At 72.0% G+C, this 113832-nt stretch carries 105 protein-coding genes and 5 pseudogenes (1 of these 110 only partly in view); 56 read left to right on the forward strand and 54 right to left on the reverse strand.

Annotated features, from left to right (window positions below; translation table 11 throughout):
• The first annotated feature begins 632 nt into the window (after window positions 1-632).
• The 3 genes from ABZT03_RS08165 to ABZT03_RS08175 all read left to right on the forward strand — a co-directional run bounded on the left by ABZT03_RS08165 (window position 633) and on the right by ABZT03_RS08175 (window position 2573).
• Complete coding sequence (locus ABZT03_RS08165; RefSeq protein WP_356035165.1) at window positions 633-1724, forward strand: glutamate--cysteine ligase; 1092 nt, start codon at window positions 633-635, stop codon at window positions 1722-1724.
• A 41-nt stretch (window positions 1725-1765) separates the two neighbouring features.
• Entirely contained in the window at window positions 1766-1936 is a 171-nt protein-coding gene (locus tag ABZT03_RS08170) for a hypothetical protein (RefSeq protein ID WP_356035167.1), read from the forward strand.
• A 241-nt stretch (window positions 1937-2177) separates the two neighbouring features.
• Window positions 2178-2573, forward strand: a complete 396-nt coding sequence (locus ABZT03_RS08175; RefSeq protein ID WP_356035169.1) for a hypothetical protein — start codon at window positions 2178-2180, stop codon at window positions 2571-2573.
• A 193-nt stretch (window positions 2574-2766) separates the two neighbouring features.
• On the opposite strand, the gene ABZT03_RS08180 is transcribed toward ABZT03_RS08175, so the two are convergent.
• Together ABZT03_RS08180 and ABZT03_RS08185 are read right to left on the reverse strand one after the other, a co-directional pair.
• Window positions 2767-3393 carry a sigma-70 family RNA polymerase sigma factor gene (locus ABZT03_RS08180; protein ID WP_356035171.1) on the reverse strand — a complete coding sequence of 209 codons (627 nt, stop codon included), beginning with the start codon at window positions 3391-3393 and terminating at the stop codon, window positions 2767-2769.
• A 322-nt stretch (window positions 3394-3715) separates the two neighbouring features.
• Window positions 3716-5812, reverse strand: a complete 2097-nt coding sequence (locus ABZT03_RS08185) for a glycosyltransferase (RefSeq protein ID WP_356035173.1) — start codon at window positions 5810-5812, stop codon at window positions 3716-3718.
• Between the two features lie 212 nt (window positions 5813-6024).
• Here ABZT03_RS08185 and ABZT03_RS08190 point away from each other — a divergent pair, with 212 nt between their 5' ends.
• On the forward strand, window positions 6025-7350 hold the full coding sequence (locus tag ABZT03_RS08190) for a glycosyltransferase (protein WP_356035175.1): 1326 nt from the start codon (window positions 6025-6027) through the stop codon (window positions 7348-7350).
• Between the two features lie 98 nt (window positions 7351-7448).
• Here the strand turns inward: ABZT03_RS08190 and ABZT03_RS08195 are convergent, their stop codons facing one another.
• The 3 genes from ABZT03_RS08195 to ABZT03_RS08205 form a co-directional block, all read right to left on the reverse strand.
• Window positions 7449-8234 carry a DUF2071 domain-containing protein gene (locus ABZT03_RS08195; RefSeq protein ID WP_356035177.1) on the reverse strand — a complete coding sequence of 262 codons (786 nt, stop codon included), beginning with the start codon at window positions 8232-8234 and terminating at the stop codon, window positions 7449-7451.
• A gap of 247 nt (window positions 8235-8481) precedes the next feature.
• A complete protein-coding gene (locus tag ABZT03_RS08200; protein ID WP_356035179.1) occupies window positions 8482-9063 on the reverse strand; it encodes a DUF4383 domain-containing protein in 582 nt (193 codons plus the stop codon).
• Between the two features lie 40 nt (window positions 9064-9103).
• Complete coding sequence (locus tag ABZT03_RS08205) at window positions 9104-9466, reverse strand: lipocalin family protein (RefSeq protein WP_356035181.1); 363 nt, start codon at window positions 9464-9466, stop codon at window positions 9104-9106.
• Between the two features lie 202 nt (window positions 9467-9668).
• Here ABZT03_RS08205 and ABZT03_RS08210 point away from each other — a divergent pair, with 202 nt between their 5' ends.
• Complete coding sequence (locus ABZT03_RS08210; protein ID WP_356035183.1) at window positions 9669-10703, forward strand: MerR family transcriptional regulator; 1035 nt, start codon at window positions 9669-9671, stop codon at window positions 10701-10703.
• 97 nt (window positions 10704-10800) lie between these two features.
• Here ABZT03_RS08210 and ABZT03_RS08215 read toward each other — a convergent pair whose 3' ends face one another.
• A complete protein-coding gene (locus ABZT03_RS08215) occupies window positions 10801-12246 on the reverse strand; it encodes a DHA2 family efflux MFS transporter permease subunit (RefSeq protein ID WP_356035185.1) in 1446 nt (481 codons plus the stop codon).
• 93 nt (window positions 12247-12339) lie between these two features.
• Between ABZT03_RS08215 and ABZT03_RS08220 the strand changes: the two genes are divergently transcribed.
• The 4 genes from ABZT03_RS08220 (at window position 12340) to ABZT03_RS08235 (ending at window position 15599) form a co-directional block, all read left to right on the forward strand.
• Entirely contained in the window at window positions 12340-13086 is a 747-nt protein-coding gene (locus ABZT03_RS08220) for a TetR/AcrR family transcriptional regulator (protein WP_356035188.1), read from the forward strand.
• Window positions 13087-13158: 72 nt separating this feature from the next.
• A complete protein-coding gene (locus tag ABZT03_RS08225) occupies window positions 13159-13833 on the forward strand; it encodes a TetR family transcriptional regulator (RefSeq protein ID WP_356035191.1) in 675 nt (224 codons plus the stop codon).
• Window positions 13834-13871: 38 nt separating this feature from the next.
• Complete coding sequence (locus ABZT03_RS08230) at window positions 13872-14540, forward strand: NAD(P)H-binding protein (RefSeq protein WP_356035194.1); 669 nt, start codon at window positions 13872-13874, stop codon at window positions 14538-14540.
• 159 nt (window positions 14541-14699) lie between these two features.
• On the forward strand, window positions 14700-15599 hold the full coding sequence (locus ABZT03_RS08235; protein WP_356035197.1) for an SDR family oxidoreductase: 900 nt from the start codon (window positions 14700-14702) through the stop codon (window positions 15597-15599).
• A 657-nt stretch (window positions 15600-16256) separates the two neighbouring features.
• Here ABZT03_RS08235 and ABZT03_RS08240 read toward each other — a convergent pair.
• Complete coding sequence (locus ABZT03_RS08240; protein WP_356035199.1) at window positions 16257-16880, reverse strand: TetR/AcrR family transcriptional regulator; 624 nt, start codon at window positions 16878-16880, stop codon at window positions 16257-16259.
• A gap of 148 nt (window positions 16881-17028) precedes the next feature.
• Here ABZT03_RS08240 and ABZT03_RS08245 point away from each other — a divergent pair, with 148 nt between their 5' ends.
• The 4 genes from ABZT03_RS08245 to ABZT03_RS08260 all read left to right on the forward strand — a co-directional run bounded on the left by ABZT03_RS08245 (window position 17029) and on the right by ABZT03_RS08260 (window position 20757).
• Entirely contained in the window at window positions 17029-18024 is a 996-nt protein-coding gene (locus tag ABZT03_RS08245) for an NADP-dependent oxidoreductase (RefSeq protein WP_356035202.1), read from the forward strand.
• 67 nt (window positions 18025-18091) lie between these two features.
• Window positions 18092-18958, forward strand: coding sequence for an alpha/beta hydrolase (locus ABZT03_RS08250; RefSeq protein WP_356035205.1), 867 nt, complete (start codon window positions 18092-18094; stop codon window positions 18956-18958).
• A gap of 33 nt (window positions 18959-18991) precedes the next feature.
• Window positions 18992-19816, forward strand: coding sequence for a strictosidine synthase (locus ABZT03_RS08255; protein WP_356035208.1), 825 nt, complete (start codon window positions 18992-18994; stop codon window positions 19814-19816).
• A gap of 158 nt (window positions 19817-19974) precedes the next feature.
• The gene (locus tag ABZT03_RS08260; protein WP_356035568.1) at window positions 19975-20757 is read left to right on the forward strand and encodes an enoyl-CoA hydratase/isomerase family protein; all 783 of its coding nucleotides are present in this window, start codon (window positions 19975-19977) and stop codon (window positions 20755-20757) included.
• A 545-nt stretch (window positions 20758-21302) separates the two neighbouring features.
• Here the strand turns inward: ABZT03_RS08260 and ABZT03_RS08265 are convergent.
• Window positions 21303-22016 carry an SDR family oxidoreductase gene (locus ABZT03_RS08265; RefSeq protein ID WP_356035210.1) on the reverse strand — a complete coding sequence of 238 codons (714 nt, stop codon included), beginning with the start codon at window positions 22014-22016 and terminating at the stop codon, window positions 21303-21305.
• A 168-nt stretch (window positions 22017-22184) separates the two neighbouring features.
• Here ABZT03_RS08265 and ABZT03_RS08270 point away from each other — a divergent pair, with 168 nt between their 5' ends.
• Complete coding sequence (locus ABZT03_RS08270) at window positions 22185-22787, forward strand: TetR/AcrR family transcriptional regulator (protein WP_356035213.1); 603 nt, start codon at window positions 22185-22187, stop codon at window positions 22785-22787.
• A 337-nt stretch (window positions 22788-23124) separates the two neighbouring features.
• The gene (locus tag ABZT03_RS08275) at window positions 23125-24012 is read left to right on the forward strand and encodes a neutral zinc metallopeptidase (RefSeq protein WP_356035216.1); all 888 of its coding nucleotides are present in this window, start codon (window positions 23125-23127) and stop codon (window positions 24010-24012) included.
• A gap of 358 nt (window positions 24013-24370) precedes the next feature.
• On the opposite strand, the gene ABZT03_RS08280 is transcribed toward ABZT03_RS08275, so the two are convergent.
• Together ABZT03_RS08280 and ABZT03_RS08285 are read right to left on the reverse strand one after the other, a co-directional pair.
• A complete protein-coding gene (locus tag ABZT03_RS08280) occupies window positions 24371-24733 on the reverse strand; it encodes a hypothetical protein (protein ID WP_356035219.1) in 363 nt (120 codons plus the stop codon).
• Window positions 24734-24871: 138 nt separating this feature from the next.
• Complete coding sequence (locus tag ABZT03_RS08285; RefSeq protein WP_356035222.1) at window positions 24872-25459, reverse strand: hypothetical protein; 588 nt, start codon at window positions 25457-25459, stop codon at window positions 24872-24874.
• 204 nt (window positions 25460-25663) lie between these two features.
• On the opposite strand from ABZT03_RS08285, the gene ABZT03_RS08290 reads away from it, so the two are divergent.
• Entirely contained in the window at window positions 25664-26068 is a 405-nt protein-coding gene (locus tag ABZT03_RS08290) for a hypothetical protein (RefSeq protein ID WP_356035224.1), read from the forward strand.
• A gap of 129 nt (window positions 26069-26197) precedes the next feature.
• Here ABZT03_RS08290 and ABZT03_RS08295 read toward each other — a convergent pair whose 3' ends face one another.
• Both ABZT03_RS08295 and ABZT03_RS08300 read right to left on the reverse strand, forming a co-directional pair.
• Entirely contained in the window at window positions 26198-26344 is a 147-nt protein-coding gene (locus tag ABZT03_RS08295; RefSeq protein WP_356035227.1) for an RICIN domain-containing protein, read from the reverse strand.
• Between the two features lie 42 nt (window positions 26345-26386).
• Window positions 26387-26527: an RICIN domain-containing protein gene (locus ABZT03_RS08300; RefSeq protein WP_356035229.1), complete on the reverse strand. Its 141-nt coding sequence runs from the start codon at window positions 26525-26527 to the stop codon at window positions 26387-26389.
• A gap of 312 nt (window positions 26528-26839) precedes the next feature.
• On the opposite strand from ABZT03_RS08300, the gene ABZT03_RS08305 reads away from it, so the two are divergent.
• Window positions 26840-27292 carry a hypothetical protein gene (locus ABZT03_RS08305; RefSeq protein WP_356035232.1) on the forward strand — a complete coding sequence of 151 codons (453 nt, stop codon included), beginning with the start codon at window positions 26840-26842 and terminating at the stop codon, window positions 27290-27292.
• A gap of 119 nt (window positions 27293-27411) precedes the next feature.
• A pseudogene (locus tag ABZT03_RS08310) lies at window positions 27412-27531 on the forward strand (transposase); the annotation flags it as partial.
• Window positions 27532-27587: 56 nt separating this feature from the next.
• On the opposite strand, the gene ABZT03_RS08315 reads toward ABZT03_RS08310, so the two are convergent.
• On the reverse strand, window positions 27588-28028 hold the full coding sequence (locus tag ABZT03_RS08315) for a hypothetical protein (RefSeq protein WP_356035234.1): 441 nt from the start codon (window positions 28026-28028) through the stop codon (window positions 27588-27590).
• A gap of 211 nt (window positions 28029-28239) precedes the next feature.
• Entirely contained in the window at window positions 28240-28752 is a 513-nt protein-coding gene (locus ABZT03_RS08320) for a hypothetical protein (protein ID WP_356035237.1), read from the reverse strand.
• Between the two features lie 507 nt (window positions 28753-29259).
• On the opposite strand from ABZT03_RS08320, the gene ABZT03_RS08325 reads away from it, so the two are divergent.
• Window positions 29260-29775, forward strand: a complete 516-nt coding sequence (locus tag ABZT03_RS08325; RefSeq protein WP_356035239.1) for a hypothetical protein — start codon at window positions 29260-29262, stop codon at window positions 29773-29775.
• A gap of 68 nt (window positions 29776-29843) precedes the next feature.
• Window positions 29844-30119: pseudogene (locus tag ABZT03_RS08330) on the forward strand (hypothetical protein); the annotation flags it as partial.
• A gap of 624 nt (window positions 30120-30743) precedes the next feature.
• Here the strand turns inward: ABZT03_RS08330 and ABZT03_RS08335 are convergent.
• From ABZT03_RS08335 to ABZT03_RS08345, 3 genes and pseudogenes are all read right to left on the reverse strand, one after another.
• A complete protein-coding gene (locus ABZT03_RS08335; RefSeq protein WP_356035571.1) occupies window positions 30744-31664 on the reverse strand; it encodes a protein kinase in 921 nt (306 codons plus the stop codon).
• A 22-nt stretch (window positions 31665-31686) separates the two neighbouring features.
• Window positions 31687-31794 (reverse strand): annotated as a pseudogene (locus tag ABZT03_RS08340) (DUF2191 domain-containing protein); the annotation flags it as partial.
• Between the two features lie 15 nt (window positions 31795-31809).
• Window positions 31810-32760 carry an NAD(P)-dependent alcohol dehydrogenase gene (locus ABZT03_RS08345; protein WP_356035242.1) on the reverse strand — a complete coding sequence of 317 codons (951 nt, stop codon included), beginning with the start codon at window positions 32758-32760 and terminating at the stop codon, window positions 31810-31812.
• Between the two features lie 162 nt (window positions 32761-32922).
• Here ABZT03_RS08345 and ABZT03_RS08350 point away from each other — a divergent pair, with 162 nt between their 5' ends.
• The 3 genes from ABZT03_RS08350 (at window position 32923) to ABZT03_RS08360 (ending at window position 34847) form a co-directional block, all read left to right on the forward strand.
• The gene (locus ABZT03_RS08350) at window positions 32923-33774 is read left to right on the forward strand and encodes a helix-turn-helix transcriptional regulator (protein WP_356035245.1); all 852 of its coding nucleotides are present in this window, start codon (window positions 32923-32925) and stop codon (window positions 33772-33774) included.
• A gap of 272 nt (window positions 33775-34046) precedes the next feature.
• Window positions 34047-34280, forward strand: a complete 234-nt coding sequence (locus ABZT03_RS08355) for a hypothetical protein (RefSeq protein WP_356035247.1) — start codon at window positions 34047-34049, stop codon at window positions 34278-34280.
• 39 nt (window positions 34281-34319) lie between these two features.
• Window positions 34320-34847 carry a hypothetical protein gene (locus tag ABZT03_RS08360; RefSeq protein ID WP_356035250.1) on the forward strand — a complete coding sequence of 176 codons (528 nt, stop codon included), beginning with the start codon at window positions 34320-34322 and terminating at the stop codon, window positions 34845-34847.
• Between the two features lie 715 nt (window positions 34848-35562).
• Here the strand turns inward: ABZT03_RS08360 and ABZT03_RS08365 are convergent.
• Window positions 35563-36726 (reverse strand): MFS transporter, encoded by a 1164-nt coding sequence (locus ABZT03_RS08365; protein WP_356035574.1) that lies wholly within the window; start codon window positions 36724-36726, stop codon window positions 35563-35565.
• A 367-nt stretch (window positions 36727-37093) separates the two neighbouring features.
• Window positions 37094-38011 (reverse strand): LysR family transcriptional regulator, encoded by a 918-nt coding sequence (locus ABZT03_RS08370; RefSeq protein WP_356035252.1) that lies wholly within the window; start codon window positions 38009-38011, stop codon window positions 37094-37096.
• Between the two features lie 128 nt (window positions 38012-38139).
• Here ABZT03_RS08370 and ABZT03_RS08375 point away from each other — a divergent pair, with 128 nt between their 5' ends.
• The 7 genes from ABZT03_RS08375 to ABZT03_RS08405 all read left to right on the forward strand — a co-directional run bounded on the left by ABZT03_RS08375 (window position 38140) and on the right by ABZT03_RS08405 (window position 45046).
• Window positions 38140-39138: a fumarylacetoacetate hydrolase family protein gene (locus tag ABZT03_RS08375; protein ID WP_356035255.1), complete on the forward strand. Its 999-nt coding sequence runs from the start codon at window positions 38140-38142 to the stop codon at window positions 39136-39138.
• On the forward strand, window positions 39135-40097 hold the full coding sequence (locus tag ABZT03_RS08380) for a cyclase family protein (RefSeq protein ID WP_356035258.1): 963 nt from the start codon (window positions 39135-39137) through the stop codon (window positions 40095-40097). The genes ABZT03_RS08375 and ABZT03_RS08380 overlap by 4 nt, the downstream gene beginning before the upstream one ends.
• 23 nt (window positions 40098-40120) lie before the next feature.
• Window positions 40121-41251, forward strand: a complete 1131-nt coding sequence (locus tag ABZT03_RS08385) for an FAD-dependent oxidoreductase (protein WP_356035261.1) — start codon at window positions 40121-40123, stop codon at window positions 41249-41251.
• A complete protein-coding gene (locus tag ABZT03_RS08390) occupies window positions 41248-42276 on the forward strand; it encodes an amidohydrolase family protein (protein WP_356035263.1) in 1029 nt (342 codons plus the stop codon). The genes ABZT03_RS08385 and ABZT03_RS08390 overlap by 4 nt, the downstream gene beginning before the upstream one ends.
• On the forward strand, window positions 42273-43211 hold the full coding sequence (locus tag ABZT03_RS08395; protein ID WP_356035266.1) for a VOC family protein: 939 nt from the start codon (window positions 42273-42275) through the stop codon (window positions 43209-43211). Before ABZT03_RS08390 ends, ABZT03_RS08395 begins: the two co-directional genes overlap by 4 nt.
• Window positions 43212-43325: 114 nt before the next feature.
• Window positions 43326-44297, forward strand: coding sequence for a fumarylacetoacetate hydrolase family protein (locus ABZT03_RS08400; protein WP_356035268.1), 972 nt, complete (start codon window positions 43326-43328; stop codon window positions 44295-44297).
• Window positions 44294-45046, forward strand: a complete 753-nt coding sequence (locus ABZT03_RS08405; RefSeq protein ID WP_356035271.1) for an SDR family oxidoreductase — start codon at window positions 44294-44296, stop codon at window positions 45044-45046. The genes ABZT03_RS08400 and ABZT03_RS08405 overlap by 4 nt, the downstream gene beginning before the upstream one ends.
• A gap of 240 nt (window positions 45047-45286) precedes the next feature.
• Here ABZT03_RS08405 and ABZT03_RS08410 read toward each other — a convergent pair whose 3' ends face one another.
• Entirely contained in the window at window positions 45287-45886 is a 600-nt protein-coding gene (locus tag ABZT03_RS08410) for a TlpA disulfide reductase family protein (RefSeq protein WP_356035274.1), read from the reverse strand.
• A gap of 118 nt (window positions 45887-46004) precedes the next feature.
• A complete protein-coding gene (locus tag ABZT03_RS08415) occupies window positions 46005-47081 on the reverse strand; it encodes a YihY/virulence factor BrkB family protein (protein WP_356035277.1) in 1077 nt (358 codons plus the stop codon).
• A 181-nt stretch (window positions 47082-47262) separates the two neighbouring features.
• Here ABZT03_RS08415 and ABZT03_RS08420 point away from each other — a divergent pair, with 181 nt between their 5' ends.
• From ABZT03_RS08420 to ABZT03_RS08430, 3 genes are all read left to right on the forward strand, one after another.
• A complete protein-coding gene (locus ABZT03_RS08420; protein ID WP_356035281.1) occupies window positions 47263-47487 on the forward strand; it encodes a hypothetical protein in 225 nt (74 codons plus the stop codon).
• 91 nt (window positions 47488-47578) lie between these two features.
• A complete protein-coding gene (locus ABZT03_RS08425; protein WP_356035284.1) occupies window positions 47579-48007 on the forward strand; it encodes a phage holin family protein in 429 nt (142 codons plus the stop codon).
• Window positions 48004-48486 carry a DUF3618 domain-containing protein gene (locus ABZT03_RS08430; RefSeq protein WP_356035287.1) on the forward strand — a complete coding sequence of 161 codons (483 nt, stop codon included), beginning with the start codon at window positions 48004-48006 and terminating at the stop codon, window positions 48484-48486. Before ABZT03_RS08425 ends, ABZT03_RS08430 begins: the two co-directional genes overlap by 4 nt.
• A 90-nt stretch (window positions 48487-48576) precedes the next feature.
• Here the strand turns inward: ABZT03_RS08430 and ABZT03_RS08435 are convergent, their stop codons facing one another.
• The gene (locus tag ABZT03_RS08435; RefSeq protein ID WP_356035290.1) at window positions 48577-49200 is read right to left on the reverse strand and encodes an XRE family transcriptional regulator; all 624 of its coding nucleotides are present in this window, start codon (window positions 49198-49200) and stop codon (window positions 48577-48579) included.
• Between the two features lie 669 nt (window positions 49201-49869).
• Here ABZT03_RS08435 and ABZT03_RS08440 point away from each other — a divergent pair.
• The 5 genes from ABZT03_RS08440 (at window position 49870) to ABZT03_RS08460 (ending at window position 54619) form a co-directional block, all read left to right on the forward strand.
• Complete coding sequence (locus tag ABZT03_RS08440) at window positions 49870-50577, forward strand: phenylalanine--tRNA ligase beta subunit-related protein (protein WP_356035292.1); 708 nt, start codon at window positions 49870-49872, stop codon at window positions 50575-50577.
• 346 nt (window positions 50578-50923) lie between these two features.
• Window positions 50924-51787, forward strand: coding sequence for a GAF and ANTAR domain-containing protein (locus ABZT03_RS08445; protein ID WP_356035295.1), 864 nt, complete (start codon window positions 50924-50926; stop codon window positions 51785-51787).
• A 363-nt stretch (window positions 51788-52150) separates the two neighbouring features.
• Window positions 52151-53008 (forward strand): DMT family transporter, encoded by an 858-nt coding sequence (locus ABZT03_RS08450; RefSeq protein WP_356035297.1) that lies wholly within the window; start codon window positions 52151-52153, stop codon window positions 53006-53008.
• Between the two features lie 76 nt (window positions 53009-53084).
• Window positions 53085-54125: an ABC transporter permease gene (locus ABZT03_RS08455; protein WP_356035300.1), complete on the forward strand. Its 1041-nt coding sequence runs from the start codon at window positions 53085-53087 to the stop codon at window positions 54123-54125.
• A 32-nt stretch (window positions 54126-54157) separates the two neighbouring features.
• Window positions 54158-54619, forward strand: a complete 462-nt coding sequence (locus ABZT03_RS08460; RefSeq protein ID WP_356035303.1) for a MarR family transcriptional regulator — start codon at window positions 54158-54160, stop codon at window positions 54617-54619.
• A gap of 147 nt (window positions 54620-54766) precedes the next feature.
• Here the strand turns inward: ABZT03_RS08460 and ABZT03_RS08465 are convergent, their stop codons facing one another.
• The 7 genes from ABZT03_RS08465 to ABZT03_RS08495 form a co-directional block, all read right to left on the reverse strand.
• Window positions 54767-55699 (reverse strand): NADP-dependent oxidoreductase, encoded by a 933-nt coding sequence (locus ABZT03_RS08465; RefSeq protein ID WP_356035577.1) that lies wholly within the window; start codon window positions 55697-55699, stop codon window positions 54767-54769.
• Between the two features lie 106 nt (window positions 55700-55805).
• A complete protein-coding gene (locus ABZT03_RS08470; protein ID WP_356035306.1) occupies window positions 55806-56804 on the reverse strand; it encodes an aldo/keto reductase family protein in 999 nt (332 codons plus the stop codon).
• 291 nt (window positions 56805-57095) lie between these two features.
• On the reverse strand, window positions 57096-58850 hold the full coding sequence (locus ABZT03_RS08475; RefSeq protein WP_356035309.1) for a trehalase family glycosidase: 1755 nt from the start codon (window positions 58848-58850) through the stop codon (window positions 57096-57098).
• Between the two features lie 55 nt (window positions 58851-58905).
• Window positions 58906-59736 carry a carbohydrate ABC transporter permease gene (locus ABZT03_RS08480; protein WP_356035311.1) on the reverse strand — a complete coding sequence of 277 codons (831 nt, stop codon included), beginning with the start codon at window positions 59734-59736 and terminating at the stop codon, window positions 58906-58908.
• Window positions 59733-60716 (reverse strand): sugar ABC transporter permease, encoded by a 984-nt coding sequence (locus tag ABZT03_RS08485; RefSeq protein WP_356035314.1) that lies wholly within the window; start codon window positions 60714-60716, stop codon window positions 59733-59735. The genes ABZT03_RS08480 and ABZT03_RS08485 overlap by 4 nt, the downstream gene beginning before the upstream one ends.
• Window positions 60717-60736: 20 nt before the next feature.
• The gene (locus ABZT03_RS08490) at window positions 60737-61978 is read right to left on the reverse strand and encodes an extracellular solute-binding protein (protein ID WP_356035580.1); all 1242 of its coding nucleotides are present in this window, start codon (window positions 61976-61978) and stop codon (window positions 60737-60739) included.
• A 156-nt stretch (window positions 61979-62134) separates the two neighbouring features.
• Window positions 62135-63175 carry a LacI family DNA-binding transcriptional regulator gene (locus ABZT03_RS08495; RefSeq protein ID WP_356035317.1) on the reverse strand — a complete coding sequence of 347 codons (1041 nt, stop codon included), beginning with the start codon at window positions 63173-63175 and terminating at the stop codon, window positions 62135-62137.
• A gap of 349 nt (window positions 63176-63524) precedes the next feature.
• Between ABZT03_RS08495 and ABZT03_RS08500 the strand changes: the two genes are divergently transcribed.
• From ABZT03_RS08500 to ABZT03_RS08515, 4 genes are all read left to right on the forward strand, one after another.
• Window positions 63525-65576, forward strand: coding sequence for an RICIN domain-containing protein (locus ABZT03_RS08500; protein WP_356035319.1), 2052 nt, complete (start codon window positions 63525-63527; stop codon window positions 65574-65576).
• 244 nt (window positions 65577-65820) lie between these two features.
• Complete coding sequence (locus ABZT03_RS08505) at window positions 65821-67080, forward strand: MFS transporter (RefSeq protein ID WP_356035321.1); 1260 nt, start codon at window positions 65821-65823, stop codon at window positions 67078-67080.
• A 357-nt stretch (window positions 67081-67437) separates the two neighbouring features.
• Entirely contained in the window at window positions 67438-68865 is a 1428-nt protein-coding gene (rox, locus tag ABZT03_RS08510; RefSeq protein ID WP_356035324.1) for a rifampin monooxygenase, read from the forward strand.
• A gap of 169 nt (window positions 68866-69034) precedes the next feature.
• Window positions 69035-70702, forward strand: coding sequence for an NAD-dependent malic enzyme (locus ABZT03_RS08515; protein ID WP_356035582.1), 1668 nt, complete (start codon window positions 69035-69037; stop codon window positions 70700-70702).
• A 31-nt stretch (window positions 70703-70733) separates the two neighbouring features.
• On the opposite strand, the gene ABZT03_RS08520 is transcribed toward ABZT03_RS08515, so the two are convergent.
• Window positions 70734-71042, reverse strand: a complete 309-nt coding sequence (locus tag ABZT03_RS08520; protein WP_356035327.1) for an STAS domain-containing protein — start codon at window positions 71040-71042, stop codon at window positions 70734-70736.
• Window positions 71039-75025: a SpoIIE family protein phosphatase gene (locus ABZT03_RS08525; protein ID WP_356035585.1), complete on the reverse strand. Its 3987-nt coding sequence runs from the start codon at window positions 75023-75025 to the stop codon at window positions 71039-71041. Before ABZT03_RS08525 ends, ABZT03_RS08520 begins: the two co-directional genes overlap by 4 nt.
• Before the next feature lie 584 nt (window positions 75026-75609).
• Between ABZT03_RS08525 and ABZT03_RS08530 the strand changes: the two genes are divergently transcribed.
• A complete protein-coding gene (locus ABZT03_RS08530; RefSeq protein WP_356035329.1) occupies window positions 75610-75966 on the forward strand; it encodes an STAS domain-containing protein in 357 nt (118 codons plus the stop codon).
• Window positions 75967-76027: 61 nt separating this feature from the next.
• On the opposite strand, the gene ABZT03_RS08535 is transcribed toward ABZT03_RS08530, so the two are convergent.
• The 3 genes from ABZT03_RS08535 to ABZT03_RS08545 are packed head-to-tail and all read right to left on the reverse strand — an operon-like array spanning window position 76028 to window position 77561.
• Window positions 76028-76375: a hypothetical protein gene (locus ABZT03_RS08535; protein WP_356035332.1), complete on the reverse strand. Its 348-nt coding sequence runs from the start codon at window positions 76373-76375 to the stop codon at window positions 76028-76030.
• Window positions 76372-76980: an Asp23/Gls24 family envelope stress response protein gene (locus tag ABZT03_RS08540; RefSeq protein ID WP_356035334.1), complete on the reverse strand. Its 609-nt coding sequence runs from the start codon at window positions 76978-76980 to the stop codon at window positions 76372-76374. The genes ABZT03_RS08535 and ABZT03_RS08540 overlap by 4 nt, the downstream gene beginning before the upstream one ends.
• Window positions 76977-77561, reverse strand: coding sequence for a sigma-70 family RNA polymerase sigma factor (locus ABZT03_RS08545; RefSeq protein ID WP_356035337.1), 585 nt, complete (start codon window positions 77559-77561; stop codon window positions 76977-76979). The genes ABZT03_RS08540 and ABZT03_RS08545 overlap by 4 nt, the downstream gene beginning before the upstream one ends.
• 476 nt (window positions 77562-78037) lie before the next feature.
• Between ABZT03_RS08545 and ABZT03_RS08550 the strand changes: the two are divergent.
• From ABZT03_RS08550 to ABZT03_RS08560, 3 genes and pseudogenes are all read left to right on the forward strand, one after another.
• Window positions 78038-78283, forward strand: a pseudogene (locus ABZT03_RS08550) (molybdopterin-binding oxidoreductase); the annotation flags it as partial.
• A gap of 139 nt (window positions 78284-78422) precedes the next feature.
• Window positions 78423-78926: an Asp23/Gls24 family envelope stress response protein gene (locus tag ABZT03_RS08555; protein ID WP_356035340.1), complete on the forward strand. Its 504-nt coding sequence runs from the start codon at window positions 78423-78425 to the stop codon at window positions 78924-78926.
• 58 nt (window positions 78927-78984) lie between these two features.
• Window positions 78985-79170, forward strand: a complete 186-nt coding sequence (locus ABZT03_RS08560; protein WP_356035593.1) for a hypothetical protein — start codon at window positions 78985-78987, stop codon at window positions 79168-79170.
• A 315-nt stretch (window positions 79171-79485) separates the two neighbouring features.
• Here the strand turns inward: ABZT03_RS08560 and ABZT03_RS08565 are convergent, their stop codons facing one another.
• The 7 genes from ABZT03_RS08565 to ABZT03_RS08595 all read right to left on the reverse strand — a co-directional run bounded on the left by ABZT03_RS08565 (window position 79486) and on the right by ABZT03_RS08595 (window position 85967).
• The gene (locus ABZT03_RS08565; RefSeq protein ID WP_356035343.1) at window positions 79486-80283 is read right to left on the reverse strand and encodes an enoyl-CoA hydratase/isomerase family protein; all 798 of its coding nucleotides are present in this window, start codon (window positions 80281-80283) and stop codon (window positions 79486-79488) included.
• Window positions 80280-81527 (reverse strand): cytochrome P450, encoded by a 1248-nt coding sequence (locus ABZT03_RS08570; protein ID WP_356035345.1) that lies wholly within the window; start codon window positions 81525-81527, stop codon window positions 80280-80282. Before ABZT03_RS08570 ends, ABZT03_RS08565 begins: the two co-directional genes overlap by 4 nt.
• Before the next feature lie 92 nt (window positions 81528-81619).
• Entirely contained in the window at window positions 81620-82987 is a 1368-nt protein-coding gene (locus tag ABZT03_RS08575) for a cytochrome P450 (protein ID WP_356035348.1), read from the reverse strand.
• A 10-nt stretch (window positions 82988-82997) separates the two neighbouring features.
• Window positions 82998-83558, reverse strand: a complete 561-nt coding sequence (locus ABZT03_RS08580) for an ATP/GTP-binding protein (RefSeq protein WP_356035351.1) — start codon at window positions 83556-83558, stop codon at window positions 82998-83000.
• A gap of 3 nt (window positions 83559-83561) precedes the next feature.
• Window positions 83562-83945 carry a DUF742 domain-containing protein gene (locus ABZT03_RS08585; protein ID WP_356035354.1) on the reverse strand — a complete coding sequence of 128 codons (384 nt, stop codon included), beginning with the start codon at window positions 83943-83945 and terminating at the stop codon, window positions 83562-83564.
• Window positions 83938-84786, reverse strand: coding sequence for a roadblock/LC7 domain-containing protein (locus ABZT03_RS08590; protein WP_356035357.1), 849 nt, complete (start codon window positions 84784-84786; stop codon window positions 83938-83940). The genes ABZT03_RS08585 and ABZT03_RS08590 overlap by 8 nt, the downstream gene beginning before the upstream one ends.
• Window positions 84783-85967, reverse strand: a complete 1185-nt coding sequence (locus tag ABZT03_RS08595) for an ATP-binding protein (protein ID WP_356035360.1) — start codon at window positions 85965-85967, stop codon at window positions 84783-84785. Before ABZT03_RS08595 ends, ABZT03_RS08590 begins: the two co-directional genes overlap by 4 nt.
• Window positions 85968-86863: 896 nt before the next feature.
• Here ABZT03_RS08595 and ABZT03_RS08600 point away from each other — a divergent pair.
• Together ABZT03_RS08600 and ABZT03_RS08605 are read left to right on the forward strand one after the other, a co-directional pair.
• Window positions 86864-88201: a jacalin-like lectin gene (locus ABZT03_RS08600; RefSeq protein WP_356035362.1), complete on the forward strand. Its 1338-nt coding sequence runs from the start codon at window positions 86864-86866 to the stop codon at window positions 88199-88201.
• A gap of 326 nt (window positions 88202-88527) precedes the next feature.
• Complete coding sequence (locus tag ABZT03_RS08605) at window positions 88528-89535, forward strand: nitroreductase family protein (RefSeq protein WP_356035365.1); 1008 nt, start codon at window positions 88528-88530, stop codon at window positions 89533-89535.
• 302 nt (window positions 89536-89837) lie between these two features.
• Here ABZT03_RS08605 and ABZT03_RS08610 read toward each other — a convergent pair whose 3' ends face one another.
• The 3 genes from ABZT03_RS08610 to ABZT03_RS08620 form a co-directional block, all read right to left on the reverse strand.
• Window positions 89838-90650: a universal stress protein gene (locus ABZT03_RS08610; protein ID WP_356035368.1), complete on the reverse strand. Its 813-nt coding sequence runs from the start codon at window positions 90648-90650 to the stop codon at window positions 89838-89840.
• A 320-nt stretch (window positions 90651-90970) separates the two neighbouring features.
• Window positions 90971-91879, reverse strand: coding sequence for a universal stress protein (locus tag ABZT03_RS08615; protein WP_356035370.1), 909 nt, complete (start codon window positions 91877-91879; stop codon window positions 90971-90973).
• A 750-nt stretch (window positions 91880-92629) separates the two neighbouring features.
• Window positions 92630-93544 (reverse strand): universal stress protein, encoded by a 915-nt coding sequence (locus ABZT03_RS08620; protein ID WP_356035373.1) that lies wholly within the window; start codon window positions 93542-93544, stop codon window positions 92630-92632.
• A gap of 246 nt (window positions 93545-93790) precedes the next feature.
• Between ABZT03_RS08620 and ABZT03_RS08625 the strand changes: the two genes are divergently transcribed.
• From ABZT03_RS08625 to ABZT03_RS08635, 3 genes are all read left to right on the forward strand, one after another.
• Window positions 93791-94492 carry a CBS domain-containing protein gene (locus tag ABZT03_RS08625; RefSeq protein ID WP_356035375.1) on the forward strand — a complete coding sequence of 234 codons (702 nt, stop codon included), beginning with the start codon at window positions 93791-93793 and terminating at the stop codon, window positions 94490-94492.
• A 109-nt stretch (window positions 94493-94601) separates the two neighbouring features.
• On the forward strand, window positions 94602-95270 hold the full coding sequence (locus tag ABZT03_RS08630; RefSeq protein ID WP_356035377.1) for a CBS domain-containing protein: 669 nt from the start codon (window positions 94602-94604) through the stop codon (window positions 95268-95270).
• Window positions 95271-95415: 145 nt separating this feature from the next.
• Window positions 95416-96402 carry a nitroreductase gene (locus tag ABZT03_RS08635; protein ID WP_356035380.1) on the forward strand — a complete coding sequence of 329 codons (987 nt, stop codon included), beginning with the start codon at window positions 95416-95418 and terminating at the stop codon, window positions 96400-96402.
• A gap of 56 nt (window positions 96403-96458) precedes the next feature.
• Here the strand turns inward: ABZT03_RS08635 and ABZT03_RS08640 are convergent, their stop codons facing one another.
• Together ABZT03_RS08640 and ABZT03_RS08645 are read right to left on the reverse strand one after the other, a co-directional pair.
• Window positions 96459-97934, reverse strand: a complete 1476-nt coding sequence (locus tag ABZT03_RS08640; protein WP_356035587.1) for an AAA family ATPase — start codon at window positions 97932-97934, stop codon at window positions 96459-96461.
• A 118-nt stretch (window positions 97935-98052) separates the two neighbouring features.
• The gene (locus tag ABZT03_RS08645) at window positions 98053-98919 is read right to left on the reverse strand and encodes a universal stress protein (RefSeq protein WP_356035383.1); all 867 of its coding nucleotides are present in this window, start codon (window positions 98917-98919) and stop codon (window positions 98053-98055) included.
• Window positions 98920-99345: 426 nt separating this feature from the next.
• Here ABZT03_RS08645 and ABZT03_RS08650 point away from each other — a divergent pair, with 426 nt between their 5' ends.
• Complete coding sequence (locus tag ABZT03_RS08650; protein WP_356035385.1) at window positions 99346-100248, forward strand: universal stress protein; 903 nt, start codon at window positions 99346-99348, stop codon at window positions 100246-100248.
• A gap of 62 nt (window positions 100249-100310) precedes the next feature.
• Here ABZT03_RS08650 and ABZT03_RS08655 read toward each other — a convergent pair.
• The 4 genes and pseudogenes from ABZT03_RS08655 to ABZT03_RS08670 all read right to left on the reverse strand — a co-directional run.
• Window positions 100311-100924, reverse strand: a pseudogene (locus tag ABZT03_RS08655) (hypothetical protein); the annotation flags it as partial.
• 166 nt (window positions 100925-101090) lie between these two features.
• Window positions 101091-101966, reverse strand: a complete 876-nt coding sequence (locus ABZT03_RS08660) for a universal stress protein (RefSeq protein ID WP_356035388.1) — start codon at window positions 101964-101966, stop codon at window positions 101091-101093.
• 219 nt (window positions 101967-102185) lie between these two features.
• Window positions 102186-102386, reverse strand: coding sequence for a hypothetical protein (locus tag ABZT03_RS08665; RefSeq protein ID WP_356035390.1), 201 nt, complete (start codon window positions 102384-102386; stop codon window positions 102186-102188).
• Window positions 102387-102935: 549 nt separating this feature from the next.
• Window positions 102936-104654: a GAF domain-containing sensor histidine kinase gene (locus ABZT03_RS08670; protein WP_356035393.1), complete on the reverse strand. Its 1719-nt coding sequence runs from the start codon at window positions 104652-104654 to the stop codon at window positions 102936-102938.
• A 220-nt stretch (window positions 104655-104874) separates the two neighbouring features.
• Here ABZT03_RS08670 and ppdK point away from each other — a divergent pair, with 220 nt between their 5' ends.
• The 3 genes from ppdK (at window position 104875) to ABZT03_RS08685 (ending at window position 109965) form a co-directional block, all read left to right on the forward strand.
• Complete coding sequence (gene ppdK, locus ABZT03_RS08675; protein ID WP_356035396.1) at window positions 104875-107559, forward strand: pyruvate, phosphate dikinase; 2685 nt, start codon at window positions 104875-104877, stop codon at window positions 107557-107559.
• A gap of 393 nt (window positions 107560-107952) precedes the next feature.
• Entirely contained in the window at window positions 107953-109167 is a 1215-nt protein-coding gene (locus ABZT03_RS08680) for a globin domain-containing protein (protein WP_356035398.1), read from the forward strand.
• 330 nt (window positions 109168-109497) lie between these two features.
• Window positions 109498-109965: a pyridoxamine 5'-phosphate oxidase family protein gene (locus tag ABZT03_RS08685; RefSeq protein WP_356035401.1), complete on the forward strand. Its 468-nt coding sequence runs from the start codon at window positions 109498-109500 to the stop codon at window positions 109963-109965.
• Between the two features lie 81 nt (window positions 109966-110046).
• On the opposite strand, the gene ABZT03_RS08690 is transcribed toward ABZT03_RS08685, so the two are convergent.
• The 4 genes from ABZT03_RS08690 to ABZT03_RS08705 all read right to left on the reverse strand — a co-directional run bounded on the left by ABZT03_RS08690 (window position 110047) and on the right by ABZT03_RS08705 (window position 113390).
• The gene (locus ABZT03_RS08690) at window positions 110047-110877 is read right to left on the reverse strand and encodes a universal stress protein (protein ID WP_356035403.1); all 831 of its coding nucleotides are present in this window, start codon (window positions 110875-110877) and stop codon (window positions 110047-110049) included.
• 195 nt (window positions 110878-111072) lie between these two features.
• The gene (locus tag ABZT03_RS08695; RefSeq protein WP_356035590.1) at window positions 111073-111513 is read right to left on the reverse strand and encodes a pyridoxamine 5'-phosphate oxidase family protein; all 441 of its coding nucleotides are present in this window, start codon (window positions 111511-111513) and stop codon (window positions 111073-111075) included.
• 113 nt (window positions 111514-111626) lie between these two features.
• A complete protein-coding gene (locus ABZT03_RS08700; protein ID WP_356035406.1) occupies window positions 111627-112301 on the reverse strand; it encodes a pyridoxamine 5'-phosphate oxidase family protein in 675 nt (224 codons plus the stop codon).
• Window positions 112302-112319: 18 nt separating this feature from the next.
• Window positions 112320-113390, reverse strand: a complete 1071-nt coding sequence (locus tag ABZT03_RS08705; RefSeq protein WP_356035409.1) for a zinc-dependent alcohol dehydrogenase family protein — start codon at window positions 113388-113390, stop codon at window positions 112320-112322.
• Between the two features lie 212 nt (window positions 113391-113602).
• Here ABZT03_RS08705 and ABZT03_RS08710 point away from each other — a divergent pair, with 212 nt between their 5' ends.
• On the forward strand, window positions 113603-113832 hold the 5' portion of the coding sequence (locus ABZT03_RS08710; RefSeq protein WP_356035412.1) for an STAS domain-containing protein. The gene runs 160 nt beyond the window's last position; the window shows 230 of its 390 coding nt (coding positions 1-230); its start codon is at window positions 113603-113605; its stop codon lies off the right edge, out of view.

Raw genomic sequence — 113832 nt, forward strand, 5'->3', positions numbered from 1 at the left:
ACATGGAGAAGCTCCACGAGGCGGCGGTGCGCGGACCCGGGGAACCCAGACCCGCGACGCCGTGACGGGGGAGCCGCGCCGGTCATGTCATCAACTGTCCATCGCCTCCGCTCCGTCCACGAACGCCGGCCATGGATCCGCCCGGAACACGAGCTTCGGATGCGATCTTCGAAAGCGGCGGCTCGACCCAACCCAACCCGGCGAACCTACGCGGTCACAGCACCAGCCGTGGCGTGACGGTCGGCGCAGGATCTCTCCGAGCCAGTCGGTGGTGAAGCTCGGGGCAACCCCATGACGTCGGTCGCCAAGGCCGTCCTCACCGTGCAGCAGCAGGTCCTCCTCGCCCCTGATGTCCCGCTGGATCAGGACGAGGGCCCCCGCACCTTGTCCTCACGGTTCACTTGACCGGCCTTCACCGGCGAGGCCCCCGCTGGAGATGATCACCGGCTCCGACGCCCGGTGGCTTGCCGCGCGCAGCACCCCCACCCCGCCGGTCTGTCACGGTTTGCGGTGACGTGTCCGTGGAACTCGGACAGCCCGGGGCGGCGCGTCTTCGTGGGTGATCGCCGCGGCGGGTCGTCGAGGTGTCTCGCGAGCCGGATCACGGCAGCGAGCGGAACAGAGGGCGGTCGATGACCACGATCGGCGTGGAAGAGGAATATCTGCTGATCGACCCTGTCAGTGGCGTTCCGGTGCCGTTGGCGGAGAAGATCCACATCGCGGCGGGGGTGGCGGAGCTTGCGGGTGACCAGGAGGTGCAGTCCGAGCTGCTGCAGGCGCAGGTCGAAGTGGTCACCCCGGTGTGCGGCACCCTTCAGGAGGTCGGCGGTCATCTGCTGCGCCTGCGGCACGCGGTCGGGGCGGCCGCCGAGACCCACGGCTGCCGGATCGCGGCCTGCGCGACACCACCCCGCCAGGACCAGGCGCCGGTGCCCGTCACCGATCAGGCCCGCTACCGGGCCATGCTCGCGCAGGCCCCGCAACTCGTGGCGGAGCAACTCGTCAACGGCATGCACGTGCACGTCGCGGTCCCCAGCCGTGACGCGGGCGTACAGGTCCTGAACCGGCTGCGGGCCTGGCTGCCGACCCTCACCGCGATGTCGGCCGACTCCCCGCTGTGGGACGGGCACGACACCGGCTTCGCCAGCTGGCGCACGGTGATCTTCAACCGCTGGCCGGTCGGCGGCATGCCGCCCGCCTTCCGGGACGCCGATGACTACGACCGGCGGGTGCAGCACCTGCTCGACTGCGGCCTCATCGCGGACACCGGACAGCTGTACTGGCAGGCACGCCTCTCGGACCGCTACCCCACCGTCGAGGTGCGCTGTCTGGACGTACAGCTGCGGGTGGACGACGCGGTCATGTTCGCGGGCATCGTCCGCGCCCTGGTCGACTCCGCCCTCACGGACGCGGCGGCGGGGGTACCCGTGCCGGACTGCGCGCCCGAACTGTTGCAGGCCGGCATGTGGCATGCGGCCCGCCACGGCCTGAGCGACACCCTGATCGACCCGAGCGGCCACCGCCGCCGCGCCGGCGACGTGCTGTACCAGCTCCTGCAGTACGTCGCACCCGCGCTCGACGCGTCAGGTGACAGCCGGGAGGTCGCCGGCCTGGTGCACCGGCTCCTCAAGGAAGGCACCGGCGCCGACCAGCAGCGCACCGCTCTCGCCAGTGGCGGCCTGCGCGCGGTCATCGACCTCGTCGTCAGCCGGAGCACCCCGTAGCCGAAGCCGGAACATCCGTGGCCGGCCCCGGGAAGAAAGCCATGCGGGCTGCCCCGCACTCCGGGAGGGCGCGCGACGCCCGCCTGCACCTGGACACCCGGCCCGAGTTCCTCGATCGCATGCCGCGCGTCACCAACGTACTCGACCACCTCACCGCGCCGATGCCCGTGGGCGCGCAGGGCGGGGGGGACACCGGGTTCGGCGCGCCGTGAGCCGGCCCAAGTGGTCGCCCGCAGCGGCCGGTTGGGGTCAGCGGCGCGGGCCTACGAGCCGGATCGCGGCGGCCACCACCAGTCGTTTGAGGCGGCGCGCGAAGTCGAGCATCAACGCGTGCGGCTGGAACCTTCCGACGGGCCACCCCACTGAACGCGCTGCCTTGTCCGCGCCTCCGCGGGTACGAGGACGGACGGATGACCGGGGCGGGGTGCCGGCGCTTCCCGCATCCGTGCGCTCGTGTCCGACGCGGCGCTCGTGTTCGGCGCGCGCTGCGTGTTCGGCACGCGCTGCGTGTTCGGCACGCGCCGCGTGTTCGGCACGCGCTGCGTGTTCGGCACGCGCCGCGTGTTCGGCACGCACTTCGCGCCGGATGGCGTCCCAGACGTGCGGGCCCGGCCTGACGAGCGTCCCGCCGGGATACGTGTGCCGACCCGTCTCGACCACGCGCGCGTACACGGCCAGCCGGTCACGGCACGGCCCGCAGTCGCGGAGGTGTCCGGCGCCATCGGGCGGCCAGGGCGTCCGGCGGCCGTCGAGGGCGTGGAGCGCGAGATCGGAGACGGGGATGTGAGCCGCCGCCAGGGATTCGGTCATGCGCTGCCTCTCCGCGTCGTACAGGGCGCGCCGCCGTGAACGTCGTCGATGCCGAGCGCGCGCCGTGGCGGGCGGGCACCGGTTCAGGGGTGCGCTGCTTTCACCACGACTTCGGGCGCGGACAGGTCTTTCCGATGCATGAGCGCGCAAGGTCGGGCCCCAACGGCCCCGCGATTCCCTTCGGACGAGCCGCGGGTCGATGCGGGAAGCCCTGCATTGATTCCGCGTCGAATTACTCCTGGTGACGGTCGACGCCGTCCTCGCGGAGGCAGCGGCTGAGCCGGTGCAGGCCCCGCCGGGCGTGGCTCTTGACCGTGCCCAGGGGCCAGCCGGTCAGTTCCGCGATCTGGGTCTGGGTCAGGTCGTCGTAGAAGGCCAGGCTGAGGACGCGGCGCTGCGGGGCGGGGAGTTTCGCGAGCTCGTCGCCGACGAGCACACGGTCCAGGACGGCGTCCGGCTGGGAGTCGCGCTCCGGTACGCGGACGGACATCCTCGAACCGGCGGCGGCCACGAGTTCGGCGCGGCGGGCTCGCGCGGAGAGGGCGTCGGCGATCTTGCGGCGGGTGATGCCGACCAGCCAGGCGGACAGGGCGCCGCGCTCCGGCGCGAACCCGCCCCGTCCGCGCCACGCCGCCAGGAACACGAGCTGGGTGACGTCCTCCGCCTCCCGGGCGTCTCCGAGGGAGCGTCGCGCCAGGGAGTACACCAGCGGGCCCCACCGGTGGTAGACGGCGGCCAGACAGGCCTGGTCGTCCCCGGCGAAGCCCGCGGCGAGTTCCTCGTCGGCGAGCGACTCCTCGGCCGGAGCCCACAGCGGAGTGTTCTCGAGGGTCTGCCCGGTGGACTGCTGTGCGGTCATGGTGACTGCTCCTCGTGCGGGCGGGGTTCGTCCCGGTCTCCCGGGACGGACGGCCCACCGTCGGGCCGCTCCTCCCCCGCAGGTTGCGGGTTACCGGTCGCTCGGAGCGACTGCGGTGCTCTCACCATGCGGGGCGACGAATCGATGCGGCAACTTGCATCGACTCTGCATCGGATAGGGAATCGACATGTTCGATCTGGTCGAACGACGTCCGGCGAACCTGAGAACGTCCGGCGCTTGGCCACTGCCGCCGACTGCGCTTGGCCAGCGCCGCCGACGGAGGTCCGCGCTCACTCTCGGCGCGGCACCCCGCCCGCGCCAGTCACACCGCCGTGCCGTGCGGCTGCGGGGTCGTCGGACGGCGGGCCGGGAGCGAGGTGTACGTGCGGGCCAGGGCGTCCGCCATGCCCGTCACCGAGTAGCGGTCCCTGACCAGGGCGCGGCCCGCCCGGGCGAAGGCCCGCCGGTCGCTCTCGGGGACCGCCGCCAGTCTGCGCAGGCCGTGGGCGAGTCCGGCCGGTCCGGAGGTGTCGAGGAGGATGCCGTTGGCGCCGTCCCGCAGGTAGTGGGTGACACCGCCGCGCAGGGGACCGGCCGCGGGCAGGCCGGCCTCCATCGCTTCGAGGACGGCGATGCCGAACTCCTCCTTGGCACTCGGGCACACGTACCAGGCGCGGATCCCGTGCACCGGGTCGGCCAGCGCCCGCTGCAGCCGCCTCACCCGCTCGTTGGGGAGGGCGGGCACCAGGGCGAGCCGGCGCAGGGCCCGCGGGTGGCCGGCCGGCAGTGCGGCGATGCGGCGTCGCATCTCGGCCTCGGGGGCCGACCCCTCCCCCGGGCCGCCGCCGATCAGGACCAGGGTCGTCGACTCGTGCAGGCCGGTGGCGAGCCAGGCGCGGACCAGGAGGTCCTGCTGCTTCACCGGGTGCAGCCGCCCCACCGACAGCAGCAGCGGCAGGCCGCGGTCCACCGGGTCGAGTGTGCCGGGGCGGTCGCCGCCGCCGAAGAGGCCGGACAGCAGTTCGGCGCGCCGGTCCTCCTCGTCGGGGGCGGGCCGGTAGGGGGCGATGCCCTCCGGCGGCGCGGCCGGTCCGGACCCGCCGTTCACGCGGGCCAGACCGGGGAAGTGCCGCACGAGTTCCTCCGTGCCACCGCGTCCGGGGATGCCCACCACCGTGTCGGCGCGTTCGACGAGCCGGTCCGCGACGAACACGCGGTGCACGTCGTGACGGAGCGCTTCGGCCGCGTCCGGGTCGTCGGGGTCCGAGGCGGAGTGGCGGTCGGCGAGCTGCCGGTGGGGATCGGGCGTGGCGGTGAACACCAGGCGCGCGCCGAGGCGGGCGGCGGCCTCGGCGAGCGCCAGGCTGCCGTCGTCGGCGTAGCGGACGTGCACCACGTCGAGCGGCCGCGGCATGGCGCCGAGGAGACGTGTAGCCCACCAGGTCAGTGCCGGCCGGTGGGCGTGCATCTCGGTCTGCTGGGGTGGCTCGGGCGCGTCGACCGGGAGCCGCAGGACCCAGTGCCCGGGCGCCCGCTGGTACGCCGGCCGCGGGTCCCGCACGAGGTCCGCGTGCCCGGCTCCTACGACGGTGACCGCGCCGGCGACGCCGTCCGTCTCCGCGAGCCGGTCCCCCAGGCCGCCGAGCAGCACGGACAGTCCGCCACCGAGCCCTTGCCCGGGCGTGTCCAGGCCGCCCAGCAGCATGGTCTGGGCGACGACGACTCCGAGGCGGTCCCGGTCCCAGGTGATCCCCGGGCGCGGCGGGGCCAGCAGCAGGTGCTCGTACACGTCGGCGGCGGTGGAGGCACCGGGCAGGAGCACGCGGCCACCCGGGACGAGGTGCAGGTAGCGCCAGGCACTGTGCCGTACGGCGCGCAGATCCGCGGCCGCGGCGAGGTCGGCGGCCTCGACGGCGGTGAGCGGCTGAATGCCCGCGGACACCGCGAGGTCGAGGAGGAATGCCGCCGCCGGCGCCCCCGGTGCCGCCAGCAGCCGCGTGCGGAGCAGCGCCTCGGCGTTCAGCGGGCCGTGCCGGCGGACCGTGTCCGGCCACATCTCCGCCAGCACGGCCGTCAGACGCGGCCCGCCGTCCGCGTGCGCGAGCAGGGCTTCCGGTGTCAGAGGTACGGCGAGACGGCAGGCCCGGCGCAGAGACGCCACGGCCGCGTCCTCGCGGGCGAGGGGGCCGCCTGTCGCCACCGCTGTCGGCCGCGGCCCGTACTCGGCGTCGAGCAGGCGGGTCAGTTCCCCGCGGGGCGCGGCGTTCCGGCTCGCGCCGGCACCGTCGGCGGACCCGGTGCGGCGGACGAAGAACCCGGTGCGCGCCGCCACGAGCGGGTCGGGGTCCAGACGGCCGGACGTGGTGGCCGCACCCGCCCCGTGGGGCGCCGCGGCATGGACGTAGGCGGCGGGAGGCACGTCTGCTCCTGTCGGCAGGAAGGGGTGGCCTGATGCCGCGGCGGAAGGCGTTCGCCCGGTCGCGGCAGTAGGTGGTTCCGTCTCCACCCGCCGCGCGGATGCACTTCACGCAGGTGGCGAACGGCATGCCGAGAACGCCTGTGACCAGGGCTACGATGCGCCTGGGCCGCCGGCGGACACGTCAGCGCACGGCGGCCCGGTGAAGGGAACCCATGCCGCGCGTCGTGATCGTCAGCCCGCCGTTCATGTCCCACGCCCGCCCGCTGTCCGTTCTCGCGGCGGCCCTGCGGGAGGCCGGTGCGGACGTGCACTTCGCGTGTGCGCCCGCCTTCGCGGACCTGGCGCGCGAAGCCGATGTCTCCTTCGAGCCGCTGGCCGTGACCCGCAACGCCAACACCGGTGTGGCCGAGGCGACCCGGCAGGACGCCGAAGAGGCCGCCCGGCTCGGCGAGTTCCTCGACGCGACCCGTGAGGGCGCCATAGCAGCCCTGCTCACCCAGGCCCGCCACCGCCGCGCGGACATGCTCGCGGATCCGGAAGGGGTCTTCGAGGACCTACGGGCCCTGCACGCGCGGCTGCGCCCGGACTGGTACGTCGTGGACCAGCTCAGCTACCCGGTGACGCTCGCACTGCACTGCCTGGGCGCGCTCTACGCGACGTTCTGTCCGGGGCACCCCGGATACGTCCTGTCGGGTCCCGACGCCTACTTCGGCATGCCCTACGACTGGCCGCGCGCCCTGCGCCCCGACGCCGGGGAGGAGGCCCAACTCCTCGCGGCCGTACGGGAGAACGATGAGGCGTTCACGCGACTGTTCGACGAGTTCGCCCGCCGGAACTCGCCCGCCTCTCCCCCGCCGGGCCGGGCCTTCGCCCTCACCTCGCCGCACGCCGTCCTGTACTCGTATCCGGAACTGCCCTGGCTGCCGAAGCCCCCGGCCGGACCCCAGACGCTCTTCGCGGGGCACACCGTCGCGCCGCCGCCCGCGCTGGACCAGACGTGGCATGGCCGGCTGAACCGGTTGCGCACCCGCGCCGACCGGGTCGTGCTGGTCGCCCTCGGCACGTTCCTGTCCGCCCGTGACGACGTACTGCGCACGGTCGTCACGGGTGTCCTGGACGGCACCCGAGACACGTCCGTCGTCGTCGCGGCGGGCGAGCGCGCCGGGCGGCTGGCCGACCTGGCGGGCGACCGGGCGGTGGTGGTGCCCTCGGTGCCGCAGCAGGCGCTGCTGGAGCACGTCGACGCGATGGTGCACCACGGCGGCAACAACTCGTTCACCGAGTGCCTGCGCGCGGGTGTCCCGGCCCTGCTCCTGCCGTTCTCCAGCGACCAGTTCGCCGTGGCGCGGGACGCCGAACGCGCGGGCGTGGGCGTCGTCCTCGACCCCAACGCGCTGACCCCGGCCGACGTTCCGGCCGCCCTCGATGCCGTGACCGCCGCCCGCCCCGGCATGACCACACTGACCCGGCAGGTGCGTGGACGGGGTCCGCGGTGGGGGGCGGAGCGGCTGATCGCCGCGATGGGTCAGGCGCGCTGACGGGACGCGGGCGCACTCCGGCGCACGGAGGAGGCACAGGCGTACCGCGTACGCGTGGGCCGTCGACCGCGTGACTCGGTCCGTACCGTCGCGCCAGGTCAGCGAGGGGGGCGGGGGCCGGTCCCGGGCGGCGGAAGCAGCGTGGGCGTGCCGAAGCGGACGGGCAGGCCGGGGGCGTACAGCACGCTCACCGGTTCCCCCACCGGCTCGCTCAGTCCGGCCGAGGCGATGAGGGAGTCGTCCAGATCCAGCAGCGTGCAGTCGCGGAACTGCCAGGTCGGATGCGTGTTGGGCAGGTAGTAGGACCGGCCGAGGGCCCGCCCGTGCAGACCCCAGCGGTACGTGAGGAACTCCTCCAGCGGACTCGGCGAGAGCGGCGCGTCGTGCACGTCGAGCCACACGCGCGCGGCGGGCCCCGAGGCGCCGCGCCGACGGGTGCTGTACAGCAGCCGGTCGTCGGACCACCGGCCGCGGATGCGCGACCACCGGTAGGGCAGCCGGAAGACCGCTTCGGCGGCCAGCACGGGCAGCAGCCGGTCACAGTCCAGCGACCGGAACACCACCCCGCGCCGGCCCAGCGCGTCCCGGCTGTAGAGGCGGACGTTGACCTCACCGAAACTGCCCAGGTACGGCAGCGGCGGCGCGTTGCCGAAGCCGAGGTCCTCCATGCGGAAGAACACCAGACCGACGTAGGTGCGGCCGTTGTGCAGGTCGGGGACCGTACCGGGCGGAAGCAGCCGAGCGACCTCGAACGGGTCGGCCGGCCAGTGCAGGAACACCAGGTCCCGCCACTGCTGCCGGAACAGGACATGACGCAGGGCTCGGGGCGGCCGCGCGGTGACGTCCTCCGGGCGGCGCGGCGCCCCTGAGCTGTGACGGCCCATGCCCTGCCTCCTCGCGCGGCTCCACGTTCATCCGCACGCCCTGATTCCGCCGCTGGTCCCTTGCCGGATGCAGTCGCGGGTGGGGGCGGCGGACGACCGGGTGGTCAGGACCGCATCCGATGTCCCGCGCCGCGCGGTATCGAGGGTGGGCTGAGCTCGCCGTCCCCCTGCACCGGGACGGGGGCCCGAGCGGCCCCTCCGGGTCCCTCGTTCCGCGGCGGCGGACGAGGGACCCGGCCTCTGCCGCTCACTCCTGCGGGAGTGTGCGCGCGGTCGCGGGCGTGGAGCCGAGGGCTGTACGGCCGGTAGCCGCGGGAAGCGGGGCGGGCGCCTGCGTCCGACGGCGGGCGAGGGACTCGCGGGCCGCCTCGCGGGCGTGCCGGCGGCGCCAGTACGGGTTGTCGTGGGACAGCTTGCTGGAGACCCGCCCGTACATGCCGAAGGTGAGGATGAGCAGCCCCATCACGAAGCTGAACATCACGTTGGTCATGCCGAAGTCGAGGACGTTGGCGGGCCGGTCCAGGATGAAGATGTGGGCGAAACCGCTCAGCAGGAACAGCGCGCCGACGGCCATGTTGAGCGTCGAGGCGAAGTTGCCGCCCACGATCGCCCCGCCGATGAGGGCGAGCCCGACGACCACGGAGATGAGACTCAGCACGCCGTTGGTCGACATGCCCGCGAGGTGCTGCCCGCCGGTGTTGAACGGACTCAGCCGGTCGGCGAATCCGAGGCTGCCGAAGACCAGCAGGATCAGCCCGCACAGCGCGGCGCCGTAGCGGTACACCCTGGCCAGTTCGTGATCGACGGGAAGCTCGTCACTGAGGTGCATGGCGTTCCTTTCCTGAGCTCGCCCCCCCGGGCCGCGCCGCCTACCGACCGCCCTGCCCTCTCTTCGCCTCCCACCGCGCGGAGGGTTGCGCTCCGGACGGGTGACTTCGAAGGCGTGGGTGGAGCGGAGCGGTATCGGGGAGCGGGTCGGCCCGGCCGACCCTGACCCGCATCAGCGGGCGCCCAGCCCCAACGAGCGGGTCGGCGCGCGGGGTCAGCGGAATGGCCCGCAGGGCACCTTCGCGCTGCGGCCCGCTCAGGGTCGGCGTGCGGGACGGTACGAAGCCCGAGGACCGGCGGCTGTCGGTGACGACCGCCCACCCGTACTCCTCGTCGAGCCCCACGACGAGGTAGTTCGCGCGGTCGGTGTGCCGGTGACCGTCGGCGCCGCGCAGGAAGGACACGTCGGCGTCCGCACCTGCATCCGTTCGGCCGCCCCCTCACGAAAGAGTGTCGACGGCGACCGTCCGGTCCCCGCCCGGCTTCCCGATCGAGGCGAGTGCCTGTGCTGACCTGCCGCGTGCCGGTGTACGGCCGTCTCGCCCCGCGTCATCCGCGTCCTCCGCGTCAGGGGACGTCTCGCACTCCGGCCGCCGTACCGACCCCATGGAACTGAGCGCCCCCGAGCCGCGGGGCCCGGCCGAGGCGGGAGTGACGACGGGCTTCCTGGCGCGCAAGCTCGGGGTGTCCCCCACGACGCTGCGCTCCTGGGACCGCCGATACGGGCTCGGGCCCAGGGTGCGGGCGGACGGCCGGCACCGGCGCTGGTCGCCGGACGACGTCGCCATGCTGCAGGAGATGTGCCGGCTCACCGCCGCCGGTGTACCTCCCGCCGAGGCCGCCCGTGCCGCGAAGGGGGGCACCCGCCCCGGCACACCGGTACTGGCACCGGCGCCTCCCCCGGCTCCTCCCGCGCCGGGCCGGACGTCTCGGCCGTCGGCGCACCAGGCGTCGCGTTCCGGAAGCGGACTGCCGCTCGGGGACGTCTACCAGGAGTGCCGGGGGCTCGCGCGAGCGGCGGTCCGGCTGGACGCCCAGGCGGTCCAGCAGCAGCTCACGGCCGTGGTCCACGCCTACGGGCTGATCGCGGCCTGGGAGGAGGTCATGGTTCCCACCCTGCGGGCGGTCGGCCGCAAGTGGGAGTTCTCGGACGACCGGTACGTGGAGGTCGAGCACCTGCTGTCCTGGCACATCTCCGCGACGCTCCGGCAGGTGTACGTCACCTCGGCGGCCCGGGAGCGGCACCCGGACAGCTCGCCCGTCCTGCTGGCGTGTCTGCCGGGCGAGCAGCACACGCTGCCGATCGAGGCGCTCAGCGCCGCGCTGGCACAACTGGGCCTGCCCGTGCTGATGTTGGGGGGTGCGGTCCCGGCCGAGGCGGTGCTCGCCGCCGTACAGCGTGTCGGGCCGGCCGGTGTGGTGCTGTGGTCGCAGTCGCGGTCCACCGCCAGTGTTCCGCTGGCCCGGCACATCGCCGCGACACGGTGGGGAGTGCGGGGCGCCCGGACGCAGAGCCTGGTCCTTCTGTGCGGCCCCGGCTGGGGCCGGCGCTCGGAGTCGGGGCTGCTGCGTCCGTCCGGCCTGCGCGACGCGGTCCGGATGCTCACCTCGCCTGAGCCGACGGCACGCTCCACACCGTGAGGCGGCGCCCCCGGGCGGGCGACTCGACCGCGTGCCCGCCCGTCGGCCTGTCGCGCAACCCGTCGCGCGGGAACGCGTGTTGTAGCGACCGTACGGCTCACCCATGTGCCTGTTGGGCGTGCTTGGGCAGCAGCCCCACCAGCAACAGGGTCAGGAGGTTCAGGGCCGCGGCGATGCCGAAGACCAGTTCCGCCGCGGCGAGGTAGGAGTGGGCGGACGGGTGTCCGACCCGGGCGAAGAACACCGTCCCGAGGGCGGCGACACCGATGGCGCCGGCGAACTGCTGGACGGCGTTGAGCAGGCCCGCACCGGTGCCGACCTCCTCGGGGGTGGCGTCACCGATGATGAAGTCGACCAGGGGCACGAACACCAGCCCGGAGCCGAAGCCGGTGAGCAGCAGCGCGGGCGCCAGTTTGCCGATGGTGAGGTCGTCGCCCCAGTGGGCGATGGACCACCACAGGGCGAGCAGGCCGGCGACGGCGACGGACAGTCCGAGGTGCAGGGTGGCGCGGCCCAGCTTCTCGGCGAGCACGGCACCCGCGAGCAGGACGGCGACGGCGGTGCCGAGGGCCCAGGGGATCAGCGCGAGACCGGTGTGCAGCGGCGACCAGTGCATGCCCTGCTGCAGCAGCAGGTTGACGACGAGGACGAACGCGCTCAGTGAGGCGTAGAACCCGGCGACGATCACCAGGCCGACGACGAAGCTGCGCTTGCGGAACAACGACGGTGTGATGACCGGGTGTTCGCTGTGCCGCTGGGAGACGACGAACAGGGCGAAGAGGACGACCGAGGCGGCCATCATGACGTACGTCCAGACGGGCCAGCCGAGGTCGCGTCCCTGGATGAGCGGGATGACGAGCAGGGCGGAGGCCGCGGTGAGCAGGCCGATGCCGGTGAGGTCGAGACGGGCCGCCGGGTCCTCCCCGCCGTGGCGGGGCAGGACCCGCAGGCCGAGTGCGGTGGCGACGACGCCGAAGGGGACGTTGATCAGGAAGATGGAGCGCCACTCGCTGCCGAACAGGTTCAGGTGGAGCAGCCAGCCGGCCAGGATGGGACCGGCCACCATGGTCAGGCCCATCAGCGGGCCGACGGGGGTCAGCGCCTTGCGCAGGTGCTGGGGCGGGAACACGACCTTCACCAGGGCGAGCCCCTGCGGGATCATGACCGATCCGCACAGGCCCTGCAGGGTGCGGGCGACGATCAGGAAGACCGCGTCGGGAGCGAGACCGCAGGCCAGCGAGGCCAGGGTGAAGCCGGTCATGCCGAGCAGGAACAGCCGTCGGCGGCCGAGCAGGTCCCCGAGGCGTCCCGATGCGACGAGGCCGAGCGCGAAGGCGGCGGTGTAGGCGCTCAGCACCCACTGGACGGTCACCTGGCCGCCGCCCAGGTCGGCGTGGATGGACGGGCCGGCGAGGTTGGCGATGCTGGAGTCGATCAGATCCATGAGGTCGGCCAGGACCACGACGGCCAGGACGAGCCATGCGGTGCGCAGCGGGAGTACGGGAGTGGTGGGCGCCTGAAGGGAGCGCTGGGTGATGGACACGAACACTGTTCTACAACTGAACGGCGCTCTGAACAATACGAACACTGTTCTTAGTGACGTAGAACACCGTTCGCCGATTGCTAGACTGGACCCATGTCACCGACTCCGGAGCAGCGGCGCGCGGCGCGCCACCAGCTCGACACCGGCTCGCCCGCACCCGCGGCGCGGCGCGGACCGTCCGGCGGCCGCAAGAAGCCGATCACCGTCGACGCCATCGTCAGCACCGCGTTCGGCATCGTGGAACGAGAGGGGTACGAAGCCCTCACCATGCGGCGCGTGGCCACCGCACTGGAGACGGGACCGTCCTCGCTGTACGCCCACCTGGTCAACAAGGAGGACCTGGACGAGCTGCTCATCGGCCGCCTGTGCGCCCAGGTCGAGCTGCCCGAGCCGGATCCCGCCGGCTGGCGGCAGCAGATCATCGACGTCTGCACCGGGCTGCGCGACCAGTACCTGCGGTACCCCGGCATCTCGCGGGCCGCCTTCGCCGCCGCCCCCTCCAACCGGGACACGCTGCGCGTCGGCGAGGGAATGCTCGCCATCCTGCTGGCCGGGGGCATCGACCCGCAGACGGCCGCCTACGCGATCGACTCCCTGACGCTCTACGTCAACGCCTACAGTCTCGAAGTCTCCCTGGCCAACCGGCGACTGAACAGCAGCGACGACGACTGGGTCGTCAGCCGTGAGGAACTCCTGCGCCGGTTCGCCGCGCTGCCCGACACCTTCCCGCACACCAAGCGCTACGCCGCCGAGCTCACCGCCGGAACCGTCCACGACCGCTTCGACTTCACCCTCGGCCTGATGGTCGACGGACTCCCGGGTGCCCGTCGAGAACCGTGACGAGGGGGACTCCTCACCTGCCGCAGGACCGTGGGCGGGCATCAAAAGACCGGAAGTCTGTAATATGCGCGCATGACGACTTTCCAGCGCGCCCGCAGCGAGGAGCAGCGTGAGGTCCGGCGGCGGGCGATCCTCGACACGACGGCCGCGATGCTCGACGAGACGGCGGTCGGCGCGGTCAGCCTCAACGAGTTGAGCCGGCGCGTGGGCCTGGCCAAGTCCAACGTGCTGCGCTACTTCGAGTCCCGCGAGGCGATCCTGCTGGAGTTGCTGGACCGCGCCTGGAAGGAGTGGACGGCGGAGCTCACCCGACGGCTGTCGGACGAGCTCGAACCGGGCCTGCCCTTCGCCCGGCGTGCCGAGATGTTCGCCGACATCCTCACCCGTTCACTGGAGGAGCGCCGGGTGCTGTGCGACCTGCTCAGCGCGCAGGCAGGGGTACTGGAGCACAACGTCTCACCCGAGGTCGCGGCCCGATACAAGCGGGGCGCCCTCGCCAACGTCTCCGACCTGGCCGCTTCCGTGCGCGTTCATCTGCCCGAACTCGGCGAGGACGCCGTCCGGTTGTGCTCGCAGGCGATCCTGGTCGCGGGCGCGGTGTGGACGCACGCCCGGCCGTCCGCGGCCATGCTCGCCGCCTACGACTCCGACCCCTCCCTCGCGGCACTGCGGGTCGACTTCCCGTCGGCGCTGAAGGACACCCTTCTGACGCTGACCGCCGGCACCCTCGCCCGACGTTCCTCCTGAACGCACCCCCTTCCCCCCTTCTCTCCCCAGGAGCAGTCATGCGTGTGGTCATCTTCGGCGCGTCCGGCATGGTGGGGCACGGTGCGCTGCGCGCCTGCCTGTCGGACGACGACGTCACCGAGGTCCTTGTCATCGTCCGCACACCCCTGAACCTGGCACACCCCAAGGTGAGGGAGATCGTCCACAGCGACTTCACCGACTACGCCGACATCCAGGGCGAGTTGAAGGATGTGGACGCCTGCTTCTTCTGCCTGGGCGTCTCCGCCGTCGGTCGCGACGAGGAGGAGTACACCCGGATCACCCACGACTACACCCTCGCCGCCGCCCGGGCGGTAGCCGCGGCCGGCCCTTCCCTGATCTTCGTCTACGTGTCCGGCGAGGGCACCGACAGTACAGAGAAGGGCCGTTCCATGTGGGCGCGGGTCAAGGGCCGTACAGAGAACGAGCTGTTGGCGATGCCGTTCACCGCGTACATGTTCCGGCCCGGCTACATCCAGCCCGTCAACGGTGCCGTCTCCAAGACACGCCTGTACCGCGCCCTCTACCGGGTGACGGCACCTCTCTACCCCCTGCTGCGCCGCCTCATCCCCGGCCATGTCACCACGACCGACGCCGTGGGCCGCGCGATGGTCGCCGTCACCCGCCTCGACGGCCGCGGCCCGTCGGTCCTGCACAACCGGGACATCAACCGCCTCGGCGCCGGCTGAGGCCGAAACAGCCGCCATGAGGCCGGCCCGCTCGGCCCGGTAGCGGCACGCGTCAATTAGAGCCCACCGGTCTGTTGCATATGAGACCGCCGGTCCGTAAAGTGGAACCACACCAGACCGATGGTCTTGTAAGCCGGTCCCCGACCGGAGGAGCAGATCATGGCCAAGACGAAGGTGATCACGGGAACAGCGAGCGGCCTGGGGTTCGCGACCGTGGAGAAGTTCGCCGACCGGGGCTGGAACGTGGTGGCCACGACCCGGGACGACAGGAACCCGTTCCCGGACCGCGCCAACGTGCGGGTGCTCGCCCTGGACGTGACCGACCTGCCGGCCGTGGCCGCGTTCGGCACTCTGGCGGCCGACCAGTTCGGCCCCGTCGACGTGCTGGTCAACAACGCCGGCTACTACCAGATGGGCCCGCTGGAGACCTCCCCCATGGAGCAGATCCGGGCCCAGTACGAGACGAACGTCTTCGGTCTGATCGCGCTCACCCAGAGTTTTCTGCCGGCCATGCGGGCTCGCCGCTCCGGCACGATCGTCAACCTGTCCTCGATCAGCGCCCACAACGGCTACCCCTACACCTCGGTGTACGGATCGTCCAAGGCGGCCGTACTGAGCCTGACCGAGGCCCTCAACGTGGAACTCGCCCCGCTGGGCATCGTCGCGAAGGCGATCCTTCCGGGCACGCACGCCACCGACATCTTCACCAAGATCGATCTGGCCGACGACTTCCCCGGCGAGTACCACCCGCTGTTCAGGCGCTTCCTCGACGCCCAGACGGCACTGACCGGCTCCCCCGCCTCCACCGTCGCGGATGCGGTGTGGGAGGCGGTGCACGACGGGAACGACGACAAGGTGCGCTATTACGCCGGCCCCGACGCCACCTCCATCCCGGTCACCAAACGCCTGCTGGGCCAGGAGCGCTACTTCGCCACGGTGAAGAAGGCGATCCTCAACGGCCCCGGCCGCCTCGGCCGACTCCTGTCCCGCGAGGGCGGCACCCCCATGCGGGTCGACCTGGGCAAGGCCGACCGCGTACTGAACAAACCGCACCGGTAGGCGGCCCGACCCGCCTCGCGCGCGGAACGTGGCGATGAGTCGCGAGGGCGGCCGGGTCCTCCGCGCGAGACGGCCGCCGAGGCCCGCGCGGCCCGGGCTGCGACCGCCTGGGTCACGCCGCGTTCGACCAGATCGGGCTGCTGCCACGGCAGGTATGGGCGGACCGCATCCTGGACGAGGCCCGGGAGACCGCCGACCCGGTCCACCGCGTCCGCCTCTTCGGCATCCACCCCAGCATCGCCGTGAAGTACGTACACGCCGCGCACCCGGACAAGACCCTGCCCCGGATCCGCTGACCGGGCGACACCGACCCGCACGCCCGACGCATGGTGGAAGACGTCAACCATGTCTTCGACCTGGTCTCTGCCGGATCCGGTGCTTGCCGAGGCCACCGCCGATCCCGCACTCGCACTGGATCATGCGGCAGAGCCGAAGTGGGATGGCTACCGGGCACTCGTGGGCCGGTGGTCCGGCAAGCGTGTCCTGATCTGGTCCCGCTCCGGCGGCGACCGGGCTGGATGTTCTTGCCGAGTTGCGCGGCGCGGATCGCGGCGACGTACCCGCTCGAGCCGGCGCCGAGGACGACGACGTCGTAGTGCGCGCTCATGACGTGCCCCCTTTCCGGAGTGTTCGATTATTGGCTCGTGGAGCGAGTAGTCATGCCGCGCGGTGGTGGGGCGCCAGGGTGGCCTGGATCTGGTCGCGGATGTCGGCGAGGACGGCTTCGTCGCTGTGGTGCAGGTACACGGTGGCGGTGGTGCTGATGTGGATGATCGCGGTGATCACCCGCGCCAGCGTTGCCGCGTCGGCGGCGTCGATGTGCTCGTCGCGGGTGAGTAGGCCGGTGATGCCGTCCTCGAGACAGCCGGCAAGGGCCAGGCCCGCTTGCCGGTAGGGCTCGGCCGGGTCGCCGAAGACGAGTTCGTGCAGGTATGTGCGGCCGTTCTCGTTGTGCTCCCTCAGGCACTCCACGACGGGACGGATGAGAGCGGCTACCGGCTCCAGTGCGCCCTGTCCGACCATGGCGTTCGCGGCGGCGAGGCCGTCGTCGATGGCGGTGGCGAACTTCTCGTTCTGCACCATGATCAGCAGCTCGGCCTTCGTGGACGCGTACCGGTAGAGGGTGCCGATCGCGACATCGGCCCGGTGGGCGATCTGCTGCGTCGTGACCCCGCTGACGCCGTGTTCGGCGAACAGTTCGCGGGCCGCGGTCATGATGCGCTCGCGCTTGGCCTGTTTGGCCCGCTCGCGGCGCCCGATCGGCATGTGACCACGCCCCATGGGGCCTCCCTTGACAATAATTATGAGTACACTCATAGTTGAGTGTACTCGGGTTGGTCGAGTGGGGCGAGACCCGGGAAGTCGCGCTGAATTGACCGACCTGGTCTCAGACCTGGATAAATAGGATGAAGGCAAGGAGAGACGCCCCATGAGAGCGTTCGTCGTCACCAAGTACAAGGAGCCGCTGCAGGAGGTGGAGGTCCCCGAGCCCACCGTGAGGGAGCACGACGTGCTTGTGCGGGTGGAGGCTGCCGGGCTGAACCCGCTGGATGAGAAGATCCGCGCCGGTGAGTTCAAGCAGATCCTGCCGTACAAGCTGCCGCTGATCCTGGGCAACGACGTCGCGGGCACCGTCATCAGCGTCGGAACGGCGGTTCGCGGCTTCAAGCCCGGCGACGAGGTCTACGGCCGGCCCGACCAGGACCGCATCGGCACGTTCGCCGAGCGCATCGCCGTCGCGGAGGGCGACCTGGCGCTCAAGCCCGCCTCGATCAACATGGAAGAGGCGGGCTCGCTGCCGCTGGTGGCGCTCACGGCGTGGCAGGCGCTGGTGGAGCGCGGGAGGGTGCGGCCCGGGCAGAAGGTTCTCATCCACGCCGGCGCCGGCGGGGTCGGTTCGATCGCGATCCAGCTCGCCTCGCACCTCGGCGCGAGCGTCGCAACGACCGCCAGCGGTTCCAACGCGCACTTCGTGCGCGCGCTCGGCGCGGACACGGTGATCGATTACCGCACCCAGGACTTCGAGCAGCTCCTGACCGGCTACGACCTGGTGTTGGACAGCCTCGGTGGGGAGACTCTCGAGAAGTCCCTGCGGGTGCTCAAGCCCGGCGGCAAGGCCATCGGGATCGCTGGTCCCCCGGACCCCGCGTTCGCCCGCCAGGCCGGCCTGAACCCGCTGCTGCGCCTGGCGGTCGCAGGCCTGAGCGGCAAGATCCGCAGGCAGGCCAAGAAGCTCGGCGTGACGTACGAGTTCCTGCTCATGCGCGCCAGCGGCGACCAGCTCCGCCAGATCACCACCCTCATCGACGAGGGCGTGGTGCGTCCGGTCGTGGGAAAGGTGGTCGCCTTCGATCAGACCCCCCAGGCGCTGCAGTCCCTGTCCCAGGGTGGCATCCGCGGCAAGGCCGTCATCGGTAACAGCTGACCCGCCGCGACCGCGACGGGCGACACGAAAACACACCGCGACACAGAACACGCAAGGAGAATCCGTCATGAGCAGCACCGACACCCCTGACGAAGCCGTCATCACCTCCTACGCGAAGGCCCCGGCCCGCACCGTCAGTGCCGGTGGCGTCACCTACGCCTACCGCGAGCTGGGCCCGAAGGGCGGTATCCCCGTCGTCTTCTTCGTCCACCTCGCCGCGACCCTGGACAACTGGGACCCCCGCATCATCGACCCCGTCGCGAAGGGCCGTCACGTCATCGCCTTCGACAACCGCGGTGTCGGAGCGTCCACCGGCCAGGTGCCGGACAGTGTCGAGGCGATGGCCGACGACGCCTACACCTTCATCAAGGCGCTCGGGTACGACAAGATCGACGTCTTCTCCTTCTCCCTCGGCGGCATGGTCGCCCAGGCCCTGGTGGTCAAGCACCCCGAGCTCATCCGCAAGCTCGTCCTCACCGGCACCGGGCCCAAGGGCGGCAAGGACATCGACAAGGTCGCCGGCACCACCTACCGGGACATGCTGCGCGCCGCCTTGACCCGGTCGGACCCCAAGGAGTTCCTGTTCTTCAACCGCAACGCCACCGGCAAGCCCGCCGCGCGCGCGTTCGTCAACCGGCTCAAGGAGCGCACCGTCGACCGCGACGCGGACATCAAGGTCAAGGCGTTCCAGACACAGCTGAAGGCGATCAAGAAGTGGGGGCGCTCCACCCCCGACGACCTGTCGACGATCACGCAGCCCACCCTGATCGCCAACGGCGACAACGACCGCATGGTGCCCTCGGTCCTGTCGCAGGACCTGCACCGGCGCATCAAGGACAGCAGGGTGATCATCTACCCCGACTCCGGGCACGGCGGCATCTTCCAGTACCACCAGGAGTTCGCCCCCGTAGCGGTCGAGTTCCTGGCCCGATGACCACCATCCGACCAGGAAGAGAAGGGCAACACCATGAGCACGTCACCGGCCGTCGCACCCCTGGACGTGAAGAAGCCCCTCGCCTCCTCGATCTTGCTGTGGGTGCGCACCGACCAGCCCCGCCAGACCGGCATGGACCACTGGAAGGGCCCGCACTCAGGGATCATCTCCGCCACCCCGGGCCTGGAGGAGTACCGGCAGATCCACCTCGCCGAGCACAACACGGGCCTGTGGCCGGCCACCGACGGGGTCCAGACCGCGATCCCCGCCGACCGCAAGGTCGACGGCGTCGCGGAAGTCACCTTCCAATCGGCGCTCGCACCCCTGAAAGGGCGCAAGCAGACTAAGCTGGCCTACGCCGACGAGATCAACGTGTTCCGCCGCACCCTGCTCTATGCCGGCCCGCCGAACTCCTCTCGGTGGTACGACGTCGCAGGCCCCGGAGAGACGGTCGGTGCCCGCGCGCTGATCTACCTGCGCCGCAGAGAGGGGGTCGGCGCGGGCGCCTTCCGGAAGTTCGTCAACGAGCAGCTCGCTCCCGCGCTCGCTGGCACTGGCACTGGCACTGGCACCGGAGTGCTGAAGGAACTGCGCACGCAGACGTTTCTGCCCTGGCTCGAAAAACTCTGGGACACCCCGGACGTCGCCCACGACAACCCCCACGACCAGCACTTCCACGCCTCCCTCAGCCTCGGGTTCACCGACACCGCGGCACGGGACGCCTTCTTCACCGGCAACGTGATCGAGGACCTGTCCAACCGGCTGGCACCGCAAGTCTCCGCGATCCACGCCTACGACGTCACCGCCGCCCTCACCTACGTCAAGAACGGCGAGATCCTCCCGCGCTACGAGGAGTGAGCGGCGCGCAGACGGCAAGCGGGACCGCCGGATCTGCTCGGCAACGCCATCCGCCCCGGTTTCCTGGCCCTCCTCGCGCCCCGTCGCCGTCTGATATCCGTCATGCATCTGAAGTCAGCCATGAGTGAACAGAGCACTACGAGCGCACCTCGCCGCAGATCGCGAGGATCACGTTCGCCAACCCACCTGTCAACCTCTTCGCCGGCGAGACAGTCCTGCGCCTCATCGAGATCGTCGCCGAACTGGCCACCGACCCGGACATCCCGGTCGTGCTGTTCGACAGCGCCACCCCCGACTTCTTCTACAACCATTTCGACCTGGCCGCCGCCGACTTCCCCGCCCCCGAGGACCCGAACGCGGTGCCGGCATGGACGAATCTGGTCCTGGAACTCTCCAGAGCGCCGTACATCACCATCGCGGCCATCCGTGGACGCACGCGTGGCGGCGAAAACGAGCTCGCCCTCGCCCTCGATCTGCGCTACGCCAGCCGGGAGAAGGCGATCTTCGGACAGCCCGAGGTCGGTAGCGGACTGCTGCCCGGCGGTGGGGGCACCGAACGCCTGCCCCGCGCCATCGGACGCGACCGCGCCCTGGAAGCCATCCTCACCAGCGACGACTACGACGCCGACACCGCCGAACGCTGGGGCTGGATCACCCGCGCCCTCCCCGACAGCGAACTCGACGCCTTCGTCGGCACTGTCACCGCCCGGGTCGCCTCCTTCGACCGCACCGCACTCGCCTCAGCCAAAACCCAGATCAACCGGGCATCCCTGTCCCCGGACGCGGACCTGGTCGCCGCGTACGGCGAGTTCACCCGATCCCTCACCCTCCCCGGGTTCCTCACCCGCGCCGTCGGCACGCAGGCCGTCGTCGAACAGGCCGGAATCGACTTCGAGTACCGGCTCGGGCACTACCTCGGCATCGCCAACCGGCAACACTGACACCCATTAAAATGCGAGCACGGACGCAGCAGATGCCGCGGCTGTCCTCGCTTGTCGCGGGGCCCACGGCACCGTGGTCGACCGGCGTACCAGCATCGCGGGCGAAGCCGAACGCATCGGCGCCCTCTCCGGGCCACGGGCCGATTGGCCAGGACGCACCACCCAGTGGCGCAGCCTGTACCCGCCGACACTGCTGCGAGTGGTGTCGGCGGAAGTGCCCTGGCGGTCGCTGGACGAACTGCACCGGATGATGCGCGGACGAGTGCGCGCCGAGCATGGCCTGACCGAGCTTCACCGACACCGACCGGGCCGAACTCGCGGTGCCTGGCACCGGCTGAGCCCGTGGCGCGACAGCCGCGATGGTCTGTCAGCACGATGGTGCCCGCTGCTGATCGGGGCTGCTGCCGGATCGACCGCCGATGTCATCCACGGCTGGACGGCCTCGACGGTGCAGCCCCTTCCCGACACCGGCCGGCCAACCGTTCGAACGCCGTGGATCACGGGGTCCCGACGCGAAGAGATCGCGTCGGGACCGAAGGGAAATGTCAGGCGTTCGTGCTGTGCAGGTCCGGGTAAAGCGCCTCGACCGGGCCGCTCAGAGCCGCCTTGACCCCCTTGGTCAACTCGTCGGCCAGGACCTCGTATTCGCCGGCCTCAACGGCGTCGTAGACCGTCGTCACCAGCTGCGCCGGCGGCATCTTGGGTCCGTCAGCGTGCGCGGCCATATCGGTGTCGACGTAGCCCATGTGCACACCCGTCACGTGGACGCCCATGAGTGCGAACTCGATGCGCAGCGAGTTGGTGGCCGACCACAGTGCAGCCTTGGACGCGCTGTAGGCGCCGCCGAAGGCATACCAGCTGGCAACGGAGTGCACGTCGATGAGGATTGACCCCTTCTTGGCGGCGAGGACCGGTGCGAAGGCGCGGGCGAGGAAGACCGGTCCGAAGAAGTTCGTCTCCATGTTCGCCCGGATGTCCGCGTCGGTGACGTCCAGCAGGCTCGCGCTCGGCGGGATGGCGCCCGCGTTGTTGACGAGCACGGTGGCATCCGCCGCGTCGGTGACGGCCGCGTCGATCGACGCGCGGTCGGTGACGTCGAGGGTCAGGGGGACGATGCGGTCATCGTCCCAGGCGCGGGGGGAGCGGGCGGTGGCGTAGACCTTGGCGGCGCCGCGGGCCAGGGCGTCGTGGACGAAGCGGGTGCCGATACCGCCATTGGCGCCGGTGACGAGGACGACTGCTCCATCGAGAGTGGGCATGGGTGTTCCTTCTTTCCGAGGGGATGTGACGTGCGTGGCTGTGCACGGATGGAGCAATGACTCCTCGCCCCGCCATGGGAGAATGAGCGGAGCCACATTCGAGCCCACACGGTACTGACTGCAATCATAATTGATTGAAGTCAGAATCTATTCCTGGAGGACACCGTCATGCCTGTCGCCTCCCAGTCGGCCGGACGGCGCGAGCGGAACAAGCGGGAAAAACTCGACCGCATTGTCGCTGCTGCCAGCGAACTGTTCGCCGAACACGGCGTCGATGAGGTCACGACCCAGCAGATCGCCGACAAGGCCGACATCGGCACCGGGACCCTGTTCCTTTATGCCAAGACCAAGGGCGAACTCCTCCTCCTGGTCCAGAACGCCAAGTACGCCGAAGCGCTTGAGCAGGGCCGGGCGGACGCCGAGGCCATCCCAGGCGTGCTGGACGCGGTGCTGGCGATCGTCCGGCCGATTGTCGAGTGCAACCGCACCCAGATCGACAACGGACGTACCTACCTGCGAGAGATGGTCTTCGGCGACCCCGAGGAGCCCCGGCACAGCGCGGCACTCGCCATCGTCGCGCAGGCCGAGGAGGCCATCGCCGCCGTGCTGCGCCGAGACGAGCGGGTCACAGAGGGCGACGCCGCGACGCTGGCACACATCGTGTCCGCCGTGATGTTCCTCAGCACGGCGGCGAGCGTGAACATCGCCTTGAGCGTCGAGGAGATCGTGCAGGACATCCGGGGGCAGGTCGACGTCCTGCTGCCTCGCTGAAGCGCGGCCCAGCCTCGGCCCAGGCCACCGTCCGGGTGGTCCTCGGCTGCGCCCTGGCCGACGTCGCCCGCGCCTCCGACCCGCGGCGCCCGTCCGTCGTCTGAACCTCGCGGGCACGGTCCTGGCACCGGCGCCAGGGGGGCCCGCTGCGCGGTCGACGGCATGGAGCGGCCGTTACCGCGCACGGCGGTCTGCCCTTCGCGGCGTCACGGCGTCACCCGCCGGCCTTTTCAAGAGGCGGAGCAGGAAGAGGACGGGATGGGGATGCCCTCGTACGGGGTAGGCGAGCGGGACGACGCGGGGCGGTCCGGCGCGCTGCTTGAGGGAGGGTCAACGTATGCAATTCGACGACGATGCGGCTCTGGACACGTCCGAGGTCGCGGACGGGCGGGGAGGTGCGCTGGGCGGGATCCCGGGCGGCGGGAAGACCATCGGCGGGGGACTGGTCGGGCTCGTGGTGGTGGTCGCGTCCGTGCTCTTGGGTGTCGACCCCGGCATGTTCGGCTCGGGCAGCAGCGACACGTCCTCGTCCGGCAAGTCAGCCGCGGACCTCGCGGCCAACTGCCGGACCGGTGCCGACGCCAACCGCAAGGAGGAGTGCCGGATCGTCGCCGTGGTAGACAGCGTGCAGGCATTCTGGGAGCAGACGGAGACAGCCGCCGGCAAGCCCTACCAGCAGGCCCCGACGTTCCTGTTCACCGGCAGTGTGAACACCGGCTGCGGGAACGCGACGTCCGACGTCGGCCCCTTCTACTGCTCAGCCGACGACAAGGTCTATCTCGACCTCGGCTTCTTCAACGACCTGAGCAGCAAGTTCGGCGCCAAGGGCGGCCCGTTCGCCGAGGCCTACGTCATCGCGCACGAATACGGCCACCACGTCCAGGACCTCAGCGGAACGATCTCCCGCGGCAGCGGAAAGGGCCAGAACAGCGGCTCGGTGAAACTCGAGTTGCAGGCGGACTGCTACGCCGGAGTGTGGGCCCATCACGCCACCACCACTCCCGACCCCAAGAGCGGTAAGCCACTGATCACCGACTTGACGAAGGACGACATCAACCGCGGGCTGGACGCGGCCGCCGCCGTCGGAGACGACCGTATCCAGCAGCGCTACCAGGGCAAGGTCACACCCGACACCTGGACCCACGGCTCCGCGAGCCAGCGCCGGCAATGGTTCTCCACCGGCTACCGCTCCGGCCGCGTCGCCAGCTGCAACACGTTCAGCTGACCACTGCCTGTCCTCGGCGTCGTAGAGATGTTCTGGATGGCCTTCTTCGCGCCCGGCTGCGCGGACTTCGGCAGGGCGTCGAGGACATTTGCGGTTTTTTGAACCAGCACCTTTGCTCGCGGGTTCGGCAGCCCGCGGCAGCGGCAAGTCCAGCGGCGAGGGCCCGCCTGCCGCGTAGACGACGCAGTCGGCGTTGAACTTCTTGCGGACCTCTTCGCCCCACAGGACGGACTGGGTGCCCTCGTGCTTGACCAGGCTGTGTTCCCGGATACAGAGGCGCGCGGTCTTGCTGAACCTCCGCGGGGCCGCTGGCTGCGCTGGAGGTGCCCGTCAACATATGTGCGGGAGGCGGATGACGTCAGAGCGGAGTTTGGTTCACTTGGCTGATTTCTACTCCTGTTGAAACCGCGTCCCGTCTCCAGGGAACGAACACGGTGCCATCGTAGGTTTTTTGGGCGCTGACAGTCCGGGTGACCCATTTGGGCTCCAGCGGACCGTCGCCGTCGAACTTGAACGCGATCTCGTACTCGATGGGTGATCGGCTGGTGTTGCGGATCGTGTACTGGGCGGAGAAGACGAGGTGACCGTGCCTCATCTCCGTCCCGTATTGGGTCACTTCGACCGGCTTGGCGGGAACAGGGGTCGGGGTGGGGGCGTGGGTGGTGCATGCAGCGAGTGTGATGAGGAGGGCTGCGCCGCAGGCGGCGGTTCGTGTGCGCATGACGCCGGAGGCTAGGGGCGCCACTGCTGACGGGCAAGGAGTTTCATTGACTCGTCCGGATGTCGCTAGTCGCGGGTGGATCATGTATCGGCCGTGAGCCGGTACCGGATGGGCAGGTTTCCGCCATTGCTGCACCGCTCACCGAGTTCCTGCGCCTCCCGCCTTCATCGAGGATGCACAGGTGGCGGCGCCTGGTGTGGGCGCCGCGTAGGGCGGCCGGTTCTTGGTCATGCGCATGGAATGTTCTTGCTCCTCGATCGTTTGGCCGGGCTGAAGGTGTCGCCACTGCGAGGGGCCGAGGGGGGCAAGTGGGACCGAGGAACACTCGCCGGGCCCCAGGGCGGGGTTGAACTCGACCCACAGGCGTGCGATGTTGACGGCTTCCTCACTGGTTGGTGTTCGGTTTCCGATGCTCCACATCGGCCGCACGACACCGGCTCCGGATAAGGGAGTCTGCCGTCGGCTCCCGCTGGCCGGCCGAAGAGTGAGATCGGGGCGGATGATCCCGTTTCGGGATTCGTAGCAGCGCCAGTGGCACCGGGCCGCGCTTCTCTTCAGCCGTATCAGCCCGGCGGCCGTGGCGAGGCTTTCCCAGAAGTTGAGCGGAAACCGGTGGACGTCGCCGAGTTCCTCCAGGAGTCCCACCTCCCATTCGTCGTGGGCGAGGTAGTCCGAGACGTCGTTGATCGCCGCGGGAGTCCCTCCACCGGAGTTCGGCACCTCCATCGTTGTTCGGCCATTCCATTTGACCGGGTGGCTCCACCCGGCAGGTTCTGGCCTGCACTGCGACCAACTCCCCCCCGGCAGAAAGCCGACGCAAAGTCACCGCTGTCCCGCACGCCCCACGTTTCCCTCTCCGCTCCCGGGTACGCGAAGGCCTCGACGCGCGGCGGGAGTAGCCCGCCGCGCACCGAGTACCGGAGGAAGACAATGAGGCGGACCCTGCGCCGTGCAGCACTCCCGATGGCCGGAGCAGCCGTACTCGTCCTGCTGCCCGTGGCCGCGGCTTCGGCTGTAACGCCCGCGGCGGCGGAGCCCTGCGTCCAGAAGGTCACCGTGGTCAACAATTCCGGCTACGTCCTGAACTGGCAGCCCAGCAGCCATACCGGTGAAGTGTCGGCGCCGACGGAGTCGTATCCGGTCAACCAGTCCCGGACCATCGACCTGTCCACCACGGGCTGGGCTGAAGGCACCGAGGTGCGGCCACTGGTGCATGCCGTGGCCGGTACGGACGAGCTCGGCAACCGCTACGTCTCGTACTGCGACAACGGTCAGTCGGCCACCTACACAGCCACCGGGACCACCCTCGATCCGGCAGTCACACTGCTGGGCTGATCACGTCGGTGCCGGGCGACCACACCGGTCGCCCGGCACAGTGGATGCCGCAGGCTGGAGCCACCGGTCCGCCTGGGAAGCCGGGCACCGTGGACCGTGGACCGTGATGAACGGTTCCCAGCGGTCCGATCAGCCGAGACGGAACTGCTGATGGTCGCCGTCTCCGCCGGGCCACTGGACCAGGGCAGTGCCGTTGTCAGTGCTCTCACCGTTGACGGACAAGGACATGCCGCTGTTTCCGTTCTGCAGCGCGAAGTACTCGTTGTCCTTCTCCACCAGGCGCCACTGCTGATGTTCCTTGCCGTCGCTGTAGCCCCATTACACGATCGCAGCGCCGTTGTCGTGGCTTTCGGCGTTGACGGACATCGCCTTGCCGCTGTGGACGGCACGTACGACGTAGCAGCCGCCGGTGGTGGCCTCCAGGTTCCACTTCTGATGGTCGCGTCGGCGAACGGCCACTGGACCACAGCGGTGCCGTTGTCCTTCTTCTCGCCGTGGACGGACACGGCCTTGTCACCGTGGCGGGTGATCAGACCCGACTTCGGTCCTTGTCCGACGGTGCTCCCCCGGGTGCGGCGTGGGCGCGGGGCAGCAGCGGAAACGGCGGTTCGCGGCATGCCGTTCACTACGAGATCTACGGTAGCGGTCGGCACCGACGGCCGGGCCTCTCCACCACAGGGAGGGCGGAGACTGCAGACTGGCCAAGATGGATGACGCCTGGTCGAGTTGGACCCCGCTGGCGCCCGCACGGAGGGTTGGCATCATGCCGGGATGGCCCACGACATCGTGTTCTTCCTCGCCTCCGACGAGGAGACTGCCGCCGCAACGTACCTGGGAGCACCCGGCCGGGCCTTTGAGTCGGTGACCTGTCACTTCATCGAGCCGGACAGCGTCATTGTCGAGTGGGACATGTACTCTGCGGCGCCCTCGGCCGAGATCCCGCCACCGGACCAGCTCAACCGGTGGCCGTGGCCGAACGAGGTCATCGAGCCCGAGAACGATGGCGTCGAGATATTCGCTCTGCCGCCACGGTTGGCCCGGGCGTTGGCCAGGGCCAGCTCCGCCGAACTGGCGGAGCTGGCAGACCGCTGGACCACGAGGCTCAGGACCGCCGACGGCGACAACATGACCGACGATGGCCTCCTGGCGGTCCTGCAGGAAGTCGCCCGGCTCGCGGCATCCGTGCTGAGTACGGGTGGTGGCCTCTACAGCTGGAGCTTTTGACAGCCCCGCGGTGCCCGCCTCTACGCGTCGGCTCCTGGCGCAGATCGACGAAGAAGCACAGCCGGACGCCGGGCTCCCCGAATCGCGAGTCGTTCGATCCGCACGCTGTAGCGCCGCGATGGCAACTCCTGCCGCCGGAGCTGGGGTTCGGCTCGGGACAGACCTGCTGGCGACGGCTGGATCGTTGGCAGCAGGCCGGAGTCTTCGACCAGCTGCACCGCATCCTGCTCGCCGAGCTGAACGCGCCCGTCAGCTGAGGTCATGCCCCGATCGCTGGTGTCCACGTCTCTTGGTGTCAGCTGCTGATGTCGGGAACCGGGGCGCCCGACGAGCTCGGGTTACTCGTACGCCGGATCATCTCCACCACTTGCGTCGCCTGCTCCACGCGGGCCCAGAGCCGTACGGGCCCCGCAGACGATTCACACTCGATCACCAGTGCCCTGGGCGGAAGCCACAAGCCTTCGCCGAAGGTAGCCTCGCGTGCGCGGATGTAGCTCAGATCTGCAGGAAGTTCACGCAGCCGCGTCCATGACCGGCGCGGCTGCCACCGGAAATCGCCTCCGGCCTGCACCCGGCCAAGGCTGTATTGGCGGCGTCCCCCGGCCTGCAGGTTCGCACCGACCTGAAAGAAGAGTGCTTCCCCCGCTGCGGCCCGCGCGGCTGTTCGCCGCGCCCGCCGTGCCGCGAGAAGCAGGCCAATCACCATGCCGACGGAGGTGCAGAGCCCCGTAATCATGCGCGTATTGAAACAGGCGGTCGACTCGTCACCAAGATCTTGTAACACGATCTTGTCGAGCGTGTCCTGATCTGCCGTCGCGAACGTGGAGTTGTGCTCGGCGGCGGACCGTGGGCAGCCGGCTGTGATCGTGGATCAGTGCCCACAGATCGTCATCCGCGATCCACGGCAGGCTCCCCGGCGAGGGTTCGTCTCATGGTGGCGGGCCCTCTCAGCTGAGTCCGTTGGCGGCGGTCTTGTACGCGGCGGCCTGTTGCGGGGTGAGGTAGTGCGAGACGCGGACCAGTACGGTGCCGTCGACGTAGTCGTACTCGGAGAGCGCGGGCATGCTCTTCGTGACGGTCTGGATGTACTTGGCGCGGGTCTGTGCGTCCTCGGAGTTCCCGAACACCTCGACGGAGCCGCCGCGGTCGACGTCGCCCTTCGCCGTGCCAGCCACGTCGGACGCCTTGATCCGGGAGTCCGTGAAGTCGACCTTCGACGTGTACTGGTTCGGCCGACCGAGGAGGTGGTTACCGTCGTTGGCGGCGGTGACAACGTCGGCAAGTTTTGCCGTGGTGACCTTTGCGGCGATCCGGGTGAAGGAGGTGCTCGCGGTGACCGGCGTGCTAGCCGCTGCGGGCTTGGCCGTGTTGTCCGCAGGTGCGGAGGTCTTGCTGTTGCTGCATGCGGTGAGTCCGGTGAGGAGCAGGACGGCAGCGGCCGTGATGAGGGTTTTGTGCATGCGGGTGATCTTCGACGCCCGGCAGACAGTGTGGGGCGGATGTGGCCGTGTTGTGACGAAGCGTTCGATACGAGGGAATGACGGAGTCGCCCCTCAGGCAGCTTGGCGATGCTCATGCGGCTCGCCCCCACACCGCGGTCGGACCCGCTAGGCAGTCTCGTTTGGATCACCGGGCGGACCAGAGGAAGAGCGCGGACGCCGTCCGCATGCCCGGCGAGGTCTCCACTTCCCACCAGCTGGCGTCGGCCGGTTCTGAAAATGCTAATTATATTTACTGCTGTAAGGCATCGCTACTTACGACCCTCTAGGTGGCGACTTGCAGGATGCGGCCGAAGGTAGTCAAAGCCACGACCGGGCGAGGAAATAACTGATCATTCAACAAATAAAGGTGTGACGCTCGAAGTCAAAAATGCGCACGGGTGATTTGCGGCGTAACTTGGAAAGAAGCAGCGGCACGGGCCGTCTGGGTTTCAGGCTCGCGCACTCATCTTGATGGAGGGAAACCTCATGAAGGTAAAAGGTGTACGCCAGGGCTCCTATCGCTCCATGCTTTGGCGGGTACTCGTTATTCCCGCCGCAGCAGCCATCGCGGTCCCCGCTCTGGCGACGAATGCCCAGGCCGCACAGCGGACGGTGACCGGAAGCGTCAGCATGCGGATCATGGATTATGAAGACTTTGGCCCGAACACAGTCTGCAACCGAAGCTTCTCGCTCATCCCACGCGTGATCACAAGCGGTACTTCCACTAAAATCCGAGCATGGTCCAAGTGCGGCGGAGAGGTAAGAGTCGAAGTTCACTACAAGCTCACGGTTGATCCGAATGGTGTCATCCGCGTGACTGAAGGCCTCGTCGAATTCTATGAGGGGACCAGTGAGGACACCGGCGACTTGGACGGTGCGTCAGCCTTCGCGAATATGATTCTCTTTCCAGGCGCAAGCGATTCCAGAAATATTCACGTGCAGAATTGGAGTGAGGGACAGCCCGACGACAAGGCCGACGTGACACTCACCCTGCGCAACTAACGGCCTGGCGCCCTCGTCCGCAGCGAGAGCGCTCCGCCTCTCGTAGAAGTGGCAGGGCAGGCAAACGACAACGCCCCGTCCCCCGCGACCAAGCACGCCGGCTCCTCGTCTCCGGCGTATGCGCCTGCGGCCACTGCCTGCCCGACAACGCCCTGGACATCCCCGACTTACCCGCCGGCCCGGCCCACCCGACCACGATGCACCGACCGGCAACCCCGCACCTCCTGGCCCAGTCCGTGTTCGCGGTGATCCACCACCACCGCCCGGACCCGGAACAGGACACCCCGATGACCAGCACTCCCCCGCCGCGACCTTGCAGAGAGGCCGCACCTTCGGGCTTTTAGGCGCACCTGGCCGTCGTCGGTGACGCAAACTTCGCCTCTCCGCACCGCGCGGGGTTGCGGGGACACCGGCGTCACGGAACCGTCCTCTTCATCTATGACCAAGGTCTGCCCCTGGCTTCCGCACGAGCGCAGAGGCACAGGGGCGCAGTCCCCTACGTCATTTCGGCGGGGGAGGCAGCGGATAGGGCGGAGACGGTGGAGGCGAAGCCGGGCGTTTCCCCCGGCCGCGAGCCATAGGGGAACACGAAGCCCACGACTGCTCCTGCAACACCCCCGACCAGCATGACCAGAACAGCGTCCCAGCCGATACCAGAATCCAGCAGTTTTATCGGGCCTGCCACGACACACCCGAACAGGGCGGTAAAGAGCGCACCACGCCAGCGCTGCCGCATCGTGGGCCACTTGCCTCTCACAAGACAGTCCTTTCATCAGAGCGGGCCTGCGAGGTGGTGCGCCCCCGCAAGCCCTCGTCCCGCATGTTCTGCTACCGCATGTTCTGCTACCGCATCACACCTGCGAACCGATTTCCGGCCGGAGTTGCTCCGAGCGCTCCCCACAACAGGACGCCGGCGGCCCCCTCGGCATAGCTGCCGGATAAGCCGTCTCCGGCAGGCTCGCAGACACTCACGGCATCGACGGCGCACTCCTGGTCGCTCTCATCGTCGCAGCGGGAGCACTGGCGCCGCATTCCCGGCGCACCTGCTCGGTCGGCTTCGAGCCGCCTTCGCGTTCCCAGGCGAGGACTTGGGCTTCGATGTCCTGGGCCGCCGAGTCGGGTATGCGGGCCTCGGGCAGTGTGGCAGTGGTGTCACCGCCCATCTCCGGCTGTGCGGCGACCGTGGTGTCGTCCGGTTCCTCGACCCGAGTGTGGAGGAGCGCCTCGAAGCGGTGGGTGACCGGGAGGGCGGCGTGCTCGCGGATGAGGGTCGTCGCCTCGGCGGGCAGGGGCGGCGGGGCGCACCGTTCAGCTTTCGGTCCGAGGGATGCCCCCGCCGGGCCGGCCCCGAGGGCCGCGGCGACCTCGGCGGGGGTCGGCCGCCGGGCCGGATCGGTCTGGAGGCACGACCGCACCACCTCCTCCAGTTCGGCCGGCAGACCCGCCAGGTCGGGCGTGCCGCCGCAGATGTTACTCATCACGGCGAGGACCTTCCTTCCCCAGGGAAGGCGCCCCAGGGCGAGCCGGGCGAGGAGCGTGCCGAGGGAGAACACGTCGCTGGCCGGGGTGAACTGCTCGTGCTCCAAGATCTGTTCAGGCGAGGCGTAGGCGTAGGTACCGGCAAACCCACTCCGGGGCCCGGTCAGCCGCTCGATCTGCGCGATACCGAAGTCGATGACGCGGGGGCCGTCCTCGGTCAGCAGCACGTTCGCGGGCTTGAGGTCGAGATGCACGATGCCCTCGGCGTGGATGGCGCTGAGCGCGGAGGCTATGCCGGCACCGATGCCGCGGACGGTGGCGGGATCCGTGCACGACCGGACCCCTCCCCGCGACGTGCGCAGAGGGAGCTCGCTCGTCCATTCCTCGGTCGCGCCGTCGTCGCTCGCCAGCTCCCCGCACGAGACAGGCTGCTCAGCCTTGCGGCTCCTGCGGCTTGACGTCGAACTCGCGCAGACTTTGGTCCCTGAGCTCGGTGCGAGCCTCCGTTCGGTGACCACGGGCGATGTAGTCCCGTAACAACCCTGGTCGACGCCTTCAGTCGGACACGGCGACCACGTGCTTGCCCAGGGCGCCGCCCCGCTCGAACGCCCCATGGGCGAAGGCGATGTCGGCCAGGGGGTGGACGCCGGCGACGACAGCGCGCAGCGCGCCGCAGGCGACGTGTCCGGCCACGTCGTTCAGCAGGGCGGCGTCGGGATTGGCGCTGAACGTGCGGATACGGCGGCCGCCGTGCACGCTGGACGCCGCGATCGCGGTGAGCGCCGCACCCGACAGGCTGACCGTGACCATCCGGCCGCCGGCCGCCAGTCGGCGGCGGTAGCGGCCCAGGTCGGTGCCGACGGTGTCGACGATGACGTCGAAGGGGCCGGTCTCCTCCGGGGCGGTGTCCGCGTAGTCGAGGACCTGGTCGGCGCCCAGCTCTCCGAGAGCCGGGGCGTGCCGGTCGCGGGCCAGCGCGGTGACGTGGCCGCCCATCGCGTGCGCCAGTTGCACGGCGGCCGTGCCGACCCCGCCGGCCGCGCCCCGCACCAGAACACGTTCACCTCCCGCCAGCCGCACGGAGTCGCGCAGCGCCGTCAGCGCCGTCGCTCCCCCGACGACCAGGGAGGCCGCGTCCACCGGGGAGACGCCCTGCGGGGCGGGGGCGATGCGGGCGGCGGGGACCACGACGTACTCGGCCGCGCCCGCCGTCGTATGGCGTTGCCGGGGATGCACCATGCCCCACACCCGGTCCCCGGCCCGGTGACCTCGGACGTCGGGCGCTGCTTCCACGACGACGCCCGCGAAGTCGAGACCCGCGGCGATGGGGAAGCGCCGTCCCGACACCAGGCGCACCCGGCCGGAACGGACCAGCACGTCATGCCCGTTGACGCTGGACGCCTCGACGCGCACCAGGACCTCGCCCGGGCCGGGGGCCGGCCGCTCGATGTCGTTGACCTGCAGGACGTCGGGGGCGCCGAAGCGCATGATCTGAGCGGATCTCATGGAGGCGTTCCTCAGGGGGTTCGGATGCCGGCAGATGCGGCAGGCCGGCTCGGGCTGTCGTGGAACCGAGCCTGGACCCTGCGCCCGGCGTCTCCGTCGTCCGGCCTTTCCTGGGATCGGCAGACCCACCCTCGCGGACCGCGCCGCGGGCATACTGACCCGGTGACCGACCAACCCCGCCGCGCACTGGCCGACTTCCTCCGCACCCGCCGCACCCGGCTGCGCCCCGAGGACGTCGGGCTGGAACCGGGCCCGCGCCGGCGCGTCTCCGGACTCCGCCGCGAGGAACTGGCGTTGCTGGCCGGGGTGAGCGCGGACTACTACCAGCGCATGGAGCAGGGACGTGACGTCCGGCCCTCCGAACAGGTCCTCGACGCCCTCGCCCGCGCCCTGAACTTCTCCGCGGAGGAGTCCCGGCACCTGCACGCCCTCGCCGCCGCCGCGCGCTCTCCCGCCCGGCCCGCACGGCCCTGCGAACCGGAGGAAGTCCCGCCCACCACCGTGCGGTTGCTGCGCACCACCGCGGCGCCCGCGATGGTCGTCGGCCGCTTCCTCGACATTCTGGCCTGGAACCCGCAGGCCGGGGCCGTCCTGGGGACCTTCACCCAACTGCCGGACAGCGAACGGAACCTGCTGTCGCTGCTGCTGCATCCCGAGGCCGATCACGCCTGCCCGGAACGGGCGGCCACCGTCGCCGAGCTGACCGGGATGCTGCGGATCCAGGTCGCCGCCGATCCGGGACACCCGCGCGGCACGGAACTCGTCGGCGAACTCGCGGTCCGGAGCGATGAGTTCGCGGCCCTCTGGGCCCGCCATGACGTCGAGGAGACGACTCGCGGCCGTATGCGCGTCAACCATCCGCTGGTCGGTGAACTGAACCTCGACTGGGACGCCTACCCGATACCCGGCGCCCCCGGCCCGGTCCTCATCGTGCTGACCGCCGAGGAGGGCGGCCCTGACGCCGAACGGCTCCAGCTGCTGACGAGCCTGATCGACACGGCGACCGTCCGGTAGACGGGCCGCCAGGAGGTGACCGTCCGCTGAACCGGACGTCAGCGGCGCGCAGTTCGCCTCGTACACGGTCCGGCGTCCCCGCGACACACGGCCCCGGGGCGTCAGCGGGCGAGGGAGACGGCGAAGGCGGCCTCCGCCAGGTCCGGCCTACGTGTTTTCCCTGATGCCCCCGTCTCGGGGAGGCCGTAAGGTCGTCGGGTGCCGGGCCGGGACGGACGGGGCCGCAGCGAGAACCAGCCGGACACACCGGCTCCGCACCCGACGGAGTGAGCATGAGGGCGAAGCGATCGGGCCTGCTGTACGGACTCCGCGCGAAGGACGGGCTGGAGCTGATCGCGGCGGCCGCCTCAGCGGTGGGGTGCGTGGCGCTTCTGGTGGCGGGCGCCTTCGGTGACGTCTCCCCGTGGTGGTGCCTGGTGGCCGTGCCCGTGGGAGTGTTCAACGCGGTGGAGGTCATCGGATACGTCCTGGTGCGGCAGCAGGAAGGCGCGGACGATGGGCCGTGACGTACTCGGCACGGCCCGCAGACGACGGAGGATGCACCTGTGACCCAGCGACGAACCGACGAAGCGCCGCCGGCCGGCCCGGCCGACAGCTACCTGGAGTCGCTCCGTGAGCGACTCGCGGCCGACGGATGCCTGGTGACCGCGGGCACCTGGAACGACTGCCGGGTGGTGATCGGCAGCCGATCGGACCGCAGGGCGCGGTGGTTCGGCACCAAGGTGGAGCTGTTCGTGCTCGCCGCCGCCGTACCCGCGGTGGACGAGGTCACGCTGGCGGCGTTCACCGCGTGGGCCATGAACTACGCCAAGAGCATCCGCAGCGGCGTGTCCGGCGCCCGTAACGCGGCGATGGTCCTGCCGGCCCTGATCAGCACCGACGTCCGGCCCTCCGCGAGGACATGGGCCGCCAAGGACGCCCGGCTTCTGGGGGTGACCGTGATCGGCCGGCCCATCACGGTCGAGACGTCCGCCTCCAAGGTCACCCGGGTCACCATGTACCAGGGCAAGCCGCTGTACGGCGGGCTGTTCACGCGTCACGTGCTCGACAAGGCGTCCCTGTACTTCCGTTGAGCCCAAGGAGAGGCCGTCCGCAGCGGGTTCAGGACAACCCGGGCGCATGGCCGTACCACCGCTTCCGAGCAAGGGGCGGGCGTCCGACCCTCCCCGCTGCGGGAGTCGGGTCCGAGCTCCGTGTCACGACCGGTGTCGGCCATGTCCGCCCTGTCGGCCGATGCCGGACCCCGCGACAGGCTGGAGCCGAATCGCCGACTACCCGGCTCCAGCTTGCCGTCCTCCGACCGGTTCGAGCCCGGAGTGACTCCCGCGCGCTCAAGTGGGCCGAGAGGACGGCTGGTGTGCGGGCGGCGTCAGAGGTGAGCAGCGCCGCCCTTGCCCGGACGGCTGCCGCCGCAGGCCCGCGGCAGCCGTTCCTCTCCGCCCGACCGCGTCGTTCGCGGCGGGGTGGTGTCAGTGCCGAGTGTCCTCCCGCCAGTTCACCGGGGGACGCGTCAGGGCAGTGATCGGTACAAACGGCCACCGGGTTTCGGGCCCGGGCGATGCCAGACACCGCGCATGGTGCCGCGCCGCAGCACCGTGATGCCACGCGAGGAACAGCCCACGGGCCGGCGGACGACCGCGGGGGCACGGAGCCCGACGGTCGGCGGCGCCCTCCGCGCGGGCACGGGGCCCGCACCCGGGACGACGACGCGACCTGCGCACGGCCGGTCCCGCCGCAGGGCGGCGAGGCGCCCGCCGTGCGCAGGTCGGTCACGGGCGCACCAGCGTGTCAGAGCTGCTCGGCCGCGGGTCGCGGCAGCGTCGCGGGGGTCCGGCGCGCGGCCGGGACCAGTGCGGCCGACATCAGCAGGGTGAGCACACCGAGGAGTCCGACAGCCGAGGCAAGCGTGCCCAGGGCGCCCTTGCCGGCCAGCAGGACCAGGGGGCAGGCGAACTCGCCGAGGAAGAACGCCGCGGTCCACAGACCGGTTCCGCGTCCCCGGTCGGCGAAGTCGAGGCGGGACAGCGCCAGCGTCAGCAGCGAGGGCAACAGCAGCCCCGTACCGACGCAGTTGACGACGGCGCCGACGACCAGCAGGGCCAGGTGGTCTGTCGCGCTCATCAGCAGGAACCCCGCGCCGCACAGCAGGAACGGGGCTGGCAGGAAGCGGCGCGGGGTGCCTGCGAGCCGGGTGAAGAGGACCGACCCCAGCATGGTGGCCGCGCTGGCCCCGGCGGTGACGGCGCCGACCACGCCGGTGGACTTCTCGCCGAGGTCGTCCATGAGGTACGCCATCTCCACGGGCACGGTGTAGAAGACCAGCGCGCCGAAGACGGTCAGCAGACAGATGCCCAGCATGCGCCGCACCGGGAAGGGCCGTACGTCGGTGTCCGCGGGGGCCGTCGCCGCGCCGGCGGCCGTCGGCGAGGCCGGGGTGGGAAGGGCGCGGGCCATGGCGGGCGCGAGCAGCAGGCCGACCGCGTACAGCCAGAACGGCGCGCGCCAGCCGACCGATCCCAGGGCGCCGCCGACGACGAAGAAGACCGTGGCGGACGCCGACGCGCACATGGTCTGGAGGGCGAGATAGCGGTCGCGGACCCGGCCGGAATAGTAGTCGCCGATCAGCGTGGTGCAGCAGGTCATGATCGCCGCCTCGGCCGCGCCCACCAGCACGCGGCTGAACACGATGCCGTAGAGCGACGACAGCCACAGCGGGGCGGTGCCGAACAGGGCGTACAGGACCGTGGCGGCGACCAGGAGGCGTTTGCGGCCCAGGCGGTCGACGAGGACACCGGCGAACGGCGCGAGCACGGCCAGGGACAGGGCGGGGACGGCGAGGACGAGCGGGACGAGGGCCGCGCTGCCGCTCACGCCGGCGAAGTGGTCCTGCATGCGGGGCAGGACGGGGGCGATCAGGACGGCGCCGAGGATCGGCAGGCAGCTGCCGGCCATCAGCAGGACGGCGGGGAGCCTGCCTGCGACGGCCGGGGCGTCCTGGTGGCCGCGGGCGGGCAGGGCAGCGGAAGCGGGCATGGCAGCACTCCAGGACACGGGGCGGGGAGAGGGGCGCCGGTGGCCGACGGACGGGACGACGGCCGCCTGTCGGGGTCGGCGTGCGGAACGGCCGCCTGCCGGGGTCGGCGTGAGGACGCCGACGCACCGGGCGCGGTGATGTGCCACGACTATGCGGGGTACGTACCGGCCTGCCCAGCCCCCGCGCGATCCACGTTTCGGATGCCGTCGATCCAGCGGGTGAATGGTGCCGCCGGCTCGGCGGACCTCGCCGCACGGCCAGCCCGGTGACGCTCCCGCGGTGGTCTCAGTCGCGGGGCTCCCGGGGCAGCCGGGCTCCCACGCGGGCGGCCGTCTCCCGCAGCCAGATGTGGGCCGCGTCGTGCGTGTGCACGGGATGCCACCACATCGCCTCCCGCAGCGGCACCGCCTCGTAGGGCGGCTCCACCGTGCGAACGGCGGCGATCGGCGCGAGCAGCCGGGCCAGCCGGGCCTGCACGAGGGCGATCCGCCGGGTGCCGGCGACCAGCAGGGGCAGCACCTGGAAGCTGTCGGCGGAGACCTCGACGCGAGGTTCGATGCCGAGCATGCCGAGCTGGCGTACGGCGGGCGCGTCGTAGGTGCGCTGGTAGGTGACCCAGGGCAGGCGGGCCAGGTCCTGGCGGGTGAGCCGGTCGTCGACGCTCGGGTGGTCGTCGGCGACGAGGAAGACCCAGCGGTCGTCGTAGAGGTCGGTGGCGGGGAAGTCGCTGACGACTCCGTGCGGCATGAACAGGCCGTCGGTGGCGCTGAGCAGCGTGGCGGTGTCGTCGGTGACGCTCGGCGGGGTCTGGGTGAAGCGCAGCCGGATGCCGGGTGCCTCCTCGTGGATGACGCGGGCGAGTTCGGCGCCGAAGACCGCCACGGCGTAGTCGGACGCCACCAGCCTGAACTCGCGGCTCTCGCGGGCCGGGTCGAAGTCGGCCTGGCTGGCGAAGAGGCGTTCCAGCACGTCGTACGCCGTGGAGGTGCGGTCCAGGAGGACCTGCCCGAGGGCGGTCAGTTCGTAGTGGCCGCCGACCCGGGCGAGGAGGTCGTCGTCGAAGTGGCGGCGCAGGCGGGCGAGCGCGGCGCTCATGGCGGGCTGGCTGAGGCCGACGCGTTGGCCGGCGCGGGTGACGTTGCGCTCTTCCAGGAGGGCGCGCAGGGCGACGACGAGGTTGAGGTCGAGGCGGGCCAGGTTCACGGCACTCTCCTTGCGGTACGGGCACCCGGCCGACCGGGATAGACGCGGTGGATGCCGATCATCCACAGAATCGATTTCCCTGATCACGGGTGCGAGGTCCAGATTAGTCACACCGCAATCAGGAGGACATGTCCGTGAAACCTGACCCCGCGTCCGTGCTCTTCGCCGGACCCTTCGCCCTCGGTACCGTCTCGGCCCCGGACGGGCCCGCCTACCCCGCCCTGGTCACTCCGGACGGCCTGGCGCTCGATCTGCGCGCCGCGTTCGGCGAGGAGCGGCTCACCGTCCGCGGACTGCTGGAGGAGTGGGCGTCGGCCCTGCCGCGACTGCGCACCCTGGCCTCCAGCGCGGGCAGGGGCCGCCGGCCGCTCGCGGAACTGCGGGTGCACGCGCCCGTCGAGCCGCGTCAGGTGTTCCAGTCGGGCGCCAACTACCGCCGGCACGTGATCGATCTGCATGTGGCCCACCGCGCGCCGGGCGACGACCGCCCGGACGAGGAGCGCCGTGCCGAGGCCGCCGAGCTCATGGACCGGCGTGCCGCGCGGGACCTGCCGTACGTGTTCCTCGGGCTGCCGAGCGCCGTCACCGGCCCCTACGACGACGTCGTCCTGCCGCACTGGGCGCAACAGCCGGACTGGGAGCTGGAGTTGACTGCCGTCATCGGCCGGCCGGCGCACCGGGTGTCCGTGACGCAGGCGCTGGAGCACGTCGCCGGGTACACGATCGCCAACGATCTCACCGACCGCGCCACCGTCTTCCGCCGGGACATGCCGCAGATCGGCACCGACTGGCTGCGCAGCAAGAACGCCCCGGGGTTCACCCCGCTGGGCCCGTGGATCGTGCCCGCCGAGTCGATCGCGGACCCCGGCGACCTGCGCCTCACCCTGAAGCTCAACGGCGAGACCATGCAGGACGAGTCCACCAAGGACATGATCTTCTCCGTCGCCCGGATGGTGTCGTACGCCTCGCAGAGCGCCCGACTCCTGCCCGGTGACCTGGTGTTGACGGGAAGCCCCGCGGGCAACGGCATGCACTGGGGCCGACTGCTGCGCGACGGCGACGTCATGGAGGGCTCCGTCTCCGGACTCGGCGCCCAGCGCACCCGATGTGTGGCGGAGGCGTCGTGACCGTCGACCGGCACGATCCCGAGGGCGCGATCGCCGAGGCCGCCAAGGCGTACTCCAACTGGGGCCGTTGGGGCGACGACGACGTCCTGGGCACGCTCAACTTCCTCGACGAGGCCACACGCCGCGAGGGCGCCGGGCTCGTCCGGCGCGGCGCGAGCTTCTCCCTCTCCCAGCGCTTCGACATGGACGGACCGCAGAAGGGCTGGCGGCGGCGCACCAACCCGGTGCACACCATGCTCGACACCGGGACCGACGCCGCGCTCGGCAACCAGGGCTTCCCGCACGGGATCGGCGGCGCCGACGACGTGATCGCCATGCCGCTGCAGTGCTCCACCCAGTGGGACGGGCTCGGGCACATCTTCGACCACGGCAAGGCGTGGAACGGCCGGGACGCCCAGCGGGTCGTGACGTCCGAGGGCGACCTGGTGACCGGGATCGAGCACATGGCGCCGCACGTCGCCGGACGCGGGGTACTGCTGGACGTGGGCCGGGTCGTCGGCGAGGACGGTGAACTGCCCGACGGGTTCGCCATCACCGAGGAACACCTGACCGCGACCGCCGAGGCCCACGGGGTGTCGGTGGGCCGGGGTGACCTCGTGGCCGTTCGGACCGGACAGCTCGCGCGGGTGCGCCGGGAGGGGTGGGGCGACTACGCCGGCGGGGCGGCGCCCGGGCTCTCCTTCACCACCGCCGGCTGGCTGCACCGCACGGAGATCGCCGCGATCGCCACCGACACCTGGGGCTTCGAGGTCCGCCCCAACGAGTTCGAGCACGCCTTCCAGCCACTGCACCAGGTGGCGATCCCCAACATGGGCCTGCTCATCGGCGAGATGTGGGACCTCGAAGCGCTCGGCGACGACTGCGCCCAGGACGGCACCTACGCCTTCTGGCTCACCGCCGCACCCCTGCCCATCACCGGCGCCGTCGGTTCACCCGTCAACCCGATCGCCGTCAAGTAACCAGCGGTACAAGGGAGTTCCCCATGAACAACACCCGCACGGTCCTGGTGATCGGCGGCGGTGCGGCCGGCAACGCCGTGACGATCCTGCTGCGCAGGGCCGGCCTGACGGTGGACCTCGTCGAGGCCAGGGACGACTGGAACGCCACGGCGGGCTCCGGCATCACCCTCCAGGGCAACGCCCTGCGCGTCCTGCGTGAACTCGGCGTCTGGGAACAGGTCCGCGCCTGCGGCTTCGGCTTCGGCTCGGTCGGCATCACCGCCCCCGACGGGACCGTCCTGCACGTCCAGCGCGACCTGCGCACCGGCGGCGACGACCTGCCCGCCACCGTCGGCATGCAGCGCCCGCGGCTCCAGCGGATCCTCATCGACGCCGTCCGCGGCAGCGGTGCCACCGTACGCCTGGGCACGCGGGCGGAGATCCTCGACCAGGACGGCGACGGTGTGCGCGTGCGCCTCGGCGACGGCACCGAGAGCCGCTACGACCTGGTCGTCGCCGCGGACGGCCTCGGTTCCGCCACCCGCGCGGCCATCGGCATCACCGACAAGCCCGAAGCCACCGGCATGGCCATCTGGCGCGTCGCCGCCCCGCGCCCGGCCGGCGTCACCCGCACCGACCTCGCCTACGGCGGCCCCGCCTACATCGCCGGCTACTGCCCCACCAGCGACACCACCCTGTACGCCTACGTCGTCGAGGCGGCCCGCGACCGCGCCTGCCTGCCCCCGGACTCCCACGCCGACGAGATGCGCGGCCTCGCCCGGCACTACGGCGGCTTCTGGCCGGAGATCACCGCGCACATCACCGACCCGGCGAAGGTCAACTACACCTGGTTCGACCGGATGCTGGTGGAGGGCTCCTGGCACCGCGGCCGGGTCGTGCTGGCCGGCGACGCCGCGCACTGCTGCCCGCCCACCCTCGCCCAGGGCGCCGCGATGTCCCTGGAGGACGCCTGGGTCCTCGCCCAGCTCCTGACCGCCTCCGACACCTGGGACGACGCGCTGTTCCGGACGTACCACGAACGACGGACACGGCGGGTGAGACCGGTGGTGGAAGCCTCCGTGCAGATCGGGCAGTGGCAGCTCGACGGTGTACGCGACGCCGACGTGCCCGGCCTGATGGGCCGCACGATGACGATGCTCCAGGAGCTGCCGTGACCTCCCCGACGGTGGACGTGCACGCCCACGTCCTGCTGCCCGAGGTCGACGCCCTGGTGGCCGGCGCGCCGGATCTCGCCCGGGCGCAGGCGCTGGAGGCCCGCCGCAACGGCTCCGCCGCCCTCGCCGTCAACGGCCCCATGGTCCGCGCCCGCGTCCCCCGGCTGACCGACGCCGCCGTACGCCTGGCCGCGATGGACGCCCAGGGCGTGGACGTCCAGCTGGTCAGCCCCTCCCCCTCGCACTACCACTACTGGGCCGGGGAGGAGACCGCCGAGAAGCTGTACCGGCTGGCCAACGAGGCCACGGCCGCCCACTGTTCGGCCGCCCCCGACCGGCTGCGCGGCCTCGGGCTCGGGCTCGCACCGATGCAGCACCCGCACCGCGCGGTGGCCGCCCTCGACCACGCCCTCGACCACGGCCTGCTCGGGGTGGAGATCTCCAGCCACGCCCCGGACCGGGAACTGTCCGACCCGGCGTACGAGCCGCTGTGGACCCGGGCGGAGGAGCGCGGCGCGATCGTGTTCCTGCACCCCTTCGGCTGCACGCTCGACGAGCGACTCGACCAGTGGTACCTGTCCAACACCGTCGGCCAGCCCACCGAGAACGCCGTCGCGCTCTCCCACCTGATCTTCTCCGGCGTCCTGGACCGGCACCCCCGGCTGAAGATCGTGGCCGCGCACGGCGGCGGCTACCTGCCCACCCACATCGGCCGCTCCGACCACGCCTGGTCGGCCCGCCCCGACGCGGGGGCCGGCTGCGCCCACCCGCCCAGCAGCTACCTACGGCGGATGTACTTCGACTCCCTCGTCCACGATCCGCAGACATTGCGGGAGTTGGTCCGTGTGGCCGGCGCCGACCGTGTCCTGCTCGGCTCCGACTTCCCCTTCGACATGGGCACCGAGGACCCCCTCGCCGCCCTGCGCGCCGCCCGTCTGTCCCCCGCCGACCTCGACGCCGTACGCGGCACGAACGCCGCCGCCCTGCTCGATCCCGCCCTCGCCCGAGGAGGCACCCCCTCATGAGCGCCCGCCTGCTCACCCACCTGCGGCACGTCGACCTCGCCGTGCCCGACCACGACACGCAACGCGACTTCTATGCCGGCGTCTGGGGCCTCACCGAGGTCGCCGCGGACTCCGGCATCTCCTTCCTCGCCGCCGAAGGCTCCCCCGAGCAGTACGTGGTGCGGCTGCGCAGGGCCGAGGAGAAACGCCTCGACCTCGTTTCCTACGGCGCCGCGACCGCCGCCGACGTCGACGCCCTCGCCGAGCAACTCCTGACCGACGGCGTCCAGTTGGTGTCACAGCCGGGGAAGGTCGACACCCCCGGCGGCGGATACGGCTTCCGCTTCTTCGACGTCGACGGACGCACCCTCGAGGTCCTGGCCGACGTCGAGGTGCGCCGGCACCGCAGGATCGAGGAGAAGGAGGCCATCCCGGTCAAGCTCTCCCACGTCGTCCTCAACTCCCCCGACCTGAACCGCACCCGCGCGTGGTACGAGCGCCACCTCGGCTTCGCGCTCTCCGACACGCTCAGCTCGCCCCACATGGGGGAGGTCATGCACTTCATGCGGATCAGCAACCAGCACCACTCCATGGCGATCGCCCAGGGCCCGCACACCGCCCTGCACCACGTCTCCTTCGAGATGCGCGGCCTCGACGAGTACATGCGCGGCTCGGGCCGGGTCATGCGGGCCGGCCACCGGAAGATCTGGGGACCGGGCCGGCACATGGCGGGCGACAACACCTTCACCTACTTCCTCGACCCGCACGGCAACACCGTCGAGTACACGACGGAGTTGGAGGCGCTGGACGAGGACACCTGGCACCCGCACGTCTACGACTTCTCCCAGCCCGAGGTCACCGACCAGTGGGGCACCGCCAACCCCATGAACGAGCTGATCGCCAAGGAGTCCTTCAACGACGTCGACCGTGGAGTCTTCGTCGCCCCGCCGGTCTGAACCCGGACCCCGACTCGCGCGGCGCGGCAGCCTTCCAGGTGGTCCCAACCGGCTGCCGCGCCCCCGCCCCGGTCCGCGAGGACCCCTCCCCCGCCCGCGTCCAGGAGCCGCCCCATGCGTTTCGCCGCCTACGAACACCGACAGCGCCACCAGGTGGCCGTCGTCGAGGAGGACGGCACCCTCCTCCCGCTGCCCGGCGTCACCTCGCTCACGGCCCTGCTCACGGAGACCGGCGGCCTGCCCGGGCTGCTCGAAGCCGGCGCGGCGGCCCTCGACGTGCCGCCCGGCCCCCACGTCAGCGACGTACGGCTGCTGCCTCCTCTGCGGCCGGCGTCCCTGCGGGACTTCGTCACCTTCGAGGAACACGTCGAGGGCGTGCGCCGCGCCGTGGACGGCGCCTTGGGCGTGCCCGAACAGTGGTACGCGGCCCCGACCTTCTACTTCACCAACCCGCACGCCGTCTACGGCCCCCACGACACCGTCCCCGTTCCACCCGGGTCGGCAGCGCTCGACTTCGAACTCGAAGTGGCCGCCGTCATCGGCCGCGAGGGCCGTGACCTGACCCCCGGGCAGGCCCGTGACCACATCGTCGGCTACACCGTCCTCAACGACTGGTCCGCACGCGACCTCCAGTCCGCGGAGATGAAGGTGGGCCTCGGCCCCTGCAAGGGCAAGGACACCGCCACCACGCTGGGCCCCTGGCTGGTCACCGCCGACGAACTGGAACCCCACCGCGACCCGGACGGCTTCCTGCGGCTGGCGCTGACCGCCCAGGTCAACGGCGAGGTGGTCGGCAAGGACCTGTTGTCCAACATGAGCTGGACGTTCGAGGAGATGACCGCCTACGCCTCCCGCGGCACCCGTGTCGTCCCCGGTGACGTGCTGGGGTCCGGCACCTGCGGCAACGGCGGCTGCCTGGCCGAACTGTGGGGCCGGCGCGGCGAGCGCACCCCGCCCCCGCTCACGCCCGGCGACACCGTCACGCTCACCGCGGAGGGCATCGGCACCCTCACCACCACCGTCACGGCAGGCGCCGAACCGGTGCCCCTGCCGGCCGGGCGGCGCCGCACCCGGGAGCGGCCATGACCCTCGCGCACGGCGGACGGCTCGCCGGCAAGGTCGTCGTGGTCACCGGCGCGGCCCGCGGCCAGGGCGCCGCCGAGGCGCAGGCACTCACCCGCGAGGGCGCCCTCGTCATCTCCACCGACGTCCGCCCCGACGGGGGCTGCCGGCGCCTCGACGTCACCAGTGACACGGACTGGGCCGCGCTCGCCGCCGGGTTGAAGGAGACGTACGGGCAGGTGCACGGTCTGGTCAACAACGCCGGGATCACCTGGCGCGCCCGCGTCGGCGACGTCCGCGCCGAGGACTTCGACCGGGTGCACTCGGTCAACGTCACCGGCCCCCTCCTCGGCATCCAGCACCTCACCCCGCTCATGCCGCCCGGCTCCTCGATCGTCAACGTCGGTTCGTCCGCGGCCCTCACCGCCCACTACCCCGTCGCCTACACCGCCAGCAAATGGGGCCTGCGCGGACTGTCCCGGACGGCCGCCCTCGAACTCGGTCCACGCGGCATCCGCGTCAACTGCGTCCACCCGGGCTACATCGACACCGAGATGACCCGCTCGGCCTCCCCCGCCTTCCGCGAGGCCACCCTCCGCGAGACCCCGCTCGGCCGCACCGGAAACGCGGCCGAGGTCGCCCCGCTCGTGGTGTTCCTGCTGTCGGACGAGGCGTCGTTCATCACCGGCGCCGACATCCCCGTCGACGGCGGCCTCACCGCGCACGGCGGCACCAAGTCGGTGTCCGACGCGCTGCGTTCCGCGGCACCGTGAAACGGCGTACGGGCGGGGCGGCCGGTGGCCCCTCCGGCGCCTCGCCGGCCGTCGGCGGCTTCGGCCTCGGCGGCGTGCCCGACATCCTCGTCCGCGCCCTGTACGCCGAGGGCGCGGACGGTCCGCGGGTCGTCTCCGGCAACGGCGGCGTCCACGGCCGCGGACCGGGCGTCCTCCTTGTCGGCGCAACGGCCCGTGCGGGCTCGGAGCCCGGCGTTCGGTGGCGCCGGCACCGCCCGCTCAGTGCTCCGCGATCAGCGGGTCGATCATGCGGTGCAGACTCGCGGCGGAGAGGGGGCGCAGCGCGCGGGCCGCGATCCTTCCCTCGCGGTCCAGCACGATCGTCGAGGGGATGGTCTGCGGGTTCAGGCTGCCCCTAGGAAACCCGTAGAGCACCAGCTTCCCCACCGGGTCGTACAGGCTCGGGTAGGTGACGCCGTGGTTCCTCTCGAACGCCAGGCCGGCCGACCGGGTGGCGTCGCGGGTGTCGATGCCGACGAACGCCACCCCCTCGGCGCGCGTCTCCCGGGCGACCTTCGCGAACAGGGGGGCTTCCGCGCGGCACGGCGGACACACGGAGCCCCACACGTTCATGACGACGACCTTTCCCCTGAGATCGGTGACGTCCAAGGGGTCTCCCTGGAGGGTCTCGCCCTTCAGTTCGTTCGGCGGCCGCCGCTCGCCCCTGGCCACACGGGAGATCCCGTCGGCGCCCGCGACGAAGCCGGCCCGGCTGCCGCTCCCGGCCGCCCCGCCGCTGCCGCAGCCCGCCAGGGCGGCCGTACCCACGACGACCGCCATGGCCGTACCGACCACACTCATCACACGGCGGAGACTCATGTGAAAAGTTTCGCATGCGTCCAACAGCACTCCGCGGGCGGCCACTTGCCGCCGGACGTCCGCGCACCGCTTCCCCTCCGGGGAGGCCCTCCGGCCCGCCGTCCGCGCGTACGGCGGGTCAGCGGCTGTCGCTGTCGCCGACGCTGTCCATACGGCGCCGGTCCTGTTCGTCCCACTTCCGCGTGTCGCGCGGCTGGGTGTAGGGCTCCTGGTCCGCCGGGTGGCCCCCGGCGACCGCCCGCTGCCGCGCGGTCTCCGCGTCGAACTCCAGGCCGAGCAGGATCGCCAGGTTGCTGATCCACAGCCAGATGAGGAAGACGATCACGCCGGCCATGGTGCCGTACGTCTTGTTGTACGACCCGAAGTTGGCGACGTAGAAGGCGAACCCGGCGGAGGCGACGAGCCAGATCACCAGGGCGAGGAAGCTGCCCGGAGTGATCCAGCGGAACCCCTTCACCTTGGCGTTGGGCGTCGCCCAGTACAGGATCGCGATCATGAGGGTGACCAGCAGGACGAGGACGGGCCACTTGGCGATCGACCACACCGTCACAGCGGTGTCGCCCACACCGAGGGCCGTTCCGGCCTGACGGGCCAGGCTTCCGGTGAAGACCACGATCAGCGCGCTGACCACGGCCAGGATCAGCAGCACCACCGTCACCCCGACACGCACCGGCAGGATCTTCCACGCCGGCCGGCCCTCGGGCATGTCGTACACCGCGTTGGCGGTGCGGGTGAACGCGGCCACGTATCCGGAGGCCGACCAGATGGCGAGCACCAGGCCGACGATCGCCATGATCGAGCCGACGCCGGCGCGCCCCTGCATCTGCTGCACCGCGCTGGTGATGATGTCCCGGGCCGAACCCGGAGCGAACTTCTGGATGTTCTGCAGCACCTTGTCCGTCGTCGACTTGCCGGTGAGGCCCAGCAGCGAGACCAGTGCCAGCAGTGCCGGGAACAGCGCCAGGATCCCGTAGTAGGTGAGGGCCGCGGCGCGGTCGGTGAGTTCGTCGTCCTTGAACTCCCGCAGGCTGCCCTTGAGTACCGCGCGCCACGAGTGCTTGGGCAGCTCGGTCGGGGAGTCCGGTGCGCGCCGCTCCGCCTCGGGGCTCGGCCCGAAGCGCTCGCCGGTGTCGTCCGCGGGCGGGGGGCCGGAGGCCCGGCCGCGCTCGGGAGCCGTCGAGCTGTGCTCGGCCACTCCGTCTCGATTTTGTCCGATTTTTGGCATTCGAGTCATATGGGCTGTGTAACCAGTCCGCGCCACCCCACTCCTTCACGCGGCAATCCATGCGGATCCGGCCGCCGGGCAGGCATGAAGGCGCCGTGCCGGGCAACCCGACGGACAGGACGCGCGGCTCGCACACCGACCAGGGGGAACCATGTCACTCGGAGCACGCGGCATGCTCGCCGTCACCGCCGCGGCACTCGCCGGAAGCGGGGCGGCCGTCACCGCGGTCCGCTGGTGGTCGCGCCGCCAAGGGGCACTGCCGGCTCGGACGCCGGCCCTGTACGTGGTGGGCCAGGACCCCCCGGACCGGATCGCACCCGAGGACCTGCTGCGCCGCCACTGGAGCACGCTGCATCCTCTGGACCTGGCCCCTTGATGAACCGGTCGTATCGGGGTACTCGCGTCCTCACGTCCCGGCGCGGCAGCGCACGCGGGCGGAAGAAAGCCACTGACGGGAGGTGATCGCCATGACGAATACCCAGCCCCATCCCGGATCGGACCGGCAGGCGCAGGGCTCGGAGCCGGTGGGCGAGCTGGTGACGCGGGCGTCGCAACAGCTGACCGAGCTGGTCCGCGGCGAACTGCGCCTGGCACAGGCGGAGATGAAGGAGAAGGGCAAGCGCTACGGCAAGGGCGGCGGACTGTTCGGCGGCGCCGGCCTTTTCGGGTTCCTCATGCTGGAGGCCCTGGTGGCCACCGCGATCGCCGCCCTGGCGGTACCGCTGCCGGTGTGGGCCGCGGCCCTCATCGTGACCGCGGTGCTCGGGGTGATCGCCGGCGTGCTGGCCCTGACCGGGAAGAAGCAGGTCGACCAGGCCGCGCCGCCCACTCCGGAGAAGACCATCGAGAACGTGAAGGCCGACGTGGCCGAGATCAAGGAGAGCGCGCACCGATGACCCAGCCACCTCACGACGAGCCCACCGCTTCCAGCCCCGAGGAACTGCGCGCCCAGGTCGAACAGACCCGCCACGAACTCGGTGAGACGGTCGAGGCGCTGACCGCCAAGACCGACGTGAAGGCCCGCGCCCAGGCGAAGGCCATCGAGGTCAAGGATCAGGCCGCCACCAAGACGGAAGAGCTGAAGGAGCAGGCCCTGGTCAAGGCGGGAGAACTGAAGGCGAAGGCCACCGAGGTCGCCCACCAGGTGCAGGACAAGCTGCCCGAGCCGGTCAAGGAGACCGCTGGACAGGCCGCCGAGCAGGCCCGGGCCAAGGCCGCGCAGGCCGGCCGGCTGTGGGAGGACAAGGCTCCGGAGCCGGTACGGCAGAAGACGGCGCAGGGAGCCCGGCTCGCTCGGGACAACCGCAACCTCCTCCTGGCGGCCGCGGGCGTGGGCGTGGTCCTGTGGCTGGCCTGCCGCCGCGGTCAGGACTGACGTCGACACGAGCGGAACGCTCGTCGCCCTGCTCGTAGGGGCGTGAGGGGAGGGCCGGTACCGCACGGGTACCGGCCCTCCCCTCACACGTCACCCGGTTTCCGTCGTCTCCGCCGAACCGCGTGAGGCTCGGGGCGCCGAGGCGGGGCCAGGTGGCAGCTGCACGGTCATGATCAGGTGGCAGGTCGTGTTGCCCGCGCCGCGGTAGACGTGCGAGGTGTCCGCGTCGAACGTGGCGGTCTGCCCGGCTTCCACGGTGTGTTCGCTGCCGTCGACGACCAGGACCATGCGCCCCGAGGTGACACTGACGGTCTCCACGACACCGGCCTGGTGGGGGTGGCTGGGGTACACCTCGTCCGGTTCCAGGCGCCAGCGCCACACCTCGACGGGGGCCGGGCCCGAGGTCGTCAGGACGAGCCGCGCCTCGCCGCCGCGTTCCCCCGTCCACAGCGGAGCCACGGCGTCGGCGGCCACGACGCGCACGCGGCCTTCCGGCGGCCCCTGCATGAGGGCGGAGACCGAGATGCCGAGGGTGTCGGCCAGCCGCACCAGCGTGGCCAGGTTGGGGTTGCCCTGCGCCTTCTCCAGTCCCACCAGGGCGCCCTTGCTGACCTGGGCGCGCCGGCTGAGTTCCTCCAGGGACAGGCCCGCGCGGGTGCGGGCCGCCCGGACGTTGTGCGCGACCGTCCGCAGGGCCGCGGCTGTCTCGGCCATCTGATCACCCTCCTCGCAGAATCATTTCAATGCACCGGCCGGTCGTTTGGTTGACACGGTCCGGTCGGAACGTTGTACGGTTCGGTCGTTCCGTTGATAGTAGGGGATGGACCGTGATCGCTCTGCTGCTGGCCCTGGGCAGCTCTCTCACCTACGGGTGCGCCGACTTCCTCGGCGGCCTCGGCGGCCGCAGGGTGCACGCGCTGCGGACCGTGATGATCGCGGCGCCGGTCGGTCTCGCGGTCGAGCTCGCGCTGTGGCCGTGCTCGGCGCCTCGTTCAGCGTGGGTGCCCTGGGCTGGGGGCCGCGTCGAAAGTCGCCTCGGCAGCCGCGTTCGCGCTGCTCCACCGCACGTTGGCGATCGGCCCGATGGACGTGCTGTCGCCGGTGACCGCACTGGTGTCGGCCACGGTGCCCGTCGGTGTGGGCCTGGCCCAGGACGAGCACCTGGGGACAGCCGGACCGGTGGGACTGCCGCTCGCTCCCCGTATCCGGCCGGCACCGTCCTGCTCGCGCGGGGCGTGCTCGCCGAAGCCGTCCACCGCGGCCGGCTCGTCGGCCTGTGAACCGCCGCCGCCGTCACCCTCCTCGCCCTGACCTGACCCCTGACCTGACCGTTCCCCGATGGGCCGACCCACCCGCCCCCACGCAGCAGAAGGAAACCCGCGCATGCCCGCATTCCGCCTGTCCCCCGCCGTCGCGGACGCGTTCCCCGACACCCTCATCGCGCTGGTCACCGCCACCGGCCTGCGCGCCCGCGAACCCTGGCACGGCACGACGACCGCCCTGGAGGAACTGGAACGGCAACTCGCCGACGGCACCTGGCGGCCCGCCGACGAGACCGACCCGCGCATCGAGGCGTGGCACACCGCCTACCGCTCCTTCGGCACCAACCCGCGCCGCATCCGCCCCAGCGTCGACGCGCTCGGCCGCCGGATGGCCAAGAAGGGTTCGCTGCCGCGGATCAACCCGGCCGTCGACTCCTACAACGCCGTCTCCGTCCGTCACGGCCTGCCCGCCGGCGCCTTCGACCTGGACCGCGTCACCGGTGACGTGGCCGTCCGCCCCGCCGACGGCACCGAGTCGTTCACGCCGCTCGGCGAACCCGACGCGGTCGAGAACCCCAGGCCGGGCGAGATCATCTACGCCGACGCCACCGGCGTCCTGACCCGCCACTGGAACCACCGCGACGCCCACCGCACCCGCGTCACCGAGGACTCCACCCACGTCGTCTTCGCGCTCGAAACCCTTCACGCCACCCGCGACGGCGACCTCCTCGAAGTCGCGGCGCACGAGCTGCGGGGACTGCTCGCCGCACACGCCGACCGGACCGCCGTCCACCACCTCGGCCCGGCGCACCCGGAGATCACCGTCTGAGTTCTCCCGTCCCGGTGACGAGGGCCGTTCGGAGCGGGCGGGCCGTCAGGCCGAGGGCAGGGAGGACGGCCCGCCCTCGTCACCGCGGCCGCAGTGCGCCCCGGCACCCCCGTGCGGAGACGACCTCGTGGCCGCCGCGGCGAGTTGGTCACCCTGCAGTGCGCCGACGGGCCGGCCATCGACGGCGCGCCTCCCGCGTTCGCCTGTCCGGGACCGGTGGGTTTGTGGTTCCGGACGGTGGTTAGGTTCGAAGGGGAGAGCTTGGGAAGCAGGCGCCGGCGCGCCGGGTCGATCACACGGCCCGGCCGCCTGTCACGTCTGCCGCTTTTCTGTAGGGAGCGCCCGCATGAGCCAGCTGTCCTGGTCCCCGGCGGAGGAGGCCGTCCCCGCGGCTCCCCCCACCCGCGGCGAGCCGCGTGTGGCACACCGGACGCAGGAGGAACTCGACGAGCGCAACAGGTCGTACGGCCATGCCGGGGTGTCCCAGGCTCAGGAAATACTGCGCGGACGCTACCGCCTGGCCACCGCGCAGGAGGCGTTCGTCCTGCTGAGGAACGCCTCGCAGCGGCACAACATCAAACTGCGCACCCTGGCCGACGCGGTCATCCGCACGCCGGGGCCCGACCGGGACGCGGCCCGCTGGTTCCCGGCCCGCGCCCGCTACAGCCCGCCCCGGCTGTCCGGACTCAGCGTCGACAACGGCTCGCGCGCCAGCCAGGGAGCCGTGCTGAAGGCGGTACTCCACCAGGTCCTGTCCGTCACCCAGACCCCGATGGGCAATGTGCAGCTGGCCCGCGGCGGTCAGTTGCACCTGGTGCGGCACACCGGTCTGAACAGGTACTTCACCGACTTCTTCGCCTTCGTCGACGCGCCCACCACGGCGTGCTCGCGGGCCGCCGCCGAGCGCCGGCAGGTCACCGTCCCCGATGTGGCCGTCGCGGACGTGTTCGACGAGGCCTCCCGACAGGCCATTCTGCAGGCGGGCAGCCGGGCGGTGCACAGTCTTCCCCTGCTCGACCGGTCGGGCAGGGTCCTGGGCATGGTCTCCTCGCACCACGAGCGTCCCGTCGGGGGATTCTCCCGCGCGCGGCTCACGACGCTGCGGCAGACCGGTTCGGACGCCGGGCGCTGGCTGGACTGGCACCGGCGCACCGTGGTCCTGGACGCCCTGGAGCACCTGCACAGCACGGCCACGGCGACCGCCGCCTGAGCGGTTCCCCGGGGACGCGCCGAGGGAGAGGTCGGTACGGGGGTGCGGGGATGCGTCCGTCGGTCCGACGGTGCGGGGACCGACGGGCGCGGAGCCGTCGGCCCGTGCGGGTCGACAGCTCTCGCCTGACTGCCCAAGCGATCCCCTCGCCGGCACCGGCGGGCGGTCCGTGACCGCCGGCGCGGTTCTGGCGTACCTCACGTTCTCACCGGACGCGGGGAACGTACACGGGTTGCGGCGGATGTTCACAGCGCGGGCGCCGGTTCGTCACCGGCCGACCGGCGAGGTGCCGGGGAACGACGCGGCCGACCGCCGGAGTCGGCGGCCGAAGCGTCCGTTCCCGCCACGGGGCATGGTGGAGGGGTGACCGTACTCGCCGCGCTGTTCGCCGTCATGGGTGCCGCAAGCAACGCGCTGGGCACCGTCTTCCAGCGCAAGGCGGCCGCCACCGTCCCGAGCGGCGGTGGGCTACGGCTCATCCTGGCCCTGGCCCGGAAGCCGGCCTGGCTGATCGGCATCGGCGGAGTCGTCGGGGCGGCCCTGTTCCAGGCGCTGGCGCTGCTGAACGGCCCCATCGCCCTGGTCCAGCCGCTGTTCATCCTGGAACTGCCGTTCGCCCTGCTGTTCGCCATCCCGCTGCTGCACCGGCGTCTCCCCCGCCCCGGCTGGTGGGCGGTGGCCGGTGTCGTGGGGGGTCTGAGCCTGCTGCTCGCGGCGGCGGCGCCGTCGGGCTCACGGGACCAGGCGTCGATGGCGCGGTGGATTCCGGCGCTGGTGCTGTGCCTGGGTGCGGTGGGCGTGCTGATCGCGCTGGCCCGGCAGCGGCGCTCGTCCCTGTTCCGCGCCGCCGTGCTCGGCAGCGCGTCGGCCATCAGCAACGCGCTGACCGCCGCCCTGCTGAAGTCGGCGACGAGCACCTTCGCCGACGACGGCCTGTCCGCGTTCCTCACGACCTGGCAGACCTACGGTTTCGCCCTCACCGGGGTCGGCGCGATCCTGCTGCTGGAGAACGCCCTCCAGGCGGGCTCCCTCGCCGCCTCGCAGCCGGCGCTGACCATCGGCGACGCGACGGTCAGCCTGCTGCTGGGTGTCAGCCTGTTCGGCGAGAGCATCCGCACGGGGTGGTGGCTGCTGCCGGAGGCGATCGGGGCCGGGCTCATCGTGTGGGGCGTGGTGCGGCTGACCCGGGTGGTCCCCCACGTACGCGACCTGGCGGGCTGAGCGTGACAGTAAGGCACCTTATATTTACATGCTATAAATGCAAGGCACCTTACGATCGACCTTGAGGCCCTCAGTCATGTCCACGCCACCCAGCACCTCCGCCGCACCGCGTCACCACGCGATGGACTCCGCTCCACAGCCACCGGGCGCCACCGGACTGAAGGGGGTTCTGCTGCCGGTGGCGATCGTGCTGGTCATCGGCTCGATCTTCGTCAGCGTGTTCCTGGCCGCCTTCCACGCGCCCCGGCCGCACGACCTTCCCGTAGCCGTCGTCGGCACGACCCGCCAGGCCGAACAGGTCTCCGCCGGGCTGGAGTCCGGACTGCCCGGCGGCTTCGAGGTGAAGCGGTACGCCGGCGTGGGCCCGGCCCGCCGCGCGGTCGAGGACCGCAGGGTCTACGCCGCCTACGTCACCGGCTCCGGCGGGTCCCCGCAGCTGCTCTACGCGGGTGCGAACGGCCCCTCGGTGACCTCGACGGTCACCGGCGCCTTCTCCGGTGTCGCCGACGCGAGCGGCGAGCGGCTGACCGTGCGCGACGTCGTGCCGGCCGCCGCGGGCGACACCCGCGGCATGTCGGTGTTCTACGCCGGGTTCGGCATCGTCCTGGCCGGCTTCCTCTTCGGCCTGATGACCTACCAGATGGCTCCCCGGCTCGAGTACCGGTGGCGGCTGGCCAGTCTGACCGCCTTCAGCGTCCTCGGTGGCGTCGTCGTCGCGACGATGGCCGGCGGTCTCGGCTTCTCGGCGCTGCCCGGGCCGTTCCTCGGCATAGCAGGGGTCATCGCGCTCATGGCCGCGGCCATCGGCAGCGCGACCATGGTGTTCATGCGCCTCTTCGGCCGGGCCGGCATGTCCCTGGCCGCCGTGGTCCTGCTGACCTTCGGCAACAGCACGAGCGGCGGCACGCTGCCCACCGCCTACCTGCCCGCCTGGCTCCACCCGCTCTCCGAGATCCTCCCGGTGGGCGTCGGGGTGCGGGCCGTCCAGGGCCTGTCCCACTTCGGCAACGACGGTCTCACCTACGGCGTCGCCGTCCTCGCGGCCTGGATCCTGGTCTGCGGCGCCGTGCTCTACTGGCGCGACGCCCGCGGTCCGGGCCGCCCGGCCACCGGCTGACCCCGCCGTACGCCCTCTCGTAGAATGCGACCGTGACCGACGCCGCGTTCCCCAACACCGGATACCTGGCCTGGCAGTTCTCGCAGATCATCGCCGGGCGGCTGGAGCGGGCGCTGCGCGCGGAGGAACTCACGCTGGCACAGCACAACGCCCTTCAGCAGGTCACCTGGACGCCCGGAGTGTCCGCCGCGGAGATCGCGCGCCGCTCCGGCATCACGGCCCAGTCGATGGGGGCCGCGGTGAACCAGCTCGTCGAGCGCGGCCTGCTGCGCCGCGAGGCGCATCCGACGAGCCGCCGCAGCATGCGGCTGTTCGCCACCTCCGAGGGACACGCGGCGGCCGCGCACTCCATGTCGATCGCCGGCCGGGTCGAAGGGGAGACGACCTCGCCGCTCTCACCGGACGACAAGGACACCCTGCACCGTCTGCTCCACCGCCTGGTCGAGGACCTGAACCCCGACGCCCTGGCCGTCGACAGCCGGTCGCTCACCTAGGAGCTGTCCGGATCGGGCCGGGCTGTCAGGACCTGGCGAGGCGGCCGTACGGCGCACGAACGGCTGTGTCCCCCGCCCATGGACAGGGGACACAGCCGGATCCGGTTCGCGGACGCTCGCCGCGGACCGTCGTGCTCGGCGACCGGGTTACGGGACCAGGACGATCTTGCCGGTGGTGTGGCCGGTCAGGCTCTGACGGTGGGCGTCGGCGGCGTCGCGGAGCGGATAGGTGCCGGCGACGAGGATGCGCAGCCGGCCCGCCTCGGCGGCCTCGGTGAGCTGCGGACGGGCGGCGGCGCGCACCTCCGTGCCGGGGTCCGCGCCGGGCCCGCCACCCAGGAGTTTGATGCCGGCCCCGGCACCGCGCGCGAAGGCGGCGATGGAGGCGATGCGCGAGCGATCCGCCACCAGTTCCAGCGAGACGTCCACCGCTTCGTCGGTGCCCACCAGGTCGGCCGCCGCGTGGACGCCCTCCGGCGCGGCCTCCCGCACTCGGTCGGCCAGACCGGGCCCGTACGCGATCGGGATCGCGCCCAGGTCGCGCAGCAGGTCGTGCTTGGCCGGGCTCGCCGTGCCCAGGACGGTGGCGCCGCGCGCCACCGCGAGCTGCACGGCCAGCAGGCCCACGCCCCCGGCGGCTCCGTGGATCAGCACCACCTCGTCCTTGCCGAGGCCGACGGCCTCGAGGACGTGCACGGCGGTGACGCCGACGACCATCAGGCCGCCGGCCTGCTCCCAGGACAGAGCCGCGGGCTTCGGCAGCACCGACGAGGCGGGGACGACGAGTTCGGCCGCGTACGCGCCGGCCGCCGGATAGGCGATCACCTCGTCGCCGACGGCGACCGGACCGGCGGGACCGGTGGCGGCGGCGCCCACCGCGGTCACCACGCCGGCCGCTTCGGAGCCGAGCCGCATCGGCACCTTCGCCGGATCGGTCCCGAAGGCACCGCTGTACAGCTTGTGGTCGATGGGGTTCACGCCGGCCGCACGGACCGCGATACGCACCTCACCAGGTCCGGGATCCGGGACAGGGGCGTCGATCACCGACAGCACCTCGGGACCACCGTACGCACGCGCCACCACTACTTCGCTCATGTCAGGAATCAACCCGGTGCCGGCCGGACTCATTCCGCACCGCCCTCGGTGGATGTCACGCGGCCCGCGTGAGCTGTGCGGGGTGAGCGCGTCACCGGTGCTTCACACCCTCCCGGGCCAGCGGGGCGAGGGTCGGCCCGGTGACGGCCACCTCCCCGAGGGCTTGGTCGACGGCCGTCAGCAGGTCCTCGGACAGGTCCACGCCGGAGGCGGCGGCGTTGGCGTGCACCTGCTCGGGCCGGGAGGCGCCGGTGATCGCGGAGGCGACCTCACCCCGGCGCAGGACCCAGGCGAGGGCCAGGGTCGCCATGCTCATCCCGGCCTCCTCGGCGACCGGGACGAGCCGCTGGACGGCTTCGAGGATCTCGTCGCTGTGGACGAGGTCCTTGGACACCGCCATCGTCGCGCTGGCGAAGCGGCTGCCCTCGGGCACGGGCTGCCCCGGCTTGTACTTGCCGGTGAGGACGCCCTGCGCGAGCGGCGACCAGACGACCTGGGAGATGCCGTTGGCCGCGCACAGCCCGAAGACCTCCGCCTCGGGGGCCCGCCACAGCATGGAGTACTGCGGCTGGGAGGACACGAACAGGTCGGGGCCGGCGAGGTCGACGGCGGCCTGGATCTGTTCCGGCGTCCACTCGCTGAAGCCGAGGTAGCGGGCCTTGCCCTGCTCGACGACCTTCTGCAGCGCCTCGACGGTGTCCTCGACCGGTACGTCGGGGTCGAAGCGGTGTGCCTGGTACAGGTCGACGTGGTCGGTCCGCAGGCGGGCCAGGGACGCGTCGATCTGCTTGGCGATCTGCGCCGGGGACAGGCCGCGGTCGGCCGGATCGTCCGACATCGGTCCCCACACCTTGGTGGCCAGGATGTAGGAGTCACGCGGGTGCGCCGAGAGGATCTCCCCCCACGCCGTCTCGGCGGCTCCCCGTCCGTAGACGTTGGCGGTGTCGAAGAAGGTGATGCCCGCGTCGAACGCCGCCTCCGTGCAGGCGCGGGTCGCGTCCGCTTCGACGCCGCCGGAGTAGGTGAGCCAGGACCCGAGGGAGATCTCCGAGACTTCCAGGTCCGAGCTGCCGAGTGTGCGGTACCGCATGGATCGCTCCTTGGGTGGGCCGGGGGCGCCCGGTCGGCGGCCTGCGCGCTGCCGGTCGTAGGGCGGAGGTGGTGGAGTTGTCGGCCGCGCCACCGGTGGTGGCGACCTGGTCCGCGCGGCTTCGTACCGCGGGTTCCAGGATCACGTCGGGGGTGGGCGACCGCGACTCCGGGTACCTCGGGTCTCTCCGCCGTCACCGAGAATCGGAGGGATATGGACGCGGTCTCCCCGCGGTCGGCGGCATCGGGCCCCCGGCGGCCCGGCCCGCGCGGTCAGGAGCGTGGTCGCGGGTCAGCTCGGGGGTTCCTCCGTGGCCGCGCGCCGGTGCTCGTGGGCCTCGGCGAGCAGGAGGTAGGCGGCGGCGGTCCAGGTGTAGGCGCGGTCGCGCAGGCCCGCACCGGTGAGTGCGTCGAAGTTCTCCGCGAACCCGTGGGTCTCGCACAGGGCGCGGAAGCGGGCGCTGACGTCGTCGGCGAGACGGACGTGTCCGGCGCGGCGCAGGCCGTCCTCGACGAGGACCGTGGCGGGAGCCCAGATGGGGCCGCGCCAGTAGCCGTCGGCCCGGTAGTGCGAGGAGCCTGGCAGCTCGGTGGCCAGTCCGTACGGCGTCAGGTGCGCCTCGATCCGGGCGGCGAGGGTCTTGGCGACCTCCTCGGGCAGGTGCTCGCCGAGGACGATCGGCATCAGGTCGAGGAGGCTGTCGCCGGCCCAGGTGTTCCCCGTAGCGGCGCCACGGGCCACGAACGACTCCCCGGTCCACAGCTCGGTGAGCATCGCGTCCTGCGTCGCACCGGCCGCGCGCCGCCAGGACAGGGCCTCGTCCTCCGCGCCCAACTCGTCTGCGAGGCAGGCCAGTTCGTGCAGTTGGAGGATGAGGAACGCGGCCAGGTCGGCGGTGACGACGAGACGCTCGTGGTCGAAGGTGGTGGCGTTGTCCCAGCCGCTGTCGTTGCCGTGCTGGTAGTGCGGCAGGGCGGCGCCAGGGGTGCGTCGGGCGGTGAGCCAGAAGTCCGTCCAGCGGCTGAGCCGGCCGTAGGTCTCGGTCAGTTCGGCGTGGGTGGGCGGGGTGGGGAGGCGTCGTCGCAGCAGGCCGAGGGTCCAGCCGTGGACGGGGGGCTTGACGAAGTTGTGGAGGACCTCGGAGTGGGTGACCGAGTCGGGAAGGGCGCCGGTCTCGTCCTGGTGGTCGAAGGGGAGCGCGAACTGGTCCCAGGCGAGGCCGGGGTCCCCGGGTGCCAGGGCGAGAGCGTTGAAGCAGTGGTCCCAGCTCCAGACCTTGTCCATCCAGTGCTTGGACATGAGCACCGCGGGCCGGGTGACGAACCCGGCGGCGTCGACCGTCGCCGACCACAGGACGTAGGCGGCGAGTTCGGCGGCCGGTGTGGCGGGTGAACGCCAGGGAGCGACGGCGTCGGCGAAGGCGGTGAAGGCGCGCTCCGCGGCCGTGACGATCTCCTCGAATGTCGCCGAGGACGTGTAGGGCCGGCGGGCGCTGTCGAGTTCCTCGACGGCGATCTCCCAGGACGCGCCGGGTTCCGCGGTGACGGTGATCCCGCGCTCGGCACTGCCCAGGGCCTGGTCGCCGGACTCCCCGCCGACCGTGCCCGCCAGCCGGGTGACGCGGTAGCGGCGTCCCGTCTCGTACGAGGTGAACACGTGCGACCCGTCCACCGGGTCGCGGAAGAAGTACGTGCCGGTGAAGGGCGTCAGGGTGCGGGCGGCCGCGGTGAGGCGCAGGCCCATCCCCTCACCCCGCACGCGGACGGTGCGCGGCGACGCGTAGGCGAGGCGGATGCGTCCGTGCGCGCCGGCCCAGCCGAGGACGGCGGGGGTCGCCTCGACGCGGGTGGCGGCCCGCTCCCCCGTCGCCGCGTCGAGGGCGGTGAGGCGCAGCACCGGGTGCATGCCGCTCTGGTGGGACACCAGATGGAGGTCCTCGGCGTACGTGTGCTGGCCCAGCACCGGGGACAGGTCGAACCAGGATCCCCGGGTGCTGAACGGGATGTCGCGCAGGGAGAAGGCCGGGCCGGTCGGGGCGGCGGTCATGTGCGGCTACTCGTTTCTCTCGTGCGGGTGGGCGGGTTCGCCGGGGAGGGCGCGCTCAGTCCTTCACGGCTCCCGCGGTCACGCCGGCGGCGACGTAGCGCTGGGCGAGGACGAGGATCACCGCGGCGGGCAGCGAGGCCACGACGGCGGTGGCCATGATGGCGTTCCACTCCTGGTTGTTGTTGCCGATGTAGTGGTAGATGCCGAGGGTGATCGGCTCGTGCGCGCCGCCGCCGGCGAGGGTGCTCGCGAAGACGAAGTCGGACCATGACCACAGGAACGCGAACAGGGACACCGTGACGACGGCGTTGCGGCTCGTGGGCAGGACGACGGACCAGAAGGTGCGCAGGACCCCGGCGCCGTCGACCGTGGCGGCCTGGAGGAGTTCTCCGGGGATGCCGGACATGAACGCGGTGAAGATCAGCACCGCGAAGGGGACGGCCAGGGTGGAGTCGGCGACGATCAGGCCGGGTACGGACTGCAGCAGTCCCAGGCTGAGGTAGACGGCGTAGAAGCCCATCGCCATGATGATGCCGGGGATCATCTGTGCCACGAGGAGGAGGAAGCCGAGCAGGCCGCCGCCGCGTGGGCGCAGCTTCGCCAGCGCGTAGCCGGCCGGTGCGGCCACCGCCACGGTCAGCACGACCGTGCCCAGCGCGACAACCAGGCTGGTGGCGAGGTAGGGCAGTTGCTGGTCGAGGACCGCCCGGTAGCCGGCCAGGGTGCCGTGCACGGGAAAGAGGTGGGGCGGACTCCTGCGCATGTCCTGGTCGCGGGTGAAGGACACGTTCAGCATCCAGTAGACCGGGAAGAGCATGACCGCGGTCAGGACCACTGCGAGTGCGGTCTTCCAGCCGGTGCGGCCGCCCGGGTTCAGGGAGTTCATGACAGTGCCTGCTTTCGCTGGACCCGCAGATACACCAGGCCGAAGACCAGGGCGGCGACGACGAGCAGGTTGCCGACGGCCGCGCCGAGGCCGAAGGCGGGCAGCAGGTTGCCGAAGCCGAGTCGGTAGGACCAGGTGGCGAAGGTGGTGGACGAGTCGGCGGGGCCGCCCTTGGTCATGATCCAGATGATGTCGAAGACCTTGAGCGTGTAGACCAGGCCCAGCAGCAGGGTGATGGCGGAGACCGGGCGCAGCAGCGGGAAGGTGACGCGCCGGAAGCGCTGCCAGGCGTTCGCCCCGTCGAGGGCGGCCGCCTCGTGGAGGCTCGCCGGGACGGACTGCAGACCGCTGTACAGCACCACCAGGTTGAACGGGACGCCGATCCAGATGTTCGCGATGATCACCGAGGCCAGTGACCAGGAAGGCGAGGTCAGCCAGTTCACCGGACCGATGCCGACGGCGTGCAGGACCGCGTTGACGATGCCGGACTCGCTGTTGAGCATCCACGACCAGGTGGACGCGGACACGATCAGTGGCAGCAGCCACGGCACCAGGAACAGGGCCCGCAGGGTGGCCGAGAGCCGGAAGTGCTGGTCGAAGAAGACCGCGAGGGCCAGACCGAGGGCGTACTGGAAGACCAGGCAGACGGCGGTGAACACCGCGGTGTGCAGCAGGGCCGGGGCGAAGGTCGGATCGTCGAGGACCTTGCGGTAGTTGGCGAGGCCGGTGAAGGGCGCGTCGCCCTGGACGAAGGAGCGGACGGTGTAGTCGCGCAGGCTCAGGTCGAGGTTGCGGTAGAGCGGATAGGCGTAGAAGAGGACCAGGTAGAGCGTGACGGGCGTGAGGAAGGCCCAGGCTGCCCACTGCGGGGAGCGGGCGCGAGGCCGTGTCCCGCCGCGGCCCACAGGCGGGTCCGCGGGGGCCGCCCCGGCCCGGTCGGGCACGGGCCGGCGGTCCGTCGGATGCGTCGTGCGGTTCATCAACGTCCTTTGCGTGTACGTCAGTTCACGGCATTCTGCGCGGCGGTGAGCGCGTCCTTGGGCGACTGTGAACCGCTCAGCGCGGTCTGGACGGCCTTCCACATCTGCTCGGAGATCCTGGGGTACTTGGTGCCGAGGTCGTCGCTGGTGCGCCCCTTGGCCGCCCTGACCGCCTTCACCCAGGGACCCAGCTCGGCGTCGGCCGCGACCTGCTTGTCCTGGACGGCACCGGTGGGTGCGACGTAGGACAGGGTGGTGTCGGTGGCGTAGAGGTTCGCGGCGCTGGTCAGGCAGGACACCAGCTTCTGCGAGGTGGCGTAGCGGGCGGTGTTCTTCTGCACGGGGAGGGTGACGAACTCGCCGCCGGTCGGGGCCGCGGCGCTCCCCCCGTCGACGCCCGGGACGGGCAGCACGCCGTAGTCGAAGCCCGCCTTGCCGGCGTTGGCGAGCTGCCAGGTGCCGTTCTCGGCGAAGGCGTAGTCACCGCTCGCGAACTCCTGCCAGCTGGTGGTCTGCGTGTTGTTGATGACCGAGTTGGGCGCGTAGCCCTTCTTCAGCCAGCCGGTCCACAGGGACAGCGCCGACACGCCCTGGGAGGAGTCGAGTTGGGTCAGTTTCGCGCCCGATCCCCAGAACCAGGGCAGGAACTGGAAACTGCCCTCCTCCGTGCCGATCGCCGAGAAGGTGATGCCCTTCTTGCCGGACGCCCTGACCTTCGCCAGCGCCGCGGTCAGCGACGCCCAGTCCTTCACCGACGTGGCGTCCACGCCGGCGGCCTTCAGGACGGCCTTGTTGTAGTAGAGGGCCAGCGTGTTGGCGCCGATGGGAGTTCCGTACGCCTTCCCGCCCGAGGTGCCGGCCGCGAGCAGGTTGGGGTCGACGTCGGAGGTGTCGACCTTGTTGTCAGCGGTCGAGGTGAGAACCCCCGCCTCGGCGAGCGTCGACACGACGGGGTTGTCGACGATGAGCACGTCCGCGGAGTTGCCCTGCTGGGCGGCCAGCAGGGCCTTGTTCGTCAGATCGCCGGTGTCGAACGCGGTGCGCTCGACCTTGACGCCGGCCTTGCCGCCGCATGTGTCGAGCAGCTTCACCCACGCGGAGTCCTTGGCGAACTGCGGGTAGGGGTCCCAGACGGTGTAGGTGCCGCTGTCGCCGTCCTGCGCGGAGGTGCTGCCGCCGGACGAGCAGGCGGTGGTGCCGGTGGCGACGGCGAGGGCGGCGAGGGCGGCGGCGGTGATGCGCAGCCCGGTGGTTCCGGTCATGGTGTGGTCCTCGGTGGTCTCGTGCGCGGGCATGCCGAATGTGCGGCTCGCGGGGCCGTCGGGAAGACGCGGCGCGGCCGGTTGAGGGACAGCTGGGGAGAGGACGGTGGGTCGGGCGCCTGCTTCCCCTGAGGAGAGGGCAGGGGCCGGGGTCGGTCAGGCGGTCGTGCTGGAGCCCGCTTCTCCGGTGGGGTGGGCGGGGCCCGTGCTGGCGCGGAGGGAGATCGGCGGGGCGAGCAGGTGGTGCCGGGGCGGCGCGTCGGGGTGGTCGAGTCGCTCGACGAGGAGTTCGACGGCGAGGCGGCCCATCCGCTCCGCCGGCACGTCGGCGGCGGTGAGCTGCGGGGTCACCGTCTCCGCCCACCGTCCGGCCACGACGCCGGTGACGGAGAAGTCGCGCGGGACATGGCGGCCCGCCGCGGAGAGCCCGCGGTAGAGCCCGCCCAGCGCGGCTTCGTTGAGGGTGACGAGTGCGGTGGTGGCCGGGTCGTCGTGCAGGATCTGCTCCAGGCACGCCTGCCCCGACGCGGGGTCGTCTCCGCAGCAGTACGTGGTGACGGTCAGTCCGCGCTCCGCCGCCGCCTTGGTGAAGCCGTCCAGCCCCCGGTGGGCCGACTCGTAGCCGGCGCGCACCAGGCGTTCGGGCCTGTTGACGAAGGCGATCCTGCGGTGGCCCAGGTCGGCGAGGTGGTGCACGCACGCGGCCGCCAGCGCGGTGTGGTCCAGGCCGACCCACCACTCGCCCTCGGCGCGCGCGGTGCGGCCGATGCAGACGGCGGGGAAGCCGGCCTGCCCGAGGTGGTCGACACGGTCGTCCTCGAGCCGGATCTCCATCAGGATGGCGCCGTCGACCCGGCGCTCGGCCAGCAGCCGCTGGAAGGAGCGGTCGCTGTCCACTCCGCTCGGCGACAGCAGGACGTCGTAGTCGTAGGCGGCCGCCGCCTCCACCACGCTGCCGATGAAGTCCAGTTGCATACCGGTGTAGTGGTTGCCGGCCGGCGGGAAGACCAGGCCGATGGTGCTGGTGCGGCCGTTGGCCAGGGCGCGGGCGCTGGCGTTGGGGCGGTAGCCCAGCTCGTCGATGACCCGCTGGATCTTCTGCCGGGTGTCGTCCGACACCGAGCGCTTGCCGCTCAGCGCGTACGACACGGTGCTCCGCGAGACACCGGCCCGCCGGGCGATCTCACCGATGTTCACGAGGCTCCTTCGTCGGACCGGCGGGGACTGCCGCCCGGCACAGGCGGTGGCCGTTCATGGCCGTCGGGTGGGTGGGAGGAACGGGAGGGGCGCACCGATCGTCGAACCGGTTCGCGTGAGGGGAAGGTAGGAGCCCGCCGACGCGCCTGTCAATGCCCCGGACACGGTTCGTGGGACCGGGATTCCACTCGCACCGGGGGCCGCCTGGGGCGAAGAGTCGTGGATGCCTGGCTGTGTCACGGGTATTGCTGGCCCGTTTCCCGTAGTGCTAGCTTCCGCCGCAGCGAACCGGTTCGATGAACGACGCGGTTCTTGTCCGTCAGCTCCTCACCGACATCCTTTCCTCCAGGTGACCGCCAGGAGAGACCACGGCAAGCAGGCGAACCGGTTCGACGGGATCGACGGCACGGCGCCCGCCACTCACCGCTCGACACCGCCGCAGTCCTCGTGCACCACCCCCAGGCCCCACGACACCTCGCATCCGCTCCTCCCCGGGCCGTCACCCGCCCGGGGCCACCCCCGTACGACTGGAAGAGAGCCCATGCACCTGCCCTCACCACACCCGTCGTCCACCGCCACCGGTCACCGGCGGCGCCGCTTCGCGTCCACCGTCGCCGTGCTCCTGGCCTGCCTGGCGGCGAGCCTGCTGCCGGCCACCGCGTCGCACGCGGCCGACACCGGCGTCACCGTGGACTTCTCCACCGCCGGCGGCGCCCCCACCTACCACGCGTCCGGCATGATCTACGGGATGACGCCGGACGGCTCACTCCCGCAGGACCACTTCCTCACGGACATCAAGTGGCACTTCATGCGGGCCGGCGGTGCCCAGCTCAACAACGGGGGCTACGCCACCAGCCTCGCCGACTACCGGACCCGCTGGAACTCCACCCTCGCCCAGTACCGGCGCACCGCGGCCCTCGGCGGCACCTTCGTCCTGCTGCCGCACGACCTGTGGGGCGCCGACGGCACCACCACGCAGGGCTGGCCCGGCGACAACGGTGACTGGACGCAGTTCGACTCCTTCGTCACCCAGCTCATCGGCGACGTACGCGCCAACGACATGACCGTCCAGTGGGACCTGTGGAACGAACCCGACGGCAGCGGCTTCTGGAAACCGTCCCAGGCGCAGTACCTCCAGATGTGGTCGCGCTTCTACGCCCGTGTCCGCGCCGCCTTCCCCGACCAGCTGATCGTCGGCCCCAGCATCGCCGGCCAGCCCAACGCCGCCAACACCTGGTGGACGACCTACCTGTCGTACGTCAAGGCGAACAACGTCGCCCCCGACATCTACAGCTGGCACGACGAGCCGGGCGACCCGGTCGTGGACGCCGGCCGCGCCGACTCGACCCTCGCCGCGGCCGGCCTGACCCGCACGCGCGCCTACCAGATCAACGAGTACGCCACTGCCTCCATGCAGTCGCCGGGCGGCGGCGCCTGGTTCATCGGCCGCCTGGAGCGCGCCGGCGCCGACGGTCTGCGGGGCAACTGGGCCTCCGGCACCGGCCTGCACGACAACGAGGCCAACCTGCTCACCAGGAACAGCGCCGGAAAGTACCTGCCGCTCGGCGAGTGGTTCATGTACCGCTACTACGGCTCGCAGACGGGCAACATCGTCAACCTCGTCCCCGGCACGGGCACCGACGGCCTGGCGACGAAGGACAACACCGCCAAGAACGCCAAGGTACTGCTCGGCAGCAACGGCAACACCGGCACGGTCACCGTCCACCTCACCGGTCTCGACACCACCGCGGTGGTGGAGGGCGGCAAGGTCCGCGCGGTGGTTCAGCGCGTCCCCTACGACAACGGCCGCGCGGTGACCGGCCCGGAGACGGTCTCCGACTCCGCCCTGACCGTCAGCGGCAACGCCGCCTCGCTGACACTCCCGTGGACCAACGCCAAGGACGGCTACACCGTCACCCTCCTGCCGCCGTCGAACACCACCGTCTCCACCGTCGCCGTCAGCCAGAACAGCGGGCAGTGCCTGGACGACACGGACCTCAGCACGGCCAACGGCACGCAGTACCAGCAGTACTACTGCGAGGGCGGCCGCCAGCAGATGCTCGACCTCAAGCCGGTCACGGGCCGGACGAACACCTACACCGTCGTCGATGAGCTCAGCGGCAAGTGCCTGGACGTCTCGGGCGCCTCGGTGGCCGACGGAGCCGCCGTCGACCAGTACACCTGCAACGGCCACACCAACCAGATGTTCACCCTCACCCCCGTCACCGCGCTCGGCAACAGCCACGACCGCCAACTCGTCGCCGTGCACAGCGGCAAGTGCGTCGACGTCTCCGACGTCTCCCTCCAGCCGCGGGCGCTGATCCACCAGTGGACCTGCGACTTGGCGAGCGTGCTCACCACCAAGAAGAACCAGATCTGGCGGTTGCAGGGCACAGCCTGAACCACCCCGCCGGGCTCCCCGCTTCCCGCCCCGAACGGACGAGGGGAGCCCGGCGCACACGTCCCCGCCACCGGTGAACCTCGGGAGGCGGGGAAGAATCCCTCCCCCTCACAACTCCGGCCAGGTGTGCCACGCTGGAGATCATGACGAGCGACCCGCACCCGAACGAGCCGGGTGATCTCCTCAAGGCCCGCCGTGCGGGGAGCTGACTCCCGACCAGGACGCGCCCACTGGAGAAACATCTGTGGCCACCACACCGGACAGGCCGGCGTCAGCGCCGACCGCGACCGATGCCGACCCCCTGACCCCGCCCACCGCGCGCCGCACGGTCATGACGCGCGGCCTGACCTTCCTGTTCGCCGTGGCGGGCGGCGCCGCCGTCGGGAACCTGTACTGGGCGCAGCCGCTGCTCGACTTCATCGCCCGGGACCTGCACGCCTCCACCGCCGCCGCGGGATGGCTCGTCACAGCCACCCAACTCGGCTACGCGGTGGGCATCCTGCTCATCGTGCCGCTCGGTGACGTACGCGACCGGCGCGCACTCATTCCGCTGATGCTGCTGGGCTCGGCCGTCGCTCTGCTGTTGTGCGCGCTGGCGCCGTCGTTCGGGATCCTGCTGGTCACCCTCACCGTGCTGGGCGCGACGACCGTCTCCGGGCAGCTCCTCGCTCCGCTCGCCGGCGACCTGGCCGACGACGACAACCGCGGCAGCGTGGTCGGGACCGTGGTGTCCGGCATCCTCACCGGCATCCTGGTGTCCCGGACCATCAGCGGCCTGATCGCCGGCGCCGCCGGGTGGCGCACCCTCTACGTGGTGGCGGCCGCAGCCGCGGTCCTGTTCGCGGCGCTGCTGTACCGGGCGATCCCCACCCTCCCCCCGAAGGCCCGCATGCCCTACCGGGCCCTCATCGCCTCCGTCGGGACGGTCGTGCGGCGCGAACGCACCGTGCGCTGGACCCTGGTGCTCGGAGCCACGGCGTTCGGCGCCTTCACGATGTTCTGGACGGCGCTGACCTTCCTCCTCAGCGCCCCGCCCTTCAGCTACTCGGTGACCGAGATCGGGCTCTTCGGGCTCGCGGGCGTGGCGGGTGCCCTCGCCGCCCAGCGGGCCGGCCGCCTGCACGACCGTGGACTGTCCCTGCCCGCGACGGGAATCGCCTGGGCGCTGGCGCTGGCGGCGTTCGTCCTGGCCGCGTTCGCCGGCCAGTCCGTGGTGCTCGTCGTGGTCGTGATCATCCTGATCGACATCGCCGTCCAGGGTGTCAACCTGCTCAACCAGGCGCGGATGTTCGCCGTGTCCGGTGAGGCGCGCAGCAGGCTCAACACGGCGTTCGTCACCGGCAACTTCCTTGGCGGCGCGGCGGGTTCGGCCGCCGCCTCGCTGCTGTGGACGGCGGGCGGCTGGACGGCCGTGATGATCGCCGGCATGGTCCTCAGCGGCTTCGGCCTCCTGGTGTGGGCGCTCGGGCGACGGGGACCGCTGGTCGTCCCGCGCCCGGAATGACCGGGCCGAAGCGATCCGCCCGACCTTCCGGGCCGGCAGAGCAGGGCTGGTCCGCGCCGGCGGCGCCTGACCCGGCCGCGCCGGACGCCGGTTCACCGCGAACTCCGTTGCCGCCTGGGGAAGTCGGCACCTCACGCCGTACGGCTGCCGCCCCGTCCACGGAGCAGGGGCACAAGGAAAGGCAAGAAGGTCACGCTCTCCTTGCCACATCCAACATATAGCGCACCGGGGGTCTTGCCACAAGGCCCCCGGTCTGCCGCAGAATCTCCCGTCGACACCGCATCCTGCGGAAAACAGGGGTTCGCGCAGACCATCCATGTCTGTCATCTTCTGGGTGTCTCGCTCCAAGGGGGATCAATGATCGACGTCATCGTGGTCGGCGGCGGACCGACCGGACTGATGCTTGCCGCCGAGCTGCGGCTGAACGGCGTGAACGTGCTCGTGCTGGAGAAGGAGACCGAGCCGACCACGCAGGTCCGCGCGCTCGGTCTCCACGTGCGCAGCATCGAGGTGATGGACCAGCGCGGCCTGCTGGAGCGGTTCCTCGCACGGGGCCGGCGGTACCCGCTCCGCAGTACCTTCGCCGGCATCGTCAAGCCGGCTCCGGAACGGATGGACTCCGCCCACGCGTACCTCCTCGGCATCCCGCAGACCGCCGTCGAGCACCTGCTGACCGAGCACGCCACCGAGCTCGGCGCCGGCCTCCGGCGCGGTCGCGCGCTGGTCGGGCTGAGCCAGGACGAGGAAGGGGTGGACGCCGAACTGCAAGACGGCACCCGGCTGCGCGCCCGCCACCTCGTGGGCTGCGACGGCGGCCGCAGCGCGGTCCGCAAGCTGCTCGGCGTCGGTTTCCCCGGTGAGGCCGCCCGGGCCGAGTGGCTGCTGGGCGAGGCGGAGGTGAGTGTCACGCCGGAGAGGATGCAGGCCGTGGCTGCCCGACTCCCCACGATCGACCTGCGGTTCGGCCCCGCACCGCACGAGGACGGGGTGTACCGCTTCGTGGTGCGCACCCCGGATCTCGCCCAGGACCGCTCGACCGCGCCGACCCTGGAGGAGTTCACCCGACGGGTGCGGGAGCTCGCCGGCACCGACCTCGGCGTGCACTCGCCGCGCTTCCTCTCCCGCTTCGGTGACGCCACCCGGCTGGCCGAGCGCTACCGGGTGGGCCGGGTGCTGCTGGCCGGCGACGCGGCGCACGTCCACCCGCCGCTGGGCGGGCAGGGCCTCAACCTCGGTGTGCAGGACGCGTTCAACCTCGGCTGGAAACTCGCCGCCGAGGTGGGCGGCCGGGCCCCGGAGGGACTGCTCGACAGCTACGAGACCGAACGGCGTCCGGTGGCCGCCGCCGTCCTGGACTCCACCCGCGCGCAGGGCGAACTGCTGTCCGAGGAGCCCGGCCCCAGGGCCGTGCGCCGCATCCTGTCGGAGCTGATGGACTTCGAGGAGGTCACCCGCCATCTGATCGAGAAGGTCACCGCGATCGGGGTCCGCTACGACTTCGGCGAGGGGCACGAGTTGCTCGGCCGGCGACTGCGGGACGTGGCAATGAAGCGGGGCCGCCTCTACGGTCTGATGCACGCCGGCCGCGGACTGCTGCTCGACCAGACCGGCCGGCTCTCGGTGGCGGGCTGGGCGGACCGGGTCGACCACGTCGTCGACGTCAGCGAGGAACTCGATCCGCCCGCGCTACTGCTGCGCCCGGACGGTCACGTGGCGTGGGTCGGCGAGGATCAGCGGGACCTGCTCGACCGGCTGCCCCGGTGGTTCGGCCCCGCCACCGGCTGAGCGCCCGATCACGCGGCGGCGGGGGCCCGGATCGCAGGTGCGCGGGGGTTCCTTTCCGGTGACCCTGAGAACAGTCTTTCCGGTGACCCCGGAACAGGTCTCCGAACGGCGTCCGGGGACACCCGCACGCCCTGCCCCTGCCGCCCGCGAGCACACCTGGGACCACTCGATGAGCCACCGCCCCGAACCCACCACGAGCCACGGCGCCACGATCCTCGCCGACCCGCTGCTCAACAAGGGCACCGCCTTCAGCCGGCGTGAGCGCGCCGAGCTCGGTCTGGACGGGCTGCTGCCGCCCGCCGTGGAGAGTCTGGACGAGCAGGTGGCCCGCGCCTACGAGGCGTTCCACGGCTACGACAAGCCGCTCAACCAGCACATCTACCTGCGCCAGTTGCAGGACACCAACGAGGTCCTCTTCTACCGCCTGGTGACCCGGCATCTGGAGGAACTGCTTCCCGTGGTCTACACCCCCACGGTAGGAGAGGCCTGCCGGCGTTTCAGCGAGATCTACCGGCGGCCCCGCGGGCTGTTCCTGACCTGGGAGGACCGGCACCGCTTCGATGAGATCCTGCGCAACCGCCCGCACCGGGACGGCCACGTCGACGTCCTCGTCGTCACCGACGGACAGCGCATCCTCGGCCTCGGCGACCAGGGCGTCGGCGGCATGGGCATCCCCATCGGCAAGCTCAGCCTCTACACCGCGATCGGCGGCATCCGTCCGGCCCGCACCCTGCCCGTACTGCTCGACGTGGGCACCGACAACGAGGAACTGCTCGGCAATCCGCGCTACCTCGGCCGGCGCGAACACCGGCTGACCGGCGCGCAGTACGACGAGATGGTGGAGGCGTTCGTCTCCGCGGTGGAGAGCGAACTGCCCGGGACGCTGCTGCAGTGGGAGGACTTCGCCACCGTCCACGCCCGCCCCATCCTCACCCGCTACCGGGACCGGCTGCTCACCTTCAACGACGACATCCAGGGAACGGCGGCCGTCGCGCTCGGCGCCCTGTCCACCGCCGCCGACGTGGCCGGCACCCCTCTGACGAAACAACGTCTGGTGTTCCTCGGCGCGGGCTCGGCCGCCATCGGGGTCGCCGACATGATCCGCACCGCCATGGTCGAGGAAGGACTGCCGGAGGCGGAGGCCGCGGCCCGCTTCTGGATCGTCGACGTCGACGGTCTGCTGACGCGCTCCCGCACCGACCTCACGGACGAACAGCGGGTCTACGCCCGCGAGGACGAGGAGAGCGCCGACTGGGACGGCAGGGGGCTGGCCGAGGTGGTGCGCCGCGTGGAGCCGACCGCCCTCGTCGGCCTGTCGACGGCCCGGGGCGCGTTCACCGAGGAGATCGTCCGGCAGATGGCCTCCAGCTGCGAACGGCCCGTCGTCTTCCCGCTCTCCAACCCGACCTCGCACGCCGAGGCCGACCCCGCGGACCTCGTCCGCTGGACCTCGGGACGGGCGCTGATCGCCACCGGCTCGCCGTTCCCGCCGGTCACCGTGGACGGGCGGGAGGTGCCGGTGGCCCAGGCCAACAACGTGTACGTCTTCCCGGCCATGGGGCTCGCCGTGACGGCGAGCCGGGCCACCCGGGTCACCGACCGCATGCTGGTCGCCGCCGCCCGGGCCGTCGCCCGGTGCGCGGTCCGGGCGGCGAGCGGGCACGCGGGGCCCGTACCGCTGCTGCCCCCGCTGAGCGGGATGCGGGAGGCCGCCCGGGAGATCGCGCTGGCCGCCGCACTCGTGGCCGTCGAGGAGGAGGTCGCGCCGAAGGCGACGGAGAGCGAGCTGCGCGACAGCGTCGCCGCGACGCAGTGGACGCCGCTGTACGAGACCTGAGCCGGCGCGGAACGCCGCCGGCCGCCCGGGATCACGGCGAGGCGGCACCGGGCCCGGACACGTGGACGGGGACGAGGTCGGCCAGGCCGGAGAACTTCAGGACGGGCTCCAGCACGGGGCCGGCGATGAGTTCGATGCGGTCGGCCTGGGCGAACAGGACGGCGAGGCCGGCGCTGTCGAGGTAGTCGACGCCGGTGAGGTCGACTACCACCCTGCCGGTGATGCCGGTGAGGGCGTCGGCGAGGGCCTCGGTGTTGCTCATGTCGATCTCACCCGCGGCGGTCAACAGCTGCTTGCCGTCGGACCGTCGGCCGGGAGTGAGCGTGAGGGGAGTCGTCATCGGGTGATCCTCGTGAGCATGGCGACGGTGGTGCCGGCCGGGCCGGGCGTGACGGTGACCTGCTGCATCATGGCGCGCATGAGGGCGAGCCCCCGGCCGCGATGGGTGTCGGCCCCGGGCTTCGGGGTCTTCCAGCGGCCCGTGTCGGTGACGGTCAGCCGCAGGTTGTCGACGAAGGCCTCGGCCCGCAGGTGGATGGTGTCGCCGGGGGCGTGCCGGTGACCGTGCTCGATGGCGTTGGCGCAGGCCTCCCCCGCGGCGACCAGGACGTTCTGGACGGTGCGCGGGGGCAGGCCGCACTGGTCGAGCCAGCTGCGCAGGTTCTTGCGGACGGGGGCGAGCTGCGACGACTCGGCCGCGAAACTGATCCCCAGGGGCGCCGGGTACCGGTAGAGGAGGAAGGCGACGTCGTCGTCGTAGCCGTCGGCCGGTGCCAGTCGGTTCATGAGGTCGGTGGCGAGTTCGTCGAGGGGGGTGTCACGGCCGGCCACGACGGCTCCGCTCGCCTGCTCGATGCCGGTGTACAGGGGCTGGCGGCGGCGTTCGACGAGACCGTCGGTGTAGAGCAGGAGCGTGGCGCGGGCGGGTACGGCGCACTTGCCCTGGGGGCGGTCCCTGCCGGGGCGCACGGCCAGAGGCAGGGAGCGGCCGTCCTCCAGCAGTTGGGTGGTGCCGTCGGGGTGGGTGAGGATGCCGGGCGGATGTCCGGCGCTGGAGTAGGCCAGATGACCGGTGGTGGGGTCGAGGACGCCGCAGAAGACGGTGGTGCACAGGGCACCGGGGACCCCGGCGGCGAAGTGGTCCAGGGCCATGAGCGTACGGGCGGGGTCGGCGTCCTGGAGGAGCAGTGCGCGGCAGGCGCTGCGCAGTTGGCCCATGACGGTGGCGGCCTTCAGGCCGCGCCCGACGCAGTCGCCGACGACGATGCCGATCCGGCCGTCGGGCAGGGTGACGATGTCGTACCAGTCACCGCCGACCTCCAGCGGCTGGGTGGCGGGTTCGTAGCGGACGGCGAAGCCCTCGGGCAGCAGCGACGGGCCGAGGATGGCGCGTTGCAGGGCGAGGGCGGTCTGGCGCTGCTGGTCGATCTGGTGGGTGCGGGTCAGCCCTTGGGCGAGATGTCCCGCCAGCAGGGACAGCAGGAGGTTGTCCTCACTGGTGAAGGGCCGCCTGCCGCCCAGTTCGATCCGCAGGGCCAGCGGGCCCCCGGGGTGTTCCAGCAGGATGCCCGCCCCGCCGGGGTCGGCGACGGGGGTGAGGGTGGGCCGCCGCCGCAGGCCGTCCAGGGCCCGGCGCCGCTCGTCGGAGAGGTTGTCCCAGGTCAGCGACGGGTCGGTGGCGGTGACCCCGGGATCGCTTCCCGGCTCGAAGACCGCGGCCACCACGCAGTCGGCGCGCCAGAGGTCCTTCAGCTCGCGCAGGGCGCCCAAGAGGGCGTCGGGCAGGCTGGCGGCCTGGGACAGCCGGGTGCTCAGCGCGGCGAGGGCGATGTCCCGCTGCAGGGCGTAGTGCTCCGCGGTGACGTCACGGAACGTTCCCACGATCATGCGCCGGCCGGAGTCCGGGTCCCGGGCGTGGTTGAAGGTGGCGGTCACCCACAGGCGGTGCCCGTCGCGGTGGGTGACGGGGATGGTGTAATTGCCCTGGTTGGCGCCGAGCAGCGTGCCGAAGGCGTCGGCGGCCTGCCGGTGCGCGTCGGGATCCGTCGCCGCGTCCGGCCACCAGGGGTGGGTCGCGGTGTAGGGGAGATTTTCGGGGCCGTAGCCGAGGATGTCGGTGAACGCGGCGTTGATCTCGATGACGGCGCCGGTCTCGTCGCAGACGAAGAAGGCTTCCTGGAGGGAGTCCACCAGGGCGGTGCGCCAGCGGATGTGATGGGTGCGCAGGCGGGCCAGTTCGAGGTTGGCCCGCACCCGGGCGAGCAGGTCGGCCGCGGCGAAGGGTTTGACGAGGTAGTCGTCGGCGCCGGCCTCCAGTCCCTCGATGGACGCCTCCTGGCCTGCCCGGGCGGACAGGAGCAGGACGGGCAGGGCCCCGGTGCGCGGGTCGGACCGCAGGGCCGCGACCAGGGCCAGACCGTCCATGCGGGGCATCATGACGTCGCTGACGACGAGGTCGGGCGCCTGGGCGCGGACGAAGTCCAGGGCCTGCCGGCCGTCGGTGACGGCGTCGACGTGGTATCCGGCGCCGCGCAGGATGCGGGCGAGGTACTCACGCATGTCGGCGTTGTCGTCGGCGATCAGCAGTCGTGCCGCGGTGGCCGGAGGGGCCGGCCGGGCGGCGCTGTCCTGGTCCGCGGTGTCGACGCGCCCGCCGGACGTCTCGGCCGTGTGGTCGTCGGGCAGCCATTGCATCGCCTCCTGCACGTAGGGGGCGGCGGCGGTGGCGGTGGCGCTCCGGCCGCCGGCGGGCGCGACGGCGTCGGCCGGCAGGTGGGCGGTGCCGTACGGCAGCCGGATGGTGAACCGGGTGCCGTGGCCCTCGACGCTGTCGGCGGTGATGGTGCCGCCGTGCAGGCCGACGAGCTCCTTGACCAGAGCGAGACCGATGCCGCTGCCCTCGTGGGAGCGGGCGCGGGCGCCGGTGATGCGGTGGAACCGTTCGAACAGGCGCGGCATCTCCTGGGCGGGGACGCCGATGCCGGTGTCGGTGACGGTGACCACCGCCTGGCCGCGCTCCTCGCCCACGGTGACGCCGATCTCACCCTCGAAGGTGAACTTCAGGGCGTTGCTGAGCAGGTTGAGGATCACCTTCTCCCACATGCCGCGGTCGACGTACACCGGGGCGCGCAGCGGCCGGCAGTCGACGGCGAAGGAGAGACCCGCCCGGTCGACGGCGGAGCGGAAGACGCTGGCGAGTTCGGCGGTGGCCGCGTCGAGGTCGACGGGCTCGTAGCTGGCCTGCATCCGGCCGGCCTCGATGCGGGAGAAGTCCAGCAGGGTGTTGACCAGCTTCCCCAGCCTCAGCGCGTTGTGATGGATGACCTCCAGTTCCTCGCGGACCTGGTCGTCGGCGTCGGTGAAGCGGGCGCGCAGTTCCTGCACCGGCCCGCTGATCAGGGTCAGGGGGGTGCGGAACTCGTGGCTGATGTTGGAGAAGAAGAGGGTTTTGGCGCGGTCCAGCTCGGCCAGTTCCTCCGCACGCCGCTGCTGGTGCTGGTAGCTGCGGGCGCTGGCGATGCCGGAGGCGACATGCCCGGCGGCGAGGTCGACGAACCCTCGGTAGCCCTCGTCCAGGGCCCGGTAGCGGTTCAGCCCGGCCACCATGAACCCGTAGGGCGTGTCTCCCTGTTGGAGCAGCGGCACGGCCAGTGCCCGCGTGGGCGGCCGGGGCCAGTCCCCGCAGGGCAGATCCGCGAAGGCCGGCCCGTCGAGTTCGACCAGGGCGGATTCGCCGCGGGCCAGGGCCCCGGCCGGCCACACGAGGTCGTCGCCGCCGGTGGGCAGCGTCCGGGGGGCGGCCGGGTGTCCGGCCGGGATGCCGGTGGCACCGGCCAGCCGGGCGCTGCCGTCGTCCTGGAGGAGGTAGGTCAGCGTGAACGGCAGGTCCTTGAGGTTGCCGCCGAGCTGGCGGTCGGCGAAGGCCAGCATCTCCTGCTCGGTGCGCACCACGCTGGGGTCCGAGCCCAGGTCGCGCAGGGTGGCCATGCGCCGCTCGCCGATGACCCGCTCGGTCTCCTCGCTGACCACGCACAGCATGCCCACGACCGTGCCGTCGTCGTCGCGCAGCGGGCTGTAGGAGAACGTGTGGTACGACTCCTCGGTGTAGCCGGAGCGTTCCAGGAACAGCAGCAGCGCCTCGTCCCAGGTCGCCTTCCCGGTGGCCAGCACCCGGTCGATGCGGGGCCCGATGTCCTGCCAGATCTCGGCCCACACCTCGCCGGCCGGCCGGCCCAGCGCCCACGGGTACTTGCGGCCCAGGGTGTCGCGGCGGTAGGCGTCGTTGCAGAAGAACGTCAGCTCGTCGCCCCACGCCATCCACATCGAGAACTTCGACGACAGCAGGATGCTGACCGCCGTCCGCAGACTCTGCGGCCAGCCACCGGGCGCGCCGAGCGGGGTGGACGCCCAGTCGACCACGGCCAGGTCGCGGCCCACCGCGTCGTCGGCGGCGAACACGTCGACGCCCGTGGCGCCGGGCGGCTCGTGCTCGGGGTGGTCGGAACGCGACACTGGAAGCCCTTTCTGCCTCACTGTCATGACGTACGGCGGGCCTCGCCGCTGGTGGGGCGGCCCGGCCCAGACCACATGTCCGGGATCTCCGTACAATAATCAGCCAGCTGGAACACAGGCGCGGGACTGCGCCGGGAGACACGGCGGGAGACGGGGATGACGGTGACACGCGGCGCCTTCCGCCTCCCGACGCGACCCGGCCGCGGCCCACTGTGCGCCCGGTCCGAGCCGGCGTCCGGTGCCGTGGAACGGACGGGACCGGAAAGCGGGCAGACGAACCACACATCGTGGGCGGATTTCCCGCCTGACTGGGCACCGGTACAAGCGACGACATGGCCGTACACCTCCCGTCCGCCCTCGACAGCCCCACGACTCCCCCCACACAGGAGAAACCGGTGACCGACCGTACTCTGACCGTCACATGTCACACGCACCCCACGGGCGCCACCGTTCTGTCCGCCACCGGTGAACTCGACTACCACACCGCTCCCCAGCTGACGCACGCGATCCAGGACGCGCCGTTCGCCGCGGACCGTCCCGTGGTCATGGACCTGACCGGTCTCACGTACTGCGACTCGACCGGCATCACCGTCCTGATCCACGCCTACCAGCGCGCCCAGACCGCCGGCTGCCCGCTGTCCGTGGCCGGGCTGAACGAGGACCTGCTCCGCGTGTTCCGCATCGTCGGCCTCGACCAGGTCTTCACCTTCCACCCCACCGTCGACACGGCCCTGAACGCGCCGCAGATCTGAGCAGGGGGCGGGCGGCCGCCCGCGGTGGGGCCGGCCCGTGCCGACGTGTCCGCGCACGGCGTCAGACCAGGCCGGTGACGGTCACGGAGACCCGGGCAGGCGTCTCCTGCGCCGGGACCAGTGCCGTCATACGGGCCTCGACGGCACGGCGAGCGGCCCGGGCGACATCCACCGCGCGGGCGTGCCGCAACGCCACGAGGCGGACGTCGACGTCCCAGGGTTCGGCGCCACTGGGGCGGATCACCCGCACCCCGGCCCGGGCGAGGGGCGCGGCCGGTTGCGGCGTCCGGGAGGCCGCCGAGTGCAGCAGTCCGGTGAGCGCCGGTTTGAGGAAGGCCACCCCCGGCACTTCCCGCACCGCCCGGGCGATCTCCTCGGTGAGAGCGGCGAGCGCGAGGTCCTGGGTCATCGGGGACGGCCTTCCTGGCTGTCGGCGGGAGGGTCGACGAGGTCGGTGACCCGGATGTGGATCGCCGCCACGGGCATGCCCAGCTCGCGTTCCGCGGCCTCCGCCACCCGTCGGCGCACCTGGTCGGCGAGGTCCTGGAGGTCGGCGCCGACGGGGGCGTGGACATCGAGGCAGACCTCGTCCCCGGCGCCGACGGCGGGGGCGGGGACCAGGCGGCAGGAGCCGGCCCGGGCTCCGGGCACCGTCTCGGCCGCCGCGCGCAGGGTGCGGGCGGCGACCGCCTCCATGATCCACAGGTCTTCGCCGGGGTCGCCCAGGGGCAGGGGTCTGCCGGGGCGCAGTTCGAGGCGGACCACGTCCATGACGCGCCGGGTCAGCGAGGTCACGTCGTCGCCGCTCGCGTCCCCGCCGTCGTCGCGGAGACCCCGTACGGCGGTTTCCAGCTGTTCGAGGTCGCGCACGGCCTGCCGGCAGTGCGGGCACCGGTGTACGTGCGGATCGTCGGCCTGCTGCTCCCAGCCGTCCCAGACCTGGGCCAGCAAGCGCCCGCAGGCCAGCTGTTCGTGCCCGTCGGCGCGGTCGGGCGGATTGGTGTGAGCGCTCATCGCCAGGCCCCCAGTGCTTGTGTCAGACAGCGTCGGGCGCGGAACACCCGGGCACGGACAGCCTCCTGGCTGATGCCGACCGCTTCCGCGATGAATTCGTAGGACCTGCCGTCCAGTTCTCGCAGCACCCAGCAGGCGCGTTGTTCCGCCGACAACAGGTCGAGGGCGTCCCGCAGTTCACGCACGGCGTCGCGGGCCTCCGCGATCCGGGCCGGTGAACTGGCGTACTCGGGCGCCGGAATGTCACCCGCCGACTCCAGGGGCGCCACGGGTCTGCGGGCGCGGAGCATGTTCAGGCAGCGGTTGGTGACGATGCGGTACATCCAGGTGCCGAAGGCCGCGCGGCCGCGGAACTCGGGCAGTCGGCGCCAGGCGCTGAGGAACGCGTCCTGCACGGCGTCCTCCGCTTCGGGCCGGGTGCCGAGCAGGCGCACCGCCAGCCGGAGGAGCACCGGCGCGTGGCGCCGCACCAGGGTGGCGAAGGCGTCCTCGTCCCCTTCGGCGGCCCGGACCGCGAGCAGGGCGTCGTCCGTCTCCTGCCCGCCCTCCGGCGGCGCGGTCGGTCTGCGGGCCCCCGGCACTGGGCGGCTCCTCTCCTGGTCTCCTGAAGGTTGGACAACTCCCGCCTCTTCCCGTTACGGACTACTTCGCGCGGCGGGCTCCCACGGATGCGCGGCCCGGCACACTGGCGGGAAACGACCGCACGGCACAGCGCGTCACTCCCCGGTGAACCTGCCCCTGACCGGGCCGGCACGCGCCGCTGCGGGGACACGCGTCACCCGATCGGGCGGTGGACCGATCCGGCCGGCCCGCGGAGCCGGATCCCCCCCGTGGCCGACGACGAGCACGACACCCGGCCTCTCCGCAGGTGGACCCGGACGACCCTGGGCGCGCTCAGCGGCGCACTGGCAGGTTGCACGGCGCTCGCCCTGGCCGGACTCGTGTCGGCCGCGGTGCGTCCGCAGGCCGGCCCGGTGGTGGCGGTGGGAGGCGCGGCGATCGATCGCACGCCGGCCGCCGTGAAGGACTGGGCGATCCGGTCGGGCGTCGCTGGACGCAGCACCGGGGGATCGGCAAGGTCGAGATCCGTGTCGACGACGGCCCCTGGCAGGAGGCCCGGCCGGCGGCGGAGGACACGCGCGACACCTGGCGCCAGTGGTCCTTCGCCTGGCAGGGGGCCAAGGGTGGCCACACCCTGACCGTGCGCGCCACCGACGGCACCGGAGAGGTGCAGACCGCGCAGCGGGCCGGCACCCTTCCCGACGGCGCCACCGGCCGGCACTCGGTCGTCGTGAGCGTCGAACGACCCGGCGCCTCCCCCGCGCGCGACGTGTGTCCGGCGGGGGTCGCGCGAGAAGTTTCCGGACCCGGCGTCACAGGCACGGCCGGGACGGGTCTGTCGTAGTGAGAGCGAATCACCGGCGAGCAGAAGGGGATGTGCCATGACCACACCTACCGCAACCACCGCCAAGGACCTGTCCGGCCGGCGGACGGACGGGACGACGCAGGCGACGACCGCCGTGTCCGGCGGGGTGTCAGGAGCCGGTCAGCCGGCGGCGAACCGGGGCCGGACCTCGATAGCCGACGTCGTCGTGGTGAAGGTCGCGGGGATCGCCGCCCGGGAGATCCCGGGTGTCCACGACATGGGCGGCGGACTCTCCCGCACCATCGGCGCCGTGCGCGACCGTGTGCCCGGCGGCAGGTCCAACATGGGACGCGGGGTGAAGGTCGAGGTCGGCGAGCGCCAGACCGCCGTCGACCTCGACCTGGTCGTCGAGTACGGCGTCCCGATCACGGACGTCGCCCGCGACGTGCGGGAGAACGTCATCTCCGCGGTGGAACGCATCACCGGCCTGGAGGTGGTCGAGGTGAACGTGACCATCAACGACGTGCACCTGCCGGAGGACGACGAGGAGCCGCAGGGCGCCGACTCCCGCGTCGAGTGAGCGGTCTACCGGGGTGCGGGACCGGCAGTCGCGGAGTTGGAGAGCAAAGGAGAGGACAGTGAGCAGGTCGACGGCGGGGATGTTCGCCGGAATCGCGCTGGCCTTCGCCGGCTTCTTCGGAGGCTTCGGGGCGTTCCTGCTCGTCGCAGCCCTGGGCGCCCTGGGTGGGGCGGTGGGCCACTGGCTCGACGGCGGCGGCCGGGCCCAGGACCTGCGGGACGCCTACGAACGGAGCAGGCGATGACGACGGCCGCACAGCGCGGCACGACGACGGTGTGACAAGGCCGTTCGGAAGACAGCCGGCCGTGCGGCCGCCGAAGGGCTGCCGGGCGTGGGCGCTCGCGCGGCGAAGTCCTCGGCCGCCGTGCGCGGGCGCGGGGCGTAGGTGGCGGTCGATGTTTGACCGCCGCGCGGGCGCGGCCCTCGTGCGGGACGCCGTGGGCGCCACGCCGGGACCGGAGAGGCGGAGGCCCGTGTGCAGCGACGCCGGGTCCGGTCGAGGAGTGCACTGCCGCTACGTCGTACAGGCTGACGCGCAACCGCGTTGGTGGTCGACGGCCTACCGGGCGGCCGTCGGACCGTGGCCCGCGGACTGGTTCAGCTGCGCCACCAGGAGGTGGGAGTCGAGGAGCCCGACGTCGGCGGTGCGGTCGGCGCGGGCGAAGCCGGCCAGCATGCGCTTGGTCAGGACGAGGGCCTCCGGCTGACGCCGGACGAGTGGCCGCGTCCAGGCCGCGACGGTCCGGTCCAGGTCGTCGAGCGGGGCCACCTTGTGCACGAGTCCGAGCCGGTGGGCCGTGGGCGCGTCGAACACGTCGCAGGTCAGCATGAGTTCACGGATCCGCGCGACCCCGGCCTCGGCGACGAGCCGGCCCATCGCACCTCCCCAGGCCGGCGGGAGACCCAGGCCCACCTCCGGCATCCTGAAGCGACTGGTGTCCGCGGCCGCGCGCAGGTCGCAGAAGGAGGCGAGCGCGAGTCCGGCGCCGATGACCCGGCCGTGCAGCCGGGCGATCGTCACCGCGTGGGTGGTCTCCAGCGCCTGGCACAGACGATGGGCCTTGTCCGCGATCCGGCGCAGCGCCGCTCCCGTCGGGTCGACGGCCAGCGCTTCCTGGTACTCGGCGCGGTCGGCTCCCAGGCAGAAGTCCTCGCCCAGGGACGACAGCACCAACACGCGTATGTCGGGGCGCTGGTGGAGGTCGTCGAGGAGGGCGATGAGCTCGTCGAGGACGGCCACGCCGAGCGTGTCGTCCAGCCGGAGCGGGTTGAGGCGGACGTGCAGCACGGGGCCGTCCTGCTCGACGGCCACGGCTTCGCCTCGGGGAGCGGAAAGGATACTGCCGGTTTCGATCATGCGAGGGCGACGTCCAGGTTCAGCAGGCGCCGGAACGCCACCCGGGGCGCCCACACCGGGCGGCGGGCCAGGGTGAGGCGGGGCAGGCGTCTGACCAGTTGGTGGAGGAGGGTCTGGGCTTCCAGCCGGGCGAGGGGTGCGCCGAGGCAGTAGTGGATGCCTCCGCTGAACGCGAGATGGTCGGGTCTTCGGCGCGGGTCGAACCGCTCGGGATCGGTGTGTCTGGCCGGGTCCCAGTGCGCCGCGCCCACCATGAGGTGGACCATCTCGTCCTCGCGGATCTCGGCTCCCCCCAGGACGGAGTTTTTGGCGGCGACGCGGCTGATCACGTGGGTGGGCGGGTCGTAGCGCAGGGTCTCCTCCACGAACCCGGGCACCAGGTCGGGTTGGGCGGCGACCAGGTCCCAGCGATCCGGGTCCTCGACCAGCCGCAGCACCATCGTCGACAGCAGGCTGGAGGTGGTCTCCAGGGCTGCGAGCAGGACGAACAGCGCGAGGAAGTAGACGGCCTCGTCGGCCTTGTCGCGGTCTGGTTCGAGCGCGTCCCACGTCTGTGTCCACCGCGACACGGGGTCGTCGCCGGGATGGGCGCGCCGGTGGCGTACGAGGTCGGTGAAGTAGGTGCGCAGTTCGGCCGTGGCCGCGTCGGAGCGTGCCAGTTGGCTGGCGGAGGGCAGGAGTTCCTGGGTGAAGACCTGTTCGTGGGTGAGCCGGCGCAGCCGCGGGTGGTCCTGGGTCGGCAGACCGAGCCAGTCGCCGATGGCGATCACCGGTAGTTCCTCGCTCACCAGCGCGGCGAAGTCCGCCTCCCCGGAGTGCAGTTGCTCCTGGACGGCGGTGAGGAGCTGGTCGGTCGTCCGGGTGATCGTCCGGCCGAGGCGTTGCAGGGCGGGGCGGCCGAACGTGCCGGCCGCCCTGCGTATTCGGGTGTGGTCGGGGCCGTTGAGCGCGGGCAGGGTGTTGCTCATCTCCCGGGAGGAGGGTGCGTTCCAGCGGGTGCCCCGGCCCTGCTGTGCGCGCCAGCGCTTGTCGGGTTCCAGCCAGTCACGGCTGCGGAGCACCTGGTCGCAGAGGTCGAAGCCGGTCACGACGGAGCCGCCCCAGGGAGCGGGGCTGACTCCGCCCATGGCCCGGAGCGTCGCGTAGATGGGGAAGGGGTTGGCCTGCCCCTTCGCCGTCCTGAGACGGGAGAAGAGGGCGACGGCCGAACGGCGGTCGTGCGACGGGTTGGCGGCAACCACCACGATGACGGCTCCTTCCTGAGCATCAGCCGCCATACGTACCCAACGAAATCTTGAAGCATCCACCAACACCGGGACGCCCAGGGTTACCTACGTCACTCCCCCCTGGTCCAGGCCAGGAAGCGGCTGAACAGGCCCTTCGCCTGAGGAGCGGCCGGGGTCACCCGTCCCGGCGCCGTCCCGGGGCGCTGACCTGCCGACGCCGGAGGCTGCGGTTCCGCGGTGCGCGCGGGCTCGGAGGCGGCCGACGTCACGGTCCGCGGGGTGAAGCGGACCGGAAGGGTCACCAGTGAGCGGCTCCACGGCGTCGGCGCCCAGGTGAGCGACTTGAAGGGAACGCGCACTTCGAGATCCGGCAGCCGGTTGAGGAGGGACTCCACCGCCGTCACCGCGATCATGAACGCGGGGTCCTTGGCGGGACACGCGTGCGGTCCCGCGCCGAACGCCAAGTGGGCCTTGGCGCTGAGCTGTTCGCGGTGCTCGGCCAGCTTGGGATCGGTGTTGGCCGCCGCGAAGGACACCAGCACCGGGTCGTTGGCCCGGAGGTACCGGCCGCCCAGCTCGACGTCGTGGGTCGGGTAGTGCGCCGCGTAGTTGGCGATCGGGGCGTAGTTCCACAGGGTCTGCGAGACCGCGTCCTCGACCGGCAGGCCGGCCTGCCACTCCTCGCTGAGGTACAGCGCGCTGCTGGTGCCGATGGCGGCGGCCAGCGGCGCGGTGCCCCCGGACAGCAGGGTGACGAGCTGGTGCAGCACCTCCTCGTCGGTCAGCTGCGCGGAGTGCTCCATCAGACGTGTCGTCAGGTCCGGTCCGGGGGAACGCCGTTTGAGGGCGATCAGCTCCGCGAGGGCCCCGCCCAGCACCTGGTCCGCGCCGGCGGTGCCGTCGAAGATGCCGCTGATGCCGACGATGACCCGGTCGCCGATCTCGGGCGGGCAGCCGAACAGGTCGCTGAAGACCAGCAGGGGCAGCGGCTGGGCGTAGGAGGCCATCAGCTCGGCCTGGCCGCGGGCTTCGGAACTGAAGCGGCTGATCAGGTAGTCGGCGGACTGCTGGGTCTGCCGCACGAGCCGGTGTTCGTTGACGGTGGCCAGGCTGTCGGTGACCGCCTGGCGGAGCCGGGCGTGTGCCGCGCCGTCACTGAACAGCGCGTTGGGGCGGTAGCCCATCATCGGGACGGCCGGGCTGTCGACGGGGACGCGGCCCTCGTTCAGCGCGTTCCAGCGGCGGGAGTCACGGACGAAGGACGCCGGGTTCTGCAGGATGTACAGGGCGGCGTCGTAACTGGTGACCAGCTCGACCTCGACGTCGGGCGCGATGTCGACGGGCGCGCTCGGGCCGAGCGAGCGCAGGTATGCGTAGCTGGCCTCCGGGTCGGAGCCGAACTCGGGGCCGTACAGGGGGACGTTGCCGTGGGCGGGGCAACCGGGCGGTATCCCCTGTGGGTCGTAGTGCTGCTGCATGCCGGGGTTCCTAGCCGAGTAGGGACATAAGGTGCGTGACGAGGGTGATGAGTGCCTGGGCCGAGGAGCGCTGGTCGCGCACGTCGCAGCCCACGATGGGGGTGTCCGCGGGGAGGTTGAGCGCTTCGCGGACCTCCTCGATCGGGTAGGTGGTGGCTCCCTCGAAGTGGTTGACGCCGATGGCGTACGTCAGGCCGAAGCTCTCGACCAGGTCCAGCACGGGGAAGGACTCGTGCAGGCGCTGCGGGTCGACCAGGACCAGGGCGCCGAGCGCGCCCCGGGACAGCTCCTCCCACATCTCCTTGAAACGCTCCTGGCCGGGCGTTCCGAAGATGTAGAGGACCAGGGACTCGCTGAGGGTCAGCCGGCCGAAGTCCATGGCGACCGTGGTGGTCGTCTTGTTCGGCGTGCCCGTCAGGTCGTCGAAGCCCTCACTGGCCTCGGTGATCTCCTCTTCGGTCTGCAGCGGCTCGATCTCGGAGATGCTGCCGATGCAGGTGGTCTTCCCGACCCCGAAGTGACCCACGACGAGTATCTTCACCGAGCGGGAGACGTCTGGATCCACGTACACAGCTCACGCTCCGAATCGGGTTTTGAGGCCATCGAGCACGGCGCCGAGCAGTTCCCTGTCGACCCGTTCGGCGCGCGGCACGGACTTCCTCACGAGGATGAGACCGCTCTCCTCCATCTGCGCGAGGAGGATCCGCACGATGCCCAGCGGCAGGTGCGTGTGACCGGCCACCTCGGCCACGGACAGGAAGCCGTCAGCGACCAGCTCCATGATCGTCCGCGCCTCGGGCGACAGCGTGCGCGCCGCGGCCGAGGCTCCCTTGTACGCGGTCACGAGGGCGGTGCGCTCGTACTCCTGGTCCGGGGGCAGGCCACGGCCGTTGGTGATCACGAAGAGGGGTACTAAGGCGGACGTCAGTTCCAGCTCCGGGCCGTGTTCCTCAGACATCGCTGCCCGCCTCCCCCCGCGGTGCCCGCTGGGCGCTCAGCCGGGGCACCACCTCGTGCAGCCGGTTGGTGAACTCCTCGATGTTGGAGTCGTGTTCGGCGGCCGCGGCGAGGAAGGTGCCGTGACTGGCGGCGATCAGGAAGATCCAGCCGTGCTGGAACTCGATGACCGTCTGGCGCCACTCGGCGTCCTCCCGGACCCCCGCGAACTGCGAGGTGACGCGGCTGTATGCGTGGATGCCCGTCATGGCCGCGGAGATGGTGTCGGCCAGGTCGCGGTTCATCCCCGAGGTCGTTCCGCGGGGCAGTCCGTCCGACCCGAGCAGTACGGCGTGCCGGGCGCCCTTGACGTCGGCGATCACCTCGTCGAGGTCGGCGAGCACGTTCTCCGCACCGGCCCGTTCCTCGCGCCGGGCCTGCGCCGCGTCCGCGCCCTGGCCCGCGTCGTCGAGGTTCACCCGCGGCGGGGAGGTGAGGTTGTTGCCCAGGCGGGCGACGAGCCGGTGCATACGGAAGGAGATCTGCTGCATGTCGACGTCGGGCGCCGCCGCGGCGGCCAGGTACGCGCCCTGCCCGGCTCCGATCAGGAAGATCCACCCGTGGGAGAACTCGATGATCGTCTGGTGCCACTGGCGGTCCTCCGCCATGCCGGCGAAGTGGGCGGTGGCCCGGCTGAGCGACTGCATGCCCGCCATGGCGGCGGAGATGGTGCGCACGTCCTTCTCGACGAGGCCCTCGGTGGCTCCCCGGGGCAGGCCGTCCGCGGACAGCAGGACCGCGTGCCGCGCCTTGGGCACGTTGGTCACGATGTCCTCGAGCATCCACGACAGGTCAGCACTCATGCGTCTTCGGACCCTTCGCTGGACGCGGGGTCGAGGTTGCGGCCCGAGAGAGTGCCTCGCTGGAACGCCCCCAGGCTGCGGCCGGACGCCCGGCCGGTCTCCTCGGGCGTCCGCGACGACGACCGGAGGTCCTCACCGTCGGCGACACTGGCGACGGGCACCTGGCGTGCCCCGCGCTTGGGCAGGCCGTGCGCGGTGCGCGTCCCGTCCGTCGCCCTGCTGCCGGCACTGCGGATCCTGCTCACCGAAGCCTCCTCCACGGGCGGCGGCGCCTGCTCCTCGGTCCACAGCTCCTCGGGCAGCAGGACGACCGCGCGGACACCGCCGTAGCGGGACACGCCGGTCACGTCGACCCGGAATCCGTAGTGGCGCGCGAGCAGGCCGATCACGGGGAAACCGAACTTGGGCTGGTTGCCGAGCTGCGACAGACGCGGCACGAAGTCGCCGGACAGCAGCGCGCTCGCCATCTGGCGGTCCTCGTCGTTCATGCTGACGCCCGCGTCGTCGATGATGATGCACAGGTTGCTCTGCACCCGCTGGAACGTCACCTCGATCGGCGCGTCCTGCTGGGAGAAGCTGGCGGCGTTGTCGAGCAGTTCGGCGACGGCGAGCGCGACGGGCGAGACCGCCGACGCCTTCAGCGCGAACCCGGTCTGCTGCATGATCTCGACGCGCCGGAAGTTGCGGATCTGCCCCTGGGCGCTGCGCACCACGTCGTAGACGCTCGCGGAGCGGCTGCGGCGGCCGACCGGCGCACCGCACAGTACGGCGATGCCCTGCGCCTTCCGCGCCATCTGCGCGTTGGCGTGGTTGACCTCCAGCAGGTCGCCCAGGACGGCGTGACCGCCGTACTTGCGCTGGACCCCTTCGAGGAGCGCCATCTGTTCGGCCGCGAGGCTCTGCAGGAAGCGGGCGGCGCCCTTGAGGACGGCCTTGGTGCTCTCCTCGGCGGCCTCCTCGGCCTCGCGGATCGTGCCGTCGAGTTCCTGCGTGTACCTCTGCAACTCGTTGCGGGCGGTTATCAGTTGGCTCTCCGCCGCGTTCAGCCGCTGCGTCAGGGCGTCCTCGGCCTGTCTTTTCCTCTCACTCAGGGCTCTGTTGCGGACGACGAGCACGATGATCGCGGCGACGGCTGCCACCGTGACCGCGACCAGGCACCACGCAAGGGTGTCTCGATTCATGGAAACCTTTCCCGACGCATGGAAATGCAGACGTAGACGGATACACCCCCCGCGAGGACCCGCGACACAGGCCGGGACCCGCTCGACCAGCTGTGGCGTGGCGAGCGGACCGACCTCAGATCAGCGCCCGAATATGTGGATCAAGGTCGCAGATGCGGGGATGCTATCACTGCGAAGAGGGCATCCGAGAGGCACACCCCGGCCCTCGAACCGCTTCAACTCGGGCGCTGTGGTGGGAGGTTGGTCCGTATCCCGAAGCAAGCGGCGCAGCGATGGCGGGATTCCGGGGTGAGGCCGCGAGACTCTCGACAAGTCGACTTCCCCCGGGCGCCGCACAGTTGGCGATTCTCCCGCGAACCGTGGTCCCACTCGGCCGCATAGGTGACCTGTGGACCAACAGACGCTCCTTCGCAAAAGGGGAGCGAGAACCGTCCCCAACTACAAATATGACGCAAAGTCAACTTACTGAGAGGTAGAAAGATCTTATCAGCCGCCACGACGCCAACAGGCCTACAAGGCGGCTCATTTGGAGACCTTCACGCAGATTTCGCAGGGTGCGCCCGGAAGCCAGATCTCAGGCGGCACCGGACCCCGTCCGTTCAACCGCCGTCAACCTGGCTCACCGTGGCGGCAGTTGACACCGGCACCCCGCCACACCCACCTCCCCGACGCCGATCCGCACCCCGCAGGACGCGTGAGGTTCACCGGATCACCCCTCACCCCGTGCAGGATCGCCTGATGGACCGGCCACCCGGACGGGACCCTACGGGAGCCTGGCCCACGACCTGTTACCGGGGGTAAGAAAAGACCTTCCGAGGAGTGTGCAGGGAAAGCGCTTGTCGCTACATTTCGAGTGCCTCACCACCCTCTCCCAGAACTCCAGGAGCCACTCCCCCATGCGCAGACTCTTCGCCTGCCTGGCGGCGATGACCGCCACCCTCGGCGGGCTCGTCGCGGCCGCGCCCTCCACGGCAGCCGCCGACTCGGGCACCTTCAGCGTCCTCACCTACAACGTCGCCGGTCTGCCCGCGTGGCTGTCGAGCGCCTCGACACCGCGGGACACGAGCACCACCGAGATCGGCCGGCGCATCGCGCCCTACGACATCGTCAACGTCGAGGAGGACTTCAACTACCACTCCTACCTCTACTCGACCGACACCCACCCCTACCGCACCGCGACCAGCGGCGGTGCGGGCATCGGCAGCGGCCTCAACACCGTCTCCGACTACGCGTGGGACGGCGACGACTTCGAGCGCGTGGGCTGGAACTCCTGCCAGATCGACTCCGGCGACTGCCTCACCCCCAAGGGCTTCACCTTCATGCGCGAGCGCCTCGCCGAGGGTGTGTACGTCGACTTCTACAACTTGCACACCAACGCGGGGACCAACGACGGCGACGAGGCCTCCCGCGCCGACAACCTCAGCCAGCTGACCGCGTTCATCAACACCCACTCCGCCGGCAACGCCGTCGTGGTCATGGGTGACACCAACACCCGCTACACCCGCTCCGCCGACACCATCGCCGAGTTCACCGCGGCCAACGGGCTCACCGACGCCTGGGTCAAGGTGATCCGCGGCGGCGTGGCGCCCACCAAGGGCAGCGACGCCCTGGTCTGCGACCAGACGGGTGCCACCGTGCCCAACACCTGCGAGGTCGTGGACAAGATCCTCTACCGCGGCAGCAGGCTCGTCTCGCTCAACGCGACCTCGTACGACAACGAGCACGCCACGTTCCTGAACTCCGACGGCAAGATGCTGTCCGACCACGACCCGGTCACCGCCCGGTTCAGCTGGTCGCGCAGTGCCGACTACCAGCTCAGTGACCAGTTCGGCGGCCCGCACGGCGGCTACTACCAGGACATCGGCAGCGTCCCGGCGGCCGCCCGCGCCACCAGGATCTCGCTGCGGGCCGGCTCCCGCGTGGACCAGGTCGGCCTCACGCTGGCCAACGGCACCACCCTCACCCACGGCGGCACCGGCGGCACCGCGTCCTCGCTGACCCTGGGCAGCGGCGAGTACGTCACGTCCGCCTACCTGTGCCAGGCGGACAAGGACGGCCACACACGGATCTTCTACGCCAAGTTCACCACCAACCTGGGCAACACCCTGGCGGGCGGATCCACCACGTCGGACTGCGTGACCCGCACCGCGCCCTCCGGCTGGCAGATCGCCGGCTTCCACGGCCGCGCCGCGGACGAGCTCGACAAGGTCGGCTTCATCTACACCAAGCGCTGACCCGCACAGACGGCCACGCCCACGCTCCCGGTGCCGGCTGGAGGCACCGGTGAGCGTGGGTGCGGCGGCAGGGCGCGGTGACGCCGGACGAGTACCGGGCGCCTGGGCCGACTCGCGCACTCCCACGCCCACTTCGCCGTCCGCACTCCGCACTCCGCCGTCCGCACTCCGCACTCCGCACTCCGCACTCCGCAGGATTGTCGGGGCCGTCCGGCCGGGTTCGAGGCCGTCCGGCCTCTGCCTCCGCGGGACCTGCGGGCGCCATCGTGGTGAGGGTCATCGACCGGTCCCACGGCCCTTGGTCGCAGGGCGGGGAGGAGAGCATCGTGTCCACCACGCTTCTCGACGTCGCGACGCTGGAGAAACTGATCGAGGCGGCCGTCGCGGCCCCCTCGATCCACAACACCCAGCCTTGGCGGTTCCGGCTCGACCCTCACACGCTGACGCTGGAGATCCGGGCCGCCCCCGAGCGCGGGTTGCGGCACACCGACCCGTCCGGGCGTGCGCTGCACGTGTCGGTCGGCTGCGCACTCTTCAACCTGCGGCTGGCGGTGGCGCACTTCGGCTGGGCCCCGGTGACACGGCTGCTGCCCGGTCCCGGTGAACCGGACCTGCTGGCGAGCGTCCGGCTCGGCGGTCACGCGCGGTTCTCGCCGGCTCCGGAGTTGTACGAAGCCCTGTGGCGCCGCCGCAGCAGCCGCTTCCCCTTCTCGGACCGGCCGCTGCCCAGCGCCCTGCTCACCGAACTGGCCGAGGCAGCTCACACCGAGGGAGCCCTGCTCAGCCGTGCCGGCCTCGGTGGCAGCGCGCGTGTGCTGCGAGTGACCCGGGAGGCGGAACGGCGCAACACCGCGGACGCCGACCGGGGCGCGGAAGACCGCCGCTGGATCCGCGAACCGGACGAGGCCGCCGTAGGGATACCGCCGGCGGCCGTCGGACCTCAGGACTACCGGGATCACGTCCCGATGCGGGATTTCGGCGCGCATCGCCACCCGGCCGGGCTCGACGCCCGTGCCTTCGAGAAACGGCCGACGATCGCCGTCCTGTGCACCGCTCACGACCGGCGGGCGGACTGGCTGCGGGCCGGGCAGGCCCTCCAGCACGTCCTGCTCGTCGCAGAGGCCCACGGCGTGCGGGCGTCGCTGCTGCACCAGGCGATGGAATGGCCCGACCTGCGCGAGCAGTTGGTGCGGGGGTCGCAGGACGGGCGGTCCCACGCCCAGATGGTGCTGCGTCTCGGATACGGACCGCAGGGCCCCGCCTCGCCTCGCCGAACGGCGGCCCGGTCGGTGGAGCGGCCCACCCCGCAGGACACCCCTCCGGCACCCGGCTGACCAGCTCCGCGCGGCACGCCCGCGGCCGTCACACGTCGTGGGCGGTCCGCGGGCCGGCCGGCGGCACCGCCCGACCTGCCGGCACCAGGGAGAGCCAGGTCGAGGCAGACCGGAGCGGCTCCAGAACCCGCATGCGCGCCGGGTCGCCGGACGTCTCGAAGAACTCGGCCTCGAGCCGCCAGAGGCATGGTCACCGTGCCACGCTCACGGTCATGCCGTGGGCGGCAGAAGCCGACCGCGCGGATTCGCGGCAGTCATGCGGCTGTTGCCGGATTCAGCGCTTGCGCGGATGTCTCATCCGTTCAGAGCGTCGACCACGGCTGCTCGCGCCCGGCGGGGACGAACGCGACGGTGCAGGCGGTGTGCCGGAGCGCCAGTCGCCCCACCGAGCCCGGCAGTTCGGCCGCGACACGGCCGTGACCGGAGACTCCGACGACGACCAGCTGCGCCCCGGCACTCGCCTCGACGAAGGCACGGCGGCCACGGCTCCTCGTCCGCCCAGTACGCACGGTGACGCCCGCGTACTCCTCGCGGAGGTCGGCCGGGATTCCCTCACCGTCGATCGTCCCGTGCCCGCGCGTGTGCAGCACGACCAGCTCCGCTCCGCGGGCAGAAGCCTCGGCGAAGGCGAACTCGGCCGCGGCACGGACCGCCTGCGAGCCGTCGTCGGCCAGGACGACGGGACCGCCGCCGTTCGCACCGCCCCGGACCACCAGCATCGGACAGTGCCCGCACCCCGCCGGCCGCCCGGTGAGCGGACCGCGGTGAAGACGGCCGCGGCGTTCCTCTCCGCCGCCACCGACCACGGTGAGCGTCGCGGCGCGCGACTCGCCCGCCAGCACCCTGGCGGGTTCACCGACGAGCACCTCGCTCGTCATCCGGAGCCCCGGGGCGACGCGGCGCGCGTGACGCTCCGCCTCCGCCAGCGCCCCGCCCGCCACTCCACGCCACCCGGCACCGTCAGCGTCCCCCACCGCCACCGAGCCGGTGGGCCACGCCACGGCGTGTGCCAACAGGAGCGGCACCCCCCGGTGGTCGGCCTCCCACGCCGCTGCCTCCACCGCGGCCAGGCTCGACGGCGAACCACCCACGACCACCACGACCGGTCCCTTCATGGTCGTCCCTCCCCTCGTCGGCGGCCCTCGGCCACGTCGGCCGAAGCGCCGCGAGCGACACGTCCTCGCCGGGCCCCTCGACCCCCTGGCCGAACGGCTTCGCTCCGCTCGTGCCGCTCTCAGCGTGGACTCGGTGTGCTCCTCCCGGACGGGGCCGTACGGCCCGATCCCGCACCGATCGGCCCTCACCGCCACGACGGCGGAACGGCCCGCGGCATCGCCGAACGGCCGGGCCCAGCACACGAGTTGGCGAGGTCGTCTGCACGCGCCTCGCCATGACGTCCGCCGGACGGCCGGAAGCCGCCGGGCGCCGCGGGGACTCAGGCGTGCGGGATGACGGCGACGGGGCAGCCCACATGGTGGAGCACCGCGTGCGTGACAGGGCCGATGTGTGCGCCGGCACGACTCGCGCGCTGCCGACGCCCCACGACGACGAGGCTGGCCCCCGTGGAGGCGTGCACCAGTTCACCGGCGGCCCGGCCCTCGCCGACGGTCTCGGTCACCGGGACGTCGGGGAACTTCTCGCGCCAGGGGCGGAGCGCCGCCGCCACGGTCTGTTCGTTCGCCGCGACGAGCTGTGGTCCGGGCGTCGGGGCCGGCCCTCCGTCGGCCACGTGATCCGGCGGGGTGCTGAAGGCGTACATCACGTGCAGGGCGGCGTGACAGCGATGGGCGGACGCGAAAGCGAAGGCGAGCAGTTCGTCGCCGGTGTCGCCGGTGTCCAGTCCGACGACGACGTCGCGATGGGGAATCCGTGGTATCTCGTCCGGTGAGACGCCGTCCACGGCCGGCAGGTGTTCGTCGGCGGCCGTCTCGCCCGCGCGGACGAGCACGACGGGTCCGGTGGACCTGGCGACGACGCGCTGGGACACGGACCCGAACACGAATCCCGCGACCCCGCCGAGTCCGCGGGAACCGAGCACCAGCAACTCCGCCTCCTCGGACGCCGCGAGAAGGGCGGCGACCGCGGGACCGGGCACCAGCTGCTCGGTGACGCGGATTCCGGGATGCGCGGCCCGGACACTGTCCGCCGCCCGCTTCAGGGTCTGTTCGGCCCAGTCGCGCTGGGTGGTGTCGGCAGGGACGGAGGGCGCCGGACGCGGGTGCCACGTCCACGCGTGGACGAGGTTCAGTGAAGTCCCGCGGCGCAGGGCTTCCCGGGCGGCCCAGTGCGCGGCGGCGAGACTCTCGGTGGATTCGTCGACTCCTGCGACAACGTCCCGAAGCATGATGCACGCCTTCCCTTCCGTGTGCGGTCCGGCTTTTCGAGTCGAGCCTCTCGCGACGACGGCCCCGCGGGCAGGGGCCGCACCGCCCTTTCGGCGCCCGTCCGGCCCTACGCCCTCAACGCGCACGGCACGAAGCGGCGCCCGCCGGATCGCGGCGCGCGGAACGGGCCTGCGCCCGCCGCGTACCGGCAGCGAGGAGTGAGCCCGCACGTGTCCCCGGCGGCTTCCCGCGGACCGCGCGGCGGTGTGCGCGACCGGCGGTTTCGCCGGCCGCGCACACCTGGTCCGGCGCACCGCCCCCCCCTGCCGCAGCCGCGCCGCACCGGGATGGTCCCGGTACCCGTCTTCTCCTCCGGGCCCGGAACCGTGATGGTCCGTACCGTCCTCGTACTCCGCGGTCGCTTCCCCACCGTGATCCCGACGCCCTCGGCAGGGTCGGCACCCGGGAAGCGCGTTGCCCGCGTCCGTCAGCCGTTCCCCGACGCTGATGCCGTTCCACCCGGGCTTCATGTGCGAGCCGGGAAGCCCAGCCGCCGATCCGGCACGCCGCGCACGCCCTCCCCCTCCTTCGCGGTCTCCTCGGTTTCACGTGGAGAAGTCGCGAGGAGCGTGGGGCCGTTCGGCTCCGGGTGTGGGGCCGTTCGGCTCCGGGTGTGGGGCCGGACGGCCCGGGACCGTCGGTTGCCGCTCGTCCCGTGGTCGTCGGGCGTTCGTCTCGCCCCACGTCCCCACGCACGGACGGCGAGGACGTCAGTCGTGCGGGACGACCGCGACCGGGGCGGAGGCGTGCTGCAGCACCGCGTGGGTCACCGGGCCGATGCGGCCGCCGGCCACATCGCGGCGCGCCCGTCGGCCGACGACGACGAGCGCCGAGTCCCGCGAGGCCTGCACGAGGTGACGGGCGGCACCGCCGATCACGGCCTGCTGCCGGACCTCCACCTCCGGGAACTTGTCCTTCCACGGCCGCAGGACCTCTCCCACTCCGTTCCGTGCCTCGTCCGCCAGCTCCTCGTTGAGCCCGGCGTCCATGACCGCGCCGTAGCCGTGGCTGGTCACGGGGCTCCAGCCGTGGACCACCCGCAGACCGGCCGCACGACGTCGGGCGGCGTCGAACGCGAACTCGATGACGGTGTCGCCTGGCCTCTCCCGGTCCAGTCCCAGCACGACATCGCGGCAGGGAGTGCCGACCGGCTCCGCGCCCGCGGCATCCGGCAGCCGCTCGTCCTCCGGAAGCCCGCCCGCCCGTACGAGGACGACCGGCCGCCGGGCGCGTGCCACCACGGCGAGGGCCACCGAGCCGACCAGGAAACCGGCCACCGTACCGAACCGCCGGGAGCCCAGGACGAGCAGCTCCGAGTCGTCCGCCGAGGCAAGGAGCACCCGGACGGCCTGGTCCGTGACCTGCCGCGTGGTGACCCACAGACCGGGGTGGCGCTCCATGAGCCGGGACCTCTCCTCGCGCAGCACGTGCGCCGCCCACTCACGCTGCACGTCGATGGCGCCCGGTGCCGGAAATCCGGCGAACGACGCGTACCAGGGGCGCAGGAGGTCGACGGCGTGCACGAGCCGCAGGGGAACCTGCCGTCGCGCTGCTTCGCGGGCGGCCCAGGCCGCCGCGTCGAGGCTTTCCGGCGAGCCGTCGAGGCCGACGGTGATGGCGGGCATGTGCGGACCTCCTTCAAGGGGTGCCCCGCCAGTCTCCGAGCGACTCCGGTGGGACAGCAGGGGCCGGATGTCCCTCGCCGGGGCCGGTCGGCACAGCGGGGCGGGCCCATCACGCCCAACGCCCGGGTGCGAGAGGCCGGACGGGGTCCGGTCGGGCCGCTCTCGGGACCGACCGGACCAAGCCGCGGGCGCGCTTCGGACGGAGAGTGAAGGGAGGAAAACGCACACGACGCGAGGAGGCGGGCCATGCGGCACCGGATGGTGAGCGACCTCATGACCACATCGGTCGTCCGGGTGCACCGGGACACCGGGTTCAAGGAGATCGCCAAACTGTTTGCCGAGTACGACGTCACCGCCGTACCGGTCGTGGACGACGAGGACCGCCCCGTGGGCGTGGTCTCGGAGGCCGACCTGCTGCGCAAGGAGGCCGCACAACGGGACCCCGCCGGGCTCCTTCCCCTGCCGCACCCCGAGCCGGCCGCACGGGCGAGGGCCGAGGCAGCCGACGCCGGGGGCCTGATGAACACTCCCGCCGTGACCGCCCGACCGCAGTGGACGGTCGTGGAGGCCGCCCAGGTCATGGAGAGCCGCGGCGTCAAGCGACTCCCCGTGGTCGACGAGACGGACAGGCTGGTCGGCATCGTCAGCAGGGCCGACCTGCTCCGGATCTTCCTGCGCGGGGACAGCGCCATCCGGGAGGAGATCTCCGGGGACGTGCTGCTGCGCACTCTCGGCATACCTCCGGACACGATCACCGTGCGGGTGGTCGACGGACGGGTGTCGCTCAAGGGCGCCGTCGAGCGCGCGTCCCTGGTTCCGCTCGTGGTACGGCTGTGCCAGGGCGTGGACGGGGTGGTCGACGTGTCCGCCGATCTGCGTCCCCGGACCGACGACACCTCTGCCGATCCGGCGCCGACCGACACACGCCGCGCCGGACTGGCCACCTAGGAGCTGTCCGGGCTCGCGGACACGGCCCTGCCGCCGGCGACCGTCCGGGAGACGTGCGCCGAGGACGCGGACCTCGATCACCGACCGCACACAGCCGAGGAGGCCGAAAGTGCCTGTGACACCGCACACCGTGAGCGATGTGATGACCCAGACGGTGGTGGCCGTCGGACGCGACGCGCCCTTCAAGGAGATCGTCCGGACGATGGAGCAGTGGAAGGTCAGCGCCATGCCGGTGCTGGCGGGCGAGGGCCGCGTCATCGGCGTCGTCTCCGAAGCTGACCTGCTCCCCAAGGAGGAGTTCCGCGAAGGTGAGCAGAGCCTCTACGAGCAGCGCGAGCGCCTGTCCGACGTCGCGAAGGCCGGGGCCACGACGGCCGGGGAGCTCATGAGCACCCCCGCCGTCACGGTCCACGCGGACGCCACTCTGGCCCAGGCCGCCCGGATCATGGCCGTCCGGCGCGTCAAGCGGCTGCCCGTGGTCAACGACATCGACCTGCTCCAGGGCATCGTCAGCCGGGCCGATCTCCTGAAGGTCTTCCTGCGGTCGGACGCCGACATCGAGGAGGAGGTCCGTCGCACCGTGGTGTCCCCGCTGTTCCCGACCTTCAGTCACACCCTGCACGTGGGCGTGCGTGAGGGAGTCGTGACCCTTCGCGGGCACATCCACGACAGTTCGCTCATCTCGATCGCCGTGCGCCTCGTGCGCGCCGTGGAGGGGGTGGTGGACGTCGAACCCCACCTCACCGGCGAACCGGACACCGGCGAGGCACCGCGCTAGGGGGTTCCCGTGGATCCTCGTGGGTTGATCGAACGGCCGCGCGGACTGTCTCCTCCTCGGCCGGGCCGGGGCCCGGTGGAACACTGGAGGAGACAGCGATCGCCCTTCCGTCACGGCCGTTCGGCCTCGTAGGGAGGAAGGTCCCGTGACCGTACGTGAACTCGACGCGAGAACCATGACGGAGCTGGTCGAAGACGCCACGGCCGCACCGTCGATGCACAACGCGCAACCATGGAGATTCCGCCTCCTGCCCGCGGACGGGACCTTCCTCGTGTACGCGGATCTCGGGCGCGCCATGCCGCGCGCCGACCCCACCACACGCGCCCTGCATCTGGGGTGCGCCGCCGCCCTGTTCAACCTGCGCGTCGCCGCCGCCCACGCGGGCTGGGAGCCCGACACCGCCCTGCTGCCGGACTCCGCGGACCCCCGACTGCTCGCGGTGGTACGACTCGTCGGTCCCGTGCTCCCCGGCAGCGACCTGGCCCCCCTGTATCCGGCGATCCACCGCCGCAGCACCAGCCGTCACCCGTTCACGGACGAGGAGATACCCCGGCCCGTCAAGGACACCCTGTGCGCCGCCGCTCTCCGGGAGGGGGCACAGCTGACCTTCCCCGACGCCTGGCACGTGCGGACACTGCTGGAGCTCGCCGACGACGCGGAGGGCCGCGGCGCCGCCGACTCCGCGGCCGCCGAGGAGCTCGAACACTGGACCCGCACCGGGCCGGCGGCGAGGACGGCCGGCGACGGGGTACCGGAGGACGCGTTCGGCCCTCGCCGGCGCGACGGCCGGGCACCCGTGCGTGACTTCGCCGGCAGGCGCCCCGTGGCCGGCCGTGAAGCCGCCGTGTTCGAGAACGCCCCTCAACTCGCCGTGCTGGGCACCACCGAGGACCAGCCCCGGGACTGGCTGCTCGCGGGCCAGGCCATGGAGCGTGTCCTGCTCCAGGCCACTCTCGACGGGCTGGCCACGTCACTCACCTCCCACGCTCTGGAGTGGCCGGAGCTCCGCTGGACCGTGCGCGACCCGCGATCGGCGACGGGCTACGTGCAGATGGTCCTGCGCCTCGGATACGGCCCCGCGGGATCCGGCACTCCACGACGTCCCGTGCACGAGGTCATCGACGTCGAGTGAGGCGGTTGTGGGAGAACCGCCCCGGTACCTGATCCCGCCTGGCCGGACGGCAGGGCCTAGTCGGGCTCCATGTACGGCCGGCGGAAGACGGGGGCCTGGCGGGTGCCCCACGGTCGTACCGCGTCCACGGCCCTGGCGACCGCCGGCTCCAGCGGGCCGCTGGTGTCGACGGCGACGGCCTGGGGCCACGCCGGTTCCCCGGCCGCCATGGCGGCGGCGACATCGGGCCCGGCGTCGGATGCCCCGGGGCCGCGGGTACGCAGACGGGCCGCCGACGTCTCGTCCGGGACCTGGCAGTGGAGGGCCACCAACCTGGCGCTGGTGGCCTCGGCGACCCGTAGCGCCGCTTCCCGCCGCACGGCATCGGACCAGGTGGCGTCCAGGACGACGGACTCACCGCGGGACAGCAGGGCGGACGCCCGGTCGAGCAGGGCGGCGTACGTCCTCGCCGTCCACTCCGGCGTGTACAACCCCTCGCCGTAGCCGGCCGCCGCGGACTGCTCCGCCGGAATGCCGGCCAGCTCCTTGCGGAGGCGGTCGCTGCTGAGCAGCGTGACTCCCAGCCGGTCGGCCAGCGCACCGGAGAGGGTGGACTTCCCGCTGCCCGGCAGTCCACCGACCAGGACCAGGCAGACCTCTGAGGTCCGCAGGTGGCGCAGCGCCGTCCCGGCCAGCCGACGTGACGCCGACCGCGCGTCGGCCGCTCCCTGGGCGACCTGGATCAGGGAGACCTTGGCCCGGACGAATGCCCGGTAGGCGACGTAGTGGTGGCGCAGGGAAGGGGGCGCTGGGTCACCGGAGTACTCGCTGTAGCGGGCGAGGAAGAACGCCGCGGCCTCCGGTACGCCGAGCTGTTCCAGGTCCATGGCGAGGAAGGCGGCGTCGTCGAGACCGTCGACGTAGCGCAGCTTGTCGTCGAACTCCAGGCAGTCCAGGACGCGGGGGCCGTCGTCCAGGCAGAAGACGTCCTCGGCGAGCAGGTCGCCGTGACCGTCGACGACCCGCCCCTGCTCGATGCGGACGTCGAACAACCGCTTGCGGCCCGCGAGATAGCCGCGTACCAGGCGCTCGATCTCCGCCACCCCGTCGGGCTCGGGACAGTCCGCGGTCAACTCGCGTACCTGCGTGAAGCTCGCCTCCCAACGCGAGGAGAGCGCGTCCCGCGTGCCCTGCTCATCGATGTGGCGGCCGCGGGGTGCCACCGTGTGCCACGCGGCGAGCTGCCGGGCGACGGCCCGCAGGGCGTCGTCCACGTCGTCGCCGTGGCGCACCAGTCGGGAGAGCCGTCGCTTTGACGGCATGCGGCGCATCACCACGAGCGGCTCGGGCCCCTCCGCGCCGGGACAGATGACGTCGCCCGAACCCAGGTAGACGTCAGGGGCGAAGCGGCGGTTGAGCGCGATCTCGCGCTCACACGCCTCTCGGCGGGCCGCCTGCCCGGTGTAGTCGAGGAAGCCCAGCGAAACGGGCTTCTTGACCTTGTAGGCGCGGTCGCCGGCGAAGAACACGATCGCGGTGTGGGTCTCGCACACCTCCGCGCGCGGCTCCCGGCGGGGGCGCCGGGCACCGGACCGGGTCGCGGACTCGTCCCTCCCGGCCAGGGGCATGGACTCGTCCCTCCCGGCCAGGGCTCGCGCCGGCCGTCCGGGCTCAGGCATGGGGGACGACGGCGACCGGGCACCGGCCGTGGTGGACGGCCGCCTGTGCGACGGGACCGAGGTGCGGGACCGGACCGGCACGGTGCTCACGGCGGCCGACGACCAGGAGCGCGGCCCCCTCGGCAGCCTGTACGACGGCTCGGGCCGGGCTGACGAGCCGGATGCTGTCGGCCACCTCCACCGTCGGATACTTCTCGCGCCAGGGACGCAGCGCCACGGCCAGCTCCCTCCGCGCATCGCGCGTGATCTCCTCGGTGACCTCGTGGTCGACGCCCCAGGGCAGCCGCGCGTGCAGGGGCACGCTCCGGCCGTGGACGGCGAGAAGAGGCATGTCCCTGGCGGCGGCGCTGTGGAAGGCGAAGTCGAGCAGGTCGTCCGAGGATCCGTGGAGTTTCAGGGCCACGACCACGCCCCGGGCGGACGGCGGCGGCCCGGTCTCCTCGCCCGTCGCCCGCACCAGCACCACCGGCCGCTCGGACCGCGCCACCACGGGCATGCTCACGTCGCCCAGGAAGTAACTGGTGACCGCCTCGATGCCGCGCGAACCGACCACGATCAGTTCGGACTCCGACGCCGCCTGGAGCAGGGCGTGCTGGGCGTCGTCGGCGACCAGACTCCCGACCACGGACAGACCCGGATGGCGGGCCTGCAGTTCGGCCCTCGCGGTGTGGACGAGACGCTTCGCCCAGTAGTTCTGGTCGACTTCCGCCGGGCCGAGGGCCGGTTCCGGCGCCAGCAGCGGCCAGGCGTGCAGCAGACGCAGGGTGAGCTTGCGCTTCTCGGCCTCGTCGGCGCCCCAGCGGGCAGCGGCAAGACTCTCGGGTGAGCCGTCGAGTCCCACGGTGACGACGGGTTGCATGGCGGCGACCTCCGTCTCTCACGAACGGGAAGTGGCTGCGTGTGACGCCGGACGGTCGGCCTGCGCCCGGTCCGGACGTCGCAGTCATGCGAAGGTGGTTGTCTCCTTCGAGGATGACCCCAAACGTCTCCCTCGCGCATCCGGGCGGGGGACGGCGGCCCGTCGTACTCGACGCTGCGGACCTCCCGGAGGTGCGGACAGCCGTCAAGGAACCCTCGCTCGGTTCGGGAGGCCGGTGACCGGCTCGCGGCGGCCGGAGTGACGCACGCCCTCGGCCCCGGCGTCCCTCTCCCGCCGCCGGGCGGAGGGAGAGCGGTAGTTGCCAGCCGGAACAGCGGCCTGGTCCCGTGTCGCAGCGGTCGGCGAGCGGTGCGACGGTGTTCAGAGGGGGTTGGTCGGCCCGGGGCGAGGAAGGCGGTGGCGGCGATGGCATTCCCGCTGGTGGTGGGAGTCGACGGGTCGGAATCCAGCCTGCGGGCGGTGGACTGGGCCGTGGACGAGGCAGCACGTCACGGGCTGCCGCTGCACCTGGTTCACGCCTCCCTGTGGGAGCGCTATGAAAGGGCACGGCCGGCTCTCAGTACCGCCCGGCCCGCTCCGGAGGTCCTGGCACAGCACATCCTCGCGTCCAGCGCGGAACGCGCGGCTCTGCGTGATCCCGAGGTGAAGGTGGCGGGCGAGGTGCTGTCCGAGGATGCGGCTTCGGCGCTGCTGCGGGCGGGGGCCGAGGCGTTCGGCGTGGTGACCGGTGCGCGGGGGCGGGGCGAGCTGACCGGTCTGCTCCTCGGCTCGGTCAGTCTCACGGTGGCGGCTCGCGCCTCGTGCCCGGTCGTCGTGGTCCGCGGCGCCGAGCGGAACGTCCAGGCGACCATGGGCAGGGTCGTGGTGGGGGTGGGTGGCTCGTCCGGAGACACGGCTGCTCTGGGGTTCGCCGTCCGGGAGGCCGAGGTGCGGGGCTGTGACCTGAGTGTCGTCCGGGCGTGGCGCAGCCCCGTGGCCGAGCGCGGGAAACCGTCCTCCCCCGCGTCCGGCCGGGAGGACCGCCCGGATCCGGACGACGCCGCCCGGATGCCGCACCAGCAGGCGTCGGCCGATCTCGACGAGGCACTTCGCGGAGCCCTGCGGGAGCACCCCGGCGTCACCATCCACCGGCACCTGCTCGAAGGCCCCGCTCACCGGGTCCTGGTGGAGGCTTCGGACGCCGCCGACCTGATCGTCGTCGGTGCCCAGCGGCGGAGCGGCCACTTCGGTCTGCAACTGGGCAGGGTCGCCCACGCTCTGCTGCATCACGCGAACTGCCCGGTCGCCGTCGTCCCACAGGCGGGCTGAGGTTCGCCGTGGGGCCGGACCCGCGCCCGTCCGCGTCGCGCCGTCCGATCCGGCCGCGCCCGTCACGCCCGAGGAACGCGCGGACCTGTTCCGCCCCTGCCCCGCGGCGCGGCTGGAGGGGTGGGGCGTGCGGAGCCGTCGAGCCCACCCCGTTCACGAGGGGAGAACGAGTCGGCACGTGTCCCCGGCTCGACACGGACAGCGCGGTCCGGCAGCCGGATGTCGATCGGCGACCGGTCCGACGGCGGCACCGTGATCTCCAGCCGGCCGCGCTCCAGACGCAGGCGAACACCCCAGTGCCCCTGGTGGCGAAGGCCGGCGAGTTCACGTCGCCGCGGTTCCGGAAGGGTGCGCGGCACGTCCAGGGTGCGGGTGGGGACCCAGGCGGCGGTGACGTTGGTGTACGCGTTGTCGTCCAGCCCGGGACGCCCCGCGTCCGGACACCCGTCGTGGTACTCGTCGGGACCCATCACGCCACGGATGCGGTGCCGGCCCAGCTGTTCGTCCCAGATGGCCGAGTCCGCCAGAAGCGGGCGACCTGGAGCAGCAGCTCGGCGCCCTTGGTGTGCAGGAACTCGGCGTCGCCGCTCGCCTCGCAGTACTGCCACACGTTGTACGCGACCGCCGAACCGACGTGCCGTTGAAGCCGCGAGTTATCGGGCCCCGCGCGTGGCGAAGCGGCCGTTGCCGAGCGTGCACAGCGACCAGCGCAGGCGCTCGTCAGCCGGGCCGTAGCCGCCGTACTCCCACGTCCAGCCCGTCACCGTCGCACTCCCTGTTCGAGTCCCCTCGCGAGACCGTCCGTGATGACGTCGGCCCCGGGCCGCCGGCGGCCTCGCCGGTCAGACCAGCTGCGGTACGACCGCGACCGGGCAGGCGGCGTGGTGGAGCAGGGTGTGGCTCACCCGGCCCAGCTGGAGCCCCAGTTGACCGTGCCGGCGCCGGGCCCCGACGATCACGAGGTCCGCGGCGGCGGAACGCTGCACGAGGCGGTTGTGAGCGGGGCCCTCGACCGTGACCTGCCGGACCCGGACGTCCGGATGGTCGTCCATGGCGTCCCGCAACAGGACGTCGAGCACGGTCGAGGCCCGCTCCTCGTACCGGCGCACCGGTAGGTCCGCGTGTCCTGGGCTGTGCAGGCCGTCGAGCGTGGGAGAGCGCCAGGCACGTACGACGTCCAGGACGCATCCGCGTGCTTCGGCCTCGCGCAGGGCGAAGCGCACCGCCGCCGCACTGCTGACGGGCTCACCCGCGCCGAGCAGGATCCGCCCGTGCGAGCCCGCCACCCCCGCCCGGTCGCCCCGGATCACGATCACGGGGCAGTACGCGCGAGCCGCCACCGTCAGGCCGACCGAGCCGAGGAGCAGGCCCTTGGCCCCACCGCGGCCGCGTGATCCCGTCACGAGGGCGTGGGCGTGGTGCCCCTCGTGCAGGAGGGCGTCCGCCGCGTCCTCCGGGATGATGTCCGTGCTGACCTTCACATCAGGGTCGCGCCGTTCGGAGCGGTCCGCCGCGGAGGCGACGATGTTCTCCTGAAGCGCACGCTCGAAGGGACGGTCGGGGCCGGTGGACGCGGTGGCTCCTTCGTAACGCTCCCAGAGAGAGGCGTACACGAGTCGAAGCGACAGGCCGTGACGGGCGGCCTCGTCCACCGCCCAGTCGACCGCCAGCAGGCTCGCCTCCGATCCGTCGACGCCGACGACCAGGGGGAGTGTCATCGTCCTCACCGTCTTCCGTCACGCTGCCACCCGGTGCAGCTCGGGGTCCCCCTCCACGGTTCCACCGGGCCGGCCGGCGTACGAGGGGCGAGTGGGCCCCTGCCCGGGACGTTCGGCCCATGCCCGCCGCGAACCGACCGGCTCGCCGCCGGCGCGCACGGGGCCGGGTGCTCCTCGCGTCCGTCACGGGCAGCGGACCGGCCGCGCGGTCCACCGGCGTCAGCAGTACGCCGACGTACGGTCATGGTCCTTCCGGACCGGGTGGTGCGGCAGCCGTGACGGCGTCCGGGGTTCCCCGCGGCCGAGGAGGCGGACAGCGACGTCGTCGAGAACCGCCGTGAGGACGCACGTGATGCCCGCCGCCGGCACGAGCAGTACCGCGAACCGCTCCCAGAACTCCGGGGTGAGGCTGGTGCCCACTGTCCTCGCCCTCCCTGGTCGGTGTCCTTCTGCCTGCCTCCGCCAACTCCTCCGCTGATCGCGGCACATAAACCGGCCGGGCCGGACGGCGGCCGGAAGGGCCCTCGTCGGCGGGCCGCACGGTCCCGGTACCCGCGACCGGCCTGGCGGAGGCCCCACGGGGCGGCGAACGTCCGCACCTGACAGGCACCCCGACGCGCCCCCGGGGGGGGTGGGGTCGCGCCGTCCGCCGATATGCCCGGGTGACCCCGACCGGACTCAGCCCTCGGATCGGGGCCGGTCGGCCCTGGCCGCGGGACAGCGCCCCCTGCTGTCCTGGAGGTGGCGGGAAGGGCCCTACAGGGGCGCGGAGAAGCAGCCGGAGACGGCCGCGCACCGCGCGATCAGGACCCGCGAGAAGCGGGTGGCGCCCTTCCCGCCCCCGTGGGGCCGACGGCTCATCCGCGGCCGCTCACCGGCGGCAGTTCACCCGCGGCGACCCTCCGGCGGCAGTACACCCGCGACGACCCACCGGCAGCAGTACACCCGCGGCGACCCACCGGCAACAGCTCACGCCTTGCGTGCCGGCACCCGCCACACCAGCCTCGTGCCGCCGCCCTCGGGCTCCTGCGTCTCCAGCCGGCCGCCCATCTGCTCGGCACGCTCCGCCATGTTGCGCAGTCCGCTGCGGCGGCCGTCGGCCGGGAGGCCCACACCGTTGTCGGTGACCGTCAGCCGCACGTCCCGGCCATCCGTGGCCAGAGCCACCTCGGCCCGGGTCGCCCGGGCGTGCCGGGCGATGTTGGTGAGCGCCTCGGACAGCACCGCCACCACGTGGTCGGCGATCTCCTTCGGCACGTCGGTGTCCAGCAGTCCTTCCATCCGGACGCTGGGGGCGAAGCCCAGGACCGGCGCGGCCTCGCCGACCACCCGGACGGTGCGGGCCCGCAGACCGGACTCACCGCCGCCCTCGCGGGTACGCAGGCCGAAGATCGTCGACCTGATGATCTTGATTGTCTCGTCGAGGTCGTCCACCGCGCGCACCACGCGTTCGGACGCCTCCGCGTGGTCGATGAAACGGCCCGCGCTCTGCAGCGTCATGCCGGTGGCGAACAGCCGCTGGATCGCCAGGTCATGCAGGTCACGGGCGATGCGGTCACGGTCTTCGAGCACCGCGATCTGTTCGGCGTCCCGCCGGCGCTCGGCCAGCTCCATCGCGACGGCGGCCTGCGCGGCGAAGGACTGCAGCGTCTCGGTCTCCGTCCCCGAGAACACCGGCCCGCCGGCTTCCCGCGCCAGCAGCACCACTCCGCGTACGCCCGCCTCGCCCGTCCCGATGGGCACGGCCACCGCGGGCCCGAGTCCGCCGAAGCGCGGAGGCTCCGGCGAGATCCGCTGGTCGTGGGTGATGTCCGTGCTGGTGACCGGGACCGCGCGGGAGAAGGCCAGCCCCATCAGGTTCTTGTCCGGGGACAGCACGAGCCCCCGGTGCGCCTCGGCGTCCATGCCGACGGCGATCTCCACGGCGAGCGTCCCGGTGTCCCCCATGGGCAGGGCGACCGCCGCCAGTGCCGACTGGGTGATCTCGCCGGCCCGCTCCGCGATCAGCCCGAGGACCTCGGTGGGCGCGCCGCCGGACATCAGGCTGTGGGTGATCTCCGCGTTCGCCCTCAGCCAGCGCTCCCGCAGCCGGGACTCGGCGTACAGCCGGGCGTTGTCGATCGCGACCCCGGCCGCCACGGCCAGCGTGAGCGTGACCGAGACGTCGTCCTCGTCGAACTCACCGCCGCCGCGCTTCTCGGTCAGGTACAGGTTGCCGAAGACCTGGTCGCGCACCCGGATCGGGACGCCGAGGAAGGTGTTCATCGGCGGATGGTGCGCGGGGAAGCCGTAGGAGGACGCGTGGTCGCAGATCTTCGCCAGGCGCAACGGCTCGGGGTGGCGGATCAGCTCACCCAGGATGCCGTGCCCCTCCGGGAAGGGGCCGATGCGGGCGATCTGCTCCTCGCTGACCCCGACGGTGTGGAAGGCCGACAGGCGCCTGCCGTCCGGACCGATCACGCCGAGCGCCGCGTACTCCGCGTCCACCAGCACCGCCGCCGCCTCCACGATGCTGCGCAGCGCCTGCTCCAGGTCCAGCTCCCGGCCGACCGACAGCACCGCCTCCAGCAGGCTGTGCACCCGGTCGCGGGTGCCGCGCGCCGCGTCCAGGCGCGCCTGCAACTCCTCCAGGAGTTCGTCCAGCCGCAGCTGAGGCAGCCGTACCCGGGCCTCTTCGGGGCTTCCCACCGGTGCTCCTTCAGGTCGCACGGACACCAATGGTCCGATCATGTGCCACCGTAGTGCCCGGTCGGAGCACGCGGTAGCCGATCGGTCCCAGGAGCCCCCCGTCCAGCCGCGGGGCCGACCGGCCCCGCGAAGGGGACCGACAGCATCTGCCCCCTCCGTCCACGCGGCCCGACGCTGGAGCGGTACCCAGTCCGCGCAGCCGACGGAGGGAACCGGCGTCATGGTCCGTTACGTGTACGACTTCGCGGAGGGCGGCCGTGACCTGGCCGGCCTGCTCGGCGGCAAGGGCGCGAACCTGGCCGAGATGACCCGGCTGGGCCTGCCGGTGCCGCCGGGCTTCACGGTCACCACCGAGGCGTGCCGGGCGTTCCTGGCCGCCGGCGTCGAGCCGGTCGGTCTGGACGATGAGATCGCCGAGCATCTGGCCCTGTTGGAGAGGACGGCCGGACGGCGCCTCGGGCAGCCCGACGACCCGCTGTTGCTGTCCGTGCGGTCCGGGGCCCGGTTCTCCATGCCGGGCATGATGGAGACCGTTCTCGACGTCGGGCTGAACGACGCCTCCGTCGTCGGTCTGGCGCGGGCCTCGGGCGACGAGCGCTTCGCCTGGGACTCCTACCGCCGTCTGGTACAGATGTTCGGCAGCACCGTCATGGGCGTCGACGGCTCCCTGTTCGAGGAGGCCCTGTCCACCCTCAAGCGCGTCCGGGACGCCGAGGACGACCTGGGTCTGGACGCGGCGGACCTGACCGGCCTCGTCACGACGTACAAGGACCTGGTCCGCCGGGAGACCGGCGAGGACTTCCCGCAGTCCCCGATGGAGCAGCTGAGCCGGGCGGTCCGCGCCGTCTTCGCGTCCTGGCGTGGCGAGCGTGCGCGGCTGTACCGGCGCCGCGAGCACATCCCGGACGACCTGGGCACGGCGGTCACCGTGCAGAGAATGGTCTTCGGCAACCTCGGCCCCGACTCCGGCAGCGGTGTCGCCTTCACCCGCGACCCGGCCACCGGGCGGCCCGGGCTCTACGGCGACTACCTGGCCGACGCCCAGGGCGAGGACGTCGTCGCCGGCATCCGCAACACCGTCCCGCTGACCGCCCTGGAGCGGCTCGACCCGACGTCTTACGGCCAACTCCTCAGTCACCTGCGGACGTTGGAGACCCACTACCGTGATCTGTGCGACGTCGAGTTCACCATCGAGCGCGGCCGGCTGTGGATGCTGCAGACCCGGGTGGGCAAGCGCACCGCCGAAGCCGCCTTCGCGATCGCCGCGGAACTGAACGACGAGGGCCTGATCACCGCCGACGAGGCACTGCGCCGGGTCGGCGGGGACGGCCTCGCCCGTCTGATGTTCCCCCGGTTCGACACCTCGGCCGTCGGGGAGGCTCTCGCGCACGGTCTCGCCGCCTCACCGGGCGCGGCCGTCGGCGCCGCCGTGTTCGACTCGGCCGAAGCGGTCCGGCGGGCCGCCGCGGGCGAGCAGGTCGTCCTCGTGCGCCAGGAGACCACCCCCGACGACCTGCCGGGCATGATCGCCGCGCAGGCGGTGCTGACCAGTCGCGGCGGCAAGACCAGTCACGCGGCCGTGGTCGCCCGCGGCATGGGCAGGGTGTGCGTGTGCGGCGCGGAGGACCTGGCCGTGGACATCGGGGCGCGCCGCTTCACGGTGGGCGACACCACTGTCGCGGAAGGCACGGTCATCTCCGTGGACGGCTCCGCCGGCTCCGTGTACCTGGGCTCCGCTCCTCTGATCGACTCGGCGGTCATGCGGTACTTCGAGACGGGCGAGTGGTCGGACGAGCTGGTCGGGGCGGTGGCCCGCGCGATGCACCGGGCGGACGGCATCCGGCGGCTGGACGTACGGGCGAACGCCGACACCCCCGAGGACGCCGCCCGCGCCCGCCGGTTCGGCGCGCAGGGCGTCGGCCTGTGCCGCACCGAGCACATGTTCCTCGGTGAGCGCCGCAAGCTGGTCGAGGCGATGATCCTGGCCGACGACGCGGCCGAACGCGAGCGGACGCTGAGCGTGCTGCTGCCGCTCCAGCGAGCGGACTTCATCGGGATCCTGGAGGCGATGGACGGCCTGCCGGTCACCATACGGCTCATCGACCCGCCCCTGCACGAGTTCCTGCCGGACCGCACCGGGCTCGCCGTGCGCATCGCGACCGCCGAGGCCCGCGGCGCCGAGGCCGACCCGCACGACACCGCGCTGCTCGACGCCGTCAACCGCATGCACGAGGAGAACCCGATGCTCGGCCTGCGCGGTGTCCGCCTGGGCCTGGTCGTACCGGGACTGGTCGCCATGCAGGTCCGGGCGATCGCCGAGGCGGTCGTGGAGCGCACCCGGGCCGGGGGCTCCCCCGCGGCGGAGATCATGGTGCCGCTGGTCGGTGCGGTGGAGGAACTGCGCATCGAGCGCCAGGAGGTGGAGCGGGTTCTGGCCGACGTCTCCAAGGAGTCCGGCGTCCCCGTGCACTGCCCGGTCGGCACCATGATCGAACTGCCCCGGGCCGCGCTCACGGCGGGGCGGATCGCCGAGGAGGCCGAGTTCTTCTCCTTCGGCACCAACGACCTCACCCAGACCACCTGGGGCTTCTCCCGCGACGACGTCGAGGCGGCCTTCTTCTCCGCCTACCTCGACCGGGGCATCTTCGCCGCCTCGCCCTTCGAGACGCTCGACCGGGCGGGTGTCGGCCGCCTGGTCCGGATCGCGGTCGACGAGGGCCGCGCGGCACGCCCGGACCTGAAGATCGGCGTCTGCGGCGAACACGGCGGAGACCCGGACTCCGTGCACTTCTTCCACACCGCCGGACTGGACTACGTCTCCTGCTCGCCGTTCCGGGTCCCGGTCGCGCGGCTGGAGGCGGGCCGGGCCGCGCTGTCCGGCACGGAGGCGAGCGACACCAGGTGACAGGGCGGCGGACGGCATGGCCGGCGACGCCGGTGAGGCGCCCGCCGCGCGCGGCCGGCGGCCCGCCGGAAGCGGGCCGAGCACCCGGACACGGCGCGGGTGAAGGGGCCGTGGCGACGCCTCGGTGCGGCTGCCCGGCTCGCGCCGGTCGCCGGCCGCGACGGTGGCGCTGACCAGGGCCGGACAGGTCCCCAGGGGGCCACGCCGTCCGCCGTCCGGCCCCGGGCCGGGGAGCACCGAGGGGGCCGATGCGCCCTGGGTGAGGGGCCCTTCGGCCCCTCTTCGGCGCACGGGGGCCGAAAACGCCGGAACACGGTCCGGTGCCTGCTACACAGAAGACCGCGGCTATCGAGCCGCCTTCCCGTCCCTTCACCCGCCCCTTGGGGAGACTTCATGCTGTCCGCAGAATCCGCCGTCCTCGTCCGGGCCACGCTGCCCGCCGTCGCCGGGGCGCTCGACGAGATCACCACCCGCTTCTACGGCACGATGTTCGCCGACCGGCCGGAACTGCTCGACGGCATGTTCAACCGCGGCAACCAGGCCAGCGGGGCCCAGCGCCGCGCCCTGGCCGGTTCGATCGCCGCCTTCGCGACCGCGCTGCTGGAGCACCCCGACACCCGCCCGGACACGCTGCTGGCCCGGATCGCGCACAAGCACGCGGCTGTCGGCGTCACCGAAGACCAGTACGCGATCGTGCACAAGTACCTGTTCGGCGCGATAGCCGGCGTCCTGGGCGACGCGGTCACGCCGGAGGTCGCGGCCGCCTGGGACGAGGTCTACTGGCTCATGGCAGGCGCCCTGACCGGCCAGGAGGCCCGCCTCTACCAGGACGCGGGCGTCCGGCCCGGCGAGATCTGGCGGCAGTGGACGGTCGTCGAACGCCGGACCGAGACCGCCGACGTCGTGTCCTTCCTGCTCCGCCCCACGGACGGGGAACCCGCGCCGCGGGCCCATGCGGGGCAGTACGTGAGCGTCCGGGTCCGCATGACCGACGGAGTGCGCCAGCTACGCCAGTACAGCCTGTCCTCGGCCCCGGGCGGAGAGCTGCGGCGGATCACCGTGAAGCGGGTCGCGGCCGACGCGCTCGGACCGGACGGCGAGGTCTCGAACCTGCTGCACGACCGCGTCCGGGAGGGGGACGAGCTGACGCTGTCCGCCCCCTTCGGCGACGTCTTCCTCGACGAGCCGGCCGAGGCCACCGGCCCGCTCGTCCTGGTCTCGGCGGGCATCGGCTGCACCCCCATGCACGGCATCCTGGCCCACCTCGCCGCCCTCGGTTCCACCCGGCCGGTGCTGGTCCTGCACGCCGACCGCTCCCCCGCCGACCACGCCCTGCGCGCCGAGACGCACGACCTCGTCGGTCGACTGCCGGGCGGCCGGGCCCTCTTCTGGTACGAGCGTCCCGGGCCCGAGGAAGTCGACGCCCGCACCGGCCTGATGGACCTGGGCGACACCGAACTCCCGGACGGGGCAACCGTGTTCCTGTGCGGCCCGCTCGCCTTCATGCGGCCGGTGCGCGGTCAGCTGCTGAAGGCCGGCGTCCCGGCCCGGAACATCCGCTACGAGGTCTTCGGACCGGACCTGTGGCTGCCCGGCGCCACGACCTGAACCGCACCGCCTGATCCGACATCCCGAGGAGGTCGAGGGACCTCCGGTCCCACGGCCGGGACTGTCGGCCCTGCGGGAACAGCGCGCTCGGAGAGACACTGGAGGCAGGAGCGGCACCGATCCCCCGCGGTGTCGCTCCGTTGTGTCCGGCCTGGTCCGGCGGCTGCGACGGCCGGCGGTCACCCCGGCGGGACAGGGCCCCGAAAGGCCGAACCGGGGCCGAAGGGCCCTGGCGCGGGAAGCCGTCGTGCGGTTCGAATGGCTCGATCAGGTCCCCGCGCGCTGCGGGCGACAGAGAACTGTGAGCGACCCGACGATACGGAAGCTGCCATGCCCTACGACGACCCGCCGAAGGTCCCGGAATCCCACAGGACCGTCCAGTTGGACGGCGTCGAGGCGCTGCGGCTCCTGGGCGGCGTGTCCCTGGGGCGGATCGTCTACACCCGGCACGCGCTGCCGACCGTCCGCCCGGTCAACCACGTGCTGGTCAACGGCACCATCGTCATCCGGACCCACGGTGACGCCGCGCTGACCCGGTACACCCGGCAGAACGGGGCCGAGGGAGTCGTCGTCGCCTACGAGGCCGACGACATCGACCCCGCCACGCACCTGGGCTGGAGCGTGGTCGTCACCGGGTATGCCCGGCTGGTCACCGACCCGCGGGAACTGGACCGCTACCGGGCCCTGCTGCGGCCCTGGAGCACCCAGGGCATGGATCACGCCATCCGCATCCGCCCCGACCTGATCACCGGAATCCGACTCACGACGCACGATCCACAGGCACGGCCTCGGGCTTGAGCGGGGCCTCGCACAGGACGCCCCGCTCGGACCCGGACCGGAGGGCGCGCCACCGCGCCGGGAGGGTCCGGCAGCGGTCCGTCACCGGCGGGGCACGAGGACGACCGGGCAGTGCGCGCCGTGCAGCAGTGCGTGCGCGACCGGGCTGAGGCGTGGACCGAACACGCTCGTACGGCGATGTGTGCCGATGACGACCACGGCGGCCTCCTCGGTCGCCCGCACCGGCGTGTCCACCCGGGCGGAACGAACCGGGTGGGTCTCCGGCACGACATGTGGGTGCCGTGTCCGGAGGCGGGTCGGGGCGTAACCCGGCACATCCCGCCCCACCCTCGCCCGGCGGCTCGGCTGTTCCTCGCCGGAGCCGAGCGCCGGTACGAGCGGCGCCGGTTCGGACCTCACGTGCCGGCGGCCCCGGCAGTGCAGGACGCGCAGCCTCGCCCGACGCCGTTCGGCCTCCTGGAAGGCGTAGACCGCGGCGGGCGCGTCCGCGTCGTCCTCCAGCACGAGCAGTACCTCCCCCGCGTCGTCGTGGACGTGCTCGCCGCGCACGACAAGAAGTGGGCCCTGTGCGACGGCGGCGAGCCTCGCACTCACCGACCCGAACGCCGCACCGGCCAACGCGCCGAGGCCGCGGGTGCCCACGACCGTCAGGTCCGCGACCGCGCTCTCCCGCGTCAGCGCGCGCACCGCGCCGCCTTCCACGGCGATGGTCTCCACCGGCAGACCCGGATGCCGCCGCCGTACCCGTGAGGCGGCGGACCGGAGTACCGGTGCGGCCTCGTCGCGGTCGGGTACGGCGTACACCACTCGCAGGACGGTGCGGCGCCGGGCGGCCTCCACCGCTGCCCGGTCCAACGCCCGTACGGCGGGCGGCGAACCGTCGAACCCGACCGCTGTGCGACGCGAGGTCATGAGCGTTCCCTCCCCTTCGTCCGGTGCCGGCCGGGAAGGCCGCGACACCGGTGTCCTGAGACGATGCTCGTCGTGTCCGGACCCTGCGGACAGAAGCCGGGAGAACCCCGCACACACGCTGAACGGCTCCTGTGGCGGGGGCCGTTCGGTTCGGAGAACGGGCCCCCGCGGGTGCGCGGCAGCGGGTGATGCGCCTCAGTAGGGCCGGCCGAGGCCGTACAGCGTCCGCCCGCCGACGAGTTCGCGTCCGGTGACCAGCTCCGGGGCGATGCGCACGAAGACCTCCTCCGGCGCCGCCACCCACGAGCGCGGTCCGGAGCGCAGCAACCGCGCGTGCTCGGCGGGGTCGGTGACGAGCGTGGCCGCCCCGGTGACGACGACGCTCCAGCCCGAGCGGGTGCTCGCGTCGACCTCGTCCACCTCGAAGGCCACCACCGCTCCGTCGATCGCGCTGACCAGTTCCGAGGAGGCCGAGGTGCGTACCAGCACCGCGCCGTCACGGTCCAGGCAGAAGCTGACCGGCAGCACGGCCGGCAGCGCCTGCCGGGTGTGCACGACACGCCCGACGGACATCCCGGTCAGCCGGCCGTCGCACTCCTGCCGGCTGAGCTCACGGAATCCGTCGTTGGCGTACATCTGCCCTCTCACCCCTCGATTTGACGAACCGGTACCGCACCAACCCCTCGTCGGACGACGGGGAAAACCGAACCAGGGGCCATCGATCCCCGCTCGACGGGGACCGGCCCCGTTCAGACGTCGATCCGGCGTCCGGTGACGGCGTACGGCTCGATGCGCAGCCACAGGTCGCGCTCGCCCCCGGCCCACGGCGTGCTGTAGGCCCGTTCCGCGAGCCGGCGCATCTCACCGATGTCCGTCACCGCCCGGGCGTGACCCCGTACCAGGACACTCCAGCCCTGGCTGAACGCGTCGTCGATGCGGTCGACCTCGAAGGCGACCTGACAGCCGGCGGCCAGCGACGGCACGGCCCCGTGCGCGGTTCTGAAGACGATCGTGTCATCGATGACGCTGTAGTTGACCGGCACGATGACCGGTCCGGTCGGGGTGGGCACCGCGACCCGCCCCACTCCGTGCGTCGACAGCAGGCCGACGCACTGACTCCTGCTCAGTTCGGTGAACTTGGGCGCCCTGTTGGCCTGTTCGGGGCCGGGCGGCAGGTCGGCGTCGCCTCCGGTGAGTGCCGAGACCGTGGTCAGCAGCACCGCCGCCAGCCTCAGCAGCGCGCCTCGGCCGGGCGCCGCGCCGGGATGCTCCTCCACGTAGGCCAGATAGGTGGGGGCCATGTCCGCCTGCGCGGCCACCTCCTCGCGGGTCATCCCGAGCCGCACGCGGCGGGCGGCGAGCCGGCGGCCCAGGTCACCTGACGGCGTGCCGTGCGTCGTGTCGACCCGTGTCTGTTCGGCCATGACCGTCACGTCCTCTCGTCAGGCCGCCGGCAGGGCGACCTCGTCGTGTGGCTGCCCGCCGAGCACCACCTTGAGCGCGCCGGTGTCGGCGGCGCGGGCGAAGACGTCGTACGCCTCCGCCATGCGGTCCAGGGGGAAGGTGTGGGTGACCAGTTGTGCCGTGGGCAGCCGCCCGGCGGTGGCCATGCGGAGCAACGTGGGCGTGGAGTACGTGTCGACCAGTCCGGTGGTGATGGTCACGTTCTTGATCCACAGGTCTTCCAGATGCAGCGTCGCCGGCTTTCCGTGGACGCCGACGTTGGCCACATGACCACCGGGTCGCACCATGCGGGTGCACAGTTCGAAGCTCTCCGGCACGCCGACCGCCTCGATCACCACGTCCGCGCCGAGCCCGTCGGTGAGGTCGGCGATCAGCCGCTCGGGGTCCTCCCGGGCGTCCGCCACGGCATCGGCTCCCAGCCGCTTCGCTGCCTCCAGCCGGGACGCGGCCAGGTCGACGGCGACGATCCGCTCGGGGGCGAACAGCTGTGCCGTGGCGATCGCCGCGAGGCCGATGGGTCCGGCTCCGACGACGGCGACGGTGTCTCCGGGACGTACGCGCCCGTTGAGGACGCCCACCTCGTAGGAGGTGGGGAAGATGTCCGCCAGCAGCACGGCGTCCTTGCTGTCGAGCGCGCTGGGCAGAGCGTGCACGGACAGGTCGGCGTGCGGGACGCGGACGTACTCCGCCTGGGTTCCGTCGATCAGGTGGCCGAGTATCCAGCCGCCGCCACCCCGGCACTGGCCGTAACTGCCGTCGCGGCAGTAGCGACAGCGACCGCAGGCGCTGATGCACGAGATCAGCACGCGGTCGCCGGGGCGCACCGAAAGGACGTCGCTGCCGACCTCGACGATCTCGCCGACGGCCTCGTGTCCGAGAACCGTGCCGGGGCGCACCTCCGGGACGTCGCCCTTGAGGATGTGCAGGTCCGTGCCGCAGATGGTGACGGCGCCGACCCGCACGATGGCGTCCGTCGGCTCATTGACGGCAGGGTCGGGAACCTCCTCCCAGGCGGACTGCCCGGGGCCGTGGAAGACGAAGCCTTTCATGATGCCGCTCACCGCCTTGGTCCGGAGGTGCGGGGATCGCCCCGCACCTCCACGTTGTGCGGTAATCGCCGGCTGCGCTTGGGCCGTCCGGCCCCCCTTGCCCGCCGGTAGGGCCTCGCCGCGAGCAGGCCGCGACGGGGGTCCGGTCGGACCATTCGATCAGGGACCGAACGGCCCTGGTCCGCGTCCCGTCGGCCCGCTTGTCTCTTCCCATGGCCGAGAACCACCTGAGGTCCACGCCGAACCACACCCAGCGCACCGGCGACGGCGCGACCCTCGTGACGTTGCGGGGGGACATGGACCTCCTCGCGGCGCCCGCGCTCGCGATACGCCTGGACGAGCTGACCGCCGGCGCGCACCCGGACCTGGTACTCGACCTGCGGTCCGTGTCGTTCATCGACTGCGCCGGCCTCGGCCTGCTGTGCCGGGCCCGCAACCGCGC

This window comes from Streptomyces sp. NPDC005574 (genome assembly GCF_040605435.1).
Lineage (GTDB): Bacteria > Actinomycetota > Actinomycetes > Streptomycetales > Streptomycetaceae > Streptomyces.

Coding starts and splice junctions, on each gene's coding strand:
- ABZT03_RS08165 (WP_356035165.1), top strand. CDS start 633: ATGACCACGATCGGCGTGGAAGAGGAATATCTGCTGATCGACCCTGTC.
- ABZT03_RS08170 (WP_356035167.1), top strand. CDS start 1,766: ATGCGGGCTGCCCCGCACTCCGGGAGGGCGCGCGACGCCCGCCTGCAC.
- ABZT03_RS08180 (WP_356035171.1), bottom strand. CDS start 3,393: ATGACCGCACAGCAGTCCACCGGGCAGACCCTCGAGAACACTCCGCTG.
- ABZT03_RS08190 (WP_356035175.1), top strand. CDS start 6,025: ATGCCGCGCGTCGTGATCGTCAGCCCGCCGTTCATGTCCCACGCCCGC.
- ABZT03_RS08195 (WP_356035177.1), bottom strand. CDS start 8,234: ATGGGCCGTCACAGCTCAGGGGCGCCGCGCCGCCCGGAGGACGTCACC.
- ABZT03_RS08200 (WP_356035179.1), bottom strand. CDS start 9,063: ATGCACCTCAGTGACGAGCTTCCCGTCGATCACGAACTGGCCAGGGTG.
- ABZT03_RS08210 (WP_356035183.1), top strand. CDS start 9,669: ATGGAACTGAGCGCCCCCGAGCCGCGGGGCCCGGCCGAGGCGGGAGTG.
- ABZT03_RS08220 (WP_356035188.1), top strand. CDS start 12,340: ATGTCACCGACTCCGGAGCAGCGGCGCGCGGCGCGCCACCAGCTCGAC.
- ABZT03_RS08225 (WP_356035191.1), top strand. CDS start 13,159: ATGACGACTTTCCAGCGCGCCCGCAGCGAGGAGCAGCGTGAGGTCCGG.
- ABZT03_RS08230 (WP_356035194.1), top strand. CDS start 13,872: ATGCGTGTGGTCATCTTCGGCGCGTCCGGCATGGTGGGGCACGGTGCG.
- ABZT03_RS08235 (WP_356035197.1), top strand. CDS start 14,700: ATGGCCAAGACGAAGGTGATCACGGGAACAGCGAGCGGCCTGGGGTTC.
- ABZT03_RS08240 (WP_356035199.1), bottom strand. CDS start 16,880: ATGGGGCGTGGTCACATGCCGATCGGGCGCCGCGAGCGGGCCAAACAG.
- ABZT03_RS08245 (WP_356035202.1), top strand. CDS start 17,029: ATGAGAGCGTTCGTCGTCACCAAGTACAAGGAGCCGCTGCAGGAGGTG.
- ABZT03_RS08250 (WP_356035205.1), top strand. CDS start 18,092: ATGAGCAGCACCGACACCCCTGACGAAGCCGTCATCACCTCCTACGCG.
- ABZT03_RS08255 (WP_356035208.1), top strand. CDS start 18,992: ATGAGCACGTCACCGGCCGTCGCACCCCTGGACGTGAAGAAGCCCCTC.
- ABZT03_RS08265 (WP_356035210.1), bottom strand. CDS start 22,016: ATGCCCACTCTCGATGGAGCAGTCGTCCTCGTCACCGGCGCCAATGGC.
- ABZT03_RS08270 (WP_356035213.1), top strand. CDS start 22,185: ATGCCTGTCGCCTCCCAGTCGGCCGGACGGCGCGAGCGGAACAAGCGG.
- ABZT03_RS08275 (WP_356035216.1), top strand. CDS start 23,125: ATGCAATTCGACGACGATGCGGCTCTGGACACGTCCGAGGTCGCGGAC.
- ABZT03_RS08280 (WP_356035219.1), bottom strand. CDS start 24,733: ATGCGCACACGAACCGCCGCCTGCGGCGCAGCCCTCCTCATCACACTC.
- ABZT03_RS08285 (WP_356035222.1), bottom strand. CDS start 25,459: ATGGAGGTGCCGAACTCCGGTGGAGGGACTCCCGCGGCGATCAACGAC.
- ABZT03_RS08290 (WP_356035224.1), top strand. CDS start 25,664: ATGAGGCGGACCCTGCGCCGTGCAGCACTCCCGATGGCCGGAGCAGCC.
- ABZT03_RS08305 (WP_356035232.1), top strand. CDS start 26,840: ATGGCCCACGACATCGTGTTCTTCCTCGCCTCCGACGAGGAGACTGCC.
- ABZT03_RS08315 (WP_356035234.1), bottom strand. CDS start 28,028: ATGATTACGGGGCTCTGCACCTCCGTCGGCATGGTGATTGGCCTGCTT.
- ABZT03_RS08320 (WP_356035237.1), bottom strand. CDS start 28,752: ATGCACAAAACCCTCATCACGGCCGCTGCCGTCCTGCTCCTCACCGGA.
- ABZT03_RS08325 (WP_356035239.1), top strand. CDS start 29,260: ATGAAGGTAAAAGGTGTACGCCAGGGCTCCTATCGCTCCATGCTTTGG.
- ABZT03_RS08345 (WP_356035242.1), bottom strand. CDS start 32,760: ATGAGATCCGCTCAGATCATGCGCTTCGGCGCCCCCGACGTCCTGCAG.
- ABZT03_RS08355 (WP_356035247.1), top strand. CDS start 34,047: ATGAGGGCGAAGCGATCGGGCCTGCTGTACGGACTCCGCGCGAAGGAC.
- ABZT03_RS08365 (WP_356035574.1), bottom strand. CDS start 36,726: ATGGCCGGCAGCTGCCTGCCGATCCTCGGCGCCGTCCTGATCGCCCCC.
- ABZT03_RS08375 (WP_356035255.1), top strand. CDS start 38,140: ATGTCCGTGAAACCTGACCCCGCGTCCGTGCTCTTCGCCGGACCCTTC.
- ABZT03_RS08385 (WP_356035261.1), top strand. CDS start 40,121: ATGAACAACACCCGCACGGTCCTGGTGATCGGCGGCGGTGCGGCCGGC.
- ABZT03_RS08395 (WP_356035266.1), top strand. CDS start 42,273: ATGAGCGCCCGCCTGCTCACCCACCTGCGGCACGTCGACCTCGCCGTG.
- ABZT03_RS08400 (WP_356035268.1), top strand. CDS start 43,326: ATGCGTTTCGCCGCCTACGAACACCGACAGCGCCACCAGGTGGCCGTC.
- ABZT03_RS08405 (WP_356035271.1), top strand. CDS start 44,294: ATGACCCTCGCGCACGGCGGACGGCTCGCCGGCAAGGTCGTCGTGGTC.
- ABZT03_RS08410 (WP_356035274.1), bottom strand. CDS start 45,886: ATGAGTCTCCGCCGTGTGATGAGTGTGGTCGGTACGGCCATGGCGGTC.
- ABZT03_RS08420 (WP_356035281.1), top strand. CDS start 47,263: ATGTCACTCGGAGCACGCGGCATGCTCGCCGTCACCGCCGCGGCACTC.
- ABZT03_RS08425 (WP_356035284.1), top strand. CDS start 47,579: ATGACGAATACCCAGCCCCATCCCGGATCGGACCGGCAGGCGCAGGGC.
- ABZT03_RS08430 (WP_356035287.1), top strand. CDS start 48,004: ATGACCCAGCCACCTCACGACGAGCCCACCGCTTCCAGCCCCGAGGAA.
- ABZT03_RS08435 (WP_356035290.1), bottom strand. CDS start 49,200: ATGGCCGAGACAGCCGCGGCCCTGCGGACGGTCGCGCACAACGTCCGG.
- ABZT03_RS08440 (WP_356035292.1), top strand. CDS start 49,870: ATGCCCGCATTCCGCCTGTCCCCCGCCGTCGCGGACGCGTTCCCCGAC.
- ABZT03_RS08445 (WP_356035295.1), top strand. CDS start 50,924: ATGAGCCAGCTGTCCTGGTCCCCGGCGGAGGAGGCCGTCCCCGCGGCT.
- ABZT03_RS08455 (WP_356035300.1), top strand. CDS start 53,085: ATGTCCACGCCACCCAGCACCTCCGCCGCACCGCGTCACCACGCGATG.
- ABZT03_RS08470 (WP_356035306.1), bottom strand. CDS start 56,804: ATGCGGTACCGCACACTCGGCAGCTCGGACCTGGAAGTCTCGGAGATC.
- ABZT03_RS08475 (WP_356035309.1), bottom strand. CDS start 58,850: ATGACCGCCGCCCCGACCGGCCCGGCCTTCTCCCTGCGCGACATCCCG.
- ABZT03_RS08480 (WP_356035311.1), bottom strand. CDS start 59,736: ATGAACTCCCTGAACCCGGGCGGCCGCACCGGCTGGAAGACCGCACTC.
- ABZT03_RS08485 (WP_356035314.1), bottom strand. CDS start 60,716: ATGAACCGCACGACGCATCCGACGGACCGCCGGCCCGTGCCCGACCGG.
- ABZT03_RS08490 (WP_356035580.1), bottom strand. CDS start 61,978: ATGACCGGAACCACCGGGCTGCGCATCACCGCCGCCGCCCTCGCCGCC.
- rox (WP_356035324.1), top strand. CDS start 67,438: ATGATCGACGTCATCGTGGTCGGCGGCGGACCGACCGGACTGATGCTT.
- ABZT03_RS08515 (WP_356035582.1), top strand. CDS start 69,035: ATGAGCCACCGCCCCGAACCCACCACGAGCCACGGCGCCACGATCCTC.
- ABZT03_RS08520 (WP_356035327.1), bottom strand. CDS start 71,042: ATGACGACTCCCCTCACGCTCACTCCCGGCCGACGGTCCGACGGCAAG.
- ABZT03_RS08525 (WP_356035585.1), bottom strand. CDS start 75,025: ATGTGGATGGCGTGGGGCGACGAGCTGACGTTCTTCTGCAACGACGCC.
- ABZT03_RS08535 (WP_356035332.1), bottom strand. CDS start 76,375: ATGACCCAGGACCTCGCGCTCGCCGCTCTCACCGAGGAGATCGCCCGG.
- ABZT03_RS08540 (WP_356035334.1), bottom strand. CDS start 76,980: ATGAGCGCTCACACCAATCCGCCCGACCGCGCCGACGGGCACGAACAG.
- ABZT03_RS08555 (WP_356035340.1), top strand. CDS start 78,423: ATGACCACACCTACCGCAACCACCGCCAAGGACCTGTCCGGCCGGCGG.
- ABZT03_RS08565 (WP_356035343.1), bottom strand. CDS start 80,283: ATGATCGAAACCGGCAGTATCCTTTCCGCTCCCCGAGGCGAAGCCGTG.
- ABZT03_RS08575 (WP_356035348.1), bottom strand. CDS start 82,987: ATGCAGCAGCACTACGACCCACAGGGGATACCGCCCGGTTGCCCCGCC.
- ABZT03_RS08585 (WP_356035354.1), bottom strand. CDS start 83,945: ATGTCTGAGGAACACGGCCCGGAGCTGGAACTGACGTCCGCCTTAGTA.
- ABZT03_RS08590 (WP_356035357.1), bottom strand. CDS start 84,786: ATGAGTGCTGACCTGTCGTGGATGCTCGAGGACATCGTGACCAACGTG.
- ABZT03_RS08595 (WP_356035360.1), bottom strand. CDS start 85,967: ATGAATCGAGACACCCTTGCGTGGTGCCTGGTCGCGGTCACGGTGGCA.
- ABZT03_RS08600 (WP_356035362.1), top strand. CDS start 86,864: ATGCGCAGACTCTTCGCCTGCCTGGCGGCGATGACCGCCACCCTCGGC.
- ABZT03_RS08610 (WP_356035368.1), bottom strand. CDS start 90,650: ATGAAGGGACCGGTCGTGGTGGTCGTGGGTGGTTCGCCGTCGAGCCTG.
- ABZT03_RS08615 (WP_356035370.1), bottom strand. CDS start 91,879: ATGCTTCGGGACGTTGTCGCAGGAGTCGACGAATCCACCGAGAGTCTC.
- ABZT03_RS08620 (WP_356035373.1), bottom strand. CDS start 93,544: ATGCCCGCCATCACCGTCGGCCTCGACGGCTCGCCGGAAAGCCTCGAC.
- ABZT03_RS08625 (WP_356035375.1), top strand. CDS start 93,791: ATGCGGCACCGGATGGTGAGCGACCTCATGACCACATCGGTCGTCCGG.
- ABZT03_RS08645 (WP_356035383.1), bottom strand. CDS start 98,919: ATGCAACCCGTCGTCACCGTGGGACTCGACGGCTCACCCGAGAGTCTT.
- ABZT03_RS08650 (WP_356035385.1), top strand. CDS start 99,346: ATGGCATTCCCGCTGGTGGTGGGAGTCGACGGGTCGGAATCCAGCCTG.
- ABZT03_RS08660 (WP_356035388.1), bottom strand. CDS start 101,966: ATGACACTCCCCCTGGTCGTCGGCGTCGACGGATCGGAGGCGAGCCTG.
- ppdK (WP_356035396.1), top strand. CDS start 104,875: ATGGTCCGTTACGTGTACGACTTCGCGGAGGGCGGCCGTGACCTGGCC.
- ABZT03_RS08680 (WP_356035398.1), top strand. CDS start 107,953: ATGCTGTCCGCAGAATCCGCCGTCCTCGTCCGGGCCACGCTGCCCGCC.
- ABZT03_RS08685 (WP_356035401.1), top strand. CDS start 109,498: ATGCCCTACGACGACCCGCCGAAGGTCCCGGAATCCCACAGGACCGTC.
- ABZT03_RS08690 (WP_356035403.1), bottom strand. CDS start 110,877: ATGACCTCGCGTCGCACAGCGGTCGGGTTCGACGGTTCGCCGCCCGCC.
- ABZT03_RS08695 (WP_356035590.1), bottom strand. CDS start 111,513: ATGTACGCCAACGACGGATTCCGTGAGCTCAGCCGGCAGGAGTGCGAC.
- ABZT03_RS08700 (WP_356035406.1), bottom strand. CDS start 112,301: ATGGCCGAACAGACACGGGTCGACACGACGCACGGCACGCCGTCAGGT.
- ABZT03_RS08705 (WP_356035409.1), bottom strand. CDS start 113,390: ATGAAAGGCTTCGTCTTCCACGGCCCCGGGCAGTCCGCCTGGGAGGAG.